The following is a 113,555-nucleotide window of genomic DNA, read 5'->3' as shown; positions in this document are numbered from 1 at the left end:
GCTCAAGGGCATCGACATGATCCGCTTCGACGACGCCGGGCGCATCGTCGAATTCGAAGTCATGGTCCGGCCGCGGTCGGGCCTGGACGCGCTTGCCGCCGCCATGGGCGCGCGGCTTGGCAGCCAGAAGGACGTGCTGACCGGCGCGGCCTGAGCCGTCGCCACATCGGCCCAAACCCGCACAGATTTCCGTATCACCGTACCACCCAGGAGACATCTCAAATGGCCCTTCCCGCCCTGCTGCAGAACCGGCTGTCGCTGCCGGTGGTCTGCTCGCCGCTGTTCATCATTTCCAACCCCGACCTGGTGATCGCCCAGTGCAAGGCCGGCGTGGTGGGTTCGTTCCCGGCGCTGAACGCGCGTCCGGCGCCCAAGCTGGAGGAATGGCTGGACCGCATCACCACCGAGCTGGCCGAGCATGACGCCAGGCATCCCGATCGCCCGTCGGCACCGTTCGCGGTCAACCAGATCGTGCACAAGTCCAACGACCGGCTCGAGCATGACCTGGAGCTGTGCGTGCGCTACAAGGTGCCGATTGTGATCACCTCGCTGGGCGCGCGCACCGAAGTCAATGAAGCGGTGCATTCGTACGGCGGCATCGTGCTGCACGACGTGATCAACAACACGTTCGCGCGCAAGGCCATCGAGAAGGGCGCCGACGGGCTGGTGGCGGTGGCTGCCGGCGCGGGCGGCCATGCCGGCACGCTGTCGCCGTTTGCGCTGCTGCACGAGATCCGCGAATGGTTCGACGGCCCGCTGCTGCTGTCGGGCGCGATTTCCAGCGGCGACGCCATCCTAGCCGCGCAGGCCGCGGGCGCCGACCTGGCCTATATCGGCTCGGCCTTCATTGCCACGCAGGAAGCCAATGCGCACGACGGCTACAAGCAGATGATCGTCGACAGCAGCGCCAACGACATCGTCTATTCGAACCTGTTCACCGGCGTGCACGGCAACTACCTGCGCGGCAGCATCGAGCGCGCGGGACTGGATCCGGCCGCGCTGCCGCAATCCGATCCGTCGAAGATGAATTTCGGCTCGGCCAGCGCGAAGGCGTGGAAGGATATCTGGGGCGCCGGCCAGGGCGTGGGCGCGATCAAGCGCGTGGTGCCGGCGGCCGAACTGGTGCGCCGCTTTGCCGAGGAGTATGCGCTGGCGCGGCGCCGGCTGGGCCTGGGCGAGGCCAGCGCGGCGGGTGCGCGCGCGGTGGACGTCGCCTGAGGCGTCGCGACATTTGCAGCAAGCGCCGGCTCGCGAGCCGGCGTTTTACTTTGCGGCGGCAGATTGCCCCAGGGACTTCTCCAGCAAGGGCAGCAGTTCCTCGCCCCAGGCCACCCAGTCCTGCTCGAAGCGGATCCCCCGCCGCAGCAACGCATAGCGCAACTGCTGCGCGCGATCCATGTCCGGCGCCGAGAAATCGCGCCGCTCGATCGCAAGGTAGGTCTCCAGCCGCGCCTGGTGCAGCGCGAGCAGCCGGCGCATCTCGTCGCCCAGGCCAAGCGGCCCGATCACGGCATCGGCGCGCAGCTTGACCAGGATTTCCTCGCGCTGGTCCAGCCCTGCGCCGGGGGCCAGCACCCAGCGCGCCAGCTCGTCGCGTCCGGCGGGCAATACCCGGTAGACCTTCTTGCGGTTCTTGCGATCGGCCGCGGGCCCGTCGCCATCCGCCGCGTCGCTCTCGTCGGCAACGATCCAGCCGCTGTCCGCCATCCGTCCCAGCTCGCGATAGATCTGCTGGTGGGTGGCATGCCAGAAATAGCCGATGGAACGGTCAAAGCGCCGCGCCAGGTCATAGCCGGACGACGGCTTCTCGATCAGGGAAATCAACAAGGCGTGCTGGGTCGACATGCAGCTTGGCAGTGGCCCGTCGGGGACGGTTAATGATTTTTGGATGTGGATGCGGCCGCCAGACACACGCGCCGGCGGTCCGCACTCCGCAAGACAGGCGTAATGTTATCGCACTGGCAGGCGCCCCCGGCAGGTTGCCGGCTGGCTCGCCCGATTTCGGCGGTGAAGTTGAATTTGTCAGTTTCGAAGTTTCCTGGCAGACAGAATTAAAAAACACTGAATAGCATTTTTCTGCCAGCTGCCATACATTCGATACATTGAATCCAGTGCGAGCTAAAAAAACAGCCTCCCGGCCGCACCATGCGCCAACCGTGGACTATGACCATGACCGGAAGACCCATGCTTGCTGAAGACCGCGACGTCGCCTGGGAAGCCGACGCCCAGCGTCCGCTCGGCTTCCTGCCGCCCATGCGCGACAAGGCGCCCATCTATTACCGGCTGCCCGATACGCCGGACGGCCACCATATCAAGGAATTCGCCAGCGGCCTGCGCCAGCTGGTGCGTTTTGTCGGTGTCGAGGAACAGGTCGTCAAATACAACCTGGGATAGACCGCCGCGCGACCCTTTTTCCTGTGGTTGTCTCCTCCGAGCCCGATCCTGCGGGCAGGGACTTGAACCCGCGAAGCTCGCGGGTTTTTTTCTTCAGGCTGAAAAGTCCAGCGGGAACCCGTAGCTATCCCAGCCGTGACCGCACCTGCCCGATCACCTCCCGCCACATCTCCCGTTGCGCCGCGAGGTAGGCCGCCGCCGCGGCGCCGCTCAGCGCCAGCGGCTCCGCACCGTCCTGCCTCAGGCGCTGGCGCAACGCAGGCTGGCCTTGCAGCAGCCGTTGCAGGCGTTCGGCCAGGTCTGCATAGTGCGAGCGCGGCATGCCCGGCGCTGCCAGCAGGCCGTACCACGCCGACTGGACCATGCCGCCGATGCCGGCCTCGGCAAACGTAGGGGTGGACGGTGCCAGCGGGCTGCGCCGTTCGCCGGTCACCGCCAGCGCCCGCACCCTGCCCTGTCGCAACAGTGGCAGCGCAGCCTGCAACGTGCTGACCAGCATGGCGATATGCCCGCCCTGCAGGTCGGTCAGCGCGCGGGCGCTGCCGGGATAAGGGATATGCGCCATGTCGGCGCCCGCCTGCCGGCACATCAGCTCGCCGACCAGGTGAGCGCTGGAATGGATGCCGAGCGAGGCAAAGGCCAGTTGCCCCGGCTGTTGCCGCGCATGTTCGAGCCACGCATGCAGCTCGGCGACCGGCGCAACACCCGCTGGTGCGGCACCGCTGGTCAGCAGCACATGCGGCGTACTGGCGATCACCGCGACCGGATGCAGGCGCTCAGCGCCGGCTGCCTGCTGCGACAGCAGCGGCGCGATGCTGACCGAGCCCACCGTACCCAGCAACAGCATGGGGCGCCCGGCCGGCGCGCGCAGCACTGCTTGCAAGGCGAGCAGGCCAGCGGCACCGGGGCGGTTCTCGACCAGCACGGGATAGCCGTCGGCGGCGAGGCTGTCGGCGACAAGCCGCGCGATATGGTCGGCGCCGCCGCCGGCGCCATAGCCGACCACCAGGCGCGGCAGGTCAGCTGCCGACGCGAGCCGCGGCAATACCAGTCTGGCGGTTGCCGCCAGCATGCCAGCCGCGGCCAGGCGCAGGCATTGTCGCCGGCGCATCGGACCATGGGCGAGGGCGTTGTCGGGATCGCGACCCCGCCGCGCCGCAGCGCGCCGGGCGTCGCGCTGGAACTTGGGCTGGAACAAGCTAAGGGCGAAGGCGCAATTGGCATTGGGACCGGCCAGCGCATCGGCGCGGGCGTCCGCCAGAGGCGGCGGACCGCTGGATGGTAGCACCGCATCGCCGCGCTGGCCGCCCGGGCAAACCCCGCGCTTCGCGCCTTAGAGCTGCGGTGCCCGGCAGGCCGCGCCGTCCTTGTTGGCCGATTCCGGCAGGCCGAACACGGCCTTTGCCCCGCACTGCGAGCCGAACATGTGCGCCTGGTCATGGCCGACGCCCACCACTTCAAAGGCCTGGTGGCGAATCACCAGGCCCGGGCTGGCCAGGTAGCGCTCATAGCGCAGATAGCCGCGCGCGCGCTGCAGTCGCGTGGGGCCTTCAGCCTCGGCGCCGCAGGCCTTGTCGAGCACGCTGTGGTTGGGGTCGTTGTCTTCCGTGCCGGCCAGGTACGTCATCTGCCGTGCGGCGTAGCGCTTGTACAGCGACAGGCCGTTGGCGCCCTGCGCATATGGCACGATGTCCTGCATGCCGTAGCGGTACTTGTCGTAGTCGGGGCAGACGGCCTTGTCATACGGGGCGAACGACTTGCGGTCCGGGCCGGCCGGGCGCACCGGCGTGAAGTAGAGATAGGACGAGGGGTTCGCCACCACGTAGCGCAGGTCGATGCCGCGCGCGCGGATGCGCTCGTCAACATTGTTCAGCACCGCGTAGCGATGCACGATCTGTGCACCGCCCGAGTGCCCCGCCACCGTCACCTTCGCCACCTGCGGCAGGCGCGACTTGTCGGTGACGAAGGCGACCAGGTCGTCCAGCACCTGCAGCGAACTGACCGAGAACGGCGCGTTCACCGCATTCTCGCCGCTCATCCAGCCCTGCACCGACCATTGCGGCATGCCATCGAAGCCCTTGCGCTGGTCGGGCGTGCCGGGGAAGTTGGGCGCGACCAGCAGCACTTCTTCCGGATTGCGGCCGCTTGCCTTCAGCAGCGCGGCGCCGGCGGCGTAGTAATCGTCGCCGTTGCGCTGCAGGCCGTGCTGCATGAAGACGACCTCGCGGATGCGCGACAGGTCGCCATCGAGCGGGTGGTTGGCATACACCGGGAAGTCATAGCCGCCACCCGCGCCAAGATGCACTCGCTGCCAGTGGGGCTTGGCGGCGGCGGCAGCGGCCGGCTTGCCGGCGGCGGGCGGCGCCTCGGGCACACTGGCGCAACCGGCCAGCGCGGCGACAGCGATGGCGGCGCAGGCCAGGCGCCGGGCTGGCTGTCGTTGCACGATGAGAGCGATGGCATCAAGCATGGGATAGCGTCTCCTGTGGAATTCTGCCGATGGTAGGCCAGTTGTAGCGCCTTGAAAAATATATACTTCCTCTCACATTCATATCTATTGCATATACCAGCGTGGAACTCCGGCACTTGCGTTACTTCCTGGCCGTGGCCGAGCATGGCTCGGTCACCCGCGCCGCCGAGCAGCTCGGCATCCAGCAGCCGCCGCTGTCGCAGCAACTCAAGGCGCTCGAGACCGAACTGGGCGTGTCCCTGTTCGAGCGCCAGCCGCGCGGCGTGGCGCTCACGCCGGCCGGCACCGCCCTGCGCGACGATGCCGAGGACCTGTTCGACCGCATCCACCAGATGCGCGCGCGCATGCAGCGCCTGGCGCGCGGCGACGAGGGTTCGCTGGCAATTGGCTTCACCAGTTCCGCCGCGGCGCACCGCCTCACGCCGGAAGTGCTGCGCGAGTGCCGGCGCCGCTTTCCACGCGTGGCGCTGTCGCTGACCGAATGCAATGCCGCCGAGGCGATCGAGCGCCTGGCCAACGGCACGCTCAGCGCCGCTTTGCTGCGCGCGCCGGTGCAGCATCCGGAAGGCGTGCGCTTCGACCTGCTCCTGGAAGAGGACATGGTGATCGCGCTGCCGCTGGACCATCCGCTGCTGCGCAAGCGCCAGGCCGCAGGCGCGGCCCCGGCGGCGCCAGTGTCGCTGCGCGAGCTGGCCGGCGATCCCTTCATCCTGGTGCGCCGCCCGGGCGCGCCAGGCATGTACCACGACCTGCTGCGGGAATGCGAGGCGCTCGGCTTCACGCCGCGCGTGGGCGCGGAAGTCGAACGCATGCTGACTAACCTGAACCTGGTGGCCGCCGGGGCCGGCGTCAGCGTGGTGCCGGCATCGATGGCGAGCCTGAACCGGCACGGCGTGGCCTACTGCCGCATGCAGGAAGCCGACCGCCTGCGCGCGCCACTGACGTTGGGCTATCGGGAGGATGCTGCGCAAGGCGGCGACCCCGCGCTGGCCGCGCTGGTGGCACTGACGCACCGGCTGGCGGCTCGCCACCGGCGCCGGCCGGCGAAGACGCTGGCCGACGCCTGAGCCGCCGCGCGGTCAATACATCAGGCCCAGTTCGAAACGCGTGCCCGCGGTACCCGCCAGCACGCCACCGTTGGCCGTATAGAATCCGCTCACGCCACCGCTCGCCGCGATCACGCCCGCCACCGGCTGGTTGTAGGCCAGCGTGCCGCCGGCGCCGGCGCGCGTGACGGTGGTGCCCGCCAGGTCCGCATCGGCCAGCACGCCATCCGTGCCCTGCAGGCGATAGGTGCCATCGGCCGAGCCCGCCGGCAGCGTCGCTGGCTGCGGCGTATAGACGCTCATGCCATAGGCGGTCGCGGAACGCGTCAGCACCAGCGGCACCGGCTTGCCGTTGACAATGCCGCTGATCAGCGACCCGGACAGCGTGCCGTCGTTGGCCGCGATGGTGCCGCCGACCAGATAGTCGAAGGCCTGGCGCGCGGCGTTCCACACGATATAGCCCTTGGTTGTCGCGGTGCATGCCGCGTCATAGACGATAAAGCCGCCGGTGGACGGATCCTGGCAGGTCTGCCACGTGGCCGCCGACGAGCGCAGCCGTGCGGCCCCGTTGCGCACCGTGGCAGTGTTGCCCGCCACCGCGTACTGGATGCCGTTGACGTTGTAGATATCGGCCACCGCCTTGTAGTCGGACGAGACGTCCTGGAACGCCAGCAGCGGCGCAAAGCCCGCGCCCGATGCCGGTACCACGCCACCCGTCACCGCGCCGCCACCGCCGAAGGTGAAGCGCGCGCCGTTCTCGTCGCTGGCATAGGTGCAGCCGCCCTGCGCCACCAGCCGCCCGGTTCGTTTCGTGCTGGCCGGACGCTGCAGGCTGGCATCGATCGTCACCGTGTATTGCAGCGTGGCGGGGTCCACCGTCAGGGTCAGTTCTTCACCCAGCGTGTTGCCACCCTTGAACGCCGTCACTACGGCAGGCAGGTTCAGGCACGCTTGCACGGTGCCGGTCTCGCCTTCGCAGGTGTAGTTGATCGCCGCATCCGCGCTGCCGCTGCCCTTGTACTTTGGCCACGACGGGTACTGGCACAGCGGGCGCGTGCGGCCATAGGTCTGCGCATTGGTATCCATCACCGTGCGCGTGCCCGGCGCCGCGCCGAGCTCGACCCAGTTCTCCAGCGCCGTCAGCGAATTCCACGCCGGCAGGAAGCTGCCGGTGCCGTGGCCCATGCCGGGCACCGTGTAGAAGCGGATGCCCTGGTCCACCGCCCCCTGCCCCACCGTGGCCGTCACCGCCTGGAACCACGCGATGGTGGAATTGGGGCTGATGACCTCGTCGGCCAGCCCGTGCAGCAGGATCAGCCGCCCGCCGTGCGCGAGGAAGGCCGAGATATCCGGATTGGTTGCATCGGTCAGCGCGGACACCGCCTGCGCGCGCGCGGCCCAGCTGCCGGGGTTGGCCGGATCGAAGGTCAGCGCGTCGAAGCCCGCATCGCGCGTGACGAAGTACTTCACCCACTGGTCGCCGGTGACGTACATGTTGGCGTCGGCGGTGGTCGCGGGATTGCCCGGCAGCGGCCGCGTGCCGAGATCGCGCGAGGTGAACGGACCGGCCACCAGCGCGCCTTCCAGCAGGTTGTAGCCGCCCGCCACCGTCACGCCATTGGCCAGCGGATAGGTGAGCTGCAGGGGTGCTTCGATGGTCTTGACCGTGGCGATCTGCGCATCCGACAGGCAGGTGTCGCCGGCGTCCGTGCCGCCCGCACAGCGCAGGCTGGCCAGCACCTGCTGCGCGCCGGCCCGGCAGCCTTCCACATTGCTGACGATCTTGTCGGCCACGCCGTCGAGCCGGTCGCATGCCGCCATCGCGGCATCCTGCACCAGCAGTGTCTTGTTCAGGTTGAGCCACCCCGCGCCGTTGTTCAGGTAGAGCGTGCGTCCCACCGCCACGTTGGAGAGCCGCGTTCCGGTGTAGTTGAGCGCCGGCTCGTTGGCGATCACGCCGTCGTAGTCCGCCGGCCAGCGCTGGATGTAGGTCAGCGCATCGCGCCCGCCGGTAGACGTGCCGAGGAAGTACGCGCGCTGTGGCGCCTTGCCGTAGCGCGCCTGGATCAGCGCCAGCGCCACGTCATGGGTTTTCTTCAGCGTGTCGCCGCCGTAGTTGCGCAGCGCTTCATCGTTGGTGGCAAAGCGCCCGTCGGTGATGCTGCTGCTCTGGTGGCCGGAATCGTCGCCCCAGGTGGCATAGCCGCGCGCCAGCGGCGCGGGATCGTCGGGCATGGCAAAGCGCACGGTCTCGGTGCCGTCGATCAGCTTGCCGTCAAACCCGCCGCCGCCGAACTGGATGCCCTTGTTGTTCCACTGCGTCGGCAGGTTCACCGCAAACAGGATCGACGGCGCCGCCGGGTCGACCGGCGCGATCGCACCGCGCACCTGGCAATACTCGCCCGGCGTATTGCCCGGCGCCGCCGCGGCGATCAGCTTAGCGCCGGTCACGGTGGCGCCGCCCGAGGCCAGCGCGAGTTGCGCGGCCGGGATGGTCATGCCGTTCAGCGCGTTGCACGCGTCCAGCGCCGACAGTGCCGGTGGGTTGCCGCCACTGCTGCCGCCAGCATCGCCGCCATCCTGCGTACCGTTGGACGCGCCGGGGTCTTGCGCCAACGGCGCGTCATCGCCCCCGCCGCAGCCCGCGGACAGCATCACCGCGATCAGGACGGCAGCGAACAGCCGCGGCCCGGTGCGGGCGCGGCGCGAGTCTTGTATTGCCATGCTTGTCTCCTCCGTATGCATTCGCGTCGTGCCATGTGGCCGGGAATGCTGGAGCGAGACGGTATCACCGGGGTCTGCGCGCGTAAAATATATGCTTCACGGCTTATTCATACTTTATAAATATTGATTAAGGCCGTGCAAATCCTTGCAACCCGCATCGGAAGGGATTGCAATCGGAAAGCGATACAAGCCACCCTGATGCCGGGAACGAAGGTTGCAGCGATGCTGCAAGCCACTACCCAGCGCAAGCAAAAGGACGTTCTATGTACATGGTCTACTGGTCCGAGGCCCACGGCGCCGGGCTCAGTCCCCACGCGCAGTCATTCCCCAGCGACGCGATGCGCGAGGCGCTGCACTTTACGGAAGCGCTGCGCCAGCGCCAGCATGCGGGCGAGCCGGTGAGCTTTGTCACGCTGTGCTCGGAGAATCCCAACTCGGTGGGTTGGCCCGGCGTGGCCGACCCACCGCCGGATTACGAGTGGAGGAAAAGGCGGCCTTGAGCCAGCGGTTGGGCGTCATGCGCGCGCTGGCACTGCGGCAGGCCGCAGCGCGGCGCGCTACCCTGGCTTGCGCGTGCCCTATGGCGCCCAGTAAGCGCCCACCGGTCAATCACCCGTGGCCGGTCTGGCGCGACGCGATCCGGCGTGTCACGGTCTCGTCGAACCAGCGGTCCATCATCGCCTTCTCGTAGCGCAGCCTGTCTGTGGCATCGTAGATGTTGACGCCTATATTGAAGGTCTGGTCGGCGATACGCTGCTCGCCGCTACCGATCACGGCACCGTCGCTGCCGCGCAGTTCGTAGCGCAGCGTCATGTGCGGCCAGGTGACATCGCGCACGATGCGCACGTTATAGGCCTGGGAACGCCACGGTTCAAAATGTCCGGCCAGGTCGACATCGAGCACTTCAATGCTCAGCGCATAGCCCGGCGGCAGATAGCGTGCCACCAGTTTGTCGAAATGGCGGCGGATATCGTTCATCACCTGCGCTCTTTCCTTGTCGCTGCCGTAGTCGCTGCGGTAGGTGGCGTCGGTGTAAGTCTCCGGATGAACGAAGGTAAGTGTCAGGGTTCCGGCGGGCGGCGCGGCGAGAGCACTCAGGGCACCGAGGACACTAATGGCACTCAGCGCCAAGGGTGCCGCGCAGGCGGCCAGCAGACGGCGGGATCTGGCCATGGCGAACTCCAGGACAAGAGCATTACGCCTCTTGATTGTAGTGCGCCAATGCCCGGCAGGCGGCCGCAGCGGTGTGAGCGGCGCGCGGTATCTTCCGCGCTGCCGCGTTGGCTGGTGCGTTTAGCCGATGATGTTGAACTCGCTGAAGTATTCCTCGTTGAACTCCAGCCCCAGCCCCGGCAGGTTGTCGTCGAGCTGCAGGTAGCCGTTGTCGGGCGCGGGATCGCCCTTGAAGATGTAGTAGAACAGCTCGTTGCCCACCTCGACGTCATGCACCGGGAAGTACTCGGCCATCGGCGACGCGGTCGACGCCATGGTCAGGTGGTAGTTATGCATCTGGCCGGCGTGCGGGATCACGGGCACCGACCAGGCCTCGGCCATGGCGTTGATCTTCTGCGCCGCGGTGATGCCGCCGACGCGGTTGGTGTCGTACTGGATTACGTCCACCGCGCGGCGCTCCAGCAGATCCTTGAAGCCGTGCGAGGTGAACTCATGCTCGCCGCCGGATATCGGGAACGGGCTTGCCTTCTTCAGTTCGACATAGCCTTCGATATCGTCGGCGATCACCGGCTCTTCCAGCCAGCGCGGGTTGAACTCGGCCAGGCGCGGCAGCATGCGGCGCGCGTATTCCAGTGTCCAGCCCATGTAGCACTCCAGCATGATGTCGACGCCGTCGCCCACCAGCTCGCGCAGCAGGCGCACCTGCTCGATGTTCTTCTGCATGCCGGCGGGGCCATCCTTGGGGCCGTAGCCGAAGCGCATCTTCATCGCGGAGAAGCCCTGGTCGAGGTAGCCCTGCGCCTCGGCCAGGAAGGCATCGCGGTCATCGTTGTTGTAGAGCTTGGAGGCGTAGCACCAGATCTTCTCCTTGGTGCGCCCACCCAGCAGCTTGAACACCGGCTTGCCGACGGCCTTGCCCATCAGGTCCCACAGCGCGATATCCACCGCCGAGATCGCCGCCATGCCAATGCCCTTGCGGCCCCAGGCATGGGTGCGGCGGTACATCTTTTGCCACAGGTATTCGTTGTCGAAGGGATCCTGGCCGATCACCACCGGCGCCAGGTACTGGTCGACGATCTCCTTGGCCACGCGCGGGGCAAGCGCGCAGTTGCCGATACCGACCAGGCCTGTGTCGGTCTCGATCTCGACCACCATCCAGCCGTGGAAGCGGAACGAGCCCATGGCGTCGCCGCGTTCGAACAGGATGTCGGTGGCATTGGTGCAGAAATGCGCCTGCGGCGGCACGGTCTTGCCCTTCCATTCGAAGACGCGGGCACGGACGTTGGTGATCTTCATGTTGAGCTCCTGATGGCTTTGCTTTGGCGCGAACGCTCCCCGGCCGCGCCGGGGGCGGTCATGCTGGTTTCGGTGTCGGGTAGACCGCGCCGGCGCGAACCGGCGCGAGCGGGATCGTCAGTCTCTGGCGGCGGCGCGTCGTTGCGCACCCATGCGGCAGGCAATCTGGAAGGCCTGCTGCGTGGCGCCCGGATCGGCGCGGCCCTGCTGCGTGATGTCGAACGCGGTGCCGTGCGCGGGCGTGGCGATCGGCACCGGCAGGCCGCCCTGCACCGTCACGCCGCGCGAGAAGCCCATCAGCTTGATGCCGATCTGGCCCTGGTCGTGGTACATGGTGACGATGGCGTCGAACTGCCGCTGCGCCGGGCCTCCCTGCACCTTCAGGAAGATGGTGTCGGCCGGGAACGGGCCTTGCGCGTTCACACCGCGCTCGCGGGCGGCGGCCACGGCCGGGGCGATCACGTCGATCTCCTCTCGGCCGAAGGCGCCATTGTCGCCGTTGTGCGGATTGAGACCACACACGGCGATACGCGGGCGTTCCATCCCGGCGCGGCGCAGGGCCTGGTCGATCAGGTCGATGGCGGCGCCCACGCTCGGCTGCGTGATCATCGCCGGCACATCCTTGAGCGCGACGTGCGAGGTGACGCGCGAGGTCCACAGGCCGTCGAGCACGTTGAACTCGCAGAAGTTGCCGTGGTAGTCCAGTTGCTCGGCAAACCAGTGCAGCTCGTCGTTATGCGCCATGCCGGCAGCGTGCAGCGAACTCTTGTTGAGCGGCCCGAACAGGATCGCATCGGCCTGGCCCGCCTGCGCCAGCTCCAGCGCCAGTGCCAGCGTGCCCAGGCTGTAGCACCCGCCTTCGGCGGTGGCCACGCCGCGCTGGAACGCCGGCTTCTCCGGCAATTGCCATTGGTACAGGCGCGGCGCGCCTTCGGCAAACGCGGCCACATCGGTCTCCTCAAGGGAGAGTTCGACGCCGGCCACCTGCATGCCGCGGCGCCATTCGTCGCGATCGGCGATCAGCAGGATGTCGGCCTGCTCGCAGGTGGCGGGATCGGCCAGCAGCCTGGCGATCAGTTCGGGGCCGATGCCGGCGGGGTCGCCCAGCACCATGGCAATTCGTGGACGGAGATTCATGAGTCTTCCGGGAAATAGACCTTAATCGAGCTTGACGCCCAGTTCGGCAATCAGCTTGCCATAGCGCGCATACTCGGCGCGCGAGAACGCGTCGAACTGCCCCGCGGTGAGCGCGCCGGGCACGGCACCGACATCGGCCAGGCGGCGCACAGTGTCAGGATCCTTGATGACATTGGTCAGCGCGGTGCCCAGTTTTTGCAGCGTGGCGGGCGGCGTACCGGCCGGCGCATAGACGCCGTACCAGGCGCTCATCTGGATGCCGGGCACACCGGCTTCGGCCAGCGTGGGCACATTGGGCAGCTGCGCCGAGCGCTTGTCCGCGGTCACCGCCAGCGCGCGCAGCTTGCCGGCCTTGATATGGCTGATGACCGACGGCATGGTCTCGAAACTCATGTCCACCTGGCCGCCCATCAGGTCGACCAGCGCGCTGCTGCTGCTCTTGTACGGCACGTGCAGCAGCTTGCCCTGGATCTGCCGCGCAAACGCCGCGCCAGCCAGATGCTGGGTGCTGCCGACGCCCGACGAGCTGTAGCGGAACTTGTCCGGGCTGGCTTGGATCTGCGCCACCAGCGCCTTGACGTCGCGCGCCGACACCTGGTTGTTGACCACCAGCACATTGGGCACCGTCGACACCAGCGCCACCGGCGCCAGGTCCTTTAGCGGATCGAACTGCAGCTTGAGCAGGTGCGGCGCGATCGCCTGCGAGGTCACCACGCCCATCAGCAGCGTGTTGCCGTCCGGGGCGGCCTTGGCGGTGATGTCGGCGGCGATGGTGTTGGATGCGCCGGGGCGGTTGTCCACTACGACGGGCTGCTTCAACTGTGCGGCAAGCTTGTCGGAGACGATGCGCGCCATCACGTCGGTGCCGCCGCCCGGCGCTGCGCCCACCAGCAGCCGCACCGGCCGGGTGTCCTGCGCCAACGCACTGGTCGTCACTGCAGCTGCCACCGTAGCCATGCCGGCAAGCGCGCCGGCGATCCATGTCTTCATCGCTGTCTCCATTTTGCTGTCCGCCTCTGTGGTGCGGATGGGCAGACTATATGGGCATCAGCGATTCGCTACTACTGAGCATTTTTGAACTGGCGATCACCTGGCGTTATACCTCAGGCGCGGCATTCACTGACGTGCGCGGCACTGCCTTCAGGATAGCCACCAGTTGCCGCGCCGAGGCGGACAAGGCGCCGCCGCGCCGCGTGACAATGCCGAAGGTCTCTTGCCGCGACTGCAGCCGCACCGGCAGGATGCGCAGCATCTTCTGGCGCACGAACAACGCCGCCACGCCGGTCGGCAGCAGCGACACCAGGCCGGGGTCGCGCTGCAGCATGGTCACGGTCACGAAGGCCGATGAGGTCGAGATCGCATTGGCGGGGAAGCCGACGCCGACCAGGTCGAGTTCGCGCTGCAGCAGCGCATGCATTGGCATATGGCCGGCATAGGTGATCCAGCGATAACCCGCCAGGTCGGCAAACCCCATCGATCGCGCACGCGGCGCGGGATGCGAATGGCCCACCACGACCGCGACCTGCTCATCGCCGAGCGGGTGGTAGTGGTACTTGGCCGGTTCGTCGCTGACCAGCGAGCGGCCGATCACCAGGTCCACGTGCCCGTCGTCGAGCAGCCCGAGCAGGCGCAGGCTGGTGTCCTCGATGATGTCCAGCGACAGGTCCGGCTGCGCCTGCCGCAGTTGTTCGAGCGCCGGCACCAGCACCTCGGGCACGGCGCCCATGATCACGCCGATGGCCACGCGCCCGCCGCTGCCGGCGCGGATGCCGGCCACCTCCTCGCACATCGCGCCCAGGTCCGCCACGAGTTGCCGGGCATGCCGGATCACGCAATGGCCGAAGGCGTTTGGGCGCATGCCGCGCCTGGAGCGCTCGAACAATGGCGCTTCCAGCATGCCTTCCAGCTCCTGCAGTGACTTGCTCGCCGCCGACTGGGTCATCGCCATCGCCGCGGCCGCCTGGTGCAGCGACTGGTGTTCGTCCAGCGCAAGCAGCAATTGCAGTTGCTTCATGCGAAGGCGGCCGGTCAGGGTGTCGAGGGTGGATTTCATGGCGGAGATGGTGATTCCTAAAAGCGATCACCAGATGGAAAGGTTTCAATATACAGCCCTCCGGCACGGCCCGTATATTGGCCCGGCGCATTCCGACCCAACACAGCGCCGCGGCCAGGCCGCCGGCACGCAAGGAGGAGACCATGACCCAATCCGCATCCCGCCCGGTGTATCGCGGCGTATTCCCGGTGGCACCGACCATCTTCGACGAACAAGGCGGCCTCGATCTCGACGGCCAGCGCCGCTGCATCGACTTCATGATCGATGCCGGCTCGCACGGCATCTGCATCCTCGCCAACTTCTCCGAGCAGTTCGTGCTGACCGACGACGAGCGCAACGTGCTGATGAAGACCGTGCTGGAGCACGTGGACGGCCGCGTGCCGGTGATCGTCACCACCACGCATTTCAGTTCGCGCATCTGCGCCGAGCGCAGCCGCGCCGCGCAGGACGCCGGCGCCGCCATGGTGATGGTGATGCCGCCCTATCACGGCGCCACCATCCGCGTGCCCGAGCGCGGCATCTACGATTTCTTCGCCACGGTCTCGGATGCCATCGACATCCCGATCATGATCCAGGATGCGCCGGTCAGCGGCACCACACTGAGCGCACCGTTGCTGGCGCGCATGGCGCGCGACCTCGCCAACGTCTCGTACTTCAAGATCGAAGTGCCGCAGGCCGCGGCCAAGCTGCGCGAGCTGATCGAACTGGGCGGCGACGCCATCGTCGGCCCGTGGGACGGTGAAGAAGCCATCACGCTGATGGCGGACCTGGAAGCGGGCGCCACTGGTGCGATGACCGGCGCGGGCTTCCCGGACGGCATCCGCAAGATCCTGGATGCATGGCAAGCCGGCGATGCCGAACTGGCCGCGCAGCACTACCAGCAATGGTTGCCGCTGATCAACTACGAGAACCGGCAAGGGTGGCTCGCGACCAGCAAGGTGCTGATGAAGGAAGGCGGCGTGATTGCGTCGGACGCGGTGCGCCATCCGCTGCAGCCGATGCATCCGGCCACGCGCGAAGGGCTGCTGAAGATCGCGCGCCGGCTGGATCCGCTGGTGCTGCGCTGGGCGCGCTGAGCGGTCAAGCATCCCACATCTCAAGGACAAGGCATGAATATCTCAGGGGAACTGCTGATCGGCCGCCAGGCAGTACATGGCGGCGCAGGCACCATCCACGCCATCGACGCCGCCACCGGCGCCACGCTCGAACCGGCCTTCGGCGGCGCCACGCCGGAACAGCTCGACCAGGCCTGCGCACTGGCCTGGCAAGCGTTCGACACCTATCGCGAAATCTCACCCGAGCGGCGCGCCGATTTCCTCGAAGCGATCGCCGCCAATATCCTGGCGCTGGGCGATGCGCTGGTCGAGCGCTGCGTCAGTGAGAGCGGCCTGCCGCGCGCACGCATCGAAGGCGAACGCGGCCGCACCGTGGGCCAGCTGCGCCTGTTTGCCAGCATGCTGCGCCAGGGCGATTTCCTCGAGCTGCGCGTCGACCCGGCCCAGCCCGAGCGCAAGCCGCTGCCGCGCCCCGACCTGCGCCTGCGCCATATCCCGCTGGGCCCGGTGGCGGTGTTCGGCGCCAGCAACTTCCCGCTGGCGTTCTCGGTCGCCGGCGGCGACACCGCGTCTGCACTGGCCGCGGGCTGCCCCGTCATTGTCAAGGCGCATCCGGCGCACCCCGGCACTTCGGAACTGGTCGGCCGCGCCATCCAGCAAGCCGTGCAGGCGCTGGACCTGCCCGAGGGCACCTTCTCGCTGCTGTTCGATGCCGGGCTCGCCGTCGGCCAAGGGCTGGTGGCGGACCGGCGCATCAAGGCGGTCGGCTTTACCGGTTCCCGCGCCGGCGGCATGGCGCTGATGGCGATCGCCGCCGCACGCGCGGAGCCGATCCCGGTCTTTGCCGAGATGAGCAGCATCAACCCGGTGCTGCTGTTCCCCCACGCGCTGGCGCATCGCGCCACCGCCATCGGCGAGGCCTTTGCCGGCTCGCTGACGCTGGGCGCCGGACAGTTCTGCACCAACCCCGGCATGGTCCTTGCCGTGGCCGGCGAAGGCCTGGACCGCTTCATGGAGTCCGCGGCGGCAAGCCTGGTTCGCATCGGCGCGCAAAGCATGCTCACCCCCGGCATCCTGCGCGCCTACTGCAACGGCGTCGGCACGCTGGCGCAGCACCCGCGCGTGCAGGCCGTGGCGCGCGGGCAAGCCGGCAACGACTTGCAGGGCCAGGCGGCCTTGTTCTGCACCGATGCCGAGGCCTTCCTGGCAGACGAAACGCTGCGCCACGAGGTTTTCGGGGCATCGTCGCTGGTGGTGCGCTGTCGCGACCTGGCGGAGATTCGACGCGTGGTCGAGTCGCTGGAAGGCCAGCTCACCGCGGCGCTGCATCTCGATGCCGGCGACCATGACGCGGCGCGCACGCTGCTGCCGTCGCTGGAACGCCTGGCGGGCCGGATCCTGCTCAATGGCTTCGGCACGGGCGTGGAAGTGGGCCATGCGATGGTGCACGGCGGCCCGTGGCCTGCCACGTCTGACGGCCGCACCACCTCGGTGGGCAGCCTGGCGATCGCGCGCTTCGTGCGCCCGATCAGCTACCAGGACATGCCGGAAGAGCTGCTGCCGCCCTCGCTGCGCCCAGACAGCCCCCAGCGCCACACCTGGCGCCTGGACGGCAAGCTGCAAGGCCAGGCGGACTGAGGCCTACTTCGACAGCGCCCGCAACGTATCGATCAGCAGGCTCATCGATGCGGTCGGCGGGCGCCCGCGCCGCGTCACGATGCCGTAGGGCCCGAGCTTGCGCGGCAGGGGCAGCGGCAGCACGGCCAGCGCGCCAAGGCGGCCATAAAACGCGGCCACCGATTCCGGCAGCACCGCAATCAGTTCGCTGTCGGCCAGCAGCGAGGTGGTCATCAGCACCGCCGCGGTCTCGATGGTCGACGGCGGCGCCGGCACGCCCGCATCCTCGAACGAGCGGTCGATCAGCGCGCGCATCGGGCTCGGGCGCGGCTGCATGATCCACGGGTAGCCGGTCAGTTCCTCGAACGACAGCTTGCGGCGCCGCGCCAGCGGATGCTGCAGTCCCACCACGATGGCCAGGCCCTCGTCTCCGAGCTGCTCGAACTCCAACCCGCTGCTATCCCAGCCATCCGGCACGCGGCCCAGCACGATGTCGAGCTGGTCGCGCTCCAGCAGCGGCACCAGCAGGTCGCTGGTTTCTACCTGTACCGCCACTTCCAGCCGCGGATGATCGCGATTGAGCTGGCGGATCACATCGGCCAGCAGTCCCGGCGCAGGCGCCATCACCGCCCCGACTCGCACACGACCGATCTTGCCGGACTCCAGCGCCACCAGCTCGTCGCGCAGCCCGCCCATGTCGGCAAATACCAGCCGCGCGTAGCGCGTGGCCGCCAGCCCGAAACGCGTCGCCCGCAGCCCGCGCGCGTGGCGCTCGAACAGTGGCACGCCGAGCAGCTCCTCCATGTCCTGCAGCATCTTGCTGACGGCAGGCTGCGTCAGCGTCAGCGCCTCGGCGGCCTGGCGCAGCGAGCCGCGCTCCTCGACCGCCAGCAGCAGGCGCAGGTGCTGCATCTTCAGGCGGCCGTGGAGGGTACTGACGGGTGGGATCATGGGCGGGATGAAGCGTAGATAAGCGGGAAGGCAGGCTTTCGCCCGCGATCACAAATTCTTATCGCTTCGCCCCGGATGGTCAAGGCGGAGATATCACTGTCAGGCCGTCGGCGCCCGGCACCGGATTACTGCTTGGGCGAATCCACCGAGACTTTCGATGGGGTGATGTCCCCGACATCCTCCCACGCCTTCGTGTCGAAACCGAATTTGGCGACGGCGCAGGTAGGCATGTCGGTGATTTCGTCCGACAAGCGATGCGCGAAGTCAGTGAACTCGGGGTTGTGACCGAACAGCATCACGCAATCGAGCTTCTTGTCGAGCGCACGAACGACGGCCAGCAGCGCCTCCGCGCTGGTGGCATACAGCCGGTCATCGAGCGCGATGTCCTTGCGTGCATAGCCGAGCTCGTCGGCGATCAGTTGCGCTGTCGTCAACGCACGCAGGGCCGGACTCGACAGGAGCAGGTCGGGCTTCAGCTTGCGCTCGGCCAGGCGCTTGCCCATTTCCGGGGCGTCGTGCCGGCCCCGGTCATTCAGGGGGCGCTCACGGTCGGGCAAGGAGGGATCATCTTTACTTGACTTGGCATGCCGGACGAGAAACAAAGTCTTCATAGTCCCTCCTGATCCATCGGGATTGTTGTCGATTCCGCGCATCAGCAGACCGGCAGACTGCGGCTGGCCGCGCCGCTACGTCCGCCCTATAGTGGACTTGGGTGGGGCCAATTGCAACGCGATGAACGGCAAAGCGCCCATCTCTCGGAGGGAAGCGCCATGCGGAGCCATTCAGATGCCATCGAGGTTGTGATCCGCGCCGGCGGCGTGGACCTGCAAGGCATCCTCACCTTGCCCCCGGGCGCCAGCGCATTGGTATTGTTTGCGCACGGCACGGGGAGTTCCCGGCATAGTCCGCGCAATCGCTACGTGGCCGCCGAACTTAATCGCTGCGGCATGGGAACGCTGCTGATGGACCTGCTCCTGCCGGAGGAAGACCAGGTGCAGGCCATCCGCTTCGACGTCGAGCTCCTCGCTGCACGGCTCGCACACGCGACAAACTGGGTGGCGCAGCAGCAAGCCATGCCACGGCGGTTTGGCTACTTCGGCGCCAGCGTTGGTGGCGCCGCGTCGATCCGTGCCGCGTACCAGTCGCCAATCCCGATACACGCCATCGTTTCGCGCGGGGGCCGGGTCGACCTGGCGGGTCCGGACGCCCTTGCGAAACTGCTTGTGCCCACCATGCTGATCATCGGCGGGCTGGATGCGAGCGTCCTGGAACGCAATGAGTCGGCCTTTGCCCAGCTGACCTGCACGAAGAAACTGGTGATCGTGCCCGGCGCCTCCCATTTGTTCGAGGAGCCCGGCGCACTGGAGTCAGTTGCCCGCCTTGCGGCGCAGTGGTTCGAGAGATATCTCTGCCAAGCCTCGCCCTGACCAGGGCTGCCAATCTGCTCCTTTCGTCGACGGTACAATGCCCGGGCCCGGCCTGACGGCCAACCGGGCACTGGCACTTTCGCAAACCTCTCAGGGAACAGGACACCATCCATGCGCGACCCCAGCCGGGCGTTCCTCCTCGGTCCGCTGCTCAAAGGCGTCTCGCGTTCGTTCTACCTCACGCTGCGCGTGCTGCCCGCCCGGATGCGCGATCCGGTCGGCCTGGCCTATCTGCTGGCGCGTGCCGCGGACACGATTGCCGATACCTCGCTGATCCCGCCGGAAAGGCGGCTGGCGTTGCTCCTGTCGTTGCGCGACCAGGTCAACGGCGCGACAGACGGCGGCGAGCTGGTCCGGCGCATCGCAGGGGAGGTCGCTGGCCAGCAACAACAGTCGGATGAGCGCATCCTGCTCGAGTCGCTAGGTCCCGCGCTGGCGGTGCTGGCGCAGCTGGCCCCGGACGACCGGGAGGCGGTACGGCAGATCGTGTCGACCCTGACCGAAGGCATGGAATTCGACCTGCGCACGTTCCCCGATGAATGCGCGGGCCGCCTCGTCGCGCTGCGCGAACCGGAAGAGCTTGACCGTTACACCTACCTGGTCGCCGGCTGCGTGGGCGAATTCTGGACCAGCATGACTGCCTCCCACATGCCCGGCGCGATCGGCGGCGAGCCCGGCACCATGCTGCGCCGCGGCGTTCGCTTCGGCAAGGCACTGCAGATGACCAATGTCCTGCGCGACTGCGGCAAGGACCTGCGGATCGGCCGCTGCTACCTGCCGGCCACGATGCTGCATCGGCATGGCCTGAGTCCGCAGGAGCTGCTGCTCCCGGACGCCTCGACGCGCGCGCGGGCCATGATGCTCGAACTCGTGCGCAAGACGCTGGACCACTTTCGCGAGGCCATGGCCTACACGCTTGCCATTCCCCCGCGCTTTATCCGGCTGCGGCTGGCTTGCCTGTGGCCCGTCCTGATCGGCATGGAGACCCTGCTGCTGCTGGTGCGCAACGACGACTGGCTGGACCCGGCAAAGGCGTCCAGGCTGCAGCGCGGCAAGGTGTATCGCATCCTGGCGTATTCGCTGCCAATGGTCCTGTCGAACAGCCTGTTGCGCATCTGGTTTGCGCGCCAGATGCGCAACATCGATGCTGTCATTGGCTGATTCATTGGCTGGTGAAAACAGTCAGCACCCCCGTGTAGCCGTAGAGGTGATCCCTTGCGATCTCGCCGCCGGCAAAGAAACCGGCCAGCGGCAGGTCGCCCAGCGCGCGGCGCACGGTCTGCAGTTCGGCATGCGGCGCGCCGAAATGCGGCCCGCCCCTGCCTGAGCAGCTGATGTAGAGCGCGCCCCGTGCGCGGCCGTGGCCGCCGTCCTCGATCTCGGTGCGGATCTCGGTGGCGACGCGCACCAGGTCCGCGCGCGCCGCAGTGGCATTGCGCGTGCAGAATGCCAGCCGCATGCCGGGCTCGACCATGTCGGCCAGCGCCAGCACGCGATGCTGTACGTCCAGGCCGATCAGGTGGCGCACCAGCGTATCCGAGCCGAACCTGCCGGGCAGGACCGGGGCATCGTCGGTGGCTGAGTTCAGGCCGGCGAGCGTTCCCGAAAGTGCCTCCGCCATGGTCTCCAGCGGGGCGTCGCGTTCGACGCCCAGGTCCTGCAGGATGCAATCCAGGGCCGGCTTGCCATCCAGCGCGAACAGGAGGTTGTGATCGCTGCGGGTCACGGCGCGCACCGGCCCGATCGGCTGGCAGCCCTGCGTGACGCGGGAGACCAGCCCGATTTCGGGGCCGAACAGCACGCCCGACAGCCCGCCGGAGAAGACGCCATCGGCAATGTGCAGGGTACGGTTGCGGGCCGAGGACAAGCCGCCGAAGAGGTAGCCGGTGGCCGTTCGCGCGCTCAGCTCGTGCAGCAGGTCCTGGACATCCGGCGTACTGCCCTCGGCATGCACCAGCGCGGTATGGGGAACGAAGCCGGAAGACGGGGCCGGCAAGGGCTGGCGCCCCGAAAACAGCTGGAAGCTGTCGCGCGGGAACGGCGCCGCCATCAGCACCATGGCCGGCTCGTCGAAGTACTCGACGCCGCTGGCGGATACTCCCAGGCCGACCGTGCCTACCCAGGACACGCCGGGCCAGTTCTGCTGCAGCGCGGCAAGGATCGCCTCGGCGGCCAGCGCGTAGTAGTCGCTCAGGTAGCACCAGCCGAGCGTCAGCGGCGGCGGGCTGTCCGACTTCGCCTGGCGCAGGAAATCCTGCGTGTCCAGCTGGCGCTGGCAGTCGGCCAGCGCGACCTGCCACTCGACGTGGGCCGCGTCAGCGTGAACGAAGGCAAGGTCATGCATGATGGTTCCTCCGTATTCAGGCTGACGACATCCATTGGACCCCGGCCGGCAAGGGGTGTTCAGGTGACGTTATGGCGGCCGATCAGAGGGCGCAGGCGCGTTTCACAATGATCTGGTGTAATGCCAGCGCCGCTTCCCGTGAGCGCGGCCGTTATTCCGCCTTCGCCCCCGAATCCCGCGCCACCTTGCCCCACTTGTCTGTTTCGGCGCGGATAAAGGCGGCAAGCTGCGCCGGCGTCAGGTCGCCGGCGGTCACGCCCTGCTCGTCGAACCGCTTCTGCACATCGGGCGCCTTCAGCAGCTTGCCCAACTCCGCCGCCACGCGCTGCTCGACCGCGGCAGGCGTGCCGCGCGGTGCCATCAGCGCGAACCAGGTGGTGACCTCGTAGCCCTTGATGCCGCTCTCGGCCAGCGTCGGCACGCCGGGATAGGCGCCCGAGCGCTTCGCCGTGGTCACGGCCAGCGCCTTGACCTTGCCGCTGCGTACGTGCGGTGCCGCCGACGGGCTGGTCTCGATCGCCATCTGGATCTGGCCGGCGATCAGGTCAGTCATCATCGGCGCGCCGCCCTTGTACGGCACGTGGGAGATATCGGTGCCGGTCATGGCGCGGAACAGCTCGCCCGACAGGTGCTCGGTGCTGCCGATGCCGGCCGAGCCGTAGTTGACCTTGCCCGGATGCGCCTTGATATAGGCGATCAGTTCGGGCACCGACTTTACCGGGATGGCGGGGTTGACCAGCAGCACGTTGGGGGTCAGCGCGACCAGGCCGACGGGATCGAGGTCGCGCGTGAACTCGTACGGCAGGCTCTTGTAGATGGCCGGCGCCATGGTGTGCGCCACGGTGGCCAGCAGGAAGGTGTAGCCGTCGGCCTGCGCGCGCGCCACGTTGGCCGCGCCGATGGTGCCGCCGGCGCCGGGGCGGTTGTCGACTACCACCGGCTGATGCAGCGCCTCGCCGAGCTTCTGGCCGATGGTGCGGGCGAGGATATCGGTGGTACCGCCGCTGGCGAACGGCACCACCAGCGTGATCGGTTTGGTGGGCCAGTTGTCGGCGGCGATGGCGGTGCCGGTGGCCAGCATGGCGGCGCCGGTAATGCAGGCGGCAAGCGCGCCAACGATGCGCGATACGGGCTTCATGCAGTCTCCTGTGAGGATAAGTCGCGTAGTTCCGGGACAGCGGGCGCCTGCCCGCTTGTTGTGGCCGCGACTCTACGTAGCGCATGGCAAGCCCGCCAGTCGGCATCCGTTAACGGGTCTTCAGGATCTGTGAACCGTCTGGCGGATTTCCGCTACGATGCGGGCAATTCAGGCCAGGCGGCAACAGCGGAGACAAGAGATGGAACTGAGGCAACTGCGCTACTTCGTCAGCGTCATCGAGCACGGCAGCATGGGCAAGGCCGCGCTGGAGCTGGGCGTGGTCACGTCGGCGCTGAGCCAGCAGATCAGCCGGCTGGAGAGCGAGCTGTCCACGCGGCTGCTGCAGCGCACCTCCACCGGCGTGGTCGCCACCGACGCCGGGCTGGCCTTCTGGCGCCAGGCCCAGCTGGCGCTGCGCCATATCGACGACGCCGCACTCGCCGCGCGCCAGGCGCGCCTGTCCGGCCACGTCAGCGTGGGCCTGCCGCCAAGCACCGCAGCGGTGCTGGCGCTGCCGTTCATGCAGGCCATGCGCGAGCGCTATCCCGATGTGCGCCTGCGCATGGTCGAAAGCCTGTCGGGCTACCTCGGCACCATGCTGGGCGCTCGCCAGATCGACCTGGCGGTGCTGTTCAGCGAGGAATCGGCGCAGCGCCGGACCGTACTGCCGCTGCTGGATGAAAGGCTGTTCGTGATCGGCGCCAGCGGGCTGGCCGGCATGCCGCGCGGCAACCGCACCTCGGTAGCCGCACTCGGCAAGCTGCCGCTGATCCTGCCGAGCGGCTCGCACGGGCTGCGCGCGCTGGTGTCGGCGTGCTTCCAGCACGCCGGGCGCGAGCCCCGCGTGGTCGCGGAGATCGACGGCCTGGCAATCCTGATGGACGCGGTGCAGGGCGGCCTGGGCGCCACCATCCAGCCCGGCGCCGCGCTGGCGCGCAGCCAGGGCGCGCCCTACCGCAGCGTGCTGCTCACCGATCCCGACGCGACCCGGCCGAACCTGCTGGTAAGCCTGTCGGACGATGAACTGTCGCCCGCGGCGCTGGCCGCGCGCGTGGTGCTGGCCGACGTGGCCGCCACGCTCGTGCGCGACGGCCGCTGGCCGGGCGCGACGCTGCGGCCGCGCTAGTGGCGGCGGCGTTCATGAAAGCTGAAGCCCTCGCCATTGTGCAGCAGCCTGCTGAAAAATTCGGCGAGGTTCCAGGCTCTCGCCAGCGCGCGCATGAACTCGCGGTTGCGCAGCTCAGGAAACCTCGCACGTTCATCGGAGCAAAAAAGAAAAAAGCCCCCGTGCCGCGAGGCAAGAGGGCTTCCACACGCGGTACATCGCACCGCTGCGACGCGCCGCCGGGCATGCGTCGGATGAAACTCAGTCCACCGTAGCGCCCGAAGCCTTCACCACCTTCGACCACTTGGCCGTTTCCGACTTCATGAACGCAGCCAGCTGCGCCGGCTTTTCGGGGTTGGGCTCGGCACCCTGGTCGGCCATCTGCTTCTTCACTTCCGGCATGGCGAGGATCTTCACCACTTCGGCGTTGAGGCGGTCGATGATCGGTTGCGGCGTGCCGGCGGTGGCGTACAGCGCGAACCACGAGGTGGCTTCATAGCCGGTCACGCCGGACTCGGCCACGGTCGGCACGTTCGGCAGCGCCGGCGAGCGCTTGGCCGAGGTCACGGCGATGGCGCGCAGCTTGCCCGCCTTCACGTGCGGGTACGACGACGGCATGTTGTCGAACATCAGGCCGATCTGGTTGCCCAGCAGGTCATTCACGGCAGGCGCGCTGCCCTTGTACGGGATGTGCTGGATATGCAGGCCGGTCATCGAGTTGAACAGCTCGCCCGACAGGTGCATCGACGAGCCGCTGCCCGACGAGCCGTACGACAGCTTGTCCGGGTTGGCCTTGACGTAGGCGATCAGTTCCTTGACGTTGTTGACCGGCACCTTGGGGTTCACGACCACCAGGTTCGGCACCATCGCCACGCGGGTGATCGGCGCGAAGTCCTTGACCGGGTCGTACGGCAGCTTGGAGTACAGCGACTGGTTGATCGCGTGCGTGCCGATGGTGCCCATGAACAGCGTGTAGCCGTCGCCAGGCGCCTTGGCTGCCAGCGAGGCGCCGATATTGCCGCCCGCGCCCGGACGGTTGTCGATCACGACCGGCTGGCCGAGCGCCTTGCCCAGCTGCAGGCCGACGATGCGGGCCAGGATGTCGGTGGTGCCACCGGCCGAGAACGGCACGATCATGGTGATCGGCTTGGTCGGGTAGCCGCCCTGTGCGTGGGCAGCGCCGGCAAAGCCGATGATGGTGGTGGCCAGCACCACGCCTGCGGCGAGCAGGCGGCGGCGGGTGGTGGAGGTCTGGGAATCGAGTCTCATCGGTATTACTCCGGTGTATGGCTGTCCGGCGGCGATTGGGGGCCGCGCGGGACGTTGTGCTGAAAAGGCGTGATTGCCGTTCCCGAACGGATGCTGCGCACACGCGCGCATCCGGTGGGCGACCCGGCCACGGGCCGCCATGCTGCGTGACGTTTGGTTAACGTCTCTTCTTGTTCAATGCTTGAATACCCGGATCTGGCGCGCTTACACCGGCGCAACACCCAGCGTGGTGCCGCCGCAAACGTACAGCACCTGGCCGGTGACAAAGCCGTTGTCGGGTGACAGGAAGAACAGCGCGGCGCGCGCGACGTCTTCCGGGGTGCCCATGCGCTTGACGGTGATGCTGGCGAGGATGCGTTTGGTCTGTTCGGCGCCTTCCGGGTTGCTCTTGCGGAACAGTTCGGTGGCGATCGGGCCCGGGGCGACGGCGTTGACGGTCACGCCGTCGCCGCCCAGTTCCATCGCGAGCGTGCGGGTCATGCCGATCAGGCCGGCCTTGGTGGCCGAGTACACCACGCGTTCGGGCTTGCCCAGCGCGGCGCGCGAGGCCATGTTGACGATGCGGCCGAAGCCGGCGGCGCGCATCGCGGGCAGGCAGGCTTGCGTGAGCAGCAGCGGGGCCTGCAGGTGCAGGCCGGTCACGTAGTCCAGGTCGGCGACGGTGGCGGTGGCGGCGGTGCCGGGCCGGGTGGCGCCGGCATTGTTCACCAGGCGCGTGACCGCAAAGCGCGAGGTCACCTGTTCCGCCACGGCGCGGGTCGCGTCGGCGTCGGTCAGGTCGGCCTGGAAGAAGGTCATGTTCGGGTGCGACCAGGCCGGTTCGGCATAGTCGACATTGACCACCTGGGTCACGCCATCGGCCAGCAGCATTTCACAGATGGCGCGGCCGATACCGGAACTTGCGCCGGTCACGAGCGTGGCTACGGGAAGGGACATCTTTCACTCCACTACCGGCAACGCAGCGCGCGGCCGGGACATGCAAATGCGAAAAAACGATGGTCGTACGGATTCTTGAATCAGGGTGTCACCCTGACAACTACCGCTAACCGGCTCCCTCTCCCGCTAGCGGGAGAGGGAGCAAACCCTCGGCAATGCAACCTGCTACCTTCAGACGCGCTCGATCACCATCGCGATACCCTGGCCCACGCCGATGCACATCGTGCACAGCGCAAAGCGGCCGCCGGTGCGGTGCAGCTGGTACATCGCAGTCGTGACCAGGCGCGCGCCGCTCATGCCCAGCGGGTGGCCCAGCGCGATCGCGCCGCCGTTCGGGTTGACGCGCTTGTCGTCGTCGGCCACGCCCAGTTCACGCAGCACCGCCAGGCCTTGCGCGGCGAACGCTTCGTTCAGTTCGATCACGTCGATCTGGTCCATGCTCATGCCGAGCTGCTTGAGCAGCTTTTGCGACGCCGGTGCCGGGCCGATGCCCATCACGCGCGGCGCCACGCCGGCGGTTGCCATGCCGACGATGCGTGCGCGCGGGGTCAGGCCGTGTTGCTTGATGCCGGCTTCACTGGCCAGCAGCAGCGCGCAGGCGCCGTCGTTCACGCCCGAGGCATTGCCAGCGGTCACGGTGCCGTCAGCACGGACCACGCCGCGCAGCTTGGCCAGCGCTTCCATGCTGGTGGCGCGCGGGTGCTCGTCGCGCTCGACCACGATCGGGTCGCCCTTCTTCTGGGCGATGGTGACCGGGGTGATTTCCTGGGCCAGGGTGCCGTCGGCCTGCGCGCGCGACGCCTTTTCCTGGCTGCGCAGCGCCATCAGGTCCTGATCTTCGCGGCTGATCTTGTAGTCGGTGGCGACGTTCTCGGCGGTCTCGGGCATCGAGTCCACGCCGTAGGCAGCACGCATGGCCGGGTTGATAAAGCGCCAGCCGATGGTGGTGTCGAAGATCTGCGCATCGCGCGAGAAGGCGCTGGTGGCCTTGCCCATCACGAACGGAGCGCGGCTCATGCTTTCCACGCCGCCGGCGATCATCAGCTGCGCCTCGCCCGACTTGATGGCGCGCGCGGCGGTGCCGGTGGCGTCCATGCCCGAACCGCACAGGCGGTTGATGGTGGCGCCCGGCACGCTTTGCGGCAGGCCGGCCAGCAGCAGCGACATGCGCGCCACGTTGCGGTTGTCTTCGCCGGCCTGGTTGGCGTTGCCATAGATCACGTCTTCAATGGCCGACCAGTCCAGGTTCGGGTTGCGGGCCATCAGCGCCTTCAGCGGCACCGCGCCGAGATCGTCCGGGCGCACCGCGGACAGGCTGCCGCCGTAGCGGCCGATGGGGGTGCGGATGGCGTCGCAGATAAAGGCTTCGGTCATGGTGTGTCTCTCTCGTCTTGGTGTGTGTATCGGTGCGGGCACTAATGCGTACTTATGCGGCCTGCTTCAGCGGAACGCCGGTCAGGCGCTGCAGCTCTTCAAAGCTCAGCCCTTCGACAAGGTCGCGTGCGACCAGCCCGTCGGCGGTCACGTCGATCGTAGCAAGATCCGTATAGATGCGGGTCACGCAGCCGATGCCGGTGAGCGGATAGGTGCACTGCGGCACGACCTTGCTCTCGCCCTGCTTGGTGTGGTGCTCCATCATCACGAACACCTGCTTGGCGCCGATCGCCAGGTCCATCGCGCCGCCCACGGCGGGGATCGCGCCGGGTGCGCCGGTATGCCAGTTGGCGAGGTCGCCCTTCTCCGACACCTGGAACGCGCCCAGCACGCAGAAGTCGAGGTGGCCGCCACGCATCATCGCGAACGAATCGGCGTGGTGAAAGTAGGAGCCGCCCGCCTTGATCGTCACCGGCTGCTTGCCGGCGTTGATCAGGTCGCCGTCTTCCTCGCCCGGTGCGGGCGCGGGGCCCATGCCGAGCAGGCCGTTCTCGCTGTGCAGCAGGATTTCCTTGTCTGCGGGCAGGTGGTTGCCGACGAGCGTCGGCAGGCCGATGCCGAGATTGACCACGGCACCTTCGGGAATGTCTTTGGCCACGCGGGCGGCCATCTGATCGCGGGTCAGGCGTTGCATGTTGGTTCTCCTGTTGCCTGTCGCACTCACGCGACCTTGACGACGCGCTTGACGAAAAGGCCCGGCGTCACGATGTGTTCGGGGTCCATCTCGCCCAGCTCGACCACGCGGCTGACCTGCACGATGGCGCATTTGGCGGCCATCGCCATGATCGGGCCGAAGTTGCGCGCGGTCTTGCGATAGGTGAGGTTGCCCCAGCGGTCGGCGGTGTCGGCCTTGATCAGCGCGAAGTCAGCATGGATCGGGGTCTCGAACACGTAGCCCTGGCCGTCGATGATGCGCGTTTCCTTGCCTTCTGCCAGCGGCGTGCCATAGGCGGTGCGGGTGAAGAAGCCGCCGATGCCCGCGCCGGCTGCGCGGATGCGCTCGGCCAGGTTGCCCTGCGGCACCAGTTCCAGCTCGATCTCGCCTGCATGGTAGAGCGAGTCGAACACGTACGAATCCGACTGGCGCGGGAACGAGCACACGATCTTGCGTACGCGCTTGGCCTTGAGCAGCGCCGCCAGCCCGGTGTCGCCGTTGCCGGCATTGTTGTTGACGATGGTCAGGTCGCGCGCGCCTTGCTCGATCAGCGCGTCGATCAGTTCCGCGGGCATGCCTGCGAGACCGAAGCCGCCGATCAGGATGGTGGCGCCGTCGTGGATGCCGGCTACTGCCGCTTCCACCGTGTCGTATAGCTTGTTGATCACTTGCGTTCCAGGTCGGAAGATCCGCCAGGCCACCGGAGCGGGCCGCAAGGCGCGGCGCATGAAGGACTGTCTCCGGTAGTCCTGCCGGAAAGGATGTTCGTCTCGGCCCCGCGGCTCTTGTGCCGCGTTTGCCGCCCGTTGAGCGGTCCAGCAGACTGCGTGGTGTTGTTGCGACTTGTGCGCGCCGCTCGCTCGATACTCGCGAGATGTTCGTAATTCGAACTTGAATTCGCAGAATGAACAGGTTACACCTGCGCGATGGAGAGGGTCAAGCGAGGGCTGAGGGCGAAGATAACGCGGTGGGCGATAAACGCGCAGGGTGATGCAGGCGCCCCGTGTAGGACAGGGCCGACAGGACAATCGGCTCGCACTCGATATGGGCTGAGGGCGGCGCGGGCTATCGTTGAATCAGAGCAAAGGCAGCATCGCAAAGCAGCCACCGGACCACCCGGCTGAGCGCGGTGCCGCAAAGCTGGAAACAAGTCGAGAGCACAAGACAAGGACGAGGAGCCCGCCATGGCAACCGCCAACGTCCCGATTCAATCCACGCATCATGCCGCGCTTGCGCGCATCCTGCATGTCACGGAGCAGGCGTGGGGACTGGGTCAGCAGAAGGATCAACAGAGCGCGATCGCTGCGCAGGACACACGCAAATTGATGCCGTCTTTGTCGCGCCGTGCGCGGCTGGCTCGCGCCGCGGCGCGAGCGCTTGAAGCGCAGGTGATGGCGATTCGTTGCCGGCAGGTGTTTGTGGTGTGATGGGCGTTGTCGCGGGGAAGAGCGCCTGCCCTCTCCCCCGGCCGCTCTCCCGCAAGCGGGAGAGGGGAGCAAACCGAGCGTATAGCGTTTTCTGCGAGCGTCAGCTTTATAACGCTGCGGCAGTTGCGCCCGTCAACACCGTCCGGCTCCCACCCACACCCGGCCTCACTTCCAGCCGCACGTCAATGCGTTCCCGCAGTTCGGTAACGTGAGAAATGATCCCCACCAGCCGCCCCGCCTGCTGCAAGTCCAGCAACGTGCGGATCGCAAAGTCCAGGCTCTCGGGATCGAGCGTGCCGAAACCCTCATCCACAAACAACGTATCGAGCTGGATGCCGCCCGCGCGCGACTGCACCACGTCGGCCAACCCCAGCGCCAGCGACAGCGAAGCCAGGAAACCTTCGCCGCCCGACAACGTGTTGGCCGGGCGCGGTGCGCCGGTGTCGTAGTCGAACACTTCGATATCGAGCCCGCCCGCGCTGCGCTGGTCGCCCAGTTCGCGCACGCGCTGCAGCACATAGCGGCCGCGGCTCATCGCCAGCAGCCGCGCCGACGCGGCTTCGAGCACCTCGTCGAGCAGCGTCGCCAGCACGAAGCGCTGGAACGTCATGCGGCGCGGGTTGTTGCCGTTGGCGACTTCGGCCAGCCGGCCCAGGACCGCATAGCGGGCCTCGATGTCGCGGCCCTGCGCGTCTAGCTGCTGCAGGCGCTGGTGGCATTGCTGCAAGGCGTCGCGCGAACGGCCGCGCTCGGCTTGCTGGCGGACCAGTGCTTCCACTGCCGCGGCTGCCGCCTCCCTCGCCTCACGCAGGCCATCGAGGTCCGGCGCATCGAGCGATTGCGCCGCGGCCTCGGCGCGCTCGCGCCGGTCCGCGGCGGCGGCAAGCTGGGCGTCGAAGGTGCGCAGCGTGGCGTCAATCGCCTGCATCGCATCGTCGGGCAGGCTGTTGGCGGCATGCGCCTGCACGTCGGCAAAGGCTTCCTGTGCCAGCGCTTGCGCCAGCACGCTGTCGGCATCGGCGAGCCGGGTCGCGGCCTGCGACTGCACCTGACGGGCCGACGCCAGCGCTGCCTGCGCACCCGCGGCATCGGCGGCGGCCTGGCGCTCGGCCGCCTGCGCGGCGGCCAGCGCGCGTTCCAGCGTGGCGAGCATGGCCTGGGCCTGGCGCAAGGCCTCAACGAGCGCCGCCGGGTCGCGCGAATCTTCCGGGACTTGCGCGCTGGCGGCCTGCCATTCGCCCTGGCAGCGGGCCAGCGCCTGTGCGGCGGCTTCGGCTGCCGTGGCGGCATCACGGCTGGCGGCTTCCGCGGCATCGCGTGCGCTGCGGGTGGCAACGATGGCGGCTTCGCGTTGCGCCACGCTTGCCGCGGCCTGTTTGCCTTCGGCCAGCGCGCCTTCCAGGGCGGCGATCTCCGACTTCAGGTGGCGCGCGGCCTCGTCCGACACATCGCCCAATGCCTGCGCGATGTCGTCCAGCCGCTCGCGCGCCTGCGCGATGGCTGCCTGCGCGGCCTGATGCTGGCCGGCGCAGCGCACCGCCCGGGACTCGGCTTCCAGCGCGGCCTGGCGGGTCTGTTCCAGCGCTTCGTCCGATAGCGGCGCGGCCACATGCAGCGCCGGCGTCGGATGCGCAGTGCTGCCGCATACCGGACAGGCATCGCCCGACGCCAGGCTAGCGGCGAGGCGCGCGGCCTGTCCGGCGCGCCAGAGGGATTCCGCTTCCGCGAGCGTGCCGCGGCTGCGGTCGCGGGCGCGCAGCGCCTGCTGCGCCGCCGCTTCGGTATCGGCCGCCTGGTTCATCGCGGCGGTCAGCACCCCGGCGGCCTGCGCGTGGCGGCTGAACTGCCGCGCCCGTTCCTGCAGCGCGGCCAACTGAAGCTGCGTCGCCTGCGCCTGCGCGCCGGCAAGCTGCGCCTGGGCGAGCGCGGACTCGGCGGCGACGGCGTCGGCCTGGCGTGCGGCAAGCTGTGCCGTAGCCCGTTCCCGCGCGGTAGCCGTGGCGGCCTGTTTGCCTTCGGCGGCCTGCAATGCGGCCCGCAAGGCGCCGAGCTGCTGCGCGCGCGGCAACATGGCTTCCAGTTGCGAGACGCGCCGCTGCGCGGCCTGGCGCTCGCCGGCACGCGCCGTTTCCGCCTGCAACGCGGCTGCGACCTGTTCCGCCTGTTGCGCGGTACGGGCCGCCTGTTCGCCGGCCTGTGCCAGCGCCGCGCCGGCCGCCGTCTGGTCACGCTGCGCCGTCTGCCATTGCTGCAGCGCCGGCCTGACGCGCGCGGCACGTTGGGCGGCATGCAGGCGTGCGCGCTCGTCTTCGATCGACGGCTGGCGTGCCAGCAGCGCCGCATGCGCGGCCTGCGCCTGCTGGCGCTCCTGCAGGCGCGCCGCCACCTGCTCGGCGGCACCCAGCGTCGTCTGCGCGGTGGCCAGCACAGTGCGCGCGCCCTGCTCCTGCCCGTGCAGCGCCAGCAGTTCCGCCTGCAGCGCGGCGATGCCATCGGTCAGCGCCTGCGCGGACTCCACGCCGGCCTGTCGCAGTGCTTCCTCGCGCTGGATGCCGATGCGTTCGGCATCGCGGCGGATCTCGGCGGCTTGCGCCTTCAGCAACTCTTCTACGCGGCGATACAGCTCGGTGCGGAACAAGCGCTCCAGGATCGCCTGCCGTGCCTGCGAACTGGCCGTCAGCAGTTCACGGAAACGCCCTTGCGGCAGCACGATCACCTGGCGGAACTGCGCGCTGTCGAAGCCCAGAAGATCGCGGATCGCGTCGCTGACCTTGCCCGGCTGGCTGGCCTTGCTGACCCAGCCATTGCCGTCATGCAGGTCCAGCTGCGCCTTGGCGGCCTCGGTCACCCAGCCTTCGCCGCGCTGCTTGGGCCGCTCCTGCGCGGGCGAACGGACCACGCGCCAGCGCTGCGCGCCGAGGCTGAACTCCAGCGTGACCTCGGTCCGCAATCCTGGCGCCGCATTGGCGCTGCGCATCGCCTGCGCGCTGCGTTCGCCGCCGGAGGTATCGCCGTACAGCGCAAAGCAAATCGCGTCGAGCAGCGTGGTCTTGCCGGCGCCGGTGGGACCGTGGATCAGGAAGAAGGCCTGGTCGCCCAGCCGCGTGAAGTCAACCTGCTCGGTCGCGGCAAAAGGCCCGAAGGCCTGCAGGGTCAGATGCAGCGGTCTCATGCCGACTCCCGTTCCGCGGCGGCCATGCCCGCCAGCACCTGGTCCAGCACCTCGCGCTGGCCCGGCTCCAGCTCGGCATTGGCCACCTCGCGGAAGAAGCTGGCGAACAGTTCGCCGGTGCCGAGCTGCCGCAGCTTGCGCCCGGCCTCCGAGGCCGTGCCGCTGCGCGCCAGCACCGTACGCTCGATGGCCAGCGCGTTGGGATAGACCTGGCGCAGCTTCGCCATCGGGTCCAGCAGCGCGCCGGTATCGGTCAGCCGCGCGTGGATGTAGTCGTCGCGTTGCGGATCGGTAGTGCCCGCGTCCAGCAGCGCGGCCAGTTCGCCTTCGACCACGCGCACATCGCGCAGCGGCTGCAGCGGCACGGGCGTGATGGTCACCGCGCCGTCCGCGCCCAGTTCGATGCGCGACACGGATTTGTCATGCGCGCACTCGGACAGCGAGTATTTCAGCAGCGAGCCCGCATAGTGGACGCGCCCGCCGCCCAGCGTCTGCGGCCGGTGCAGGTGGCCCAGCGCCACCAGGTCGAAGCCGGCGAACAGGTCGGCGGCCACGGCGCCGCTGCCGCCGACCGACAGCGGCCGTTCGGATTCGCTGGCCGCGCCGCCCACCACGAAGGCATGGCCCACCACCACGGCGCGCACGCCGGGCGGGTGCACGGCGCGGATGGCATCCAGCTGCGCGCGCAGCGCGGCTTCATGCGAAGGCAGTTCGGTGCCCATCGCATCGCGCACCACGGCTGGCTCCGCATAAGGCAACGCGTAGAGGCGCACTTCGCCATGGGCATCGTGCAGCGTCACGCAGGCGGCCTCGGCCAGCGTGCGGCCGGCCACGTGCAGGCCCTGCGCACGCATCAGGCGCGCGCCGAATTCGAGCCGCTGGGCGCTGTCGTGGTTGCCGGCGATCATTACCACCGGCACGCCGGCATCGACGACGATGCGGCCCAGCACGTCGTCGAGCAGCGCCACCGCCTCGGGCGGCGGCACGGCGCGGTCATAGACGTCGCCGGCGACCAGCACGGCGTCGGGGCGTTCGGTGCGGACCAGTTCGACAAACTGGTCGAGGAGATGGGCCTGGTCTTCCAGCAGGCTGCGGGCATGGAAGAGGCGGCCGAGATGCCAGTCGGCGGTGTGGAGGAAACGCAATCTGGGACCCGATCAGTGAAGGCGCGAAGGCAGCATCATAAAGCGTCGCGCCCCGCGAGCCCGTTCAGCAACGGTTCAGGCGTGCCGGCGCATCATGCATGCCATCGCCCCCGTGATCCCAACCTCAACGGAGAACGCACATGAAACACATCCTGACCGCCACCGCCCTGACCCTTGCATTTGGCCTCGCCGCCGCCGGCGCCAGCGCCCAGTACACCGGCCCCTCGGCCATCCCCGTGATGACCGTCAAGGCCCTGCAGGCCGACGGCAAGGACGACCAGAACGCCGTGCTGCGCGGCAAGATCGTCAGCAGCGTCGGCGACGAGCGCTACCTGTTCTCGGACGGCACCGGCCAGATGAAGGTGAATATCAAGTCTAAGCTGTGGCCCGCACAGAAGCCCGTGGACGCGCAGACCACGGTGGAGCTCGTCGGGGAGTACGACAAGGAGCTGATCGGCGAGTCGCACTTCGACGTGAAGGAGATCCGCCTGCCCTGAGGCGACGAAACCCCGCGCGCGGCGCAATCCGGGTGCGCGCCGCGCGGTGGTGCGGCGGTGTAACGACGGGCGGCGCGGTATGCGCTGCGCCGCGATCAGGTCACGCGGAAACCCACTTTCAGCGTGACCTGGTAATGCGCGATCTTGCCATTCTGGATATGGCCGCGCGTTTCCACCACTTCGAACCAGTCGATGTTCTTGATGGTTTCGCCAGCCTTGGTAATGGCGCTCTGGATGGCCTGGTCGCAACCATCGGGCGAAGAGCCGACGATCTCGACCAGCTTGTAGGTATGGTTGGTCATGTCCCTCTCCTTGGCGGGCGCACCCGCGGGGGTTCCATCCATCATAGGCGCCGCGCGCGGATAGCCCCAAGGCCCGCGCCACGCCACGCAGCGCGCACAGATCCTGTTACACAATCCCCCTTTGCCAGTGGCGTATGCGGCTGCTACGCTGCGGACCCGTCCTGACCGCATGCGGCGCGCGGCGCGCGCACGCTGTCATCCACTGAAGCAAAGATCCGCCGTGACTGTCAGATTCATTCGCCGGGCCGTGCTGGGCCTGGGCCTTGCCGCAGCCGTATCCGCCTTTACTTCTTTCGGCTCGTTCGGCTCGCTGCGTTCATACTTCAACTCGCTCAGCCCGTTCAGCCACCTGATCGCGCAAGCGCACGCCCGTTCGACTTCCACGTTCGACCAGGTCACCGAGACCATCGCCGGCAGTATCAGCGATACCTTCAACGAAGCCGTTACCAAACACTTCCCGGCGCGCAACGGCAATCCCGCACAGCCGCCGGACGCGAAGCCGGTGCCGAGCAAAGCCTTTGCCCAGGGCAGCGGCTATACGCTGTGCTTCGTGCCCGATGGCGCGAGCTGCCAGGCGCTGCTGATCAACGCCATCCGCAGCACGCGCCGGCAGTTGCTGATCCAGGCCTACTCCTTCACCAGCGCGCCGATCGCCGAAGCAGTGGCGCAGGCGCACAAGCGCGGCGTGGACGTGCGCGTGATCCTGGACAAGAGCCAGCAATCGGAACGCTATACCAGCGCCACCTACCTGAAGCACGCTGGCGTGCCGGTGGTGATCGACAGCAAGCCCGCGATCGCGCACAACAAGGTGATGGTGTTCGACGACCAGGCGGTCTTTACCGGGTCGTTCAACTTCACCAAGTCGGCACAGGAGCGCAACGCCGAGAATGGCATGCTGATCCGCGGCGACGCGGCAGTGGTCAAGGCCTACACCGACAACTGGAACACGCGCTATCGGCAGTCAAAGGCGTACTGACGCGTACTGAGGGGCCAGCGCCTGCACGAAGCGGCGCCCGGTGGCACACTTGCGGCTGGCGTGCGGCCAGCGCCGCGCATCCTGCCTACCTGTTAAGAGCCATTCCGGAGAGCCTCCCCATGACAGCCATTCCCGACAGCCAATGGATCCGCGTCGACAGCGCCGCGGGCAGCTTCGACGCCTATCTGAGCCTGCCGCCCGCCGGCGTGCGTCCCGGTGCGCCCGCCATCGTGCTGCTGCAGGAGATCTTCGGCGTGAACGAGCATATCCGCGCCGTGGCCGACCAGTACGCCGCCGACGGCTATGTGGTGCTGGCACCCGACGTGTTCTGGCGCCAGGCGCCGCGCGTGGAACTGGGCTATGACGGCGACGACATGGCGCGTGCGATGACGCTGCGCAAGGCGGTGGACGTGCCAGCCGCGCTGGAGGATATCGCCGCCACCGCGCAGGCGCTGCGCCAGCGCACCGGCGCCGGCAAGGTCGCCGCGGTGGGCTACTGCTTTGGCGGCCTGCTGGCGTACCTGAGCGCGGCGCGCGGCCTGGTCGACGCGGCCGTGCCGTACTACGGCGGCGGCATCCAGAACCAGCTGGAGGAAGCCGTGAACATCCGCGTGCCGGTGCAGTTCCACTACGGCGCGCTCGACACGCATATCCCGCCCGGGGCCGTGCAGGGCGTGCGCGAGGCGACGGCGGGCAAACCCGGCACCGAGATCCACGTCTACCCCAACGCCGACCACGGCTTCAATTGCTGGGCGCGCGCTTCCTACCACCAGCCCAGTGCCGCGCTGGCACACGGGCGCGCGCTGGCGTTCCTGGCGCAATCGCTGTAGGTAGCGGCGCGCGCAGCGCGCCCCCCGCCGCCGCCTTGCCACGGCCGGGCGGCAGCCCTTATGCTCGCCGCTGAGCTTCAAGACCTGCTGGACCCCAAACCATAACGACGGAGACCACCATGCAGTCAGAGCAGCAGCGCGCCCTGCGCAACACCATCCCCGACGCCATCGCCCGCGCCGTGCGGCGCAGCCCGGACAAGACCGCGATCCGCTTCGGCGAACGGGCCTGGACCTACCGGCAGCTCGACGATGGCGCGGCCCGCGTGGCCGGCGCGCTGGCGCAATGGGGGCTGCGGCCGGGCGATCGCGTCGCTGCCTTCGGCAAGAACTCCGACGCCTATGTGCTGCTGTGGCTGGCCTGCCTGCGCAGCGGGCTGATCCATGTGCCGGTCAATTTCTCGATGACGCGCGCCGAGGCCGAGTACATCGTGACGCAGTCGGGCGCCAGCGCGATCTTTGCCGATCCGGCGCTGGCCGAGCGCGTGGATGGGCTGCCGTGCAAGGTCAGCGGCACGCTGCATGGCGGCAATGCGCGCGATATCCTGGCCACCGCGGCCGACGGACCCGCGGCACCGGTTTCCGATGCGCTCACCGACGCCACGCCCGCGCAGATCCTGTACACCTCGGGCACCACCTCCGCGCCCAAGGGCGCCGTGCTGACGCACCGCGCGCTGCTCGCCGAATACGGCAGCACCATTGCCGCCTGCGATATCCGCGAGTCGGACTATTCGCTGGCCGCGCTGCCGCTGTACCACTCGGCGCAGATGCATGTGTTCCTGATGCCGCTGCTGCTGTGCGGCGGCACCACGCTGATCGCCGACAGCCCGGAAGCCGGCTATTGCCTGCGCACCATCCACGGCGAAGGCATCACCAGTTTCTTTGCCCCGCCGACGGTGTGGATCGCGCTGCTGCGCCATGCGGACTTCGATCCGGCCAGGCTTGGCTCGCTGGTCAAGGCCTACTACGGCGCATCGATCATGCCGGTGCCGGTGCTGCTGGAGTTGCAGCAGAAGCTGCCCGCGCTGCGCTTCTACAACTGCTACGGGCAAAGCGAGATCGGGCCGCTGGCCACGGTGCTCGGGCCCGACGAGCATGCGGCGCGCCCCGCGTCCGCCGGCCGCCCGGTGCTCAACGTCGAGACCCGCATCGTCGACGAGACCATGCGGGATGTGCCGTCCGGCGAGCTGGGCGAGATCGTGCACCGCTCGGCGCAACTGCTGACTGAGTACTGGAACAAGCCGGAGCAGACCGCCGAAGCCTTTGCAGGGGGCTGGTTCCACTCGGGCGACCTCGGCTACATGGATGCCGAGGGCTACCTGTACGTGGTGGACCGGATCAAGGACGTGATCAATTCAGGCGGCGTGCTGGTGTCGAGCCGCGAGGTGGAAGAATGCCTGTACACCCACGGCGCGGTGGCCGAGGCGGCGGTGTTCGCGCTGCCTCATCCGAAGTGGGTCGAGGCAGTGACCGCCTGCGTGGTGCGCAAGCGCGGCCACGAGGCCAGCGAGGAGGAGCTGATCGCGCATGCGCGCGAGGCGCTGGCGCCGTTCAAGGTGCCCAAGCGCATCGTGTTCGTCGCGGACCTGCCGCGCAATACGGCCGGCAAGCTGCTCAAGCGGCAGCTGCGCGAGGACTATGCGCAGTTGTTCGGTGCTGATGCGTAACCCTCGGGGCGTCTGCCACAGACGCCCCTTGCGGACTCGCCTCAGTACGGCACCGCGACGCCGTTCTCGACCTTGACGCGGTCGCCGATGCGCATCTGGTAGGCGTTGGACTGCGTCAGCGTGAGGTAGGCGTTGTCGCTGGTGCGCACGCGCACGCGGTAGGCCGGGGCGCTGGAACCGGTGCGCTTCTCCACCTCGTTGCCGGCCACCGCGCCGGCAACGGCGCCGCCGATGGTGGCGACGGTATTGCCGCGGCCGCCGCCGACCTGGTGGCCGAGCAGCCCGCCGACGATGCCGCCGACCACGGCGCCCGCGCCGCTGGTCGAGGGCGGCTGGCCGGGCACCACTTCAATCGCTTCGACCCAGCCGTAGCGCACGCCGTAGGCCTCGTTGCCGTATTGGTCGCCATAGCTGCCGTCAGCGGGGTACGACTGCTGGGGGTAGCCCTGCTGCGGGTAGCCCTGTTGTTGCGGGTAGCCCTGTTGTTGCGGATAGCCCTGCTGTGGATAGCCTTGTTGCGGATAACCCTGCGGGTAGCCCTGTTGCGCCGGATAGCCGCTGACCGTGGTGCCGTAGCCGGTGTTGTAGCCCGTGTTATAGCCGCCGTTGTAGCCAGTGTTGTAGCCACCGCTGCCTCCATACCCCGCGCCATAACCGGAGTCATAGCCATACGGCGTGGCACACCCGGCCAGCGCACCGGCGCCAAGCACCGCAAGCACAACCGAACGAAGGGGGATGGACATGTCTGGACTCCTGCGCGCTGCGCGTGTTTGTGGGAATGCGCGCGAGTCTAGGGCCGCCGGCGGGCAGTGGGTGTCACCGGAGCTTGTGATTGGTAACCACCTGTAACCGCTGGCGACGCCTGCCCGAAAATCGCTCAGCCGCGCTCGGCGCCGTCGTCGTTGAACTGCGTGATGCGCGCCACGCGGAAGGTGCCGCGCAGCGATTCGAGCTCGGTACGGTGCAGCATCGCCAGCCGGTTCAGGCAGCGTTCGCCCTTGGCCAGCAGGTGGACCTGCACCACGCGCCGGTCTTCGGGGTTGAGGCGGCGCTTGACCAGCCCGGCCGCCTCGCAGCGGTTGACCAGCGCGACCACCCCGTGCTGCTTGGCCTGCAGGCGCTCCGCCAGTTCGCCGATCGAGGCCCAGTCCTTGTCCGCGCTGCCGCGGATATGCAGCAGCAACAGGTATTGCTGCACGGTCACGCCTTCCTCGCGTGCGGCGTCTTCGGAGAATCGCAGGAAGCGCCGCAACTGGTAGCGGAAGTCGGACAGCGCCTCGAAGTCGGCCTTGTTAAGCGGGGTGTTGTTCCGTGACGGGGCGGACTTGCTGGGCATGGATGGCGAGAAAGCGGGGTTGCGAAGAAGCGCGAATCAACCAGAACGCGCCGGTACAACGCGCGGAACCGCCCGACTGCCGGCCGATCCCGCAACACGGGCGCACGCAATTATAGAGTCCGCGCACCGCGCTGCTGGTGCAAAGATGTCCGGCAGGCCACGCCGCCGCCACGCTGTTGCGCCGTGCCGCCGTCGGGCTATGGCAGAATCTGTGCGGTTGCAGACACCTTCACCCGTCACCGGATAACGCACCGATGTTCTCGGAAATCGCCCTCTTCCTGCTGGATACCGTCTTTACCCTGTTCGGCATGGCGCTGTTGCTTCGCGTCTGGATGCAGCTCACGCGCCTGCCCACGCGCAACCCGGTCTCTCAGGGCGTGTTCCAGATCACCGACTGGCTGGTCCGTCCGCTGCGACGGGTCATCCCGGGCGTGGGTGGCATTGACTGGGCCACGGTGGTCGCCGCCTGGCTGACCGCGGTGGTGTTCCTGCTGCTGGTCGCCATGATCAGCGGCGCGGACCTGCTCGCCTTCCTGCCGGCGGTGCTGCTCACCTCGCTGCTTTACGTATTGAAATGGGCCATCAGCCTGGTGATGTGGGTGACGCTGCTGATGGCGATCCTGTCGTGGGTCAACCCGCATTCGCCAGTCACCCCGGCCATCGACCACCTGACCGCGCCGGTCCTGCGCCCGATCCAGCGCGTGGTGCCGCGCCTGGGCGGCTTCGATGTGTCGCCGCTGGTGCTGTTCGTGATCGCGCAGATCCTGCTGATGGTGATCGCGCGGCTGGGCGCCAGCGTGTTCAACATGCATTTCTGAGGGGGCGGGCAGATTGGCGGCAAGCGATTGTCCGCGCGGCTGGACAGTCTGTCGACAATAGGCTCTTTTTCTGCCCAGTGTGAAGTCCTACATTACAGGCAACGTGGCGCTGCAGCCACGAACCCTGCCAAGAAGGACCACTCCACCATGAAGACCCTCGCACAACGCCCCACCCTGCTGCTCTCCCTGCTGTGCGCCGCCGGCCTCTCGTTCGCCGCGGCCACGGCCCACGCCTCTGAACCCGTTTCCGATATCGCCCGCCTGGACGGCAGCATCGGCCACGTCGGCAAGGCCGATCCGTTCCTGGACGGCGCCCGCGTCGGCAAGGCGGATCCGTTCACGGACGGCGCCAAGATGGGCAAGTTCGACCCGTTCACCGACGGCGCCAGCACCACGGACCGCCGCGACGCATTTACCGACGGCGCCTGAGCGCCGCGGCCAGCCTCACCGCTTCCCTTGGCCACGGCCCCGGCCGTGGCGGCCCGACCGGCGCGCTCAACCCACCGGGCGGGCCTCTCCCTCCAGCGCTCCCTCTCCCTCGGCAAGCCCGGTCTCGGCGGCTTCCGTCCCGACGTCCGGCTCCAGCTCGGACACCATCATCGATTCGATCGCTTCCATGAAGGCCCGCACCTTGCGCGGCTGCAGGCGCCGGTCCGGCAGCAGCGCGAACACGCGCAGCGGCGGCAACGGGTAGTCAGGCAGCACGCGCACCAGGCGCCCTTGCGCGATCTCGGCCTCGCAGTAGTTCACCGACAGCCGGGCGATGCCCAGCCCGGCCAGCGCGCCCTGCAGGCGCAGCTCGGCGTTGTAGGTCTGCATGCGCGGACGGATCGGCACGGAAACGGTCTGGCCGTCGCGGGTGAATTCCCATACGGTGTCGCCGGGCGTGGTCAGCGTGGGCATGTTGGCCAGGTCTTCCGGGCGCAGCTGTGCCGGCAGGCTGGCCGCCAGCGCCGGCGCAGCGAACAGGCCGCGCTCGACGTGATAGATGCGCCGCGCCACGGTGCCGGAATCCGGCAGGTCGGCATCGACGATGACGAACGCCACGTCAAACCCGTCGCGGATCGGATCGACCAGGCCCTGCGTGATTTCCACGGCGACGTCGAGCGCCGGGTGCGCCGCCAGCGTGCGGCAGATCACGCCGCCGAGCTGCTGCGCGCCAAATTCATAAGGCGTGGCGATGCGCAGCACGCCCTGCACGCGTTCCTCGCGCGCCAGCGTTTCCTGGCGGATTTCGCGCAGCCGTGCGAACAGCGGGGCGACGTCGCGGTAGACCGCCTTGCCTGCATCGGTCAGGCGCATGCGGCGCGTGGTGCGCTCCAGCAGCTTGGCGCCGATGGCGGTTTCCAGCCGCGCCACCGCGGCCGAGACCCGCGACTTGGGGCAGTCCAGCTGCTCCGCCGCGGCCGTGAACGTTCCCTGCTCGACCACACAGCAGAACGCCTCCCAATCATTCCATTGGATTGTTTCGTTCACCGGACAATGTTTCCCTGACAACCTGTAGTTCCCGACAGCAGGCGCCATTATGCTTGACCGATGCAACAAACGCCTGTCCCAGCCGGTCCGGACGCCTTAGCCCCCAATCCGGCCACCACGCCCCCACGCCCCCGCATGCAACTCGCCAGTCACCCGGAAATGGGTCACTGGCGACTTTCATTGTTCGGCCTGACGCTCGGGCTGGTGACCGGCATCGACTTCTCCTCCACGCTGATGATGGGCGTGGCCAGCCAGCACATCCAGGGCGGCGTCGGTGCCGCGCCGGAAGACTACCTGTACGCGATCTCCGCCTACGCGGCCACCGCGGTGCTGATGAACATGGTGCTCGACCAGGTCGCGCGCCGCACCACCTACAAGCGCTTCATCATGGGCTCGCTGGTGGTGTTTATCCTCGGCTCGCTGATCTGTGCCGAGTTCGCCAGCCCCGCCGGGCTGATCGGCGGCAAGGCGGTGCAGGGGCTCGGCGCGGGCGGCTTGTTCGCGGCTTCGCGCATCCTGGTGCAACTGGTGTCGACCCCCGCCGAGCGCGCGCCGCTGATGCTGCGCTTCGGCGGCGGCGCGTTCTCGATGCTGGCGATCACGCCGTGGCTGACCAGCATCTTCCTGGACGATATCGGCTGGCGCGCGGTGTTCCTGTTCCAGGCCGGCATTGCGTTGCCGGTGCTGCTGTCGGTGGCGCTGACCTATCCCACGCGCGCGCCGCGCGACCCGCATCCGCCGGTATCGACGCTGGACTGGCCGGCCGCGATCGCCGCGGCGCTGGGCGCGCTGGTGTTCCTGCACACGCTGCAGGAGATGCGCTACACGCGCTTTTTCAGCTCCCCGGAAATGCCGCTGGCGGCGCTGTGCGGCCTGGCGCTGTTCGCCTTCGCGGGCTGGCGGCTGTACCGCCACCCGGATCCGTGGATCGACTTCTCGCGGCTGGCCGGACGCCAGTACCTGTACGGGCTGGGCTTCTACACGCTGTATTACCTGATGTCGTCGGCGTGGGCCTTCCTGCTGCCGTCGCTGACCCAGACCGGTCTCGGGCTGACCTTCCGCACTACCTGCATGCTGCTGGCCACCAGCGGCACGGTGGCCACCATCGGCGCCATCATCATCACGCTGGGCATGGCGCTGGTGTTTCGCAAGCGGCGCGTGATCGCGATCGGCTTTATCGTCTACGCCTGCGCGGCGATGCTGTTCTCTCACCAGCTGATGCCGGGCGCGCCGGACTATGCCCTGGTGCCGGTGGTGCTGCTCGAAGGGCTGACGCCGGTGCTGCTGATGGTACAGGTGGCATCGATGACCTACCTGGAGGTGCCGGTCGAGGACTTCTCGCACGCCTACCAGTTCAAGAACGTCTGCAAGCAGATCGCCTCGGCGATGGGCACGGGCCTGGCCAGCGTGTTCATGCAGGACGGGCTGGCGCAGCACCGCACGCACCTGGTAGAGCACGTCACCCGCTTCAACCCGGTGCTGCAAACCCCTGACGCGCTGTCCGCGTCCGGGCTGGCGAAGCTCTCGCTCGAAATCGACCGGCAGGCCACGCTGCTCGCCGGCATGGACATGCTGCACGGCTTTGCCGCGGCGTGCGTGGTGGCCGCGGTGTTCGTGCTGGTGCAGCGCAGCTTCCGCTAGCGCTCCGGCGGCGCGCCGCCGGCCATGCCAACCCTGGCAACGGGCCGGCACTGGCGCAAACACGGCATTTCCTCTACCCTTTCGGCCTTTCCGTGCCAATCCGGCGATCCACGCCGGTGCTCCACCGATGGCCAGTCCCGCCGATCCCCGTCCGCCCGCAGCCCAGACCGCAGACAGCCCCGCCACGCCCGAGAAGCCGAGCGACAGCTATGTGCAGTCCTTTGCACGCGGGCTGTCGGTGATCCGCGCCTTCAATGCGCAGCACCCGGCCCAGACGCTGACGGAAATCGCCCAGGCCAGCGGCCTCACACGCGCCGGCGCGCGCCGCATCCTGCTGACGCTGGTGGGGCTGGGCTATGTGCGGGCCGACGGCCGGCTGTTCCGCCTGACGCCCAAGATCCTGGACCTGGGCTTTGCCTACCTGACTTCGATGCCGTTCTGGAATCTGGCCGAGCCGATCATGGAGACGCTGTCGCAGCAGGTGCATGAGAGCTGCTCGATCTCCGTGCTCGACGGTACCGAGATCGTCTACGTGCTGCGCGTGCCGGCGCGCAAGATCATGACCATCAACCTGTCGATCGGCAGCCGCCTGCCGGCGTATTGTTCGTCGATGGGGCGGGTGCTGCTGGCGGGCCTGTCCGAGCCGGAGCTCGACAGCGTGCTGCGCGCTACCGAGCTGCGCGCGCGCACGGACCGCACCGTGACCGATGTCGACGCGCTCAAGGCCATCATTGCCGATATCCGCAAACGCGGCTGGGCACTGAACGACCAGGAGCTGGAGGAAGGGCTGGTGTCATTGGCCGCGCCGATCCGCAACCGCGCCGGGCACACCATCGCCGCGATCAATATCAGCGGCCAGGCCAACCGTACCAGCGCGCAGGAGATGCTGGAGCGCTTCCTGCCGCAGCTGCTGGAAGCGTCGGAGAAGATCTCCGGGCTGGTCGGGCTGCGCACCTGAGCGCGGCCCCGGGATCAGCCGGCGGTAGGCAGTTCCACACTGCCGAATTCGGCCGAGCGCGTGCCGTCCAGCGGCCGGTTGCTTGCGCCAAAGTATGCGAACGCCACTGACAGCTTGACCGCGTTGGACGCATTGCGGCCAGCGGCATGGAACAAGCGGCTGTCGAAGAACAGCACGTCGCCGCGGTGCAAGGCCAGCGGTTGCGCAGCCTGCAGCAAGGGCTGGCTGGCCGGGTGGGCCTCGATCAGGAATTCGGCCGGATCGAGCTGGCCCGGCTCCAGCTGCGCCTGGTGCGAGCCGGGGATGATGCGCAGCACACCGTTGCGCTCGTCCTCGTCGCCCAGCGCCAGCCATACCGTCACCAGTTCCGGCTTGGCAAACGACCAGTAGCGCGTATCGCGGTGCCAGCCGGTCTGGCTGCCGTAGTGCGGGTGTTTGGTCATGACGCAGTTGTGGTGCGCCAGCGTGATGCACGCGGGCTCGCCCAGCAGCGCCTGCACCACCGACACCAGCTTCGGGTCGGTGGCCCAGCGGCGGAACACTTCATCACGCCCATAGGCCTGGCGCAACCGCCTGACGGTGCCGCCGCCGGCGGCATCGCGCGCGGCCGGGGCGCCGGGATAGCCGAGGTCGGCCTCGAACTCCACCGGGGGCACGGCCGCATCCAGGTGCCTGCGCGCCACCGTCTCCAGTTCCTCGCACGTCGGTTCGCCGGCAAAGCCGCGCAGGATCACGAAGCCATGGGCCCGGAAGGCCTGCGCCAGGCGCAGCAGTGCGCCGGAATCGGCAGACAGGATTTCAGAAGCAGGGAGGTCGGCGGGACAGTCCAGCGAGGCGGTCATTGCAGCAGGCGGCACGAAAGGCGGCAGAAAGAACGGACAGCGGAAAGCGATGGGTAGGGCACTGGTGGCCCAACGGCCCCATGATGCCAGAACCGGCGCATTCTGGCGCAGGCGGCATGCAGTCGGGATGCGACCTCCGGCACCGGCCGCGCACTGTCTCCGTACGGAAACAGACGGTGCCACGTGCCGCCCGCGCCGCTACAATGCGCTGATCCCCGCCCTGGTATCGCCTGCACCCTCTTTCTTCCACCCCATTTGCGCTCTCGCGCCGAGGTCCAACGTGACTGCTCGCCCACGCATCGTCGCTTCGCTGGCCGAGGCCCAGGCCCAGCTGGGCCGCATCGTTCTCGGCAAGCCGCAGCAGGTGCGGCTGGCGCTGGCCTGCATGCTGGCGCGCGGCCATTTGCTGCTGGAAGACGTGCCGGGCGTGGGCAAGACCACCCTGGCGCACGCGCTGGCGCGCACGCTGGGGCTGCAATACCAGCGCGTGCAGTTCACCAGCGACCTGCTGCCGGCGGACCTGATCGGCGTTTCCGTCTTTGTCCGCGATGCTGGCGAGTTCCGCTTCCATCGCGGCCCGGTGTTCGCGCAGGTGGTGCTGGCCGACGAGATCAACCGGGCCCCACCCAAGACCCAGAGCGCGCTGCTCGAGGCCATGGCCGAGCGGCAGGTCACGCATGACGGCACCACGCATGCGCTGCCGTCGCCGTTTTTCGTGATCGCCACGCAGAATCCACTGGAGCAGTTGGGCACGCACGCGCTGCCCGAGTCGCAGCTGGACCGCTTCACCATGCGGGTGTCGCTGGGCTATCCCGACCCGGCCTTCGAGCGCGTGCTGTACCTGGGCGGCGCCACCGCGCCGGACGCGGCCCCGGTGATGGACAGCAGCCAGGTGCTGGCACTGCAGGAGGCCGCGGAGCAGGTGTATGCCAGCCCCGCGCTGGTCGACTACGTGCTGGCGCTGGTGCAGGCCACGCGCAGCCACGGCGGCTTTGCCGCGGGGCTGTCGCCGCGCGCGGGACTGAGCCTGCTGGCTTGCGCACGCGCGTGGGCGTTGCTGGCGCAGCGCGAGATGGTGCTGCCGGAAGATGTGCAGGCCGTCTTTACCGCCGTCGCCGCGCACCGGCTGCTACCTGCCGGCGCGGCCGGGCCCGCTGCCGTCGCCGGCGAAGTGGCCGCGCTGCTGGCCGGCGTGGCCATTCCCTGACGGCCATGGCGCGCGATCCGCTGGCGGCCGCGCGCAAGGGCGGGCTCGATCGGGTGCCCAACCGGGGGATCGATCCCGGGCCGTTTGTTGCGGACAAGCGCATTGCCCCACGCCGCACGCGTGCGCGGCGTCCGGTCGGCGGCACGCTGCGGCTCGACCGGCGCCACCTCTACATCCTGCCCGCGCGTGGCGGCATCGGCTTCGCCGTGCTGCTGGGCGCGATGCTGCTGACCTCGCTCAACTACAACATCAGCCTGGGCTTTGCGCTGACCTTCCTGCTGGCCGGCATCGGCATGTCGTGCATGTGGCTGGCCTACCGCAACCTGCTCGAGCTGGCGGTGGCCGCGGGCACGGTGGCGCCGGCGCATGCCGGCCAGCCTGCGGTGTTCCACCTGCGCGTCGATAACCGCGATGCCGGCGCGCGCATCGGCATCGAGGCCCGCGTGCCGGCGCTGCCCGCCGTGGCGCCGGCCGTGCTGACGCTCGACGGCAATGCCAGCGGCACGCTTGCGCTGCATGTGCCAACGGTGCGCAGGGGGCGACTGACGCTGCCGCGCCTGGTGATCGCCAGCCGCTTCCCGTTCGGGCTGTTCCGGGTCTGGAGCTATGCCGACCTGGAGATGTCCACACTGGTCTATCCCGCCCCGGAACGCGACGCGCCGCCCGCGCCTGCCGTGTACCAGCCCGACGATGGCGATGCCCTGCACACTGCCGCGGGGAACGTCCGCGCCGACGACGGCATCGACCAGCTGCGCCGCTACCGCAGCGGCGACCCGCTGCACCGCATCGCCTGGAAGCACAGCGCGCGCACCGGACGGTGGCTGAGCCGCACCGGCGATCCGCCGCAACGGCCGGCCCGCTGGCTCGACTGGCATGCGCTGCCCGCCGGCATGGAGGCCGAGGCGCGGTTGTCGCGGCTGTGCGCATGGCTGCTGGCCGCTGACGACGATGCCGAAATCGGCCTGCGCCTGCCCGGCCTCGAACTGCCTCCGGCGCGCGGCGCGGGCCACCGGCGTGCCTGCCTGGAAGCGCTGGCGCTGTGGCCGCAGCGGCCCGCGCCAGTGCGCGCGGGAGGCCCGGCATGAAAGCCATCGCCCGGCCATTGCGCCATGAAGACCATGGCCTGCTGCTCGGCCAGCTCGCGCTGGTGCTGGCGCCGCAGGCGCGCACGCTGCCGGTGGCGGTGAGCCTGTTGCTGGTCTTGCTGCTGGGCTGGCGCTGGCTGCTGTGGCGGCGGCGCGCGCCGCTGCCGTCGCGCTGGATGCTGGGCGTGACCGCGATGCTGGTGCTGCTGGTGGCAAGCGCGCTGGCGTGGCAGGCCGGCGGCGGCGTGGGGCGCGAGCTGGCGGTGGCACTGCTGGGCGCCTTCGTTATCCTGAAGCTGCTGGAGTGCCGCGCGCTGGCGGATGCGACGCTGGTCACGCAGCTGTCGTTCTACCTGCTGCTGACGCTGTACCTGTCGGACCAGCCGTTCTGGCTGGCGCTGTACAGCCTGGCGATCGGCGCCTGGGTGCTGCGCAACTGGCTGTTGCTGCATCACCCCGAGGCGCGCAGCAAGCTGGCGATCTGGCCGCTGCTGGGGCGCATGGCGCTGCTGGGGCTGCCCTGGGCGCTGGCGCTTTTCGTGCTGTTCCCGCGCCTGGAGCATCCGCTGTGGCAGCTGCCGCAGTCCGCGCCGCGCGGCACCACCGGCCTCAGCGATACCATGCGGCCCGGCAGCGTGGGGCAGCTGATCCGCTCGCCGGAGGTGGCGCTGCGCGCCGAGGTCGACGGCGCGCCGTTGCCGGCGTCGGCGCTGTACTGGCGTGCGCTGGTGCTATGGGACTACGACGGCACCACGTGGTATCCGTCGCGGCAGCGCCAGCAGCAGCTCGCGCCGGCGCCCTCGGCCGGCACTATGCCGGGCATCGACTACAGCATCACGCTCGAACCCAGCCAGCAACGGTGGCTGTTCGTGCTCGACCGCGGCCAGGCGCTGTCCGCCGGCGTGGAAGCGGCGGCCACGCCCGACGGGGAATTCCTGGCGCGCCAGCCGGTGGAGCAGCGCATTCGCTACCGTGCACAGTCGACGCTGACGCCCGCACCTGGTTGGCTGTCGCCCGCCACGCGCCGGCTCGCACTGAGCCTGCCGGCCGGCAATCCGCGCGCCCGCGCGCTGGCGGCCCAGTGGGCCGAGACCCATGCCGATCCCGGCGCACGCGTGCAGGCGGCGCTGCGGCTGTTTGCCGCCGCGCCGTTTGCCTACACGCTGCGCCCGCCTCCGCTGGGCCGCGAGCAGGTCGACAGTTTTGTGTTCGACACCCGGCGCGGCTTCTGTGAGCACTACGCTGGCAGCTTCGTGTTCCTGATGCGCGCTGCCGGCGTGCCGGCGCGCGTGGTCACGGGCTACCAGGGCGGCGAGTACAACCCCATCGGCCGGCACTACGTGGTGCGCCAGTCCGACGCGCATGCCTGGGCCGAAGTCTGGCTCGACGGCCGCGGCTGGGTCCGTGTCGACCCGACCAGCGCGGTGGCGCCTAGCCGCATCGAGCAGGGTCTGGATGCCGCCGTGGGCGATGAGGCGGCCGCCTGGCGGCCGTCGCAGCAGCCGGGGTGGCTACAGGACCTGCGCTGGGCCTATGAAGGCGTGGTCTACAGCTGGCAGCGCTGGGTGTTGCAGTACGACCATGCGCAGCAGGCGCGGCTGCTCGACACGCTGGGCGCCGGCGCGGGACCCGGGCAGCTGCTGGCCGGCGCGCTCGGCGTGCTGTGCCTGCTGGCGCTGGTGCCGCTGTGGCGACGCCGCGCACCGGCCGATCCGCTCGATGCGGCGTATGCCAGCCTGTGCGGGCTGCTGGCCCGGCACGGCTGCGAGCGCGCACCGGCCGAGGGCCCGCAGGATTTCGCGGCCCGCGCCAGCGCCCGGCTGCCGCACGCGGCCGACGCCATCGCCGCGGTCACGGCGATCTATATCGGGCTGCGCTATGGCAACGTCGCGCCCTCGCGGCGCGCCGAGTCGGTGGTTGCGATGCGCGCCGGCATCCGGCAAATTGCCGCGGCGCTGCGCACCCGCAAGGCCTGAAAGCAGCGCCCCTGTTCCCGCTCCCACGATCGCACTGTGCTGACTGGCGCAATTTGCTTCGCTTGATATAATTTCATTTGTAATTATCCCGAATGTAACCGATCCACCGCTCTGGTGGATTGCACGCCAGCTTCCATGTCCTTCGAACAACGCATCGACCGCTTCTACGCCAGCCATCCCGAAGCCCCGCGCGACCTGATCCTGGCCTCGCGGCTGCTCATGCGCACCGCGCGCCTGCTACGCAGCCACATCGACCAGGCGCTGGCGCCGTTCGACCTCGACATGAGCCAGTACCTGGTCCTCAGCATGCTGGCCGCCGACGAACACCAGCCCAGCATGCCGTCCGAACTCGGCACGACGCTGGACGCGACCCGCACGCAGATGACGCGTCTGCTCGACGGGCTGGAGGCGCGAAGCCTGCTGCGGCGGCAGGTGTCGGCGCACGACCGGCGCAGCCTGGAGCTGACCCTGACCCCGGCCGGCCGGCGTTTGCTGGAGCGCGCCGCCCCCGCGGTGCATGCGGCCTACGGACAGGCGTGGGCGCCGCTGGGCGCGAGCGGCCTGGCCGGCGCCACGCGCGCACTGACGCAGCTCCACCAGACGCTGCAAGCGCTGCAGCCATGAAAGCGGGGACACCCTGGCAGCCGCTGTCGCGCCTTCGCGTCGGCATGCGCTGGCTGCGCTGGCTCAGCCACCGGCAACGGCAGACGCTGCTGATGATGCTGCTGGCGCTGGCGACCGGCGTGGAGTTCCTAGAGAACATCATGTTCGTGTTCGCGTCGAGCCATATCGTCGGCGGCATCGACGCCGACCCGCGCAGCTTTGCGCTGGTGCAGGCCGCCTATGCGGTGGGCAGCATGCTGATGATCCTCAAGCAGCAATGGCTGTCGCGCCGCTTCGGCTACCGCTGCTACCTGACCGGCGCGCTGCTGCTGTTCATGGCGGGCACGGTGGCGGCGGCCACCAGCCATTCGCTTGCGCAAATGGTGGCGGCGCGCTTTGTCCAGGGCGTGGGCGGCGGCGCGCTGTTCACCAGTTGCCGCATCCTGGTCAACGTGCTGTTCGGACCGAGCGAGCGCCCGCGCGCGACCCGCATCTTCATGATCGGCATCTTCGCGGCGTCGGCGCTGGGGCCGGCCTTCGCCGCCGAACTGATCGAGCACGGCGTGTGGCAGGACGTGTTCTACGGCGTGCTGCCGTTCGCCGCGCTGGCCACGCTGGGCGCCTGGCTGTTGCTGCCCGACGCCCAACCTGGCCAGCGTGCCGATGCCGGCGGCCCCGCGCTCGCGCCGCTGCTGCTGTTCGGCGCCGCGATCGTGACCCTCCAGGCCACGCTGACCGAGGCGCGCTTCGACGTCTTCTCGCATCCGCTGCGGCTCACGCTGGTGGCCGCGGCCGGCCTCGCGCTGCTGGCGGCGTTCCTGTGGCACCAGTGGCATCACAGCGAACCGGTGCTGCATCTGCGCGCGCTGCGCCAGCCGGTGTATCTCACCGGCCTGGCGATGTACTTCGTGTACTACCTGATCAGCAACCTGAGCGGCTATCTGTTCCCAATCTATGCCGAGCAGGCGCTCAGGATCCCGCTGGCAACCACCGGCTGGCTCAACACCTTCGCCGCGCTGGTCAGCCTGGCGGGCATCTTCGTGTACCTGCGCGTGGCCCCGCAGCTGCCGCAGAAGAAGCCGCTGATGGTGGCCGGATTGCTGCTGATGGCCGCCGCGGCGTGGTGGTTCTCGCGCATGCCGCCCGATGCCGGCCCGCCGGCGCTTGCATGGGGGCTCGTCGGCAAGGGGCTGTTCGGGGTGCTGGTGATCATCCCCGTCGCCGGGCTGACCTTCCGCGTGCTGAGCGCTGATGCGTTTGCGCACGGCTACCGCAGCAAGAACCTGATGCGGCAGATCGCCAGCTCGTTTGCCTCGGCGCTGGGCGCGGTGCTGCTGCAGAATCGCCAGTTCGCCGTGCATGGCAGCCTGCTGCATGCGGTGGGCCAGCGGCCCGCCGAGTCCGGGCAGTGGATGGCGTCAGTGCAGGCGGCGCTGGCCGCGCGCGGCTTCGATACCGCGCAGGCGCACCAGGGCGCGCTGGTCCAGCTCAGCGGGCTGATCGAGCAGCAAGCCAGGCTGATTGCCTGCGAGGATATCTATCGGCTGATTGCCGTGCTGGCGCTGGGCGCGGCGACGTACATGCTGCTGCAGCGGCGGCTGGCCTGATAGCCGGCGCAGGCGCTGCGCATGCCGTTGCGCGAGACTACCGCACTACTGAGGGATGGCTTAGGGGCAACCGAGAGGCAACCGAGGGGCAACTGCGGAAAGCGAGGAGATGCGGGGTCGCCGCGCATATTGCGATGGCGCGGACGGGTCGCAGTGCCGGCGGACGCGGCACCGGCGGATTACCTGCTCAGAACAGCGACAGCTGGCGCATGCCGAAACCAATGGTCTCTTCGACGCGCGCACGCGCGTGGGCCAGCGAACCTTCTGCGCCAGAGTAATTGCCGGCGGCCCAGTGGTAGACCACGGGGATCTCGCCGCGCTCGGACAGGCGCACTTCGCCAAGCTTGTCGCCGCGTTCGTTGCGGTAAAAGTGCGAGCGGTAGCCGCGCTCCCAGTGCGGGGCGACGACTTTCTTGCGCCGCCGGGGCTTCGGCGCGGAGCCGGCGGTGGACGTCAGTCGCCGCGCTCTCTCGGTACCCGGCGTCGTGGCACGGGTGAAATCCAACTGCATAGACTTCCTCTTTGTCGATTCAGCAGAACCAGGGTCGGCGGGGGCTATCGCCGCATGCTTCGTGCATCGCAGTCGAGATGATACCTGTTGGCGCGGCTTCTGTAAGTAGTTCGTTGCGCGGAATGCCGCCTCCCGCAAGGCTTAGCGGGCCGTATACCCCTCCAGGTATACGGCCCGCGATGTCGTCGAAGCCTTGCCAGTTAACGGCTTGCGGGCAGTTGCGCGTGCCCGCGCCGATCAGCCCAGATCGAGCGGAATGAAGATACGGGCATCGTCGCGCTGCACCAGCAGTGCCACCTGCTTGCCCGATTTCGACACCAGCGACTTGAGCTGCTCGGCCGAACTGATCGGCGTGCCATTGAGCGACAGGATCACGTCGCCCGGCTGAATGCCGACGCGCGCGGCCGGACCGGTCACGTCCTCGACCACCAGGCCGCCGTCGATGCCGCTGCCGCGCTTCTCCGCCGGCGTGAGCGGACGCACCGCCAGGCCGAGCCGGCCGCTCGCCTCGTTGGCACCGCCCTTCTGCGCGACCGCCTGGTCCCTGGCCGTGCCGACCTTCACCGACAACGTCATCGGCTCACCCTTGCGGATAATCTTCAGCGTGGTCTGCGTGCCCGGCTTGATATCGGCCACATGCTCGGGCAGGTCGCCCGAATGATCGATCACGTCATTGTCCAGCTGCACGATCACGTCGCCGGGCTTCAGACCCGCGCGCGCGGCGGGGCTGTCAGGCTCGATCGAATTGACCAGCGCACCGGTCGGCTTGGGCAGTCCGAACGACTGCGCCAGTGCCTGGTTTACCTCCTGCACGCTGATGCCGAGGCGCCCGCGCGTGACCTTGCCATGCGCCACCAGCTGCTGCTGCACCTTGGTGGCCACGTCGATCGGGATCGCGAACGACAGCCCCTGGTAGCCGCCGGTCTGGCTGTAGATCTGCGAGTTGATACCGATCACCTCGCCGCGCTGGTTGAATAGCGGGCCGCCCGAGTTGCCCGGGTTGACTGCGACGTCGGTCTGGATAAACGGCACATAGGTATCGTCCGGCAGCGAGCGCGACTTGGCGCTGACGATACCGGCGGTCACGGTGTTCTCGAAGCCGTAGGGCGAGCCGATCGCCAGCACCGGCTCACCGACCCGGATGCGCGACGGATCGCCCAGGCGCACGGTCGGCAGGTCCTTGGCGTCGATGCGGATAACGGCGACGTCGGTCTGCGGATCCGAGCCCAGCACCCTGGCCTTGAACTCGCGGCGGTCGGTCAGCTTGACGGTGACCTCCTGCGCGCCGTCGACGACGTGGGCGTTGGTCATGATCAGGCCATCGGGGCTGACGATAAAGCCCGAGCCCTGCCCGCGCACCAGTTGCTGCTGGCCGCCTTGCGGGCCCTGGAACTGCGGGCCGAAGCGCTTGAAGAACTGGAACAGCGGATCGTCCGGGTCGACCCCCGGCGGCATCTGCGCCGCGGTGCGCTGCGCGCGTGCGGTCACGCTGATATTGACCACGGCGGGCCCGTACTGCGCCACGATGCCGGAGAAGTCCGTCGGCGCAGCAACGGCAGTTGCAGGCTCCGCGGCGACCGCAGCCTGCGTAGGTGCCGCGTATCCCGGCGTGATGACTTCCTTCTGCAGATAGGCATACCCGCCGCCAAGGGCGGCCAGGGCCGCAACACCGGCAGCCGTGCGGGCAATGGTCTGGCGCATCATGTAGTGGTCCTTTCTTTTGAGCATCCGGCGTCGGCACTGTGCGACGCTACGGGACCATGCTAGCGACCAAGACTTAAAACAGGCTTAAGGTTTGGGATGGGCGGATAGCGCACTTTCGAAAAAGTGTAAATTTAACTTGTGTACAATTTAATTGCGTCTAATATATCCGACATGGAACGCGACAAAGACTCCGCCGTTGACTGGCTGTTGCTTGACCGGCAACTGTGCTTCGCACTGTATTCCACATCGCTCGCGATGACCAAGCTGTATAAGCCATTGCTAAGTGAGCTTGGGCTTACTTACCCTCAGTATTTGGTGATGCTTGTGTTGTGGGAAGCTCAAACGCTGACGGTGTCCGAGCTTGGTGCTCGCCTGGCGTTGGATTCAGGCACCCTGACACCGCTGCTCAAGCGGCTGGAATCGGCGGAGTTGGTGACGCGGACACGCGACGCGGATGACGAGCGGCGCGTGCTCGTCAGCCTCACCGCAGCCGGCCGAGCGTTACGGCAAGCCGCGACGCGTATCCCTGAACAGATGTTGTGCGCCACGCAGTGCCCGGTCGAAGAGATCCAGGCCCTGACCCAGCGCCTGCATGCACTGCGTTCGACGCTGGAACAAGCGCGAACCGATACCCGCCTGCCGGACTGACGGCAAGCGTTGACGCCCCCTCGGGCAATCCAAACCGGAGCCTTAAATGCCACTCGAGAAAGTCTTTTATACCGCTCATGCCACTGCCACCGGCGGCCGCGACGGCCGTGCCGTCACCTCCGACGGCCGACTCGACGCCAAGCTGGCGGTGCCCAAGGAAATGGGCGGTGCCGGCGACGGCCTGAATCCGGAGCAGCTGTTCGCTGCCGGTTATGCGGCCTGCTTTATTGGCGCGATGCGCTTTGTTGCGGGCCAGCAGAAGATCACGGTTCCCGCCGATGCCTCGATCGAAAGCGCGGTGGGTATCGGCCCGATTCCGCAAGGCTTCGGCATCCAGGTGGAAATGAAGATCTCGCTGCCGGGCTTCGAGCGAGCGGCGGCGGAGAAGCTGGTCGAGGAAGCCCACCAGGTGTGCCCGTATTCGAACGCCACCCGTGGCAACATCGACGTGAAGCTGATCGTGGTCTGACGCCCCCGTCCGCTCAAGCCAAAACGGCCAGTACCGCTTTGCGGTATTGGCCGTTTTGTCTTGCCTGGCGTTCGGCTACGGTGCCGCCGCGGTCGCCCCCAGTTGCGCACAAAATGCGCGCTTCTGCGCCGAACTCATTCGCTTAATCTCGATTTCCGCCTTCAACGCCTCGGACTTCGTCTCGAAGCGCAACTGTGCCATGATGCGCAGCGGCTTGCGCGAACGCGTATATTTCGCGCCTTTTCCCGACACATGCTCGGCGAAGCGCCGTGCAACATCGGTGGTGATTCCGGTGTAAATGGAATCGCCGGTGCATTCGAGAAGGTAGAGATACCAGGCGCTGTCGTCCGGCATGGGTGGGCGTAGTGAGGAAATCAGCCGTGATGGTATTACGCCCGCGCCGTCAGGGCGAGCGTGGTGGTGCGGTGAGGATTCGGGCGAAGGGGTTTTCGTCTCCCCAAAGCAAAAACCCCAGCCTGTTAGGGCTGGGGTTCTGCGGTATAAGAGCCTGGCGATGACCTACTTTCACACGGGTAATCCGCACTATCATCGGCGCGGAGTCGTTTCACGGACCTGTTCGGGATGGGAAGGGGTGGTTCCAACTCGCTATGGTCACCAGGCATAAGGGGTTGCAACGCTGGGGTTGAGGCCAACGCTGCGAATAGGGATGTAGTTGGGGTTGTGCGTCTTGTGTCAACTGTTTCGGCACAGTCGCGATCACACATACCAGGTAAAACACACTGGTTATAGGATCAAGCCTTACGGGCAATTAGTACTGGTTAGCTTAACGCATTACTGCGCTTCCACACCCAGCCTATCAACGTCCTGGTCTCGAACGACCCTTCAAGGAGGTCAAGCCTCCAGGGAATCCTCATCTTCAGGCGAGTTTCCCGCTTAGATGCTTTCAGCGGTTATCTCTTCCGTACATAGCTACCCTGCGATGCCTCTGGCGAGACAACAGGTACACCAGCGGTACGTCCACTCCGGTCCTCTCGTACTAGGAGCAGCCCCCGTCAAGATTCCAACGCCCACGGCAGATAGGGACCAAACTGTCTCACGACGTTTTAAACCCAGCTCACGTACCTCTTTAAATGGCGAACAGCCATACCCTTGGGACCGGCTACAGCCCCAGGATGAGATGAGCCGACATCGAGGTGCCAAACACCGCCGTCGATATGAACTCTTGGGCGGTATCAGCCTGTTATCCCCAGAGTACCTTTTATCCGTTGAGCGATGGCCCTTCCATTCAGAACCACCGGATCACTATGTCCTGCTTTCGCACCTGCTCGACTTGTCGGTCTCGCAGTTAAGCACGCTTTTGCCATTGCACTTTAGGTACGATGTCCGACCGTACCAAGCGTACCTTCGAACTCCTCCGTTACACTTTGGGAGGAGACCGCCCCAGTCAAACTGCCTACCATGCACTGTCCCCGACCCGGATTCACGGGCCAAGGTTAGAACCTCAAACAAACCAGGGTGGTATTTCAAGGACGGCTCCACGTGAACTAGCGTCCACGCTTCAAAGCCTCCCACCTATCCTACACAGATCGGTTCAAAGTCCAATGCAAAGCTACAGTAAAGGTTCATGGGGTCTTTCCGTCTAGCCGCGGGGAGATTGCATCATCACAAACACTTCAACTTCGCTGAGTCTCGGGAGGAGACAGTGTGGCCATCGTTACGCCATTCGTGCAGGTCGGAACTTACCCGACAAGGAATTTCGCTACCTTAGGACCGTTATAGTTACGGCCGCCGTTTACCGGGACTTCAATCAAGAGCTTGCACCCCATCATTTAATCTTCCGGCACCGGGCAGGCGTCACACCCTATACGTCCACTTTCGTGTTTGCAGAGTGCTGTGTTTTTATTAAACAGTCGCAGCCACCATTTTATTGCAACCCCGTCACCCTTCTGGCGCAGGCCAGTCAAGCTACCAGGGCGTACCTTATCCCGAAGTTACGGTACCAATTTGCCGAGTTCCTTCTCCCGAGTTCTCTCAAGCGCCTTAGAATACTCATCTCGCCCACCTGTGTCGGTTTGCGGTACGGTCTCGTATGACTGAAGCTTAGAGGCTTTTCTTGGAACCACTTCCAATTGCTTCGCAGCACTAGGCCGCTCGCCCCGCATCCTTGAATTCCGCGCCCGGATTTGCCTGAGCGCCTTCTCCAATGCAGGGACCGGGACTTCCAACACCCGGACAACCTTCCGCGATCCGTCCCCCCATCGCATCATACGACGGTGCAGGAATATTAACCTGCTTCCCATCAGCTACGCATCTCTGCCTCGCCTTAGGGGCCGACTCACCCTACGCCGATGAACGTTGCGTAGGAAACCTTGGGCTTACGGCGAGGGGGCCTTTCACCCCCTTTATCGCTACTCATGTCAGCATTCGCACTTCTGATACCTCCAGCATCCTTTACAAGACACCTTCACAGGCTTACAGAACGCTCTCCTACCACGCACATTACTGTGCGTCCGCAGCTTCGGTGACTGGCTTAGCCCCGTTACATCTTCCGCGCAGGACGACTCGATCAGTGAGCTATTACGCTTTCTTTAAAGGGTGGCTGCTTCTAAGCCAACCTCCTGACTGTTTTAGCCTTCCCACTTCGTTTCCCACTTAGCCAATCTTGGGGACCTTAGCTGGCGGTCTGGGTTGTTTCCCTCTTGACACCGGACGTTAGCACCCGATGTCTGTCTCCCGTGATTGCACTCTTCGGTATTCGGAGTTTGCTATGGCGGGGTAATCAGCAATAGACCCCCCAACCATGACAGTGCTCTACCCCCGAAGGTGACACACGAGGCACTACCTAAATAGTTTTCGGAGAGAACCAGCTATTTCCAGATTTGTTTAGCCTTTCACCCCTATCCACAGCTCATCCCCTAACTTTTCAACGTTAGTGGGTTCGGTCCTCCAGTACGTGTTACCGCACCTTCAACCTGGCCATGGATAGATCATCTGGTTTCGGGTCTACACCCAGCGACTCAACGCCCTGTTCGGACTCGCTTTCGCTACGCCTTCCCTAATCGGTTAAGCTTGCCACTGAATGTAAGTCGCTGACCCATTATACAAAAGGTACGCCGTCACCCGTTGCCAGGCTCCGACTGTTTGTATGCATGCGGTTTCAGGATCTATTTCACTCCCCTCCCGGGGTTCTTTTCGCCTTTCCCTCACGGTACTGGTTCACTATCGGTCGATCACGAGTATTTAGCCTTGGAGGATGGTCCCCCCATCTTCAGACAGGATTTCACGTGTCCCGCCCTACTTGTCGTACACCTAGTTCCACAACGCTGTTTTCGCATACAGGGCTATCACCTGCTAGGGCCGGGCTTTCCATCCCGTTCTGCTAACAATGCTGCTAAAGAGTACAAGGCTGTTCCCATTTCGTTCGCCACTACTTTGGGAATCTCGGTTGATTTCTGTTCCTGCAGCTACTTAGATGTTTCAGTTCGCCGCGTTCGCTTCCCACACCTATGAATTCAGTGTGGGATGACCCATACGGGCCGGGTTTCCCCATTCGGACATCTCCGGATCAAAGCTTGTTTGCCAGCTCCCCGAAGCTTTTCGCAGGCTACCGCGTCCTTCATCGCCTGTGATCGCCAAGGCATCCACCACATGCACTTGTTCGCTTGACCCTATAACGAGTGTGTCTCGATCGCTCGAAGACCTCGCTACAGGATGAGTTCTCGCATTTGTGCCGTATTCCAAGTCATCTTTCGATCACTTAAATACATTTTGGTTGATACAATCACAACCCGGTATCGCGTTGGTACTGCAGCGTCTCATCAACGCTCGCGCGACACCTTTACTACATCCCATATTGTTAAAGAACAGCCGATCGTTAGATCGCTTGGCAATGCCAAATGAAAACACTCGCAACCTCATCGTCGCGATGCGCTTTCATTTGACAACCAATCCAAGGTACCAGGTGATGGTGGAGGATGACGGGATCGAACCGACGACCCCCTGCTTGCAAAGCAGGTGCTCTCCCAGCTGAGCTAATCCCCCGCATGGATAACTTGGTGGGTCTGGTAGGACTTGAACCTACGACCCCCGCCTTATCAAGACGGTGCTCTAACCACCTGAGCTACAGACCCTTGGCTGTAACAGCAAACAAACCGATAAGTGTGAACGCTAGGCTTGAGACACAAGCCTCTGGAAAGGAGGTGATCCAGCCGCACCTTCCGATACGGCTACCTTGTTACGACTTCACCCCAGTCATGAACCCTGCCGTGGTAATCGCCCTCCTTGCGGTTAGGCTAACTACTTCTGGCAAAACCCACTCCCATGGTGTGACGGGCGGTGTGTACAAGACCCGGGAACGTATTCACCGCGGCATGCTGATCCGCGATTACTAGCGATTCCAGCTTCACGTAGTCGAGTTGCAGACTACGATCCGGACTACGATGCGTTTTCTGGGATTGGCTCCCCCTCGCGGGTTGGCAACCCTCTGTACGCACCATTGTATGACGTGTGAAGCCCTACCCATAAGGGCCATGAGGACTTGACGTCATCCCCACCTTCCTCCGGTTTGTCACCGGCAGTCTCTCTAGAGTGCTCTTGCGTAGCAACTAAAGACAAGGGTTGCGCTCGTTGCGGGACTTAACCCAACATCTCACGACACGAGCTGACGACAGCCATGCAGCACCTGTGTCCACTTTCCCTTTCGGGCACCTAATGCATCTCTGCTTCGTTAGTGGCATGTCAAGGGTAGGTAAGGTTTTTCGCGTTGCATCGAATTAATCCACATCATCCACCGCTTGTGCGGGTCCCCGTCAATTCCTTTGAGTTTTAATCTTGCGACCGTACTCCCCAGGCGGTCAACTTCACGCGTTAGCTACGTTACTGAAGAAATGAATCCCCAACAACTAGTTGACATCGTTTAGGGCGTGGACTACCAGGGTATCTAATCCTGTTTGCTCCCCACGCTTTCGTGCATGAGCGTCAGTGACGTCCCAGGGGGCTGCCTTCGCCATCGGTATTCCTCCACATCTCTACGCATTTCACTGCTACACGTGGAATTCTACCCCCCTCTGACATACTCTAGCCTTGCAGTCACAAGCGCCATTCCCAAGTTAAGCTCGGGGATTTCACGCCTGTCTTACAAAACCGCCTGCGCACGCTTTACGCCCAGTAATTCCGATTAACGCTCGCACCCTACGTATTACCGCGGCTGCTGGCACGTAGTTAGCCGGTGCTTATTCTTCCGGTACCGTCATCGACCCGGGGTATTATCCCAGGCCATTTCTTTCCGGACAAAAGTGCTTTACAACCCGAAGGCCTTCTTCACACACGCGGCATTGCTGGATCAGGGTTGCCCCCATTGTCCAAAATTCCCCACTGCTGCCTCCCGTAGGAGTCTGGGCCGTGTCTCAGTCCCAGTGTGGCTGATCGTCCTCTCAGACCAGCTACTGATCGTCGCCTTGGTAGGCTCTTACCCCACCAACTAGCTAATCAGACATCGGCCGCTCCTGTAGCGCGAGGCCTTGCGGTCCCCCGCTTTCACCCTCAGGTCGTATGCGGTATTAGCTAATCTTTCGACTAGTTATCCCCCACTACAGGGCACGTTCCGATGTATTACTCACCCGTTCGCCACTCGCCACCAGGCCGAAGCCCGTGCTGCCGTTCGACTTGCATGTGTAAGGCATGCCGCCAGCGTTCAATCTGAGCCAGGATCAAACTCTTCAGTTCAATCTCTGTGTGGACCCTCGCGGGTCCTCGCTCTTTCGAGCGGTCGCTCACTCTCAGAAAACTGACTGACCAGATCCGAAGATCCAGTCACGTTTTACTGTGCGAGCACTGATAACTTTTGAAGCAACACTGTCCGAAGACAGCGGCGTCCGCTACCCAGCGCCCACACTTATCGGTTGTTTGGTTGTTAAAGAACCCGGTCTTTCGACCTCGCCTCCGGCTTTGCCGTTTGCGTCGCTGCGTCAGCAGCAGAGAAAGAGATTATGCAGAGCTTTCTTCGTTTCGTCAACCGTTTCAGCAATCTTTTTTTGCTGCGGTCAGCGCTGCAAACCTCGCTGCGCCAACCTCCCGGCCGACCCCGCAACCCTTGCTGCGCCTGCTTTGCAGCGCTGCGTTGTGTTGCGAGGGGGCGAATATTAAGGGAGCCATGCGGGCTTGGCAAGCACTTTTTCGGAAAGCAGCCGGAATCCTTTCCAAGTGGCACACGCGACGCTTCCGGCGATCGACATGGGCCTGTATAGAATGCCTGTTCCGGCCCACCGGGCCGCCTCTTAATTATAGATGAGGACGTTCGATGACTATCCAAGCGACATGGCAGCCGAGCCAGGGCAATACCATCTGCCACCTGACCAATGGCACCGCCAAATGGCAGGCCGACCTGGACGCCTCCGCAGGCGGCGGCATCCAATACCCGAACCCACATGACCTGCTGGATTCGGCGCTGGCGGCCTGCACCACGCTAACCCTGCAACTCTATGCCAAACGCAAGGGCTACGCCGTCAGCGGAATCCACGTCTGCGTCGGCCACGAAGAGGCGAACGGCACCTATACGATGAAGCGAGAGGTAAGGGTGACTGGCGAACTGTCTCCCGAAGTCCTGGACGACCTGCTGCGCGTGGCCAACCGATGCCCGGTCCACAAGACCCTGTCCGGACAACTCTCGATCCAGACCTCGATTGCCTGATCATTATCATTGCCTTTGCAAATGATAATCGTTACCATTTAAGGACTCGGGATCAGACACGGCCTGAGTCAGCAAATGGGTTCGCCGGACACGTCTCGTGTCCGGTTTTTTCTTGCCGGCAGCGCCGCTCCCTCAAGCGTCTCCACGACGCCGGGGTCCCCGGCGCGATGTCATCGTCCTGACCCGAGCGCCGCGCTACCGTATCCGCCGATGCAACCAGCACAGGCGCACCCGTCGGGGGACAAGCCCATTCGGCTGTGTTGGCTGGCCCACCAAGGTTTCGTCGCTTTGCGTCCTAACCGACGCCGCGCGCTTTGTGTGCCATGCATCGCAGGCTTACCATGGACGACAAGCAGAACAATAAGAAAAGCGTCTACACATCGTAGTGAGCGGGGGGATTCCTTGACCAACTTCATCGAAGCATATTGCTCGCAGGTACGTCTTGCGGGTGCGGCCGGCGTGATCGCCAAACCGGTCGTGGTGGCGCAGGACAGTACGTACACCATGCACTACGTGCCCTGCGAATACCTGAATACCGAAGCACCGTTGGTGCTGGTCAGCACCACCCCCGGCCATGCCCATGTGCGGCTGGCCGCCTCCGTCACCGAGGAGTTGCTGCACTCCCATGCGCCCGGCCGCGTGATCCAGCGCGAGAACAAGCGGCGCGTGGAACTGGGCGGCAAGCTGGTGCGGCCCAACCTGATCCGCATGCTCGACCATTTCCGCGTGCCGGAGCTGGCCGGCTTGCCGCATGCGGCGGCACTGTGGAACGAGGGCTTCGAGCGCCTGCAGCCGCTGGCCTTGCTGCCGCATGCCACCACGCGGCGCGGCCTGGCGTTCGACGGGCCGCTGGAAGAACTGCTGGAGGTGCCGATGCTGCGCGATGTTTTCGAAGCGCGGTTCTTGGGCGCCATCCGGCAGATGCGCACGGATGCGCTCTACGTCGCGCTGGGCCGCACCGCCTGGGCGGGACTGCTGCATGCAGTAAGCCACCGCCTGCTGGCGCGGCCACAGTTGCTGGGGATGATGCCGGTGCCGGCCCGCGCCGGCAGCATGGTGCGCTATTTCCTGCGCGAGATCGCCGCCAGCGACCTGTCCGCCAAGGACCCGGTGCGCCATCGCGTCGCCTGGCTGGACGCCGCCCATGCGGAGTTGGAAGCCAACGTGCGCAAACTGCGCGCTGCGGCACAGCCCGACCCGCACTCCACTTACCTGATAGCGTAAGCGGTCGCTAGCCCCCATCGTTGTGATCGATGCGCCCCACCGAAGTGGGGTCTTGGCCCCGCCCTTTGCGCCGATAACGTTTCCTGAGGAAACTGACCTCCTCGCATTCCCGATTTGCGGCCCCGAGCGGGCCGCGATTTTTTTGGTGCCTGCCTCAGCGGCCCCACCACAGGAAGGCGACCACCACCGCAACCACCGTCAGCACCCCGACCAGGGCGATCAGGTCCGCCTCGGACAGCCACTCGTTCACGTCGCGCGCCCGTTGCGGATAGCGGCCCAGCGTGACGACCCTGAGCACCGCCCAGCCGATCCCATGGAAGATGGCCTCGGCCATGCAGGCGCGCAGCACCCACCCCACCACACTGGCAAACGTTTCGAAGCAAGTCTCCGGTACGATCGATGGCGCAAGGCTATCCGAAAACACCATGGGCACAAGCTTTGCATCACGCCAATGCCAAACCCTCCGTACCGACCATCATGACGACCACGCCCGCCCTGCGCATTGCCCTGTGTGCCACGCTCTTGCTGGCCGCGCTGCCTTCCCTCGCGCAGAGCGACAAGCCGGGGCTCTCCGTTTCCGCGCGCAAGCCGGGCAGTGCCCTGCCACCCGACTGGAAAAATTTACCGGTGGCCGAAGGCAAGGCCATCACCAGCTATCAATTGGTGGCCGACGGCCGCACCACGGTACTGCAGGCCGACGCCAGCCATTCCGCGTCGGCACTGATGCATGAAGGCGATATCGACCTGGCCCGTACGCCGGTCGTGGCATGGCGCTGGAAAGCCGAAGCCCCTATCCCCGGCGCAGACAGCAGCGATGGCGCGCATGAGGACGCGCCGGCGCGCCTGGTGTTCTTCTTCGAAGGCGACAAGAGCAAGCTCTCGCTCGGCGACCGCACCACCATGCAGCTCGCCAAGAGCCTGGGGGGCGAAGAACTGCCCTATGCCACGCTGATGTATGTCTGGTCGCCGAGCGCCGCGCCCGGCAGCGTCATCCCCAATCCGCATACTGGCCGGGTGCAGATGATCGTGGTGTCGGGCGAAGCGGGCGACGCGGGCAAATGGCAGAGCCTGCGCCGCAACGTGGTGAAGGACTATGAACGGGTATTCCACGAACCGCCGGGCCCGCTCAAGGCGTACGGCGTCATGACAGATACCGACAACACCAACACTACCGCGCGTGCCTGGTACGGCGACATCCGCTTCCTGCCAGGCGGTTAGGCCGGTGGCGGTGTCCGCGCGACGGTTTGCCGCAAGGCCGACGATACCTGCGCCATCAGCGCAGCGTCATCGTCGACATCCAACCCCTGCGCCGAGCGCGCCTCGCGCACGCTGACGACCTTGCCTGCATCGTAGTGCCGCCCGCTGTCGATGGCCGCTTCGAACGCATTGGCGCGCGCGTTGATGGGCCCGGGATCGGCGGTCACCAGCAACACCGCGTGGGCGAGCACCAGGTGGCGCTGCCCGTCGGGCGATTGCATGGCGGCCGGTGCGCGCCGCCAGTACTGCGCCGTGCCGGCAATCTTGCGCGCCGCGTCTGACGGCCCCCATGCCAGGTTGTAGCGCCCGTCGCAGAACGAACCGGCCACCGCCTGCCAATGGGTATCCACCTCCAGCGACTGCAGCGCCTTGCCAATGACCTCGCACAGGTGCAGGTAGACGGCGTCGCTGAGCGCGCCCGGCGGCCGCCCCACGGCGTACGCCAGGCTCAGGTTCAGGATGCCGGGCCCTTGCGGCACCAGCCCGCCGCCCGACATGCGCAGGAACACGGGACAGCCCTGCCGTGCGAAGTCGGCGCGCGCTGTCTCCAGCGCTGCGTGGCGCAGGTAGGTGCGTGGCACGACCAGCGACAGCGGGGCTTCCCACAGCTTCGCCACCTGCCGGCCCTGCGCCGCGAGTTCGAGCAATGCCAGTTCGTCCTGCAGCGGATCGGCATCCGCCTGCGCAATACCGGCAGCATCGACGAATTCAAATGGCATGGCTCCTGCCCGGTGGCTGCAATGCGCCGAGTCTAGCAAGGCTAGGCGTTAAGTGCATCGAAATAAGCCAGCGCCTTCGAACCGTACATGGCGCCGGGCCCGCCGCCCATCTCGATATTGATGGCCAGCACTTCGGCGAGCTGCTCGCGCGTGGCGCCATGGCGCAGCGCCTGGCTGGTGTGGAACAGCACGCAGTCGTCGCAGCCCTTCTGCACGGCCAGCGCGACGGCGATCAGCTCCTTGATGGCAGCGGACAAACTGCCATCCTGGGTAGCGGACTTCATCAGCCCCTGGAAGGCGCTCATGGCGCCGGGCTGGGCCTTGCCAAGCGCGGCGAATTGCTGGTTGATCTGCGTCAGTCGCGTCTTCAGTTCTGTCGTCATTGGAACTCCTTTCGTGATCGCGCGGACGGCGGCATCGCTGCCCGCCGTCCGCGCGCCGGCATCAGCCCGCCAGGTGCTGCCTGAGCAGCGCATTGAACTCGTTCGCCTTTTCCATCTGGCTCATATGGCCCGCGTCGGCAAAGACCTTGACGGTCGCATCCGGCGGCGCGCTCTCGGCGTGCTCGGCCGGGATGATCCGGTCCTGCCCGCCCCACACCACCAGCACGCGCTTGCCGCTGCCGGCCAGCCGCTGGCCGGGCTGCTCGGTCTGGCGACCGCCGCCGAACAGGCCCTGCCCCAGCGCCGTCAACGCCTCGCTGACACCGTCCAGCCGCTTGTAGCGCAGCAGGTCGTCGAGCATCTGGCGGCTGACCAGCCCGGCGTCGGCAAACAGCAGTTCGACCACGGGCTTGAGGTCGCGGCGCGACTGCGCATTGACGAAGCCCTCGGTATAACTGCTGTTGACGGTATCGCCAAAACCCACCGGCGAGACCAGCGCCACCGACAGTACCCGCTGCGGCGCATCCACCGCCAGCTGCGCGGCAACGCCGCCGCCCATCGAATGACCGACCACGTGCGCTGCCTCGATGCCGGTCTCATCCATAAAGCGCGCTACAAAGCCGGCCATCTGCGCCAGCGTCGTGCCCGCGAGCCGCGGCGACGACTGCCCGTGTCCGGGCAGGTCCAGCGCCACGACGGTGTACGCGTCGGCGACCGGGTCGAGGTTGAACAGCCAGTTGTCCAGGTCACCGCCAAAGCCATGGATGAAGAGCACGGTCTCGGCGCCGCTGCCCTTGCGGGCATAGCGGATGCGGATGCCGTCCACCTCGGCAAACTGGTAGGCAGAGGCGGCATCTTCCTCGCCGCCGTCGTCCTCCGGCGTTTCATAAGCCGCGACATACGCATCGATATCCGCATCGCTCACCTCCACAGGCGCAAGCACGCCCAGCAGCGCCTTGACCGGCAGCACGTCGCCGGCCTGCGCCACCTTGCGGCGCAGCGTGCCGGCATCGGGCGCCTCCACCGCATTGGCGATCTTGTCGGTTTCCACGTCGAGGATCGGCATGCCCACGGCAATCTCGGTGCCCTCGTCGACGAGCCAGGCATTGACCGTGCCTTCCTTCATCGACAGGCCCCACTTGGGCATCACGATCGGGGTAATAGTGGGAGTAAAAGCGGTTGCCATCAGTGCTTGCCTCCCTTGATGGTCTTGCGCGCGGCATCAGCGATCTGCGCGGCGCTGGGGATGTACAGGTCTTCCAGCGTGGGCGAGAACGGCACCGGCGTATGCGGCGGGCACACCATCTCGATGCCGGCCTTGAGCGCGCCGAAAGCCTGCTGGGCGACCTGCGCGGAGATATCGGTGGCGATATTGCAGCGCGGGCTGGCCTCGTCCACGACCACCAGGCGGCCGGTGTTCTCGACCGATTCCAGCACGGTGTCCATGTCCAGCGGCGAAAGCGTACGCAGGTCGATCACTTCCGCCTCGATGCCCTCCTTCGCCAGCGCGGCGGCCGCTTCCAGCGAGCGATGCACCATCAGCCCATAGGTGACGATCGACACGTCCTTGCCGTCGCGCACGATATTGGCCTCGCCGAACGGGATCGCATAGGCGCCTTCTGGCACCTCGCCCTCCAGCCCGTACAGGTTCTTGTGCTCGCAGAAGATCACCGGGTCGTTGTCGCGGATCGCCTGGATCAGCAGGCCCTTGGTGTCATACGGGGTAGACGGGCACACCACCTTCAGCCCGGGGATATGCGTGAACAGCGGCGTCAGCATCTGGCTGTGCTGCGCGGCTGCGCGAAAACCCGCGCCGACCATCGCGCGGATCACCACCGGCGTCTCGGCCTTGCCGCCGAACATGTAGCGGAACTTGGCGGCCTGGTTGAAGATCTGGTCGAAGCACACGCCCATGAAGTCGATAAACATCAGCTCGGCGATCGGGCGCATGCCGCAGGCCGCAGCGCCGATGGCCGCGCCGACATAGGCCGACTCCGACAGCGGCGTGTCCAGCAGCCGGTCGCCATGCTTGGCGTACAGGCCTTTGGTCACGCCCAGCACGCCGCCCCAGGCGTCCTTCTCGCCGTCCGCGCCGGCACCACCGACGATATCTTCGCCCAGCATGATGACGCTGGGGTCGCGGGTCATTTCCTGGTCGATCGCCTCGTTGATCGCCAGCTTGATGCTCAGTTTGCGAGCCATGGTTTGTCTCCTGATAGTTGGTTTGGCGTGGGCGGATCAGTAGCTGACGTAGACGTCGGTAAGCAGGTCTTCCGGCCCGGGCAGCGGCGCGGCCTTGGCTTCCTGCACAGCATGCTCGATCAGCGTGGCGACCTCGCGGTCGATGGTGTCGAGCTCCTCGCGCGCCACGACGCCGGCCTGCGTCACCGTGCGGGCGAACAGCTTCAGGCAATCCTTGTTGGCGCGGATATCGTCGAGCTCGCCCTCGGCGCGGTAGGTCTGCGCATCGCCCTCGAAATGGCCATAGAAGCGGACCATCTTGCATTCGAGCAGCGACGGGCCACCGCCTTCGCGCGCGCGGCGGATGACTTCGCCGGCCGCTTCATAAACCGCGAAGAAATCGGTGCCATCCACGGTCACGCCCGGGATGCCGAAGCCGGCGGCGCGATCGACGTAGCTGTCGACCGCGGTGCCGTAGTCGCGCGAGGTCGATTCGGCGTAGCCGTTGTTCTCGATCACGAAGATCACCGGCAGGTTCCACACCGCGGCCAGGTTCAGGCTTTCCAGGAAGGTGCCCTGGTTGGACGCGCCATCGCCACAGAAGGTGATGCCGACCTCGCCCTTGCCGCGGAACTTGGCCGCCAGCGCGGCGCCGCAGATCAGCGGCGCGCCCGCGCCGAGGATGCCGTTGGCGCCCATCATGCCCTTGGAGAGGTCGGCGATATGCATCGAGCCGCCCTTGCCGTTGCACGAGCCGCCCTTCTTGCCGTAGATCTCCTTCATCATCGCCACCGGATCCACGCCCTTGGCAATGCAGTGGCCATGGCCGCGGTGCGTGCTGGCGATGCGGTCGCCGTCGTTCAGGTGGTGCAGAATGCCGACACCCGCGGCTTCCTCACCCGCATACAGGTGGACGAAGCCCGGGATATCGCCACGCCCGAAATCCACATGCAGGCGTTCCTCGAAATCGCGGATGGTGCGCATCTTCCGGTACACCGTCAGCAGCGTCTCCTTGTCGAGCGGCAGCGCGGCGGGATTTTGTGAAGCTCTGGCTGTCATGTCTGTCTCCTTCGTTTTCAGGTGTTGCACTTCAATAAAGGCAGGGAAAAAATCGGGCGGTGCGCCCGCGCTTCATCAAACGGCCGCTTGTTGCGGCAGGCTGCGCATCAGGTGGTGGCGCGCGGCATAGCGCATGCAGGCCGCCACGTCGATGCTGCGGAAAGCGTGTTCATGCAGAGTGACGGTGACCTCGTCGCCGGGGCCGAAGGCCAGTTCGCGCTCGCCGTCGAGGGCGACAATGCCGCTGCGCTGGCGCACGCGGTGCGGGCGGCCATGTTCGAGCCGCTCCCAGCCTGCCACCGGCACGGTGCACAGCAGGCCCGGCGCAATCGGCGCGCGCAGGTCAAATTCGCCTTCACCAGGTGCGGCCAGTTCGATCGCCAGCCCGCCGGGCTCGCGCCGGCCCACCGGCTCCAGCAGCCCGGCGATGGCCGACAGGCCGATGGCCTGCGGATCGGCAAAGGACACGTAGACGGCGGCGAGCGTGTCGGTCTTCCACAGCGCGCGCGCACCGATGAAGTGTTCATGCGAGATCACCGCATCGACCAGCGCGATATCGCGGCGAAAGCCGCCGTCGCCGTTGCGGATGACGATGTCGAGACGCTTGTTCGATGCCAGCGCGTCCCTGGCCGGCACGCGGCCGGTGGCGTAGAGCCCGGCGGCGAGTCCGGTGATGGTGGGCTCGCGCATTTCGGGGTAGGCGTTGTTGGTTCCGGTCGACAGCCCGGCGATCGGCACCGCGCCGCATTCGCGCACCACGGCGCGGTGGGTGCCGTCGCCGCCCAGCACGATGATCGCGGCGACGCCCGCATCGGCCATGCAGCGCGCGGCATGCAGCGTATCGTCGACGCGCGCGGTGACCGGCATGTCGAGGTATTCGACGGCGGGCAGGTTCGAATCCGGTCCTTGCCGGCGTGCCAGGTGCCGCGCCAGCATGACGCGCAGTCCTTCGCGGTCCGGCATCATCAGCACGCGCCCGACACCGCATGACGCCAGCGCGGCCAGCAGCCGCAGCACGATATTGACGCGATCGGCCAGTTGCAGGCTGTTGGCGTTGGCGATCACGCGGCGGATATCGCGCGCGGAAATCGGATTGGCGATGATGCCGACCACTGGCGCCCCGGCGCCCGTTGCGTGCTCCATTGCCTGTCTCCTGTTGTCGTTGTCTTGACAGGCGTATTCGCAATGGATGTGCCAGCGCGCGCGGGCCCGGCAGGCGCGAAAAACCGAGGGATTACCCGCAGGAAAAGGACAAACAGCGACGCTGCGCTGTGACAGGTGTCACAGCGCAGGTGTACAGGACATGGACAACCGTATCGCGGCCGTGCGGCCTACTTGTCGGACGGCTCCGCAGCACCGTCGCGCCGGTTCGGCGACTGGATGCCGTAGCGCTCCATGCGGCGGTACAGCGTCATGCGGCTGATGCCGATCTGCCGCGCGACCGCGCTCAGGTTCCAGCCCGATGCGCGCAGGTACTGCATCAGCAGCATGCCTTCGGGCGGCAGTTGATGCGGATCGAACGGTGCGGTGGAGGGGGACTGTGTTTTGGCCGACTCCGGCAGCGCGGCGGAAACGGCAGGTGCAGCCAGGCCGTCCGGCAGGTCATGCGCCTCGATATAGCCGCCGGTGCAGACCGCGCGCGCGTACTCCAGCACGTTGCGCAGTTCGCGCAGGTTGCCTGGCCAGCGATAGGCGTGCAGCCGCTCGCGCGCCGCCGGCGACAGCGTGGCAGCATCGCCCGTGCCCTCCTGCAACAGCTTGCGGATCAGCCAGTCGAGGTCGGTGCGCGCGCGCAGCGGCGGCAGCTCGAAGCGCGCGCCATTGAGCCGGTAATAGAGGTCTTCACGGAAGCGCCCTTCGCCCACCAGCTGCTCCAGGCCGTGGTGCGTGGCCGAGATGACCCGCAAGCGCACCGGCACCGGCCGCGCGGCGCCGACCGGCAGCACCTCGCCCTCTGCCAGCACGCGCAGCAGCCGCGACTGCAGCTCGCGCGGCATGTCGCCGATCTCGTCAAGAAACAGCGTGCCGCCGTCGGCCTCCTGGATCAGGCCGCGCTTGCCGCGCGGGCCCGCGCCGGAAAAGCTGTTGGGCAGGTGGCCGAACAGCTCGCTTTCGATCAGCGATTCCGGGATCGCCGCGCAGTTCACCGCGACGAAGGGCCCGTCGCGGCGCGCGCTGGCCTGGTGCAGCGCCTTGGCGAAGAACTCCTTGCCACTGCCGGTCTCGCCGTGGATCAGCAGGTTGATCGGCGAATCGACCAGGCGCGCGGCGCGCTGCAGTTGCTGTTGCAGCGCGGCATCGCCGCCGGTCAGCGCGGCCAGCGCGGCAGGCATCGCTACCGGTGTTTCGGCTGCCGGTGCCTGCCAGCGCAGCGCGGGTGGCATCACGCTCAGGTAGAGCAGGCCGCTGCTGCGGTTGAGCGCCACCAGCCGCTGCTCGCTCGGGCGCGAATAGACATAGCGGCCCAGGTCTTCCAGCCGGGCGTCGAACAGCTTCTCGAATGGCTGGGCCAGTACCGTGGCGCCGTCCAGCTCACCCTCCAGCATCATCCGGGCCCGATGGTTATGGCCGACGATGCGCCCGGCATCGTCCAGCGCCAGCAGGTATTCGGGATTGACGTCGACGAACTCGGGCGCCACGTTCAGCTTCAGGATCCAGTCGCGCCGGTGCGCGCGCAGGAAGTTGGCGTTCTCGATATGCGCGGCGTAGATGCGCACCAGTTGCAGCGCCAGCCCCTGGCTGTCCTTGGCCTGCGGCGAGGTCAGTGCGGAGATGTCGAGGATGGCGTGCAGGTTGCCGTGCGTGTCGAACAGCGGCGCGGCGGTGCAGGTCAGCGGGATATGCGTGGCGTCGAAATGGTCGGCCTGGTGCACGGTGAGCGCCTGGCCCGTGACCAGCGCGGTGCCGACCGCGCAGGTGCCGGCGCCGCTCTCGCTCCATTCCGCGCCCAGGTAGAGGCCTGCATGACGCAGCGCGGCATCGCTGCGGGCGTCGCCGATATAGTCGACGGTCACGCCCTGCGCATCGGTCAGCAGCACCACGTAGCCAAGCCCGCCCACCTGGCCGTACAGACTCTGCAGCCCGTGGCGCGCGATGCGCGCGAAGTCGTCGATGCGTTCCTGGTGCTCGCGCAGCCGCGGCTGCGGCAGGATGCGCGCCTCCTGCATGCGCGAGGGATCGAGCCCGTACTGGTGCACGCAGCGCCGCCATGAATTCTGGATGATGGCGTCGTGCGCGATCCGGTCCGCCAGCACGGCGGGCGGGGCAATGTATGTGGTGGCCTGGACCACTGTTTCGATGTGCTCGCGTTGCCGCAGGTCCATCGCTGTCTCCTGGTCGTCGCTGCCGTCGGCCCTGGGAGTGGTCCCTGTGGGCGGTGGATCGGGCGGACTGTCGGGGCGCGGGCTGCGTGGCTGCGCCTTTCTGGTATCTCCGGGCCTTCTAATGTATCCGAGCGCGTCGGCCGCACGCAAACGAGAATCGCTGGGGCCTGCGCCGCCGGCCTTGCAAGTGGCGCCCACGGCATCCCGCCCTCAGCCGGCCCGGCGGCCGCTCAAGGGACGAAAACGCGGCCGCCGCCGCGCAGGTTCTGGCCGAGCAAGCGCAGTCGATGATGCGCGCAATGTCGGCATTCCGGGCTGGCGGCCTGACGTCGTTCAGACGCCTGCCGCGGCCTTCAGGCTGCGCGCTGCCTCGGCCGCGATGGCGAACGAGCGCAGCCGCGCCTGGTGGTCGTAGATCTGGCCGGTCAGCATCAGCTCGTCCGGGCGCAGGTCGTCGACGAAGCGCTGCATGCCGGCGCGCACCGTTTCCGCATCGCCAACCACCGAGCAGGCCAGCGAGCGGCGGATATGGTCGGCCTCGCTCTCGGTCCACAGCGACTCTATATCGTCCACCGGCGGGCGCAATTGCCCGGGCGTGCCGCGCACCAGCGCCAGGAACTGCTGCTGCAGCGAGCTGAACAACCGGCGCGCGTGGTCGCCGCTCTCGGCCGCGAACACATTGAGGCCGAGCATCACATAGGGCCGGTCCAGCGTTTCCGACGGCCGGAACGTGCGGCGGTACAGGTCCACCGCCTGGCGCATGAAGCCCGGCGCAAAGTGCGAGGCAAAGGCGAACGGCAATCCCATCGCCGCAGCCAGCTGCGCGCTGAACAAGCTCGATCCCAGCAGCCAGATCGGCACCTTCAGCCCCGCGCCCGGTACCGCGCGCGGGCGCTGGCCGGGACGCACGTCATCGAAGTAGGCCTGCAGTTCTTCCACATCCTGCGGGAAGGTATCCGCGCTGTCGGCCGACAGGTGCCGGCGCAACGCGCGCGCGGTGGCCTGGTCGGTGCCGGGCGCGCGGCCCAGGCCCAGGTCAATGCGGCCCGGGTACAGCGAGGCCAGCGTGCCGAACTGCTCGGCGATCACCAGCGGCGAATGGTTGGGCAGCATCACGCCGCCCGAGCCCACGCGGATGCTCTGCGTGCCGTTGGCGACATAGCCGATCAGCACCGCGGTGGCGGCGCTGGCGATGCCGGGCATGTTGTGATGCTCGGCCAGCCAGAAGCGGTGATAGCCCAGTTGCTCGGCGTGGCGGGCGAGGTCCAGCGAATTGCGCATGGCCTGGCCAGCGTCGCTGCCTTCAGGGATGGGGGCGAGGTCTAGCACGGACCAGGCGACGCCTGCTTCGGTGGGGATTTGTTCGCGATGCATGATGGTCGATGGCAGGCGGCGTACGCAACACGTTGCGCCGCCGCGGCAATGCGGATGGATCGCTATCTTAGAGAGGCCGGGCCAATCGTGCTGGCGGCCGGATCGCGGCCCTTCGGGCGGCGTGGGTATCGGCGACGGCCCGGCGCGCCGTTGCCTCTTGTTGTGCCTCTAGTTGCCTCAGGCCAGCAGCGCGCGCCCCACGACGCCACCCAGCACGCGCTGGCCGATCGCATGGCCCAGCGCGCGATAGCTTTCCCATTGCGCCTCATCGAAGAACTGGTCGGCGGTGGCTTGCTGCGGAAAGGTGGGATGCGCCGCGCCGTACTGGCGCACGTCCGCCAGCGCCCATGACACCAGCCGCGGCTTGAGCAGCACGATGCGGCAGACCCGCGCGCGCGGCGCCGCGCATCCCGGCTCGGTGCGATAGACGTTGAGCAGCACCGCACATTTGTCTGGCCGCTTGTCGTCACCCTCCGCGCCCGGCAGGAAATCCTCCGGCACGCCGAAGACGCGGCTCAGCACCGGATGCGTGGTGGCCGCCTCGGTATCGACCACGATCTCGAGCCCGTAATCGATGCGCGCCAGCCGGATCAGGTTGGCCAGGTCGCCGAAGCGGTAGTCGGGATCGCCGCCGCAATCGCACAGCACGATCAGCGAGACGTCACGCCCGGGACGCAGCAGTTCATAGACACCGGTGTTGTCGAAGTGGCCGCCGTCGGACAGGTATTGCCAGCCGCGCCGCGTGCCATGGAAGCGCGCGGCCAGCTCGCAGCCGAGGTAATACTGCGTGCGAAACAGCGCCATGCCGGCGGCGAGCCACGGATGCGAGGCGCGTTCGGGCTGGCGCCGCGCCCGGCCCCGGCGGCCGCCCTCGCGCGCATGGCTGGCCGGGTACGACGGCCACCACGTGCCCAGCCGCAGGTTGGCCAGGCCAAGCAGCAGCGAGGTGCCAAGCGTGGTCGCGCGCCCCAGCCCGGTCGATACCACCGCGCCCGAGATCGCGATCCAGTCGCCCACGGTGCGCGATTGGGCCAGCTTGCCGGACGAAGGCCATGACACATCGGGGCAGCAGGCCCAGCCATCGATGGTGAAGCGCGCGTACGCATCCGGCGCGAGGGTGGCCGCCGCGCCCGGCTGCGCCACGCAGGCGCCGGGCGCCAGGCACAGCGGCTTGCCCTTGCGGTCGCGCTGCACCAGCTGTTCGGCCGGGTCGACGGTCAGGTTCAGCGTGACGTTGATCAGGTGCAGCGGCGCCAGCACGCGCGGATCGTAATAGGTGTTCAGGCTGAGCTGGTCGCCCGCCACCGGCTCGGCCACGCTGAAGCGTTCGCGCTGGCGGCCGTCCGGGTCCGCGCCCGGATCGGGCGCGGCAAAGCGTTCGCCGTTGGACGCGCCCAGGAACGCGCGCGTCAGCCGCGCCGCGTAGAACGGCTGCAGCGTGGACAGGTTCAGGAAGCCGGCAAATTGCCCCGCCACCAACGCCAGCACCAGCGCCACCACGGTCAGCGTGAATAGGGCCGGACCGGTATAGGCGGTGCCGTACACCAGCCAGTCGACCGGCTCGCGCCCGTCCCAGCGCACCCACAGCACCAGCCACGACCACAGCACGAACAGCAGCAGCGCCAGCACCGCCGCCGCCGCGCCGGCCAGCAGCGACACCGGCAGCCTGGCACCCAGCGCACGCCACGGCGTAGCGGCGCTGCCCTTGCGGCCTTCGTCGAGCCAGCGCGAGCCGTAGCGCACCAGCCAGACCAGCACGCCGAGCACGCCCGCCGGCAGCGCCGCGCCCCACGGATGGCGCACTGCGTGGGCATAGAGGTAGGCGGTACGCGCGGCGGTATCGGCAAGGCCCAGCGCCGCCAGCCACAGCGTCAGCGTAAAGGCGCCGCGCAGCGCGCGCGTGGCGCGCACGCGGTAGGCGGCCACGGTGGGCGGCTCGCCCCGCAGCAGCAGCAGGCAACACAGCACGCCCAGCAGTGTCAGCACGCCGAGCGTGGCGAACAGCCCGCCAGTGACCAGCCCGCGGCCGAGCCATTCCGACCAGCGCGCCGCGCCCAGCAGCATGAGTGCGAGCAGCGTGGCCACCAGCGGCGCCGGGGCAAGAAAGCGCGCCGCCGCCTGCGGATCGTTGGCGCGCGGATAGACCAGCCAGTACGCCAGCCCGGGCGGCACCGCGCCGACCACGGCCGTGACCAGCGGCAGCCACAGCAGCGTGCTCCACCAGATTGCGTAGCGCCCTTCGTTGAAGGCCTGCCGCGCGTCGTGCAGCAGGTCCATCTCATAGCGGCCGAGCCCATAGGACACACCGACCGCGACGTGCTGGCCGAGCGCCAGCACGGCCAGCAACACCAGCAGCGCGCTGCCGATCACGTAATGCATGGCGAGCCAGTTGCGCACCACCAGCGCGGCGGCATAGAGGTTGTCGCCGGCGCCGGTGGGCGACAGGTAGCGGCCGTTCTCGCGCAGCCACGCCACCGCGCCGCGCCCGGGATCGGCGGCGTAGGACACCGAGGTGTGGATGCGCCCAGGCGGCTCGCATTGCAGCGTGTGGTAGGCGTCGGCCGCGGCCTGGACCGGGCTGGTGCCCCGGCGCAGGCGGCCGGGCACGAACAGGCTGACGAAGAAGGCGCCGAGATAGCCGCCGCCGCTGACGGTGGACAGGTAGTCGAACTGCGCCAGCAGTGAGGCCCGGCCCGGCACGGCCTGCGCCGCTGCCGCGGTCGCAGCGGCCGGCGTGACCGGGTGCTGCGCCGGGGCTTCCGGGGCGGGCGCCGGCTGCACGGCTTCGGCGGGCAGCTCAGTGCCCGACAGCGCCTGCATCACGCCAAGGCAGAAGGTGGCGCTGCGGATGCCACCGCCCGACAGCGCCAGCGCCCAGTTGCGCTGGCCTTCGCTCACGCGCGGCGCGATGCCGAGCTGGCGGCGTCGGTGCGCGATGCGGGTCGCCTCATCGCCTGTTCCGCCAGTTCCCCCGGATCCGTGCTCTTCCGCGGTCATGCGGGCCTCCCGGTTGCAGTCGGTCTGCGCCAAGTATAGGCGGCGGCGCATGGCGAAGCGGCTGGCCTGGCGCGGTGATATCCGCCAAGCGCGGCAGGCGTCCTGGCGCCAGGCGCCCGGTGTCAGCCGTCAACCCGCCGCGGCGTGGCCCGGATCGGTGTGCGTCGCGGCCGGCGCAGCGTCGCCGTGGCGCCGCTTCCATTCGTCGAAGCCGCCGGCCAGTGCCCAGGTCCTGGCATAGCCGGCGGTGCGCAGGTGCTCGGCCAGCAGCGCGGCGGACAGCTCATGGGGGCAGGCGCAATAGACCACGATGTCTGCCTTCTCGGGTGGCACGCCGAGCGCGTCGAGGCTGTCCAGCGCCCCCTGCAGGTCCAGCACCACCGAGCCGGGGATGCGCTCCATCGGCACATCGCCATGCGCGCGCACGTCGATCACCACGGGCAGGCTGCCGGCCTGCCGGCGCGCTTCCAGTTCATCCACCGACATGCGCGGCACGCGCCGGGTGCGGCGCAGCAGGCGCAAGCGGCGCCACCAGCGCCACGCCAGGAACAGCGCAAATGCCGCCACCACCGCCACCACCGCCATGTGACCGTAGGTGCTGAAGCCCTCCAGGATGGCATCGATAAAATCGCTGAACACCACGCCCACCAGCAAGCCGCTGCCAGCCCACACCAGCGAGCCGATCGCGTCGTAGAACAGGAACACCGACAGCGGCGTGCCGGTCATGCCGGCCATCGCGGTGGACAGCGCACCGGCGCCCGGCAGCAGCTTGGCAAACACCAGCGAACGCGGGCCCACGCGCAGGTACAGCGACTGGGTCTGGCGGATGCAGGAATCAGGCGAGATCGAGACCTTGCAGATGGTGCGCAGCATCGGCTGCCCGAGCCGGCGCCCGGCAAAGTACCAGCCGGTATCGGCGATCAGGCAGGCGATGATCACGGCGGCCAGCACCGCGCCGATCGACGGCCCGGTCTCCTGCATGCCCAGCGCGCCGGCCACGAACAACATCGGATACGCCGGAATCGGCAGGCCCGCCTGCTCGACCAGCACGTTCAGGAACACCAGCATCAGCCCGTGGTTTTCCAGCAAGGCCTGTAACTCTCCCACCGCTCTCTCCCCGTCAGTCCAGGATGCCAGTGTGCCAGTCGCGAAGGCCCAATGCACCGGGCGCGTTTGCATGGGTGTTTCAAATTTACTGAGCGCGCGAGGCGGCTTGATATGTCGGCTGAGGCACGATGCTGAATTACGTTGTCCTACAACAGCGCCATCGCGGCAAGCCCTCGGCGGGGCATCGGGAAAGCGCCTCAACGCACGCTTGCCCTCCCCGCTCAGTCCTACTGCCGGCGCGCCTTCCCGCCGAACCACCGCGTTCCTCCCTGTAAACCCCGACGGTCCCTTCACCCTATTGCCTTTACCCGGTCATTGTCGTACGATGACTGATAACTCGAATGTCCCGCAGGACCGGGTTGACCGACAACCGCCACCCTGGGCCTCCGGCCCGATCAGGAATTCGCCAATGCTCGCACCCAACGAACTCAAGAAAATCGTCTCGGAAGGCCTGCTCTCCTTCCCCGTCACCGACTTCGACCGCGCAGGCAACTTTGCGCCCAAGCCCTACGCCGACCGCCTGGAATGGCTGGCTCCATACGGCGCCACCGCACTGTTCGCCGCCGGCGGCACCGGCGAGTTCTTCTCGCTGACCCCGGCCGACTACACCGCCGTGGTCGACACCGCGGTCCGCACCTGCGCCGGCAAGGTGCCCATCCTGGCCGGCGCCGGCGGCCCGACCCGCACCGCCATCGCCTACGCGCAGGAAGCCCAGCGCCTGGGCGCGGCCGGCGTGCTGCTGCTGCCGCACTACCTGACCGAAGCCAGCCAGGACGGCATTGCCGCCCACGTGGAAGAGGTGTGCAAGTCGGTGGATATCGGCGTGATCGTCTACAACCGCGCCAACTCCAGGCTGGATGCCACGCAACTGGCCCGCCTGGCCGACCGTTGCCCCAACCTGATCGGCTTCAAGGACGGCGTGGGCGATATCGAGGCGATGGTCAGCATCCGCCGCAAGCTGGGCGACCGCTTCTCCTACCTGGGCGGCCTGCCCACCGCCGAGGTCTATGCCGCAGCCTACAAGGCGCTGGGCGTGCCGGTGTATTCGTCGGCGGTGTTCAACTTCATCCCCAAGACCGCGATGGACTTCTACCGCGCCATCGCCGCGGATGACCACGACACCGTGGGCCGCCTGATCGACAACTTCTTCCTGCCGTACCTGGTCATCCGCAACCGCAAGGCCGGCTATGCCGTCAGCATCGTCAAGGCAGGTGCCCGCCTGGTCGGCCGCGATGCCGGCCCGGTGCGCGCGCCGCTGACCGACCTGACCGACGAAGAGATGGAAATGCTGGGCACGCTGATCAACAAGCTCGGCCCGCAGTAATCCGTCCTGCATTGCATATCGACAGGCCGGCCGCGGGGCACATTGCCCTCCGGCCGGCTTGTTCCGCTTGTTCTCACACAAATTACGCTGACAAGGAAACCTTCCATGCACATCACCGGCGACATGCTGATCGGCGCGCAAGCCGTGCGCGGCTCCGAATCCCTGCTGCAGGCCATCAACCCGGCCACGGGCGAAGCCCTTGGCCCTGACTTCCACGGTGGCGGCCAGGCCGACGTCGAGCGCGCCTGCGCACTGGCCGAAGCTGCCTTCGACACCTATCGCAACACCACGCCCGAGCAGCGCGCGGCCTTTCTCGAGGCGATCGCCGCGGGCATCGAGGCACTGGGCGACACGCTAATCGAGCGCGCCAACCTGGAAAGCGGCCTGCCCATTGCACGCCTGCAGGGCGAGCGCGGCCGCACCGCCGGCCAACTGCGCCTGTTCGCCACCGTGCTGCGCGAAGGCCGCTGGCAACAGGCCACCTTCGACGCCGCGCTGCCCGAGCGCAATCCGCCGCGCCCCGACCTGCGCATGCAACGCATCGCCATCGGCCCGGTGGCGGTGTTCGGCGCCAGCAACTTCCCGCTGGCGTTTTCCGTGGCCGGCGGCGACGCCGCTTCGGCACTGGCCGCTGGCTGCCCGGTGGTGGTCAAGGCGCACTCGGCGCACCTGGGCACGTCCGAGCTGGTCGGGCGCGTGATCCAGAAGGCGGTGCGTGATGCCGGCCTGCCGGAAGGCGTGTTCTCGCTGCTGGTCGGCGCGGGCAATGTGGTCGGCACGGCGCTGGTGTCGCATCCGGCGATCCAGGCGGTCGGCTTCACCGGCTCGCGTTCGGGCGGCATGGCGCTGATGCAGGCGGCCAACGCACGCCCGCAGCCGATCCCCGTCTACGCGGAGATGAGCAGCATCAACCCGGTGTTCCTGATGCCCGCCGCGCTGCAAGCGCGCGGCGCCGAAATCGGCCGCCAGCTGGTGGATTCGCTGGTGCTGGGCGTCGGTCAGTTCTGTACCAACCCCGGGCTGGTGATCGGCATCGAAGGCCCGGCGCTCGACCAGTTCCGCGCCGCGGCGCTGGACGCGCTGGCGGGCAAGCCGGCGGCGACGATGCTGACGCCGGGCATCCATGCGGCCTACGAGAAGGGGGTGGCGCAGCTGTCGTCGCTCGACGGGCTGCAGCGCATCGGTAATGGCGTGGCAGCCACCGGCACCAACCAGGCCCGCCCGGTGATGTTCGAAACCACCGCGGCGCAGTTCCTGGCCGATCATCGCATGCAGGCCGAGGTCTTCGGCCCGTCGACGGTGCTGGTGGTCTGCCGCGACCTGGAGGAAATGCTCGCACTGGCACGCCAGCTCGAAGGCCAGCTCACCGCCACCATGCAGCTTGACGACGCCGACCACGACGCCGCGCGCCGCCTGCTGCCGGTGCTCGAGCGCAAGGCCGGCCGCGTGCTGTGCAACGGCTACCCCACCGGCGTGGAAGTGGCCTACGCGATGGTGCATGGCGGGCCGTTCCCGGCGACTTCGGATGTGCGCTCGACTTCTGTCGGCACCACCGCGATCGATCGCTTCCTGCGTCCGGTCTGCTACCAGAACCTGCCGCAGGCATTGCTGCCGGAAGCAGTGAAGGGTTGATCGCCCAGGCCCCGCCGCGCGCGGGGCCGCTTCTTTTAAGTAGTAGCGTCCAACAAAAAACGCCCGCGAAGGGCGTTTCTTGTTGGAGCTGCTATTGAATTGCCGCCGGCACGGCCGGCATTGCCGGCCGCAAGCTTGCGCTTCAGGCGTCCAGCTTGATGCCGGCCTGCTTGACGACACCGGCCCAGCGCGCCTGCTCGGTGGAGAAGAACTTGCCGGTTTCAGCCGGCGTCATCGTCACCACTTCAGCCCCCTGCGCCACCAGTTGCGAGCGCAGTTCCGGCGCACGGATGATCTTGATCAGCTCGGCGCTGAGGCGCGCCACCAGCGCATCCGGCATGCTCGCCGGCGCCATCACGCCCTGCCACGTGCCCGACTCGAAATTCGGCACGCCCTGCTCGGCGATGGTCGGCACGTTCTGCAGCAGCGGCATGCGCGTGCGCTTGGACTGGGCGATCACCTTGAGCTTGCCCGACTGCACATGCGGCAGCGTGGCCAGCATGCCGTTCATCAGCACCTGCGCGCTGCCGCCGACGGTATCGGCGATCGCCTGCGAGCCGCCCTTGTACGGCACGTACTGCCACTTGGCGCCGGTGGCCTGTTCCACCGCCACGCCCGCCAGGTGCGGCGCGCTGCCGATCGCGGTCACGGCGAAGTTCAGCTGGCTGCGCTTGGACAGCTCGACCAGTTCCTTCAGGTTGCTGACCTGCACCGACGGATGCACCACCAGCAGGTGCGGCGAGTAGGCCAGCATCGTCACCGGCTTGAGGTCCTTGGCGATATTGAAGCTCAGCTTGGTGTACACCGACGGGCTGATCGCCAGCGCGCCGATATCGCACAGCATCAGCGTGTGGTTGTCGGTGGCCTGCGCGACCATCGCCGCGCCGACGTTGCCGTTGGCGCCCGGCTTGTTGTCCACCACCACGGACTGGCCCAGCGCCTCGCCCAGCTGCTTGCTGATCAGGCGCGCGATGATGTCGGACGAGCCGCCGGCGGTGTACGGCACCACCAGGCGGATGGGGCGGGTCGGCCAGGCCTGCTGCGCGGCGTGCGCGCCGGTGGCCAGGCCGGCGAGCGGGCCGGCGGCGATGCCCGCGGCCAGCGCGGAAGTCTGCTTGAGGAAGATGCGGCGTCCCTGGGTCATGTTGTGTCTCCGTTGTCGTTGCAATGCGCCGGCGCGGCACGGTTGACGTGCGGCGGCCGGCGCGGTCGAGTCTTTAATTGGGTGTGGTCGGGGTCCGTGCGCTCAATCCAGCACGATGCGGCCCTTCTCGATCACGGTCTTCCAGCGCTCCAGCTCCTGGGCCTCGAACTGGTTGAACTGCTCCGGCGTATTGGCGACCACCTCGAAGCCGCTCTCGGCCAGCTTCTGGCGCATCTTGGGATCGTTCAGCGCGCCCACCAACGCGCCGTGCAGGCGCGTCTTCACGTCGGCGGGCAGGCCACGCGGCGCGGCCACGCCTTGCCACGAGTAGACCTCGACGTCCTTCACGCCCGCTTCGGCCATGGTGGGCACGTTAGGCAGCACTGCCGAGCGCTTGTCGGAAGTCACCGCCAGCGCCTTGAGCTTGCCGGTGCGGATGTGCTGCAGCACAGCGTTGACGTTCTGGAACGACACATCGACCTGGCCGGCGAGCAGGTCCGAGATCGCCGGTGCGCCGCCCTTGTAGGGCACGTGCAGGCCGTCGGTGCCGGTCCTCTGCCAGAACAGCGCGGCGGTCAGGTGGTCGGAAGAGCCCGCGCCGGACGAGGCAAAGCTCACCTTGCCCGGGTTCTTCTTCATATGGGCCACCAGTTCTTGCAGGTTGTTGGCCGGGAACTTCGGGTTGGCTACCAGCACGTTGGGCGCGCGCACCGCCACCGTCAGCAGGTCGAAATCCTTGGCCGGGTCATAGCCCAGGTTTTTCTGCAGGAACGGGTTGACGGCATAGACGCCGATCGAGGCCACCATCATGGTGTAGCCGTCCGCGGGCGCGCGCTTGACGAAGGTCGCACCGATCGCGCCGGTCGCGCCAGGCTTGTTGTCGACCACGAACGGCTGGCCGAGCTTGTCATTGAGCGGCTGCGTCAGCATGCGCGCGATGGTGTCGCTGGAGCCGCCCGCGGGGAACGGCACCACCACCGACACGGGGCGTTGCGGCCATTCCTGCGCCGCGTCCGCCGTGCCGGCGCTCAGCGCCGCCACCGCGAGGACCGAACCGAAAGCCATGGCGCGCAGCCAGTCTTGCAGGCGCAGCGCGCCAGTGCGTTGGAAGGGATACATCGTCTGTCTCCTGCTGTGTCTTGTACTGGGACTGGCCCGCCGTCGTGGCGACGGCGGCCGTGGATGTTGCTGGATGGGATTGTCGGGGCTGCCTTAGTGCACCTTCAGCGCACCATGCAGGGCGCCTTGTTGTTGAACTTCCAGTTCGGGATCAGGAACTGCATGGCGATGGCATCGTCGCGCGCGCCCAGGCCCTTGCTCTGGTACAGCGCATGGGCACGGCCCAACGCATCCATGTCGAGTTCCACGCCCAGGCCCGGCGTCCTGGGCACCTGCACCAGCCCGCCTTCGATCTTCAGCGGCGCCTTGGTCAGCGGTTCGCCGTCCTGCCAGATCCAGTGCGTGTCGATGGCGGTGACGCGACCCGGCGCGGCCGCGGCCACGTGGGTGAACATCGCCAGCGAGATATCGAAGTGGTTGTTCGAATGCGAGCCCCAGGTCAGGCCCCACTCGGCGCACATCTGCGCCACGCGCACCGAACCCTGCATGGTCCAGAAGTGCGGGTCGGCCAGCGGGATGTCGACCGACTGCAGGCGCACCGCATGGCCCATCTGGCGCCAGTCGGTGGCGATCATGTTGGTGGCGGTGGGCAGGCCGGTGGCGGTGCGGAACTCGGCCATGATCTCGCGGCCGGAATAGCCGTCCTCGGCGCCGCACGGGTCTTCGGCGTAGGCGAGCACGCCGCGCTTGTCGCGGCACAGGCGCACGGCCTCGGCCAGCGACCAGGCGCCGTTGGGGTCCAGCGTGATGCGCGCCTTTGGGAAGCGCTCGGCCAGTGCGAGAATCGCTTCCATCTCTTCTTCGCCGCGCAGCACGCCGCCCTTGAGCTTGAAGTCGTTGAAACCGTAGCGGTCGTAGGCGGCCTCGGCCAGGCGCACCACGGCCTCGGGCGTCATCGCCACTTCATTGCGCAGGCGGAACCAATCGTTTTCGGCGTTGGGCTCGGTGCGGTAGTCCAGCGTAGTGCGCTGGCGGTCGCCGATATAGAACAGGTAGCCGAGCATCTCCACGGCGTCGCGCTGCTGGCCTTCGCCCAGCAGTGCCGCCACCGGCACCTCCAGGTGCTGGCCGAGCAGGTCGAGCAGCGCCGACTCCAGCGCGGTCACGGCGTGGATGGTGATGCGCAGGTCGAAGGTCTGCAGGCCGCGGCCGCCGGCGTCGCGGCTGGCAAAGGTGGCGCGCACGCGGTTCAGGATGGCCTGGTACTGGCCGATGGGCTGGCCGACCAGCAGCGGACGCGCATCTTCCAGCGTCTGGCGGATGCCCTCGCCGCCCGGCACTTCGCCCACGCCGGTATGGCCGGCGCTGTCGCGCAGGATCACGATATTGCGCGTGAAGTACGGGCCATGGGCGCCTGACAGGTTCATCAGCATGCTGTCATGCCCGGCCACGGGGACTACGGTGAGTTCGGTGACGACCGGGGTATGGGCGGCGGCGGCGGATTGGGTCATTTCTGGGGTGTCTCCGGCATTTCCGAGTCGAGCGTAGTATCGTCCACCCGACACATCGTGTTGCGTATGTTATCTGTCATCGTATGACTGATAACCCAGTATAATGAGGCCATCTCGAACCGGTCAAGTCCGGGAAACCCCACCCGTATCCGCCATGCCTAACTCTACTTCCGCCCAGTCCGCCCCGCCCGTCACTCCTGCGCCGCTGCGCCGCCGCGGCCGCACGCTTGCCGAGGAAGTGGTGCAAACCCTCGGCGAAGAGATCAGCCAGGGCCGGCTCAAGCCTGGCGACAAGCTGCCAACCGAGTCGGAGATCATGGCGTCGATGGGGGTGAGCCGCACGGTCGTGCGCGAAGCGCTGTCGCGGCTGCAGGCCAGCGGGCTGGTGGAGACGCGCCACGGCATCGGCACCTTCGTGCTGGCGCGCGCGGCGGAGGCGCCCTCGCCTTTCCGCATCGGGCCGGATGCGCTCGGCACCGCCATGGACGTGATGGCCATGCTGGAATTCCGCGTCAGCCTGGAGGCCGAGGCGGCGGGCTTGGCCGCCACGCGCCGCACCGACGCGCAGCTGGCGGCGATGCGCCAGGCGCTGGACGAAATCAAGCGCAACGCCGGCGCCGGCAATGACGCCGTGGACAGCGATTTCGCCTTCCATCTGGCGATCGCGCGCGCCACCGGCAACCGCTATTTCACCGACATCATGGGCCACCTGGGCACCATGGTGATCCCGCGCAGCCGCCTGCAGGTCAGCACGCCCGAGCGCGAGCAGTACCTGGAGCGCGTCAATATCGAGCACGAGAACATCTACGACGCGATCGAGCGGCGCGACCCCGATGGCGCCAAGGCGGCCATGCGCATGCACCTGACCAACAGCCGGGAACGGCTGCGCAAGGCCTCCGGCCCGGCCTGACGGCCCGCCGCGCGCAGGCGCGGCTTGCGGCCTAAGTCATACGATGTCTAATGAGAAGGAAGGGGTCACTTACGGCGTCAGCCGGCACCGGCGCGCAAAAGCCCACCAGTTCCACCAGCGACGACACCTGCAGCTTGGCCATGATCCGGGCCTTGTAGCTGCTGACGGTCTTGTTGCTGATAAAGAGGCTGGTGCTGATGGCCTTGTACGACATGCCGCGCGCCAGCATCTGCAGCACCACCAGTTCCTTGTCGGACAGCCGCCGCAGCATCTCCTCGTCCGCCGACATGGCCTGGCGCGTCGCGCCGTCGCGGCCCATGGCCGGGAACACGGTGTAGCCGGCCAGCACCGCTTCGACCGCGCGCAGGATTTCCTTGAGGTCCTGGGTCTTGCTGACAAAGCCCTGCGCGCCCGCCTGCCATGAGCGGCTGACGAACACCGCCGGGTCCAGCGCCGTCACCACCAGGATGCGTATCTGGGGATGGATCGCGCGCAGGCGCGGGGCGACATCCAGCCCGCTCGAGCGCGGGATGTCCAGGTCCAGCAACACAAGCTCGGGCGTGCGCAGGCGCACCAGCTCGATCGCGCACTGTCCGTTGTCAGCCTCGATCACTTCGTCCACGCCGAGCAGTTGCAGCAGGTGGTTCTTGAGCACCAGCCGCATCGCCGGATGGTCGTCAACGATCAGGATGGTTGTCATGCGTGGGTCCGTAGTCCGTGGGAGGCATCGGCTGAAGGAACAGCTCCGGCGGCGCATCCCCTAAAGGGGGCAGGGTGGGATGACAGGGCGGCAAACAGGCCGCTGCGCGATGCAGCGCCAGCATAGGGAGACGCGAAGGCGTGCAGGATGGGAGGAATCCGCAACGTATAGCAGCAGAACCTTAGGTCGGCCTCAGACGCTGAGGTACGGTGTCTCTGCCGCGTCCCCCTGCACACCGCAGGGGCAACGGCAAACGGCCAGTGGTGCTACTCTATTCCAGCGTGTTTCACCCATGGAGAACACCGTGCCCCGCAAGACCCCCATCGAGCGCTACCGCAACATCGGCATCAGCGCGCATATCGACGCCGGCAAGACCACGACGACCGAGCGCATCCTGTTTTATACGGGCGTCAACCACAAGCTGGGCGAAGTGCACGATGGCGCTGCCACCATGGACTGGATGGAGCAGGAACAGGAGCGCGGCATCACCATCACCTCGGCTGCCACCACGGCCTTCTGGAAAGGCATGGCCGGCAACTACCCCGAACACCGCATCAACATCATCGATACGCCGGGACACGTCGACTTCACCATCGAAGTCGAGCGCTCCATGCGCGTGCTCGACGGCGCCTGCATGGTCTACGACGCGGTGGGCGGCGTGCAGCCGCAATCGGAAACCGTCTGGCGCCAGGCCAACAAGTACGCGGTACCGCGCATCGCCTTCGTCAACAAGATGGACCGCGTCGGCGCCGACTTCTTCCGCGTGCAGACGCAGATCGCCGATCGCCTCAAGGGCCGCGCCGTGCCGATCCAGATCCCGCTCGGCGCCGAGGACCACTTCCTGGGCGTGATCGACCTGGTCAAGATGAAGGCCATCGTCTGGGACGATGCCAGCCAGGGCGTGCGCTTTGAATACCAGGACGTTCCGGCCGAACTGCTCGCCACCGCGCAGGAATGGCGCGACAAGATGGTCGAGGCCGCCGCCGAGGCCGACGAGGCGCTGCTTAACCAATACCTGGCGGGCGAGCCACTGACCGAAGAGCAGATCAAGCGTGGCCTGCGCAAGCGCACCATCGCCAACGAGATCGTGCCGATGCTGTGCGGCAGCGCTTTCAAGAACAAGGGCGTGCAAAGCATGCTCGACGCCGTGGTCGACTACCTGCCCTCGCCCGCCGACGTGCCCGCCATCATGGGCCATACCGAGGACGACCGCCACGCCGAGCGCCACCCGACCGACGACGAGCCGTTCTCCGCGCTCGCGTTCAAGATCATGACCGACCCGTTTGTCGGCCAGCTGATCTTCTTCCGCGTGTATTCCGGCGTGGTCAATTCCGGCGACAGCGTCTACAACCCGCTCAAGGGCAAGCGCGAGCGCCTGGGCCGCATCCTGCAGATGCATGCCAACGTGCGCCACGAGATCAAGGAAGTGCGCGCCGGCGATATCGCGGCGGCGGTCGGCCTGAAGGAAGCCACCACCGGCGACACGCTGTGCGACCCCGACAAGGTCATCATCCTGGAACGGATGAGTTTCCCCGAGCCGGTGATCTCGCAGGCGGTGGAGCCAAGGACCAAGGCCGACCAGGAAAAGATGGGCATCGCGCTGAACCGCCTGGCGCAGGAGGACCCGTCCTTCCGCGTGGCCACCGACGAGGAATCCGGCCAGACCATCATCTCCGGCATGGGCGAGCTGCACCTGGAAATCCTGGTGGACCGCATGCGGCGCGAGTTCGGCGTGGAAGCGTCGGTCGGCAAGCCGCAGGTGGCCTACCGTGAGACCATCCGCCACGCGGTCAAGGACGTGGAAGGCAAGTTCATCAAGCAGTCCGGCGGGCGCGGCCAGTACGGCCACGTGGTGCTCAACCTCGACCCGCTGCCGCATGGCGGCGGCTATGAATTCGTCGACGCGATCAAGGGCGGCGTGGTGCCGCGCGAGTTCATCCCGGCGGTGGACAAGGGCATCAAGGAGACCATGCAGTCAGGCGTGCTGGCCGGCTACCCGGTGGTCGACATCAAGGCCACGCTGGTGTTCGGCTCGTATCACGACGTCGATTCCAATGAAAACGCCTTCCGCATGGCCGGCTCGATCGCCTTCAAGGAAGGCATGCGCCGGGCCAAGCCCACGCTGCTCGAGCCGATGATGTCGGTCGAGGTGGAAACGCCCGAGGAATTCACCGGCAACGTGATGGGCGACCTGTCCTCGCGCCGCGGCATGGTCCACGGCATGGAAGACATCGCGGGCGGCGGCGGCAAGATCGTGCGCGCCGAGGTGCCGCTGGCGACGATGTTCGGCTACTCGACCACGCTGCGCTCGCTGACGCAGGGGCGTGCGACTTTCACGATGGAGTTCAAGCACTATGCCGAGGCGCCGGCCAATGTGGCAGAGGCGGTGATTTCGGCGAAGAAGGGATAAAGACCAGCGGCAGACGCTGGTTTTCTCCCCTCTCCCGCCTGCGGGGGAGAGGGCAGGCGCATCAAAGCCCTCCCCCTTATCACTTCAACACACCGCCGCCGTCCTCGACCCCGGCACCTCCCGCTCCACCGCCTCGCCCCGCGCGCCGACAAAGATGCGGCGCACCGTATAAGTCCTCGCTGAAGCGTTCCGGATGGAATTCGCTGAGGAAGAACTGGGCGATCTCTTCCGGCGCATCGGCATGCGCGTATGAGCGGCCGGTCATGCCGATGCATAGCCCCTCTGAGCCCCATTCGTCACTTTCAAGGGGTGCGCGCGCAATGCGGGTAAACTACCGCCTGTTCGCCGCGCCGGGGACCGCCCCGGTCACGCCTTTTACGTCACACCGGCAATAGCCGGAACGACCTCCGAAGTGGGCGCCGGCGAACCCACCCCAGGCCTTCGGGCCGCTCCCCGTGGCGCCGCAAGCCGGCGCCGCACAAGGCTTGCCCGGCATCATTGCCGGCATTCGCCGCCACCAAGGCACCACGCCCACTTCGACCCTCGCCCGGGCCGCGCGCACCGTTGCGTCCGCCCGATGACGACCCGCGTGCCCCCGCGCGGGACTGGAACCAGCAGGCCATCGGCCTGAAGGATTCGCCCCGGCGCGCGAGCCAAGCGCCCGACGAGTCCGACTTCCGGAGTAAATCCATGAAGAAGACAGCCAGCCACTGGCTGCTGGCGGCCGGGCTTTTGCCCGTCGCCGCCCACAACGCCCACGCCGCGCCCGGCGTGACCCTTTACGGCATCGTCAGCTCCGCGGTGCGCTACACCTCGAACCTGGACGGCCATCACAACGACCAGGCCGCGCTGGTGTCCGGCGGACTGGTCGGCAGCCGCTTCGGCCTGAAGGGCGATGAGGACCTGGGCGGCGGCAACCACGCCATCTTTCAGCTCGAGGCCGGCATCGGCAGCGACGACGGCCGCACCAGCTACAACGCGCTGTTCGGGCGCCAGGCCTATGCGGGCCTCTCCGGCAACTGGGGCAGCCTGACCTTCGGGCGCCAGTACAACGCGCTGAACAATATTGGCTGGGCCTTCAACCCGCTCGGCCAGGGCTGGGGCAATTTCTGGTCCGATCCGATCTATCTCGGCGGCGACATCTTTTTCCAGGATTACCGCATCAACAACAGCGTGGTCTACAAGCGCAGCTTCGGCCCGCTGACGCTGCAGCTGGACTACGGCGCCGGCGAGCAGCGCGGCAGCCTGGCACGCGGCACCACGCTGGGCGGCGGCCTGATGTACCAGCAGGGCGCGCTGGCGCTGGGCGCGGCCTATGACCAGCGCAAGAGCGACGATGGCGGCAACACCGTGCGCAACTATTCGGTGGGCGGCTCGTACGCGTTCGGCAAGGCCACCGCCTACCTCGGCCATATGGGCCGGCGCGAATCCGCAGGCGACGCGCGCTTCAATATCGCCTTCGCCGGCGTGGGCTACCAGCTCACGCCGGCGCTGCACCTGTCGGGCGCCTACTACCGCTACTGGCAAGGTGGCAACGTGACCACGCAGTTCCAGGATGTGCCGGCGATGCTGGGCAGCGGCAACGCCGACAGCATCGCCGTGGTGGCGGACTATGCGCTGTCCAAGCGCACCAGCCTGTACCTGGAAGCGGATGCCGTGCGCGCACGCGGCGGCGCGGTCGGCCGCGAGACCGAGTACTGGGCCGGCACGCCCGCCACCGACGTGGACAGCAGCACGCGCGTGGGTGTCATGCTGGGCATGCGGCATCAGTTCTGAGCGCCGCATCGCCCTCCACGCACAGTCCGAGCAGGAAGGCGCGCAGCGCGACGCCGATGTCGTGCGGCGCGTCCTCCTGGAGGTAGTGGATGCCGCTGACTGCAATCTCCTGCTGGTTGGGCCAGCCGCGGCAGTACGCCAGCGCCCGGCCGGTCAGCAGCACGCCGGGTTCTGCGCGCACCAGCAGCTTGGGCACGTTGCTGGCGGCCAGCCACTCGCCATAGGCGGCGACCGCTTCGGCCACGTCCGCGGGTTCGCCATCGATCGGCAGCTCGCGGGCCCACACCAGGGTCTGCCTGCGGGCGTCGGGCTGCGCGAACGGTGCGCGATAGACCGCCATCTCGGCGTCCGTCAACGGGCGCAGCACGCTGCGCGGCAGCACCGTTTCCACGAAGAAGTTGTCCTCCATCACCAGCCGCTCGCCGTCCGCGCCGCGCAGCGCGCGGAAAATCTGCTCGCGCGCGGGCGGGAAATCGCTCCAGCAGCGCGGCTGCACCAGCGCTTCCATATAGGCGATGGCGCGCACGCGGTGTGGATGGCGCCGGGCCCAGTCGAAGCCCAGCGCCGAGCCCCAGTCGTGCAGCACCAGCGTGACTTGTCCTTGCGGCACCACGGCGTCGAACCAGGCATCGAGATAGCGGGCATGATCGGCAAAGCGGCAGGCGCCGTCCGGGACCGGGCCGGACTGGCCCATGCCTGCGAGATCCGGCGCCAGGCAACGGCCGATGTCTTCGACGTGCGGGATGACGTTGCGCCACAGGTATGAGGAGGTTGGATTGCCGTGCAGGAACACGACCGGGTCGCCGTGCGCCGGGCCGGTATCGACATGCCGGATCACGGTGCCAGCCACCGCGACGTCGCGCCGCGGATGGGGATCGGCGGCGCTGATGGAAGAAAAGGCCTGGGTCTGCATGGCAGTGTCTCCTGCGTTGGTGGCGAATGACCCGATGCTAGAATCCCCGCCGGCTCAGTAACAGGACCAGATTCTCAAAAGATTATGGAACCAGTGAAGCGTGCTGATCCGGGCGCCAGCGCTGCCGGCCCTGCATTAGGCCTGGAACTCGCGATGCCGCCGCGCGGTTCGCGCCAGCGGCTGCAGGCGCTGCACCGGCAGCTGCGTACGGCCATCGTCGACGGCCGCCTTGCCGCGGGGCTGCAATTGCCGTCGAGCCGCGAGCTGGCCGCGACGCTTGGCATCGCGCGCAATACGGTGCTCGCCGCGTACGATCTGTTGCTGAGCGAGGGCTACATCGACACGCGGCCCGGGGGCGGCACGTTCGTGGCCGCGGTGGCACGCGCGCCGGTACGCCCGGAAGCCACGCCGCAGCCGGGTGCTGACCGGCGCACGCAGCTGAACCCGCTGTGGCGCGATCCGGCGGTGATCCGCATGACGCCGGGCACACGCTTTACCTACGACTTCGTCCTCGGGCTTCCCGACAAGACCGCGTTTCCGTTCGACGTCTGGCGGCGGTTGTCGGCGCGCGCCTTGCGCGGGCTGTCGCGGGCCCCGGCCGGCTATGCCGAGCCGGAAGGCCGGCCACTGCTGCGCGAAGCGATTGCCAGCCACGTCTCGTTCGCGCGCGCGGTGGCCTGCGGCGCTGACGACGTAGTCGTGACCTCCGGCGCGCAGCAGGCCTTCGACCTGATCGCGCGCGTGCTGGTCACGCCGGGCAAGACCGTGGTGGCCGTGGAAGACCCCGGCTATCCGCCGCTGCGCCATGCCTTTGCCGCGGCCGGGGCCCGGCTGGTGCCAGTGCCGGTGGACGACGAGGGCATGCAGGTAGACCATCTCCCCGCCGGCGCGCGCGTGATCTGCGTCACCCCCTCGCACCAGTTTCCGCTGGGCGCGACCCTGTCGCTGGCGCGGCGCCGCGCGCTGCTTGCCTTTGCGCGCCGCCACGGCGCGGTGGTGGTCGAGGACGACTACGATGGCGAATTCCACCACGGCGGCCGTCCGCTCGACGCCTTGCAGACGCTGGACCAGGACCAGCTGGTCTGGTACGTCGGCACGTTTTCCAAGAGCCTGTTCCCCGGCCTGCGGCTGGGCTACGCGGTGGTGCCGCCGTGGGCGCGCGATGCCGTGGTGGCTGCCCGGCAATACACCGACTGGCACAGCGCGTTGCTGGCGCAGGACACGCTGGCCGCTTTCATGGCCGAGGGGCACCTTGCCCGACACATTCGCAAGATGCGCGCGACCTACACCGGCCGGCACGACGCGGTGCTGGCCGCGCTGGCGCGCCACTGCGCCGGGCGCCTCGCCCCCCTGCCCGCCGACGCCGGCCTGCACCTTGCTGCGCGGTTGCACCCCCAGGCGGGCGATGCCCGCGCGCTGGCGCAAGCGGCAGCGGCCGCCGGCATCCGCGTGCTGCCGCTGGGCGAGCTGGCGCTCACGCCGGGCCGCGGCGCCGATGCGCTGGGCTTCGGCTTCGGCATGATCCGCGCCGAGCGTGTCGATGCCGCGATCCGGCGGCTGGCCACCCTGCTGCGCTGAAGCGCGCGCGCATCCCGCACGCGTCCTCCTACCGCCTTTTTTGCAAGCCGCGCGAAAGAATTACCTTGCGGCAGCCCGCCGACCGCAGGCCGGCCGCGCCCCGGCGCCGCCCGCGGTGCAGGCATGGTCATTGCGCACGCCCAATGTTCCGAACGTTCATTACGAAAAGGAGCACAACATGCAAACCCAAACTCCCAGCAGTCAAGGCGCGGCCATCGTCGGTTCCGGCGTAGGCGAAGGTCCCGGCCCGGAAGTGATGGCAGCATCCAGCCTGGACGGAACCAAGGCGTACTCGTCCGACGGCGAACACGTGGGCAAGATCTCCGAGATCATGCTTGACGTGCCGCACGGCCGCATCGCCTACGCGGTGCTGACCACCGGCGGCTTCCTCGGCATCGGCGATACGCTGCACGCCATCCCGTGGAGCGCGCTGGTCATGGACACCGACGAAAAGTGCTTCCGGATCGCCGTGACGGCGGCCCGGATCAAGTCGGCGCCCGGTTTCAACAAGGACAGCTGGCCGACCATGGCCGACCCGCAGTGGGGCACGACCGTGCACGAGTACTACGGCCGCGATCCGTACTGGGTCAGCCCGCCGCTGTAAGACAGCAGCTATCGCCCGCCGCCCGCTTGCGGGCGGCGCCATGCCGGCGCGGCTCGGGAGACAATCATGAGAACACCCGACGGCAGCGTGACGCCTTCGCCACACCCAGCCCGTGGCAGCGCATCGGCCGAGATGCCGGGCTTTCTCGCAGGCGGCGGCGAGATGGGCGCCCTGATCCGCGCATACGACTGGGCCACCACGCCACTGGGCCCGCCGCAAGTCTGGCCCCACAGCCTCAAGACCGCCATCCGCATCATGCTCACTTCGCGCCAGCCAATCTGGATCGGCTGGGGCGACGCGCTGCACTTCTTCTACAACGACGCCTACAAGTCGATCATTGGCGGCAAGCATCCCGCCGCGCTGGGCCAGCCGACTTCCCTGGTCTGGCGCGAAATCTGGCCCGAGATCGCCCCGCTGCTCGCCACCGCGATGACCGGTACCGAAGGCACCTTCGTCGAGCAGAAGCTGCTGATCATGGAGCGCAACGGCTACCCGGAGGAGACCTACTACACCTTCTCCTACAGCCCCGTACCGAACGACCACGGCGGCACCGGCGGCATCATCTGCGCCAACAGCGACGACACCGAACGCGTGCTGGCCGAGCGGCAGCTGAACGTGTTGCGCGACGTGGCCGCCTCCGCCACCGATGCGCGCTCGTGGCGCGAGGCCTGCGAGCGCACCATGCGCGCGCTGTCGTCGGACCCGCGCGACGTTGTGTTTGCGCTGCTGTACATCGCCGAGCCCGGCGCGCGCGCGCTGCAGCGCGTGGCGGTCGCCGGCATCGGCCCGGACCACCCCGCCGCACCGCCCACGCTGGAGCTGGAAGCACTCACACCCTGGCCGGTGGCCGATGTGCTGCAGCACCAGCGCCCCGGCCTGGTCAACGGCCTGGGCACGCGCTTTGCCACGCCGCTGCCGACGGGCGCCTGGGGCGTGCCGCCCGGGTCGGCCGCGGTGATCGCGGTGGCGCCTTCGGGCAGCGCGTCGCATCGCGGCGTGCTGGTAATCGGGCTCAATCCGTTCCGGCTCTTCGATGACCGCTACCGCAGCTTCCTGAGCCTGGTCGCGGGCCAGATCGGCGCCGCCATGAACTCGGCCCAGGCGTATGAGGAAGCGCGCAAGCGTGCCGAGGCGCTAGCCGAGCTCGACCGCGCCAAGACCGCCTTCTTCTCCAATATCAGCCATGAGTTCCGCACCCCGCTGACGCTGATGATGGGCCCGCTGGAAGAACTGCTGCGGCGCGCGGATGCCAGGCAGAACGATGGAGACCGCGCGCTGCTGGAGATGGCCCAGCGCAGCGGCGTGCGCCTGCTGAAGCTGGTCAACGCGCTGCTGGATTTTTCGCGCATCGAGTCGGGGCGGGTGAAGATGCGCCGCCAGACCACCGACCTCGCGGCCTTCACCGCGGATCTCGCCTCGCTGTTCCGCGCCAGCGTGGAAGGCGCCGGCATGGCCCTGCGGGTCGAGTGCCCGCCGCTGGCGCGCGCCGTGGCGGTGGACCGCGACATGTGGGAGACCATCGTGCTGAACCTGGTCTCCAACGCCTTCAAGTTCACCTTTACCGGCAGCATCGCCGTCAGCGTGGGCACGCGCGGCGGCGCCGACGCTGACGGTGCGGTGGTGTTCAGCGTGCGCGACACCGGCATCGGCATCCCGCCCGCCGAACTGCCGCGCATCTTCGAGCGCTTCCATCGGGTCGAGGGCGCCCAGGGCCGCTCGATCGAAGGCAGCGGCATCGGGCTGGCGCTGGTGCAGGAACTGGTGCGGCTGCACGGCGGCACGATCGGGGCCGAGAGCGTGCAAGGCAAGGGCACCTGCTTCACCGTCACGCTGCCTGCCCCGACAACCGCGGCCGCGGATACCACGACGCCAACGCAGGCAGATACCACCGTCACCGCCGCACCCGCGGCCAGCAGCGCGCAGGCGCGCGCCTATGTCGACGCGACGCTGCGCTGGCCGCAGGCGGAAGCACCGGCCATGACGCTGGCAGCAGAGGACGTCGCCGTACAGGCGCAGGCTGGTGCCGTGGCCAGCGGCGCCACGGTGCTGGTGGTGGACGACAACGAGGACTTGCGCGACTACATGCGGCACCTGCTGAACGCGGCCGGGCATCACGTCGCGGTGGCCGCCGACGGCGAGGCGGCGCTGGCGCTGGCGCGCGCTCAGCCGCCGTCGCTGATCGTGTCAGACGTGATGATGCCGCGCCTGGACGGCCTGGGCCTGGTGCGCGCGCTGCGCGCCGATGCCGCGTTGCGCGACACGCCGGTGCTGCTGCTGTCCGCGCGCGCGGGCGAAGAAGCGAGCGTCAGCGGGCTCGGCTCGGGTGCCGACGACTACCTGGTCAAACCCTTCTCCGCACGCGAACTGCTGGCGCGCGTGGCCAGCAACCTGCGCCTGTCCGCGCTGCGCCGCGCCACCGAGCGCCGCCTGCAGGAACTCAACGCCACGCTGGAGCGGCGCGTCGCGCAGGCCGTGGCCGACCACGACCGGCTGTGGGAGCTGAGCGAAGACCTGCTGATGGTGGCGGGCTTCGACGGCAGCCTGCAGCGCGTGAGCCCCGCCTGGACCCGCACGCTGGGCCATCCCCCACACGAGGCGCTGGGGCGGCCCTACCTGTCATTCATCTATCCGGACGACCTGGTGCCGGTGACCGCGCAACTGGCCGCGCTGCGCCACGACGGCAATCCGGTGCGCTTCGAATGCCGCCAGCCGCGCGCCGACGGCACGCTGCGCTGGCTGGCCTGGACGCTGACGGTGGACCCCGCCAACGGCCATATCCACGGCGTGGGCCGCGACGTCACCGGCGACCGTGAAGCTCAGGCCGCGCTGCGCCACGCCGACGCGGCCTTGCGCACGGCGCAGAAGATGGAAGCCATCGGCAAGCTCACCGGCGGCGTCGCGCATGACTTCAACAACCTGCTGCAGGTGATCGGCGGCAACCTGCAGCTGCTGGCGCGCGACCTGGCCGACGATCCGGGCGCGGGGCTGCGCCTGCGTAGTGCGCTGGCCGGCGTGGGGCGCGGCGCCAAGCTGGCGTCGCAGTTGCTGGCCTTCGGCCCGCGCCAGCCGCTGGCGCCCAAGGTGGTGAACCTGGGCCGGCTGGTGCGCATGCTGGACGACATGCTGCGCCGCGCGCTGGGCGACGGCATCGAGATCGACACCGTGGTCGCCGACGGCCTGGGGAATACGCTGGTCGATCCGTTCCAGGTCGAGAATGCGCTGCTGAACCTGGCGATCAACGCGCGCGACGCCATGCACGGACACGGGCGACTGACCATCGAAGCGCGTAACGCGACGCTGGACGAGGACCCGGACCCTGCGCTGGAAGAAGCGCCCGCCGCACCCGTTGCGCGCCGGCCCCCCGGCAAGGCGCAGTACGTGATGCTTGCCGTCACCGATACCGGCGTGGGCATTCCGCCGGAGGTGCGGGAACATGTGTTCGAGCCGTTCTTCACCACCAAGCCCGAAGGCCAGGGTACGGGCCTCGGGCTGAGCATGGTGTATGGCTTTATCCGCCAGTCTGGCGGGCACGTAAAGATCCTCAGCGAGCCCGGCCGCGGCACCACCGTCAGGCTGTACCTGCCGCGCGTGGAGCAGGCCGAGGATCCCGACCTGGAACTCGACACCGGCCCCGCGCGCGGCGGCGCCGAAACCGTGCTGGTGGTCGAGGACGACGAGGCGGTGCGCGCCACCGTGGTCGACATGCTGGCCAGCCTCGGCTACCAGGTGCTGCGCGCGCGCGACGCGCAGGCGGCGCTGGCCATCGTCGAGCGCGACGAGCCGGTGGACCTGCTGTTCAGCGACGTGGTCATGCCCGGGCCGCTGCGCAGCACCGAGCTGGCGCGCAAGGTGCGCGAGCGCCTGCCAGGCGTCGGCGTGCTGTTCACCTCGGGCTATACCGACAGCGTGATCGTCCATGACGGTCGGCTCGACGCCGGCATCGAACTGCTCAGCAAGCCCTATACGCGTGAGGCGCTGGCGCGCAAGGTGCGGCATGTGCTCGCCAACCGCAGGCAGCGCGCCGCGCGCATCGACGAGATGCCGGCGCCGGGCGGGCCGGAGCCACGGGCCGCCGGCATGCGCGTGCTGTTTGTCGACGACGATGCGCTGGTGCGCGCCGGCACCGCCGAGCTGTTGCGCAGCTGCGGTGCCGAGGTGCAGGAAGCGGAAAGCGATATCGAGGCGCTGGCGCTGCTCGCCCGCGGCGGGATCGACGTGCTGCTGACCGATGTGTCGCTGCACGGCGGCTCCGGCGGTTCCGGCGTCGAGCTGGCGCTTACCGCGCGCGAGCGCCATCCAGGCCTGCGCGTGGTGTTCGCCACCGGCCATGCGCTGGCGCTGACGCCGGCGCAGCGTGACGCGCTCGGCGGCGTTGCGGTGCTGCGCAAGCCCTATGCACCGCAGGCGCTGCTCGATGCACTGCACGGCGCCGACGTTGCCGTCGACAGCCCTGTGCGCAGCATCAGAAGTCCACCGTCATCGACAGCGTGAACGTGCGCGGCGCGCCCTGCACCAGGTAGCCGCCGCAGGCCGATGCCCGGTACGCCTTGTTGGCGACGTTCTCCACCGCGGCGCGCAGCGTGTAGCGCTGCTGCGCCGCCTTGAAGCTGCCGTTGACGGTCGCGCCGCCGTAGTTGCCGAACTCGTTGGCATGGTGCGCGCCCAGGCCTACGTAGGTGGTCCAGGCCGGCGCGATATCGTACTCGGCGCGAATGGTGCCGTAGGTCTCACGGCGGGCCGCTCTGCGAAGCAGGAACCCGCTGAGGCGATCTGAGACAGGCATCATCGCCTCATATGCGGAAAGGAATCTCCTGCCTTTATTTAGGCAGGGAAGGGTGTCAAGAGAATCCCGCCACGGTCCCGTCGACGGCGTCAAAGCGCTTTACGCTTTACATCTGCCGCATCGCAAACGCAGGCAGCCGCGCCCGGCCCGATTGCCGGAACTCCGTCGGCGCCTGCCCCACCAGCCGCGCAAAGAAACGGGAGAAGTAGGCGGCTTCGGAGAAGCCAAGCGACAGCGCGATGTGCTTGATTTCCAGGTCGCTGAAGAGCAGGTCGCGCTGTGCTTCGGCAAGCAAGCGGGCGTGAATCATTTGCAGGGCGGACTGCCCGCAAGTCTGGCGACACACGCGGTTCAGTTGCGTGGGCGTGATGCCGAGGGCACCGGCGTAGTAGCCAATCTCCTTCTGCTCGCGGTAGTCCGACTCGAGCAACTGCTGGAAATGCTGGAAATGCCGTGCGGGCCGGCTGCTGCTGCGTGCCGCTGCCGGTGCCGAGGCGTTCGCCAGCCGCGCAATGCCGATCAGCACCAGCGTCAGCAATGACGACAGCGACGCCCCGCGCCATGCCGATACCGCCTCCATCTCCCCGCGAAAGAGCCCCAGCGCATCCGCCAGCGCATGGCCGCGCCGCACGCGGTCGTGACGCGGGCGCTCGAACAGCGGCAACGCATCCGGCACCCCCGCCAGCAGCGTGCGCAGGTGGCTGTCGGTCATGGTCACCACCATGCCGTCGGTGTCCGGCGTAAAGACGAAGCCGTGGATGTGCCGTGGCGGCATCGTCACCAGCGAGCCGCTGCGCAGCGGCTCGCGGCGTTCTTCCAGCAGGGCTTCGCCGCCGCCCGCATGGATGTACAGAATTTGCAGGAAGCGCTCATGCCGGTGCGGCTTGATCTCCCACCCGTACAGATGGCTGCGCGCGGCGATGGACTCGAAATGCAGCTGGTCCGACAGCGGTTCTGTGGAATTCACGCCATACAGCGAGTAGGTCGGGACGGGTCTCACGGCGGCTTCGGTGTTTACCAGCAATGTTCCGATTGTCCTGTCATTGGTTCGCTCTGTCCATTCCTGCGCGCGCCCTCAGCGACTATCTTTAGCGCTCAGAAGATCGATATGCACAAGGAGACGAGACATGCGCACCCAGGTTGCCATCATCGGCGCCGGCCCCGCCGGCCTGCTGCTCGGCCAGTTGCTCGCCACGGCGGGGATCGACAACATCATCGTCGAGCAGCGTAGCCCCGACTATGTATTGGGCCGCATTCGCGCCGGCATCCTGGAAAGCGTGACCGTCGACGCGCTGGAGCGCGCCGGCGTGGCCGCGCGCCTGCATGAAGAGGGGCTGGTGCACGATGGCATCGAGCTCGCCTTCGACGGTCGCCGGCATCGCATCGACCTGCACGCGCTGGTCGGGCGCAGCGTCACCGTCTACGGGCAGACCGAGGTCACGCGCGACCTGATGGCGGCGCGGCAGGCTGCGGGCATTACCACGATCTACGAGGCGCAGGATGTCAGCCTGCGTGATTTCGGCAGCGCCCGGCCGGTGGTCCGTTATCGCAAGGATGGCGTGGCCCATGAGATCCATTGCGACTACATTGCCGGTTGCGACGGCTTTCACGGCGTCAGCCGGCAGAGCGTGCCGCAGACCGCGACGCGGATCTTTGAACGCGTCTATCCGTTCGGCTGGCTTGGCATCCTCTCTGATACCCCGCCGGTCGCCGACGAACTGATCTACGCCAGCCACGAGCGCGGCTTTGCGCTATGCAGCATGCGCTCGCGCACGCGCAGCCGCTACTACGTCCAGGTGCCGTCCAGCGAGCGTGTGGAAGACTGGTCAGATGAGCGCTTCTGGGATGAGCTGCGCCGTCGGCTCGACCCGCAGTCCGCGCAGTCGCTGGTGACGGGGCCGAGCATCGAGAAGAGCATCGCGCCGCTGCGCAGCTTTGTCTGCGAGCCGATGCGCTTCGGCAACCTGTTCCTGGCCGGCGATGCCGCGCATATCGTGCCGCCCACCGGGGCCAAGGGACTGAACCTGGCCGCCAGCGATGTGCTGACGCTGGCCGACGGGCTGACCGCCGTCTACCGGCACGACGACAGGCGCGAGCTGGACGCCTATTCCGAGCGTTGCCTGCGCCGTATCTGGAAGGCGGAACGATTCTCCTGGTGGATGACGTCGCTGATGCACCGCTTCCCCGATGCGGATGATTTCGCGCGCCGTATGCAGCGGGCCGAACTGGACTACCTGATCGGCTCCGGGGCGGCGTGCAAGTCGCTGGCGGAGAACTATGTGGGCCTGCCGTACTGATCGGGCGCCGGGAGGCGCCTCAACGAGATCGTCAAGACCACGCAGGCACTCTCCGTGCCTGCAGCGCAGCCACGATGGCGCTGACAATGCTCTCCATCGGCGTGCCCGGTCCGAAGATCTCCTGCACGCCGCACTGGCGCAGCAAGCACCTGTGGTCTGCCGGTACAATGCCGCCGACCAAGACCGGCACATCGAGCGCGCGCTGCCGCAAGGCGTTTAGCAGCGCCGGCAGCAGATCCAGATGCGCGCCGCCAAGCGTGGAGATGCCGATGGCATCGAAGTCGCCATCGCAGGCGGCAGACGCAACCGCCTCGGCGGACTGGAACAGCGGCGTCAGTTCGACGACGAACCCGGCATCGGCAAGCCCGGCCGCCACCGCTTTCGCACCGCGGTCGTGCCCGTCCTGGCCCAGCTTGGCCACGAGTATCCGGGGCGCGCGGCCGAGCCGCTCGCGCAGCTCACTGACGCGCTCGCAGGCCGCCAGCCATTCCGTGTTGCCGGCGCGAGCCGTGCCATACAGCGCAGCGTCGTAGGACGCCCGGACCGTATGGCGCGGCCAGACCTGGAGCAGCGCCCGGGTACATTCCCCGAGCGTCGCACGGCAACGCATGGCGTCGATCGCACAGGCGAGCAGGTTGGGGCCGCCGCGCCTGGCCGCCTCGGTCAGCGCCGCCAGCGCATGCCTGACCGCAGCATCATCGCGGCGGGTGCGCAACACGAGGAGGCGCCGCGCCTGTTGCGCGCGGACCTGGGTACCGTCGATCTCCAGGCACTCCTGGCCGTCGTCGTCAGGTTCGCGGTAGCGGTTGACGCCCACCACCACTTCCTCCCAGGCATCAAGCCGCGCCTGTGTCCGCAGTGCACTCTGGTGGATACGCCGCTGCACCCAGCCGGATTCGAAGGCTGCCAGGATGCCACCCTGGGCATCGATGTGCGCCAGCACCGCGCGAACCTCCGTCACCATGCGGCCGGTCAGCGACTCGATCAGGTAGGAGCCCGCCCACGGATCCGCCACCTCGCATAGTCCGAATTCATGCTGGAGGATCAACTGGGTATCGCGAGCCAGCCGCGAGGCCTGCGCGCCCGGCAATGCCAATGCCTCGTCAAAGCCGTTGGTATGCAGCGACTGCGTACCGCCAAAGATCGCAGCCATCGCCTCGACCGTGGTGCGCGAGATATTGTTGAGCGGCTGCTGCGCGGCGAGCGTCCAGCCCGAAGTCTGGCAATGCATGCGCATCGCCGTGGCGCGAGCGCTGGTGCCGCCCAGCTTGCACACGATGTCGTGCCACAGGAGCCGCGCGGCGCGCAGCTTGGCGATCTCGATGAAGAATTGCTTGCCGACGCCGAAGAAGAAGCTCAATCCGCCGCAGAACGCGTCGACATCAAGGCCGCGCTCGCGCAGCAGGCCGACATAGGTCCTGGCATTCGCCAGTGTCAGCGCCAGTTCCAGCACCGGATCGGCGCCCGCTTCCTGGAAGTGATAGCCCGAGATCGACATGCCGTTGAATTTCGGCGCATGCGCGGCCAGCCATTCGACCACGTCGGTGGCGATGCGCAGCGACGGCTGGGGCGCATGGATCCAGGTGTTCCGGACCATGAACTCCTTGAGGATGTCGTTCTGGATCGTGCCGCGCAGTTGTTCGAATGGGACGCCCGATTCCTCGGCCGCGACAAGGAACGCTGCCAGTACCGGGAGCACCGCACCACTCATGGTCATCGATACCGACACACGGTCCAGCGCAATACCTTCGAACAAGCGCCGCATATCGTCGACCGAGTCGATGGCCACGCCGGCCATGCCGACATCGGCCTGCGCCTGAGGGTCGTCGGAATCGTAGCCGCGATGGGTCGGCAGATCGAAGGCCACCGACAAGCCCTGCGCGCCCTGCTTCAAGGCCTCGCGATAGGCGAGGTTCGACGTTGCGGCGTCGCCGTATCCCCCGTACTGGCGGATGGTCCATGGCCTGCCGCGGTACATGGTGGGATAGGGGCCACGAACGAACGGGGCCTCGCCGGGCATGCCGCCCAGGTGGCCAAGGCCGGCCAGATCGTCGGGCCCGTAAACCGCGTTCAGGCCCAGGCCGCCCGCCGGGTCGTCCCGTTTCGCCTTCATCGTTGCCTCCAGCGTTTCTGCGTGACCACATCCGCGATCTTCTCGCCGTCGCGGCTGCGCCGGATCTCGCACCAGTGCGTCAATCCCTCCTCGTCCTCACGCAGCGCGGAAAAGGTCAGCTCCAGCGACTCGCCGACATTGACGTTGCCATGGAAGAACAGATCCCGCGCGAACACCGTGGGAGGATCCGCGTCGCGGCGCCATTGCCATTCCGCGCGATCGACCATGGCCTGGAAGCTGGCGAAGTACAGCAGGTCGGCGCCGTTGAAGTCGTTGTAGGGGCACGGCAGGTACTCGGCGACGTGGCAGACGCGATGCCGGGCCTGGTCGAGCCCGAGATGCGTGCCCCAATCCTCGCTGCGAAAACCCCGCGCCAGCAGCGACAGTTCCGCCGCCTGCGCGGACGGCCCGGCGCCGGCCCACTGGGTAGCCACGGTCGGCATGGTGCGCACGACCGAGCGATTGTCACGCTCACGCGTGCGGCGGATGAAGGTGGACAGCATCGTCACGCTGGCGCGGCGGTCCCCCTGCATGTCGACGGCATGTTCGCTGAGATGCTTCACGCCACCCGCTGGCACGATGCGCGAGCCGATGTCGAACTCGCTGTGCTCGCCGATGGTTTGCGCCGCGGTGTCGCGCACGCGGATCGCGGTGAACGCCGCATACACCGGATTGCCCTCGGCATCCCGGAAGTCCGGCACCGCCAGACCGGCGCCGGCGGCCAGCAGGCGCCAGTGCAGGTCGCCGCAGGTCTTCAGCAGCCAGTTCTCTGACAGGCCGGTGTATGCCAACTGGGGCATGCCGGCAACATGGCGCGAGACGACCGCTTCCATGTCAGGCGGCCAACTCAGTGTCGCCCTGGCCTGCGGCGATCAGGCCAGCCAGGTACTCGGCGTCGCGTGCGATGCCGGAGAATCGCCCCGAGCCCCACGTGTGCAGCCAGGGCAGGCCAAGGAAGTACAGGCCGGCGTGCGCGGTCACGCCACGTTCGTGGCCCGGATAACCGCGGCCGTTGAACACCGGCACTTCGAGCCAGCTGAAATCCGGTCGGAAGCCGATACACCAGATGATTGAACCAATGCCGGCTGCCTGGGGATCGAGTTCGGTGCGCTCGGCCGGTGGCGTCCATACGGGCGCATAGGCGCTCGGCGGCGGCGCCTCAATGCCTCGCTCCGCGATGAACTTGTCGATGCTCGCGTTGATGCGGTTGTAAGTCGCATCGGCATCGTCCAGGTTGCGACGCAGGTCCGGCGCAAAACGCAGTTGGCCGTCGAGGTAGTCGTCGAGCACGCCGTAGAGCTCCATGCCCTCAATGGCAAACCTGCGCAGGTCGATATCGCGCCCGCCGTCCCGTCCGGTGACATAGTGATTGGTGTTGTCGCGCACGCCCTCGCGCAGCGGGTGCTCGGTGACCGGCAGGTCGTAGTACTTCATGTCCGCGAGCCAGTCCACAACGTCCCGGCCGCGATAGAAGCGCGCGCAACGCGGCGCCTCGCCGACGGCGAGATACACCTTGCGCCCGGCCAGATGCAGGTCTTCGGCAATCTGCGCGCCCGACTGGCCCGAACCGACCACGAGCACCGCACCGTCGGGCAGCGACTCGGGATTCCTGTATTCGGACGATTGCAGTTGCCGGATCGACGCCGGCAAACGCTCGGCCATGCGCGGCACGATCGGCGTGTGATAACCGCCCGAGGCCACCACCACCTGGTCCGTAGTGAATACGCCCTGGCTCGTCGCCACGGAGAATCCCTCCTGCGCGCGCGACTTCACATGCCGCACCTCGGTATGCTCAAGTACCGGGGCGTCGACCGTCCGGATAAAGCCATCGAGATAGGCGGTGATCTCATCCTTCTTCATGAAGCCATGCGGATCGTCGCCCTGGTAAGGGTAGCCCGGCAGCGCGCATTGCCAGTTGGGCGTCACCAGGCAGAACGCATCCCAGCGTTGCGTGCGCCAGGTATGCGTGACGGCGTGCTTCTCGATGACGAGATGATCGATGCCGGCCTGCTTCAGGAAGTAGCTCATCGATAGTCCGGCCTGGCCGCCGCCGACAATGATGACGCCGTAGTGCCTGGCCTCTGCGGCCTGGCCCGGCTTGGTGTTGATGACGTGGGACATGTTGGATCCTTTGAGGCGAGGAATTTGAAGAACGGCTAGCTGCCAAAGCCGAGAAACTGGACGGTGGCGCCGTCCTGGCCCCGGAACCGCTGCGCGGCGATTTCCAGGATGCTGAGCTGGTCCATCGCTGACGAACACGCGTAGCCATACCTGGCCCGCACCCGCTCGGATGCGGCGCCCAGCGCGATACGCGCGCGCTCAACAAATTCGTCCAGCGAGTACGCCGCCCCTTCGACAAAGTGCTCCGTGACGATGGAGGATGGGGAATAGCAGGCCATCTCGGTCTGGTCAGGCCAGCGGATGCGGAAGTGGGTAACCGGCATGGCAGTTCTCAGGTTGAAGAATCGATCGGCGTGGCCAGGCGCGTCGCCAGGATGAACCCCGCCTCGCGGAAGTCCCACAGCGTGGCCAGTTCGCCGGCGTGCGTGAGCGTGGCGACACGGGAATCATCGATGGCGCCGATCTGGGCGCAGGCGATGCCGCGATCGAGGAAGCGGCGTTCGACCGCCTGCGCATCGTCGTCATCGACAGCCAGCAGGAAGCCATAGCTGGGGAACGCCGTCAGCCATCGCTCCAGCGGCACGCCATCGGGCCGGGGAATGCGCTCCAGCGCGATGCTGGCGCCCACCCCGGAGCATTCGAGCAGCATCAGCGCGGTGCCGAGCGCACCCGCCATGCTGATGTCCTTGGCTGCGGCGCAAAGGCCGTCTTCGGCCAGCACAGGCAAGAGTTCGAGATCCGCGCGCAGCCGTTCGCCTGGTGCGCCCGTGGAGGCGTTCCAGAACGGATATGGCTCCGCGAATGCGCCGCGCAGGTCCACCGCCATCAACAGGCGCTGGCCGGGACGCGCGGCGAAACTCGACAGCAGCTTGCGCGCACGGCCGAGGATGGCCACGGCAAGCTGGCCTTGCTCGCTGCGCGCATTGCTGTGGCCGCCGACGACCGGCACGCCATAGGCGGCAGACGCCGCAGCCATGCCCTTGAGCACCTCGGCGGCGTCGGCGGCGCCATGGCTCCATAGCGCATCGACCACGGCCGTCGGCCTGCCGCCCATCGCATAGATATCGCTGACGTTCACCATGACCGCGCTGTAGCCGGCGAACCACGGCATCGTGCGGATGAAATCGCTGACCAGTCCTTCGATGGCGAACAGCAAGTAGCCGTCGCCATCCCGCAATGCCGCGCAGTCGTCGCCGACATCGACGGCCATGGCCGCGTTGCGCCCGGCGGCGCCAAGCGGCGACAACATGGCCGGGATATCGGTCTTATGCGCAAAGCCGCGGCTGCCGCGCAGGGTGTGTACGAGATCGTCGAGGCTCATCGCACGGCCCTGGCTTCGGCAATCAGGCCCGCGTGCGGGGTATAGCAAGGCGGGTAATGGTTCAGGTCTGCCTGCATCAGGTGGTGAGGCCGCCCGAGCAGCGTCTCCTCGGCCAGGACGTTCCAACGCAAGCGCCTGAACAAGGGCACGTTCTGGCTCTGCACGTGCGCAAGGAAGCGCCGGCAGCCGATCGCGTGGGCGCTGCTCACCGCCAGGCGGATCAGCGTCGCGCCTATCTTGCCCTGGCTTCGGTATGCCGCATCCACCGCCAGGCGCGAGCCGAACCACACGCCCGGCTCGCTTTCGTGGATGCGCACGGTGCCGACCACGGTGCCGGGACGGCCCGGCAACTCCGGCTCGAAGCGCACCGCCACCAGCAGTTGCGCCACATCGTCCACCGCGTCCCGGTCGTCGCCATCGAAGATGCCCTGCTCCACGCAGAACACGGCTTGGCGCAGGCGGTGGGCCTGCTCCGCCTCCCAGGCGTGCTCCGCCCAGCGGATGCGGAACATCGGGATGTCCGGCACCTCGACGCAGAGATCGCTTTTCATGATGTCGCTCCCTCGGCCGCCAGTGCCGCCTCGCGCTCGTAGGTGGCCAGCGACGAGCACGCGCCGCACTTGCCGCAACCTGCCTTGATATCGGACGAGCGCATGCCGGCGGCGCTCAACATGGCGCCGAGCGGCTGCAGGATCGACTGCATGAAGGCCGGCGAGGGAGCCGGGTGGTCCTCCAGCGGCGTGCCGGAGATCGGCACGAAAGGCACCACGAACGGATACACCCCGAGTTCGATCAACTCGCGCGAGATCGACAGGACGGCTTCTGCCGTGTCGCCGAGTCCCGCGAGGATGTACGTGCTGACCTGACCCCTGCCGAACACGGCAACGGCGGCCTTGAAGGCTTCCATGTAGCGGCTCAACGGCACCGACGCCTTGCCTGGCATGATGCGCTCGCGCACCGCCGGCGTGACGACCTCGAGGTGCATGCCGAGCGTGTCGACGCCGGCGGCCTTCATGCGTTCGAACCAGCGGTCGTCGTCGGGCGGCTCGCATTGCGCCTGGATCGGCAGGTCGACCGCGGCCTTGATGGCGAAGGCGCTCTCGCAAAGAACAGCCGCGCCCCGGTCCGGCGTGGGCGGCGTGCCGGTGGTCAGCACCATGTGCCTGACGCCATCAAGCAGCACCGCGGCGCGCGCCACTTCGGCCAGTTGCTCCGGCGTCTTGCGCGCGATCGTGCGGCCCGCCACCAGCGACTGGCCGATCGAGCAGAACTTGCAGGTCTTCTTGCGGCTCTCGTAGCGGATGCAAGTCTGCAGGACGGTCGTGGCCAGCACATCGGCGCCATGCAGCGTGGCGATATGCGAGTATGGGATGCCCTCCAGCGTCTGCAGCGCATAGAAACGCGGCGCCTTCGGAAAGCTGATGCTGGCAATCGGGATGGTTCCGCGCATCAGCGCGCTGCGCCCCGTTTCGTCGGGCGCCTGCGCCACGAACGGCGAGTGCCACGCGGTGCTGGTATGCACCGGCACCATGATGGTCACGCCGTCGATGGTGACCGCCTTGTGGTCGGACGGACCCGCCCCGCCGCGCCGGCTGGCCGCACCGGCATTCGGGTCTTCCAGGCGCAGCCCGACGGACTGCAACTCAGTCATCAATTGCCGGCTCGAAGCCGGCACGGTCGCGCTGGATGTCATCGCGGATGCTCCCATGGAAGTTGGAGAAAGCGCCTGCCATCGGCACCGCCGTCACCGCCGGCCGCTCGTTGATGGCCAGGCTTAGCAGTTCCGGGCGTGCGTAGTGGCCGACCGAATCCATCATTCGCTTGCGCTTGGTGATCAGCGACATGTCGAGGTCGGCGATCACCATGCCCTCGCCCTCGCGCAACGGTGGTGCCAGGTGCTGGCCCTCCGGCGAGATGATTGCGGTGTTGCAGCCGCCACGCAGCGCCTTCTGCAGAACGGGATCGGTGGTTACGGAGGCAATCTGATCTTCGGTCAGCCAGCCGGTGGCGTTGACGACGAAGCAGCCGGATTCCAGCGCGTGGTGCCGGATAGTGACTTCGATCTGCTCGGCAAAGATCGGCCCGACCAGCGAGCCCGGGAACTGGCTGCAGTGGATTTCCTCGTGCTGGGTCATCAGCGCGTAGCGGGCCAGCGGGTTGTAGTGCTCCCAGCACGCCAGCGCGCCGACGCGGCCGATCGCGGTGTCCGCGACCTTCAGGCCGGCCGCATCGCCCTGCCCCCAGATCATGCGTTCGTGGAAAGTGGGCGTGATCTTGCGGCGCTTGACCGCGAGGTTGCCCTCGGTGTCGAAGATAAGCTGCGTGTTGTACAGGCTGCCGTGGTCGCGCTCGTTCACGCCGAGCACCACGACCATGCCGTGCCGGCGTGCGCGCCCGGCGACGGCATCGGTGACCGGGCCGGGCACCACCACGGCCTGCTCGTACAGCCGCATGTGGTCGCTGCCGGAGTGCACCGGCGGCCGTACGAAGGAGAAGTATGGGTAGTACGGCACGAAGGTCTCCGGGAAGACGATCAGTTGCACGCCTTTCCCGGCGGCCTCGTCGATCGCCTCGCAGACCTTGGCCAGCGTGCCTTCGCCGTTCTCGAGGTCGGGCGCGATCTGGACCGCGGCCGCGCGCACAATGCGATTCTGTGACATGGTGGTACCTGCCCTTTTGCTCAGACGGTCCAGGTGTCGATAATCAGCGCGTTCTCCTTGCGATGCAGCAGCTTGAGGTCGAGCACATCGAGCGGATTGATCGGGCGGATGCCTTCGATCAGCGAGGCTTCGCCGTGGCCGTACAGGGCCTGCAGGGCGAAACGGCAGGCGTAGACCTTGCCGCCCTCTTCCATGAACTTGGTGAGCTGCTTGTTGAAGTTCATGTGGCCGGGAAACGCCTCATCGCCAAGCGTCGGAAAGCCGCGCTGAACGCCAAGGTTGACGCCGGGGCCGTACAGCAGGATCGAGGTCTCGAATCCTTTGCGCAGCAGGCGCGTAGCCTGCAGCATGTTGACGAAGCCGATCGAGCCTTCGAAGGCGACGGTGTGGAAGGTCACCAGCGCCTTCTCGCCGGCTTCGGCCTTTACGTCCTCGAATACCTTCTCTTCATAGTCCACCAGGAAATCGCCCTTCTTGTGGGCCGGTTTGCTGACAGCAGGCATGCTTCTCTCCGTTGCGTTGATGGGGCAGTGCGGTCGATCGATCCCATGCCGATCGACCGTTCGGCGTCAGGCCGACGTGCCGATATCAGCAACCGATATGCCACTCAATGCGTGGAGTCATGCGATCAATCGCCAATCAAGTCGACGGCGATAGAATGATCGTCCCAATGATCGCAACGGCTTTCCCCTTGCGTGCCACCTGAGGCGCCCAGCGGTCGCCATGCCGGCCTCGTCACAATGCACTTTGTTGGGCAGGAAGCAGGCGGGCGAGTGCGCGCGCATGGTGCATGAGCACTGATATCGCACCATCATTGAGAACTTCGGATGCAATCGCTTGCGCGGCTTGGTTAGCGATCATTCGGGTGCTACCCTCAGGCACTGAATTCCATCGCATCGCGCAGCGGGAGACCACGGTGTCCAACCTGACCAGTCATTGGGTAAAACGTATCGCCGGCAGTGCCAAGCCTGCCTATCTGCTGATTCCGGACCTGATCGAGGAGGCACTGGCCGACGGCCAGCTACGCGTGCGCGACCGGCTGCCACCGCTGCGCGACCTGGCTGAAGCGCTGCAACTGAATTACACCACCGTGGCGCGCGGCTACAGTGAGGCGAGGAAGCGGGGATTGATCGACACCAAGGCAGGAAGCGGGACTTACGTGCGCGGACGTGCGCCCGCGATGCAGCTGCGCGGCGGCACGGGTGCCGAGATGACCATGAACATGCCGCCGGAGCCGCCCGCGATGACGGCGCGGCTTCGTGCCGCCATGGCGCAGCTGCTGGAGGCTGCCGATCCCTACACGCTGCTGCGCTACCAGGACTTCGGCGGAACCCCGGCCGATCGCTCCGTTGCCGCGAAATGGCTGCGCCGCTGGGTGCCGGCATGCAGCGCGGACACCGTGCTCGTCACGCCCGGCATCCACAGCGCGCTGGTCGCACTGCTGTCGCAGCTCGCACGCCCGGCCCAGACCATCTGTGCCGACGCGCTGGCCTACCCCGGCATCAAGGCCATCGCCGCGCAGCTCAATATCCAGCTACAGGCGCTGCCGGGCGACGAGGATGGCCCGTTCGCCCACGCCTTCGAAGCCATGTGCAAGGCACGGAAGCCAGCGGCGCTCTATTGCAACCCGACCATCCAGAACCCGAGCACGCGCACCATGCCGCAGGCACGCCGCGAGCAGCTCGCCGAAGTCGCGCTGCGCTACAGTGTGCCGATCATCGAGGACGATGCCTACGGCATGCTGCCGCTGCGGGCACCGCAGACGTTTGCCGCGCTCGCCCCGGAAGTCACGTATTACGTCACCGGCTTGTCCAAGTGCCTCGGCGCCGGACTGCGGATCGCATTCCTGAACGCCCCCACTGCCCGGCAGGCACAGCGCCTGGCTGGCACCCTGCGGGCAACGACTGTGATGGCGAGCCCCATCAACACACTGCTCGCGACATCCTGGATCAAGGACGGAACCGTAGACGACATGCTCAAGGCCATCCGGGCCGAAAGCGCGGCGCGGCAGCTGATTGGGCGCCATGTGCTTGAGGGCCTGGCCTATGAGGCGGACCCGGAAGGCTTTCACCTGTGGCTGCCGATCCCGGCGGCTTCAGCATGGAGCCCGTCGGAACTGGCGCTGCACCTGCGCTCGCGCGGCATCGGTGCGGTGTCGGCCGCCGCCTTCTCGACCGACGGCAACCCGCCCGATGCGATCCGTGTCTGCCTGGGCGGCCCGGGCGAGCGTGATGAGATCGAGGAGTCGCTGCGGATCATCGCGGAGACGCTCGACAATCCGCATCACTTGCATTCCGCGATGCTGTAGTCGATCACACCGGCGGCCACAAGGTATCGAAGCCCCTCACTCCAGACTCCGCACCCCCTCCCGGATCGCCTCGGCCAACTCCATCAGCGGCCTGGCCAGCGCAGCCTCGACGGTCTGCGCGTCTTGTTGCGTCGACACGCTGACGTTCAGCACATGGACGCCATAGCCATCGAAGCGCATCGGCGTTGCCATCGCCACGACCTGCGGCTGCCAGCAGGCGACGCAATACCCTTTGTCGTGCACTGACAGGACTGCCGCCTCGATTTCCTTGTGCAGGCCATGCCAGGCCCCTCGCTGGCTCTTGCTTGCAAAGGCGACCAGCATCCGGCTGAGTTCCTCGGGCGCAAGCGTGGCAAGGTACGCGCGTCCCAGCGACGTCAGCGCCATCGGGATGCGCTGCCCGCTCACCACTGTTCGCAGCGACTGCCGCCGGTTGTAGCGGAATGACTCAAGGTAGACCATCTCGTCGCCGTCGGCCACCGCCAGCCCGACATTGATCTTGTGCCGCATCGCCAGCTCGACCATCAGCGGCGTGGCGACCTTCAGCACCTGCGAACTGTCGCGCATGGCGTGCGCCATGCTGAGCACCGGCACGCCCAACCGGTAGGTGCGGAACTGGGGGATGTATTCGAGCATGCCGGTCTCGATCAGCGACTGCGTCAGGCGGCTGACGGTCGAACGCGACAGGCCGGTGCGCTCGGCGATCTCGCTGTTGCCAAGCATCGCGGAGCCGGCACGGAACGCGCGCAGCACGGCGATGCCGCGCTCCAGCGAGCGGTTGGGCGTTGCCTTGCCTTGTCCTGGCTTGATCCGGTCGGTCTTGGGAATGCTGGTCGGCATGACGGGGAATCGCTGCGTGGCGGATGCTTGTGCTGTCGCAGGGAATGCTACGCGATGCGAATGGCCCTGTCAGACCTCGGCCGTCACGGCCCTGCCATGACGGCGCCTCGTGCTAGTGTGCCGCGAGGATCGCCACACCGTCGGCCGCCACCACCCCCTGCCCCGCAGGCAACACGAAGACAGGATTGATCTCGGCCTCCACTAGCGTGTCGCCGAGCGCGGCGACCATCCGCGAAAACGCCACGATGGTGTCGGCCAGCGCATCCACATCGGCTTTGGGGCGGCCACGGAAGCCGGTCAGCAGCGGCGCCGTCTTCAGCGCGCCGATCATCTGCAGCGCGGCCTCGCGCGTCAGGCCGCCATTGGGAGGCAGCAGGCGCAGCGTCGTGTCCTCGAACAGTTCGGCCGTGATACCGCCCATGCCGAGCAGGATCGCCGTGCCCAGCGCGTCGCGGTGCATGCCGAGAATCACTTCCACCCCACCCCTGACCATCTCCTGCACGAGATAGCGGCTCGGCGCGATGCCCGTGGCGGACTGCACGTCCGATGCCATCTTCGCCAGCCTGGCTGCAACCTCCGATGGCGCGACGCTGACCGCGACGCCGCCGACATCGCTCTTGTGCGTGATCTCGGCGGACAGGATCTTCAGTACCACGTTGCTGCCGAACTGCTGCGCGGCGGCCGTCGCCTCTTCGGCATTGCCGACCACGACTTCCCGCGCAACCGGTATGCCGAAGCCGCCAAACAGCGTCTTGGCCGCGGCCTCATCGAGCGAGCCGGTACCAAACCCGCTGAGGTCGGGGACGGGCAGCGGCGGCATGCCTGCGTCATCGTCAATGCCGGCCCTGGCCGCGCGCAGCATCACGTCAAAGGCTACCGTGCACGCCTCCGGCGCAGAGAACGCCGGGACGCCGCGGCGATTAAGCAGCGATGCCACCTCCGGCGCATGCGGGCTGACATAGGCGACCACCGGCTTGTCGCTGCCAGGCAGGCAGTCACGGATCGCATTGGCCATCAGGTCGGGCATGGCCAGGCCCGACGAACCGACGATCACTGCCACGGCGTCATAGCTCGGGCTGTCGAGCAGGATGCGGATCGCAGAGCGCAGCAGGTCGGGTTGCAGGCCGGCGAGGGTGACGTCGATCGGGTTGCGGTCCAGCGCCGCATGGTCGCCCTTCTGGAGCGCGCGCAGTTTTTCTGCGGTCGCGTCGTCCGGCGCGGGTGTTTCGAAGCCGGCCACGCCAAGGCTGTCGGAGACGAGCGTGCCAGCCCCGCCGGTCGAGGTCAGGATCGCGATGCGGTTGCCGCGCAGCGTGCGCCCGGTGGCCAGTGCGGCCGACATGTCGAGCAGGTCTGAGAAGGACTGCGCTCGGATCACGCCGATCTGCTCGAACAGGGCGTCATACATGCGGTCGGCACCGGCGAGCGCGCCGGTATGCGAAACCGCGGCACGCGCCCCGCTCTCCGAGCGGCCGATCTTGAAGGCGACGACCGGCTTGCCCGCCCGCGCGGCCTTGAGCGCCGCGCGGCGGAAGGTCTCGGGGTTGCGCACGCTTTCGACGTAGAGCGCGATCACGCGAGTGGCCTCGTCGTCGGCCAGGTAGTCGATAAAGTCGGCCAGGTCCAGGTCGACTTCATTGCTGGTAGAGATCAGCTTGGACAAGCCGATGCCACGCGCCGCGGCGCGCGACAGCAAGGCACCGAGAATGCCGCCGCTCTGCGACACGACCCCGATATTGCCGGCCGGAAACTCGTCCATCTCCAGCGCGCCGCTGGCCGACAGCGGGATGTTGTCGGTCAGGTTCACAAGGCCGATGGTGTTTGGGCCCAGCAGGCGCATGCTGCCTGCCGCCTCGATCAGCTCCGCCTGGCGCCGCGCTCCTTCGGCACCCGTCTCGGTGTAGCCGCTGGCCAGCACAATGGCCGCGCCCGCGCCGCGGGCGGCAAGGTCGCGCACGGCAAGATGCGCGCGCTCGGCACCGAGCAGCACGATGCCGACGTCCGGCACTTCAGGCAACGAGGCAATGTCGGGATAGCAGCGCAGCCCGTCGATCGAGTCGACCTTCGGGTTGACGGGATAGATGGCACCGCTGAAGCCATGCTTGCGCAGGTACGAGACCGGACGGCCGGCGGTCTTGGCGGGATCGGCGGAGGCACCGA

Annotated in this window: 96 protein-coding genes, 2 tRNA genes, 3 rRNA genes and 2 pseudogenes (2 of these 103 cut by a window edge); 40 read left to right on the top strand and 63 right to left on the bottom strand. The window is 67.5% G+C overall.

Annotated features, from left to right (window positions below; genetic code table 11):
- Positions 1-154, top strand: partial view of a nuclear transport factor 2 family protein gene (locus tag AC10V3_RS21725; RefSeq protein WP_022537444.1) — the 3' end only. The gene continues 281 nt to the left of window position 1, outside the view; only the last 154 of its 435 coding nucleotides appear in the window; its start codon lies off the left edge, out of view; the stop codon is at positions 152-154.
- A gap of 68 nt (positions 155-222) precedes the next feature.
- Complete coding sequence (locus AC10V3_RS21720) at positions 223-1,218, top strand: NAD(P)H-dependent flavin oxidoreductase (protein WP_022537443.1); 996 nt, start codon at positions 223-225, stop codon at positions 1,216-1,218.
- Between the two features lie 45 nt (positions 1,219-1,263).
- Here the strand turns inward: AC10V3_RS21720 and AC10V3_RS21715 are convergent, their stop codons facing one another.
- Entirely contained in the window at positions 1,264-1,845 is a 582-nt protein-coding gene (locus AC10V3_RS21715; RefSeq protein ID WP_022537442.1) for a PadR family transcriptional regulator, read from the bottom strand.
- Between the two features lie 324 nt (positions 1,846-2,169).
- Here AC10V3_RS21715 and AC10V3_RS21710 point away from each other — a divergent pair, with 324 nt between their 5' ends.
- Positions 2,170-2,394, top strand: a complete 225-nt coding sequence (locus AC10V3_RS21710; protein ID WP_022537441.1) for a hypothetical protein — start codon at positions 2,170-2,172, stop codon at positions 2,392-2,394.
- 124 nt (positions 2,395-2,518) lie between these two features.
- Here the strand turns inward: AC10V3_RS21710 and AC10V3_RS21705 are convergent, their stop codons facing one another.
- Entirely contained in the window at positions 2,519-3,682 is a 1,164-nt protein-coding gene (locus AC10V3_RS21705) for a tripartite tricarboxylate transporter substrate binding protein (RefSeq protein WP_022537440.1), read from the bottom strand.
- A gap of 45 nt (positions 3,683-3,727) precedes the next feature.
- Positions 3,728-4,864 (bottom strand): hypothetical protein, encoded by a 1,137-nt coding sequence (locus tag AC10V3_RS21700; protein WP_022537439.1) that lies wholly within the window; start codon positions 4,862-4,864, stop codon positions 3,728-3,730.
- A gap of 101 nt (positions 4,865-4,965) precedes the next feature.
- On the opposite strand from AC10V3_RS21700, the gene AC10V3_RS21695 reads away from it, so the two are divergent.
- Positions 4,966-5,931: a LysR family transcriptional regulator gene (locus AC10V3_RS21695; protein WP_454752629.1), complete on the top strand. Its 966-nt coding sequence runs from the start codon at positions 4,966-4,968 to the stop codon at positions 5,929-5,931.
- A gap of 12 nt (positions 5,932-5,943) precedes the next feature.
- Here AC10V3_RS21695 and AC10V3_RS21690 read toward each other — a convergent pair whose 3' ends face one another.
- Entirely contained in the window at positions 5,944-8,634 is a 2,691-nt protein-coding gene (locus AC10V3_RS21690) for a tannase/feruloyl esterase family alpha/beta hydrolase (protein ID WP_022537437.1), read from the bottom strand.
- Between the two features lie 263 nt (positions 8,635-8,897).
- Between AC10V3_RS21690 and AC10V3_RS21685 the strand changes: the two genes are divergently transcribed.
- Positions 8,898-9,134, top strand: a complete 237-nt coding sequence (locus AC10V3_RS21685; protein WP_022537436.1) for a hypothetical protein — start codon at positions 8,898-8,900, stop codon at positions 9,132-9,134.
- Between the two features lie 109 nt (positions 9,135-9,243).
- On the opposite strand, the gene AC10V3_RS21680 is transcribed toward AC10V3_RS21685, so the two are convergent.
- The 5 genes from AC10V3_RS21680 to AC10V3_RS21660 all read right to left on the bottom strand — a co-directional run bounded on the left by AC10V3_RS21680 (position 9,244) and on the right by AC10V3_RS21660 (position 14,293).
- Positions 9,244-9,807: a DUF3016 domain-containing protein gene (locus AC10V3_RS21680; protein WP_022537435.1), complete on the bottom strand. Its 564-nt coding sequence runs from the start codon at positions 9,805-9,807 to the stop codon at positions 9,244-9,246.
- A gap of 120 nt (positions 9,808-9,927) precedes the next feature.
- Complete coding sequence (locus tag AC10V3_RS21675) at positions 9,928-11,103, bottom strand: L-rhamnonate dehydratase (protein WP_022537434.1); 1,176 nt, start codon at positions 11,101-11,103, stop codon at positions 9,928-9,930.
- A gap of 117 nt (positions 11,104-11,220) precedes the next feature.
- Positions 11,221-12,240 (bottom strand): 4-hydroxythreonine-4-phosphate dehydrogenase PdxA, encoded by a 1,020-nt coding sequence (locus AC10V3_RS21670; protein WP_022537433.1) that lies wholly within the window; start codon positions 12,238-12,240, stop codon positions 11,221-11,223.
- A gap of 21 nt (positions 12,241-12,261) precedes the next feature.
- Positions 12,262-13,230 (bottom strand): Bug family tripartite tricarboxylate transporter substrate binding protein, encoded by a 969-nt coding sequence (locus AC10V3_RS21665; protein WP_022537432.1) that lies wholly within the window; start codon positions 13,228-13,230, stop codon positions 12,262-12,264.
- A 106-nt stretch (positions 13,231-13,336) separates the two neighbouring features.
- Positions 13,337-14,293 (bottom strand): LysR family transcriptional regulator, encoded by a 957-nt coding sequence (locus AC10V3_RS21660; RefSeq protein WP_490924010.1) that lies wholly within the window; start codon positions 14,291-14,293, stop codon positions 13,337-13,339.
- Between the two features lie 143 nt (positions 14,294-14,436).
- Here AC10V3_RS21660 and AC10V3_RS21655 point away from each other — a divergent pair, with 143 nt between their 5' ends.
- Complete coding sequence (locus tag AC10V3_RS21655) at positions 14,437-15,369, top strand: dihydrodipicolinate synthase family protein (protein ID WP_022537430.1); 933 nt, start codon at positions 14,437-14,439, stop codon at positions 15,367-15,369.
- A gap of 33 nt (positions 15,370-15,402) precedes the next feature.
- Entirely contained in the window at positions 15,403-16,986 is a 1,584-nt protein-coding gene (locus AC10V3_RS21650; RefSeq protein WP_490924009.1) for an aldehyde dehydrogenase (NADP(+)), read from the top strand.
- A gap of 3 nt (positions 16,987-16,989) precedes the next feature.
- On the opposite strand, the gene AC10V3_RS21645 is transcribed toward AC10V3_RS21650, so the two are convergent.
- Together AC10V3_RS21645 and AC10V3_RS21640 are read right to left on the bottom strand one after the other, a co-directional pair.
- Positions 16,990-17,916, bottom strand: a complete 927-nt coding sequence (locus AC10V3_RS21645) for a LysR family transcriptional regulator (RefSeq protein ID WP_022537428.1) — start codon at positions 17,914-17,916, stop codon at positions 16,990-16,992.
- 125 nt (positions 17,917-18,041) lie between these two features.
- Positions 18,042-18,527 carry a SixA phosphatase family protein gene (locus AC10V3_RS21640; protein ID WP_022537427.1) on the bottom strand — a complete coding sequence of 162 codons (486 nt, stop codon included), beginning with the start codon at positions 18,525-18,527 and terminating at the stop codon, positions 18,042-18,044.
- Positions 18,528-18,686: 159 nt separating this feature from the next.
- Here AC10V3_RS21640 and AC10V3_RS21635 point away from each other — a divergent pair, with 159 nt between their 5' ends.
- Together AC10V3_RS21635 and AC10V3_RS21630 are read left to right on the top strand one after the other, a co-directional pair.
- Complete coding sequence (locus AC10V3_RS21635) at positions 18,687-19,343, top strand: dienelactone hydrolase family protein (protein ID WP_022537426.1); 657 nt, start codon at positions 18,687-18,689, stop codon at positions 19,341-19,343.
- Between the two features lie 111 nt (positions 19,344-19,454).
- Positions 19,455-20,504 (top strand): phytoene/squalene synthase family protein, encoded by a 1,050-nt coding sequence (locus tag AC10V3_RS21630; RefSeq protein WP_022537425.1) that lies wholly within the window; start codon positions 19,455-19,457, stop codon positions 20,502-20,504.
- A 1-nt stretch (position 20,505) separates the two neighbouring features.
- Here the strand turns inward: AC10V3_RS21630 and AC10V3_RS21625 are convergent, their stop codons facing one another.
- Together AC10V3_RS21625 and AC10V3_RS21620 are read right to left on the bottom strand one after the other, a co-directional pair.
- Positions 20,506-21,687, bottom strand: coding sequence for an FIST signal transduction protein (locus tag AC10V3_RS21625; protein ID WP_022537424.1), 1,182 nt, complete (start codon positions 21,685-21,687; stop codon positions 20,506-20,508).
- A gap of 151 nt (positions 21,688-21,838) precedes the next feature.
- Entirely contained in the window at positions 21,839-22,825 is a 987-nt protein-coding gene (locus AC10V3_RS21620; RefSeq protein ID WP_022537423.1) for a Bug family tripartite tricarboxylate transporter substrate binding protein, read from the bottom strand.
- Positions 22,826-23,024: 199 nt separating this feature from the next.
- Here AC10V3_RS21620 and AC10V3_RS21615 point away from each other — a divergent pair, with 199 nt between their 5' ends.
- Together AC10V3_RS21615 and AC10V3_RS21610 are read left to right on the top strand one after the other, a co-directional pair.
- Entirely contained in the window at positions 23,025-23,951 is a 927-nt protein-coding gene (locus AC10V3_RS21615) for a LysR family transcriptional regulator (protein WP_022537422.1), read from the top strand.
- Positions 23,952-23,965: 14 nt separating this feature from the next.
- Positions 23,966-24,205 (top strand): hypothetical protein, encoded by a 240-nt coding sequence (locus tag AC10V3_RS21610; protein ID WP_349608692.1) that lies wholly within the window; start codon positions 23,966-23,968, stop codon positions 24,203-24,205.
- Here AC10V3_RS21610 and AC10V3_RS21605 read toward each other — a convergent pair.
- The 5 genes from AC10V3_RS21605 to AC10V3_RS21585 form a co-directional block, all read right to left on the bottom strand.
- Positions 24,192-25,199, bottom strand: a complete 1,008-nt coding sequence (locus tag AC10V3_RS21605; protein WP_022537420.1) for a Bug family tripartite tricarboxylate transporter substrate binding protein — start codon at positions 25,197-25,199, stop codon at positions 24,192-24,194. The two genes, AC10V3_RS21610 and AC10V3_RS21605, sit on opposite strands and share 14 nt — an antisense overlap.
- A 204-nt stretch (positions 25,200-25,403) precedes the next feature.
- Positions 25,404-26,135 (bottom strand): SDR family NAD(P)-dependent oxidoreductase, encoded by a 732-nt coding sequence (locus AC10V3_RS21600; RefSeq protein WP_022537419.1) that lies wholly within the window; start codon positions 26,133-26,135, stop codon positions 25,404-25,406.
- A 171-nt stretch (positions 26,136-26,306) separates the two neighbouring features.
- Positions 26,307-27,509, bottom strand: coding sequence for a 3-oxoadipyl-CoA thiolase (gene pcaF, locus AC10V3_RS21595; RefSeq protein WP_490924008.1), 1,203 nt, complete (start codon positions 27,507-27,509; stop codon positions 26,307-26,309).
- A gap of 52 nt (positions 27,510-27,561) precedes the next feature.
- Positions 27,562-28,203 (bottom strand): 3-oxoacid CoA-transferase subunit B, encoded by a 642-nt coding sequence (locus AC10V3_RS21590; RefSeq protein ID WP_022537417.1) that lies wholly within the window; start codon positions 28,201-28,203, stop codon positions 27,562-27,564.
- 26 nt (positions 28,204-28,229) lie between these two features.
- Positions 28,230-28,892 (bottom strand): 3-oxoacid CoA-transferase subunit A, encoded by a 663-nt coding sequence (locus AC10V3_RS21585; protein ID WP_041681662.1) that lies wholly within the window; start codon positions 28,890-28,892, stop codon positions 28,230-28,232.
- Positions 28,893-29,408: 516 nt separating this feature from the next.
- Here AC10V3_RS21585 and AC10V3_RS21580 point away from each other — a divergent pair.
- The gene (locus AC10V3_RS21580) at positions 29,409-29,651 is read left to right on the top strand and encodes a hypothetical protein (RefSeq protein WP_022537415.1); all 243 of its coding nucleotides are present in this window, start codon (positions 29,409-29,411) and stop codon (positions 29,649-29,651) included.
- Between the two features lie 106 nt (positions 29,652-29,757).
- Here AC10V3_RS21580 and AC10V3_RS21575 read toward each other — a convergent pair whose 3' ends face one another.
- Complete coding sequence (locus AC10V3_RS21575; protein ID WP_022537414.1) at positions 29,758-32,823, bottom strand: AAA family ATPase; 3,066 nt, start codon at positions 32,821-32,823, stop codon at positions 29,758-29,760.
- Entirely contained in the window at positions 32,820-33,968 is a 1,149-nt protein-coding gene (locus AC10V3_RS21570) for an exonuclease SbcCD subunit D (protein WP_022537413.1), read from the bottom strand. Before AC10V3_RS21570 ends, AC10V3_RS21575 begins: the two co-directional genes overlap by 4 nt.
- Before the next feature lie 140 nt (positions 33,969-34,108).
- On the opposite strand from AC10V3_RS21570, the gene AC10V3_RS21565 reads away from it, so the two are divergent.
- Positions 34,109-34,465: a YgiW/YdeI family stress tolerance OB fold protein gene (locus tag AC10V3_RS21565; RefSeq protein ID WP_022537412.1), complete on the top strand. Its 357-nt coding sequence runs from the start codon at positions 34,109-34,111 to the stop codon at positions 34,463-34,465.
- A 95-nt stretch (positions 34,466-34,560) separates the two neighbouring features.
- Here AC10V3_RS21565 and AC10V3_RS21560 read toward each other — a convergent pair whose 3' ends face one another.
- Positions 34,561-34,767 (bottom strand): dodecin, encoded by a 207-nt coding sequence (locus AC10V3_RS21560; RefSeq protein ID WP_022537411.1) that lies wholly within the window; start codon positions 34,765-34,767, stop codon positions 34,561-34,563.
- A gap of 220 nt (positions 34,768-34,987) precedes the next feature.
- Here AC10V3_RS21560 and AC10V3_RS21555 point away from each other — a divergent pair, with 220 nt between their 5' ends.
- The 3 genes from AC10V3_RS21555 to AC10V3_RS21545 all read left to right on the top strand — a co-directional run bounded on the left by AC10V3_RS21555 (position 34,988) and on the right by AC10V3_RS21545 (position 38,237).
- The gene (locus AC10V3_RS21555; RefSeq protein WP_022537410.1) at positions 34,988-35,743 is read left to right on the top strand and encodes a phospholipase D family nuclease; all 756 of its coding nucleotides are present in this window, start codon (positions 34,988-34,990) and stop codon (positions 35,741-35,743) included.
- 119 nt (positions 35,744-35,862) lie between these two features.
- Positions 35,863-36,573 (top strand): dienelactone hydrolase family protein, encoded by a 711-nt coding sequence (locus AC10V3_RS21550; protein WP_490924007.1) that lies wholly within the window; start codon positions 35,863-35,865, stop codon positions 36,571-36,573.
- 119 nt (positions 36,574-36,692) lie between these two features.
- On the top strand, positions 36,693-38,237 hold the full coding sequence (locus tag AC10V3_RS21545; RefSeq protein WP_022537408.1) for an acyl-CoA synthetase: 1,545 nt from the start codon (positions 36,693-36,695) through the stop codon (positions 38,235-38,237).
- Between the two features lie 41 nt (positions 38,238-38,278).
- On the opposite strand, the gene AC10V3_RS21540 is transcribed toward AC10V3_RS21545, so the two are convergent.
- The gene (locus AC10V3_RS21540) at positions 38,279-38,980 is read right to left on the bottom strand and encodes a glycine zipper 2TM domain-containing protein (protein ID WP_490924006.1); all 702 of its coding nucleotides are present in this window, start codon (positions 38,978-38,980) and stop codon (positions 38,279-38,281) included.
- A 134-nt stretch (positions 38,981-39,114) separates the two neighbouring features.
- Positions 39,115-39,573: a MarR family winged helix-turn-helix transcriptional regulator gene (locus AC10V3_RS21535; protein ID WP_022537406.1), complete on the bottom strand. Its 459-nt coding sequence runs from the start codon at positions 39,571-39,573 to the stop codon at positions 39,115-39,117.
- Positions 39,574-39,827: 254 nt separating this feature from the next.
- On the opposite strand from AC10V3_RS21535, the gene AC10V3_RS21530 reads away from it, so the two are divergent.
- Entirely contained in the window at positions 39,828-40,391 is a 564-nt protein-coding gene (locus AC10V3_RS21530; RefSeq protein WP_022537405.1) for a YggT family protein, read from the top strand.
- Between the two features lie 147 nt (positions 40,392-40,538).
- Positions 40,539-40,820 carry a hypothetical protein gene (locus AC10V3_RS21525; protein ID WP_490924005.1) on the top strand — a complete coding sequence of 94 codons (282 nt, stop codon included), beginning with the start codon at positions 40,539-40,541 and terminating at the stop codon, positions 40,818-40,820.
- Between the two features lie 66 nt (positions 40,821-40,886).
- Here AC10V3_RS21525 and AC10V3_RS21520 read toward each other — a convergent pair whose 3' ends face one another.
- Positions 40,887-41,867, bottom strand: coding sequence for a LysR family transcriptional regulator (locus AC10V3_RS21520; protein WP_490924004.1), 981 nt, complete (start codon positions 41,865-41,867; stop codon positions 40,887-40,889).
- Between the two features lie 60 nt (positions 41,868-41,927).
- On the opposite strand from AC10V3_RS21520, the gene AC10V3_RS21515 reads away from it, so the two are divergent.
- Together AC10V3_RS21515 and AC10V3_RS21510 are read left to right on the top strand one after the other, a co-directional pair.
- Positions 41,928-43,508: an MFS transporter gene (locus AC10V3_RS21515; protein ID WP_490924003.1), complete on the top strand. Its 1,581-nt coding sequence runs from the start codon at positions 41,928-41,930 to the stop codon at positions 43,506-43,508.
- A gap of 127 nt (positions 43,509-43,635) precedes the next feature.
- On the top strand, positions 43,636-44,466 hold the full coding sequence (locus AC10V3_RS21510) for an IclR family transcriptional regulator (protein ID WP_490924002.1): 831 nt from the start codon (positions 43,636-43,638) through the stop codon (positions 44,464-44,466).
- A 14-nt stretch (positions 44,467-44,480) separates the two neighbouring features.
- On the opposite strand, the gene AC10V3_RS21505 is transcribed toward AC10V3_RS21510, so the two are convergent.
- Positions 44,481-45,308 carry a phytanoyl-CoA dioxygenase family protein gene (locus AC10V3_RS21505; protein ID WP_490924001.1) on the bottom strand — a complete coding sequence of 276 codons (828 nt, stop codon included), beginning with the start codon at positions 45,306-45,308 and terminating at the stop codon, positions 44,481-44,483.
- 280 nt (positions 45,309-45,588) lie between these two features.
- Between AC10V3_RS21505 and AC10V3_RS21500 the strand changes: the two genes are divergently transcribed.
- The 5 genes from AC10V3_RS21500 to AC10V3_RS21480 all read left to right on the top strand — a co-directional run bounded on the left by AC10V3_RS21500 (position 45,589) and on the right by AC10V3_RS21480 (position 51,786).
- Entirely contained in the window at positions 45,589-46,515 is a 927-nt protein-coding gene (locus AC10V3_RS21500; protein WP_022537399.1) for an AAA family ATPase, read from the top strand.
- Between the two features lie 5 nt (positions 46,516-46,520).
- Positions 46,521-47,600, top strand: coding sequence for a DUF58 domain-containing protein (locus AC10V3_RS21495; RefSeq protein WP_490923999.1), 1,080 nt, complete (start codon positions 46,521-46,523; stop codon positions 47,598-47,600).
- Complete coding sequence (locus tag AC10V3_RS21490; protein WP_490923998.1) at positions 47,597-49,576, top strand: transglutaminase TgpA family protein; 1,980 nt, start codon at positions 47,597-47,599, stop codon at positions 49,574-49,576. Before AC10V3_RS21495 ends, AC10V3_RS21490 begins: the two co-directional genes overlap by 4 nt.
- Positions 49,577-49,711: 135 nt before the next feature.
- The gene (locus AC10V3_RS21485; RefSeq protein ID WP_490923997.1) at positions 49,712-50,200 is read left to right on the top strand and encodes a MarR family winged helix-turn-helix transcriptional regulator; all 489 of its coding nucleotides are present in this window, start codon (positions 49,712-49,714) and stop codon (positions 50,198-50,200) included.
- Positions 50,197-51,786: an MFS transporter gene (locus AC10V3_RS21480; RefSeq protein ID WP_490923996.1), complete on the top strand. Its 1,590-nt coding sequence runs from the start codon at positions 50,197-50,199 to the stop codon at positions 51,784-51,786. Before AC10V3_RS21485 ends, AC10V3_RS21480 begins: the two co-directional genes overlap by 4 nt.
- Before the next feature lie 187 nt (positions 51,787-51,973).
- Here the strand turns inward: AC10V3_RS21480 and AC10V3_RS21475 are convergent, their stop codons facing one another.
- Together AC10V3_RS21475 and AC10V3_RS21470 are read right to left on the bottom strand one after the other, a co-directional pair.
- A complete protein-coding gene (locus AC10V3_RS21475; RefSeq protein ID WP_022537394.1) occupies positions 51,974-52,297 on the bottom strand; it encodes a hypothetical protein in 324 nt (107 codons plus the stop codon).
- Between the two features lie 237 nt (positions 52,298-52,534).
- A complete protein-coding gene (locus AC10V3_RS21470) occupies positions 52,535-54,001 on the bottom strand; it encodes a DegQ family serine endoprotease (RefSeq protein WP_022537393.1) in 1,467 nt (488 codons plus the stop codon).
- Positions 54,002-54,172: 171 nt separating this feature from the next.
- Here AC10V3_RS21470 and AC10V3_RS21465 point away from each other — a divergent pair, with 171 nt between their 5' ends.
- Complete coding sequence (locus AC10V3_RS21465) at positions 54,173-54,649, top strand: MarR family winged helix-turn-helix transcriptional regulator (RefSeq protein ID WP_022537392.1); 477 nt, start codon at positions 54,173-54,175, stop codon at positions 54,647-54,649.
- Between the two features lie 46 nt (positions 54,650-54,695).
- Positions 54,696-55,118, top strand: coding sequence for an organic hydroperoxide resistance protein (locus tag AC10V3_RS21460; RefSeq protein ID WP_022537391.1), 423 nt, complete (start codon positions 54,696-54,698; stop codon positions 55,116-55,118).
- A gap of 75 nt (positions 55,119-55,193) precedes the next feature.
- Here AC10V3_RS21460 and AC10V3_RS21455 read toward each other — a convergent pair whose 3' ends face one another.
- The 6 genes from AC10V3_RS21455 to AC10V3_RS21430 form a co-directional block, all read right to left on the bottom strand.
- Positions 55,194-55,472 (bottom strand): GIY-YIG nuclease family protein, encoded by a 279-nt coding sequence (locus AC10V3_RS21455; protein WP_022537390.1) that lies wholly within the window; start codon positions 55,470-55,472, stop codon positions 55,194-55,196.
- A gap of 152 nt (positions 55,473-55,624) precedes the next feature.
- Positions 55,625-55,738, bottom strand: a 5S ribosomal RNA gene (gene rrf / locus AC10V3_RS21450).
- Between the two features lie 128 nt (positions 55,739-55,866).
- Positions 55,867-58,747 (bottom strand): 23S ribosomal RNA (locus tag AC10V3_RS21445).
- A gap of 297 nt (positions 58,748-59,044) precedes the next feature.
- A tRNA-Ala gene (locus tag AC10V3_RS21440) sits at positions 59,045-59,120 on the bottom strand.
- A gap of 12 nt (positions 59,121-59,132) precedes the next feature.
- A tRNA-Ile gene (locus AC10V3_RS21435) sits at positions 59,133-59,209 on the bottom strand.
- A 62-nt stretch (positions 59,210-59,271) separates the two neighbouring features.
- Positions 59,272-60,803: ribosomal RNA gene (locus AC10V3_RS21430) — 16S ribosomal RNA — on the bottom strand.
- Together the 16S, 23S and 5S rRNA genes with 2 tRNA genes alongside form the textbook arrangement of a ribosomal RNA operon.
- 574 nt (positions 60,804-61,377) lie before the next feature.
- Here AC10V3_RS21430 and AC10V3_RS21425 point away from each other — a divergent pair.
- The gene (locus tag AC10V3_RS21425; protein ID WP_022537389.1) at positions 61,378-61,767 is read left to right on the top strand and encodes an OsmC family protein; all 390 of its coding nucleotides are present in this window, start codon (positions 61,378-61,380) and stop codon (positions 61,765-61,767) included.
- A gap of 402 nt (positions 61,768-62,169) precedes the next feature.
- The gene (locus AC10V3_RS21420; protein WP_022537388.1) at positions 62,170-62,991 is read left to right on the top strand and encodes a hypothetical protein; all 822 of its coding nucleotides are present in this window, start codon (positions 62,170-62,172) and stop codon (positions 62,989-62,991) included.
- A 154-nt stretch (positions 62,992-63,145) separates the two neighbouring features.
- On the opposite strand, the gene AC10V3_RS21415 is transcribed toward AC10V3_RS21420, so the two are convergent.
- Positions 63,146-63,418, bottom strand: a complete 273-nt coding sequence (locus AC10V3_RS21415) for a hypothetical protein (protein WP_454752623.1) — start codon at positions 63,416-63,418, stop codon at positions 63,146-63,148.
- A gap of 50 nt (positions 63,419-63,468) precedes the next feature.
- Here AC10V3_RS21415 and AC10V3_RS21410 point away from each other — a divergent pair, with 50 nt between their 5' ends.
- On the top strand, positions 63,469-64,209 hold the full coding sequence (locus AC10V3_RS21410; RefSeq protein WP_022537386.1) for a DUF3047 domain-containing protein: 741 nt from the start codon (positions 63,469-63,471) through the stop codon (positions 64,207-64,209).
- On the opposite strand, the gene AC10V3_RS21405 is transcribed toward AC10V3_RS21410, so the two are convergent.
- From AC10V3_RS21405 to AC10V3_RS21360, 10 genes are all read right to left on the bottom strand, one after another.
- Entirely contained in the window at positions 64,206-64,967 is a 762-nt protein-coding gene (locus AC10V3_RS21405) for a lipoyl protein ligase domain-containing protein (RefSeq protein WP_454752622.1), read from the bottom strand. The two genes, AC10V3_RS21410 and AC10V3_RS21405, sit on opposite strands and share 4 nt — an antisense overlap.
- 41 nt (positions 64,968-65,008) lie before the next feature.
- Positions 65,009-65,350 (bottom strand): carboxymuconolactone decarboxylase family protein, encoded by a 342-nt coding sequence (locus tag AC10V3_RS21400; protein WP_022537384.1) that lies wholly within the window; start codon positions 65,348-65,350, stop codon positions 65,009-65,011.
- Positions 65,351-65,411: 61 nt separating this feature from the next.
- Positions 65,412-66,536, bottom strand: a complete 1,125-nt coding sequence (locus tag AC10V3_RS21395; protein WP_454752621.1) for an acetoin dehydrogenase dihydrolipoyllysine-residue acetyltransferase subunit — start codon at positions 66,534-66,536, stop codon at positions 65,412-65,414.
- A complete protein-coding gene (locus AC10V3_RS21390; RefSeq protein WP_022537382.1) occupies positions 66,536-67,552 on the bottom strand; it encodes an alpha-ketoacid dehydrogenase subunit beta in 1,017 nt (338 codons plus the stop codon). Before AC10V3_RS21390 ends, AC10V3_RS21395 begins: the two co-directional genes overlap by 1 nt.
- A 36-nt stretch (positions 67,553-67,588) precedes the next feature.
- Positions 67,589-68,590: a thiamine pyrophosphate-dependent dehydrogenase E1 component subunit alpha gene (locus AC10V3_RS21385; protein WP_022537381.1), complete on the bottom strand. Its 1,002-nt coding sequence runs from the start codon at positions 68,588-68,590 to the stop codon at positions 67,589-67,591.
- Between the two features lie 75 nt (positions 68,591-68,665).
- A complete protein-coding gene (locus AC10V3_RS21380; protein ID WP_022537380.1) occupies positions 68,666-69,733 on the bottom strand; it encodes an ATP-NAD kinase family protein in 1,068 nt (355 codons plus the stop codon).
- A gap of 188 nt (positions 69,734-69,921) precedes the next feature.
- Positions 69,922-71,913: a sigma-54-dependent Fis family transcriptional regulator gene (locus AC10V3_RS21375; protein WP_022537379.1), complete on the bottom strand. Its 1,992-nt coding sequence runs from the start codon at positions 71,911-71,913 to the stop codon at positions 69,922-69,924.
- Between the two features lie 333 nt (positions 71,914-72,246).
- The gene (locus tag AC10V3_RS21370) at positions 72,247-73,287 is read right to left on the bottom strand and encodes an LLM class flavin-dependent oxidoreductase (RefSeq protein ID WP_490923995.1); all 1,041 of its coding nucleotides are present in this window, start codon (positions 73,285-73,287) and stop codon (positions 72,247-72,249) included.
- 177 nt (positions 73,288-73,464) lie between these two features.
- Entirely contained in the window at positions 73,465-76,284 is a 2,820-nt protein-coding gene (locus tag AC10V3_RS21365; RefSeq protein WP_490923994.1) for a hypothetical protein, read from the bottom strand.
- A gap of 129 nt (positions 76,285-76,413) precedes the next feature.
- Positions 76,414-77,391 carry a DedA family protein/thiosulfate sulfurtransferase GlpE gene (locus AC10V3_RS21360; protein WP_022537376.1) on the bottom strand — a complete coding sequence of 326 codons (978 nt, stop codon included), beginning with the start codon at positions 77,389-77,391 and terminating at the stop codon, positions 76,414-76,416.
- Between the two features lie 409 nt (positions 77,392-77,800).
- Here AC10V3_RS21360 and kdgD point away from each other — a divergent pair, with 409 nt between their 5' ends.
- Both kdgD and AC10V3_RS21350 read left to right on the top strand, forming a co-directional pair.
- Positions 77,801-78,715: a 5-dehydro-4-deoxyglucarate dehydratase gene (gene kdgD, locus AC10V3_RS21355; protein ID WP_022537375.1), complete on the top strand. Its 915-nt coding sequence runs from the start codon at positions 77,801-77,803 to the stop codon at positions 78,713-78,715.
- Positions 78,716-78,820: 105 nt separating this feature from the next.
- On the top strand, positions 78,821-80,347 hold the full coding sequence (locus tag AC10V3_RS21350) for an aldehyde dehydrogenase (NADP(+)) (RefSeq protein WP_454752618.1): 1,527 nt from the start codon (positions 78,821-78,823) through the stop codon (positions 80,345-80,347).
- A 142-nt stretch (positions 80,348-80,489) separates the two neighbouring features.
- Here AC10V3_RS21350 and AC10V3_RS21345 read toward each other — a convergent pair whose 3' ends face one another.
- From AC10V3_RS21345 to gudD, 3 genes are all read right to left on the bottom strand, one after another.
- A complete protein-coding gene (locus tag AC10V3_RS21345) occupies positions 80,490-81,491 on the bottom strand; it encodes a Bug family tripartite tricarboxylate transporter substrate binding protein (protein ID WP_022537373.1) in 1,002 nt (333 codons plus the stop codon).
- Between the two features lie 102 nt (positions 81,492-81,593).
- Positions 81,594-82,610: a Bug family tripartite tricarboxylate transporter substrate binding protein gene (locus tag AC10V3_RS21340; RefSeq protein WP_022537372.1), complete on the bottom strand. Its 1,017-nt coding sequence runs from the start codon at positions 82,608-82,610 to the stop codon at positions 81,594-81,596.
- Positions 82,611-82,714: 104 nt separating this feature from the next.
- Complete coding sequence (gudD, locus tag AC10V3_RS21335) at positions 82,715-84,061, bottom strand: glucarate dehydratase (RefSeq protein WP_022537371.1); 1,347 nt, start codon at positions 84,059-84,061, stop codon at positions 82,715-82,717.
- A 154-nt stretch (positions 84,062-84,215) separates the two neighbouring features.
- On the opposite strand from gudD, the gene AC10V3_RS21330 reads away from it, so the two are divergent.
- On the top strand, positions 84,216-84,971 hold the full coding sequence (locus tag AC10V3_RS21330) for a FadR/GntR family transcriptional regulator (protein WP_022537370.1): 756 nt from the start codon (positions 84,216-84,218) through the stop codon (positions 84,969-84,971).
- 69 nt (positions 84,972-85,040) lie between these two features.
- Here AC10V3_RS21330 and AC10V3_RS21325 read toward each other — a convergent pair.
- Positions 85,041-85,671, bottom strand: a pseudogene (locus AC10V3_RS21325) (response regulator).
- Positions 85,672-85,975: 304 nt separating this feature from the next.
- Here AC10V3_RS21325 and fusA point away from each other — a divergent pair.
- Positions 85,976-88,081: an elongation factor G gene (gene fusA / locus AC10V3_RS21320; protein ID WP_022537368.1), complete on the top strand. Its 2,106-nt coding sequence runs from the start codon at positions 85,976-85,978 to the stop codon at positions 88,079-88,081.
- A 175-nt stretch (positions 88,082-88,256) separates the two neighbouring features.
- On the opposite strand, the pseudogene AC10V3_RS21315 reads toward fusA, so the two are convergent.
- Positions 88,257-88,412: pseudogene (locus AC10V3_RS21315) on the bottom strand (DUF1338 domain-containing protein); the annotation flags it as partial.
- A gap of 359 nt (positions 88,413-88,771) precedes the next feature.
- Between AC10V3_RS21315 and AC10V3_RS21310 the strand changes: the two are divergent.
- Positions 88,772-89,857, top strand: coding sequence for a porin (locus tag AC10V3_RS21310; protein WP_022537366.1), 1,086 nt, complete (start codon positions 88,772-88,774; stop codon positions 89,855-89,857).
- Here AC10V3_RS21310 and AC10V3_RS21305 read toward each other — a convergent pair.
- Positions 89,829-90,770 carry a haloalkane dehalogenase gene (locus AC10V3_RS21305; RefSeq protein WP_022537365.1) on the bottom strand — a complete coding sequence of 314 codons (942 nt, stop codon included), beginning with the start codon at positions 90,768-90,770 and terminating at the stop codon, positions 89,829-89,831. The genes AC10V3_RS21310 and AC10V3_RS21305 overlap by 29 nt on opposite strands.
- 84 nt (positions 90,771-90,854) lie before the next feature.
- Between AC10V3_RS21305 and pdxR the strand changes: the two genes are divergently transcribed.
- The 3 genes from pdxR (at position 90,855) to AC10V3_RS21290 (ending at position 97,443) form a co-directional block, all read left to right on the top strand.
- Complete coding sequence (gene pdxR, locus AC10V3_RS21300; RefSeq protein WP_349605197.1) at positions 90,855-92,348, top strand: MocR-like pyridoxine biosynthesis transcription factor PdxR; 1,494 nt, start codon at positions 90,855-90,857, stop codon at positions 92,346-92,348.
- A 178-nt stretch (positions 92,349-92,526) separates the two neighbouring features.
- Positions 92,527-92,952: a PRC-barrel domain-containing protein gene (locus AC10V3_RS21295; protein ID WP_022537363.1), complete on the top strand. Its 426-nt coding sequence runs from the start codon at positions 92,527-92,529 to the stop codon at positions 92,950-92,952.
- Positions 92,953-93,018: 66 nt separating this feature from the next.
- Entirely contained in the window at positions 93,019-97,443 is a 4,425-nt protein-coding gene (locus AC10V3_RS21290) for a response regulator (RefSeq protein ID WP_490923993.1), read from the top strand.
- Here the strand turns inward: AC10V3_RS21290 and AC10V3_RS21285 are convergent.
- Together AC10V3_RS21285 and AC10V3_RS21280 are read right to left on the bottom strand one after the other, a co-directional pair.
- Positions 97,415-97,738, bottom strand: coding sequence for a hypothetical protein (locus AC10V3_RS21285; protein WP_490923992.1), 324 nt, complete (start codon positions 97,736-97,738; stop codon positions 97,415-97,417). The two genes, AC10V3_RS21290 and AC10V3_RS21285, sit on opposite strands and share 29 nt — an antisense overlap.
- Positions 97,739-97,841: 103 nt before the next feature.
- Entirely contained in the window at positions 97,842-98,735 is an 894-nt protein-coding gene (locus AC10V3_RS21280) for a helix-turn-helix domain-containing protein (protein ID WP_041681896.1), read from the bottom strand.
- A gap of 127 nt (positions 98,736-98,862) precedes the next feature.
- On the opposite strand from AC10V3_RS21280, the gene pobA reads away from it, so the two are divergent.
- A complete protein-coding gene (gene pobA / locus AC10V3_RS21275) occupies positions 98,863-100,032 on the top strand; it encodes a 4-hydroxybenzoate 3-monooxygenase (RefSeq protein WP_022537359.1) in 1,170 nt (389 codons plus the stop codon).
- Positions 100,033-100,063: 31 nt separating this feature from the next.
- On the opposite strand, the gene scpA is transcribed toward pobA, so the two are convergent.
- Genes scpA through AC10V3_RS21230 form a run of 9 tightly spaced genes read right to left on the bottom strand, consistent with a single transcriptional unit; the run spans position 100,064 to position 108,750 of the window.
- Positions 100,064-102,145: a methylmalonyl-CoA mutase gene (gene scpA, locus AC10V3_RS21270; RefSeq protein WP_022537358.1), complete on the bottom strand. Its 2,082-nt coding sequence runs from the start codon at positions 102,143-102,145 to the stop codon at positions 100,064-100,066.
- Positions 102,142-102,978 carry a Pnap_2097 family protein gene (locus tag AC10V3_RS21265; protein WP_022537357.1) on the bottom strand — a complete coding sequence of 279 codons (837 nt, stop codon included), beginning with the start codon at positions 102,976-102,978 and terminating at the stop codon, positions 102,142-102,144. Before AC10V3_RS21265 ends, scpA begins: the two co-directional genes overlap by 4 nt.
- A 1-nt stretch (position 102,979) precedes the next feature.
- Positions 102,980-104,266, bottom strand: coding sequence for an MSMEG_0569 family flavin-dependent oxidoreductase (locus AC10V3_RS21260; protein ID WP_490923991.1), 1,287 nt, complete (start codon positions 104,264-104,266; stop codon positions 102,980-102,982).
- A 35-nt stretch (positions 104,267-104,301) separates the two neighbouring features.
- The gene (locus AC10V3_RS21255; RefSeq protein WP_022537355.1) at positions 104,302-104,589 is read right to left on the bottom strand and encodes an MSMEG_0570 family nitrogen starvation response protein; all 288 of its coding nucleotides are present in this window, start codon (positions 104,587-104,589) and stop codon (positions 104,302-104,304) included.
- Between the two features lie 8 nt (positions 104,590-104,597).
- Positions 104,598-105,587, bottom strand: coding sequence for a sll0787 family AIR synthase-like protein (locus AC10V3_RS21250; protein ID WP_022537354.1), 990 nt, complete (start codon positions 105,585-105,587; stop codon positions 104,598-104,600).
- Positions 105,584-106,138, bottom strand: a complete 555-nt coding sequence (locus AC10V3_RS21245) for an MSMEG_0567/Sll0786 family nitrogen starvation N-acetyltransferase (protein WP_454752614.1) — start codon at positions 106,136-106,138, stop codon at positions 105,584-105,586. Before AC10V3_RS21245 ends, AC10V3_RS21250 begins: the two co-directional genes overlap by 4 nt.
- Positions 106,135-107,238: an MSMEG_0568 family radical SAM protein gene (locus tag AC10V3_RS21240; protein WP_022537352.1), complete on the bottom strand. Its 1,104-nt coding sequence runs from the start codon at positions 107,236-107,238 to the stop codon at positions 106,135-106,137. The genes AC10V3_RS21245 and AC10V3_RS21240 overlap by 4 nt, the downstream gene beginning before the upstream one ends.
- Positions 107,231-108,247 carry a Nit6803 family nitrilase gene (locus AC10V3_RS21235; RefSeq protein WP_022537351.1) on the bottom strand — a complete coding sequence of 339 codons (1,017 nt, stop codon included), beginning with the start codon at positions 108,245-108,247 and terminating at the stop codon, positions 107,231-107,233. Before AC10V3_RS21235 ends, AC10V3_RS21240 begins: the two co-directional genes overlap by 8 nt.
- Positions 108,248-108,267: 20 nt before the next feature.
- The gene (locus AC10V3_RS21230; protein WP_022537350.1) at positions 108,268-108,750 is read right to left on the bottom strand and encodes an MSMEG_0572/Sll0783 family nitrogen starvation response protein; all 483 of its coding nucleotides are present in this window, start codon (positions 108,748-108,750) and stop codon (positions 108,268-108,270) included.
- A 413-nt stretch (positions 108,751-109,163) separates the two neighbouring features.
- Here AC10V3_RS21230 and AC10V3_RS21225 point away from each other — a divergent pair, with 413 nt between their 5' ends.
- Complete coding sequence (locus tag AC10V3_RS21225; protein ID WP_041681657.1) at positions 109,164-110,555, top strand: aminotransferase-like domain-containing protein; 1,392 nt, start codon at positions 109,164-109,166, stop codon at positions 110,553-110,555.
- A gap of 36 nt (positions 110,556-110,591) precedes the next feature.
- On the opposite strand, the gene AC10V3_RS21220 is transcribed toward AC10V3_RS21225, so the two are convergent.
- On the bottom strand, positions 110,592-111,395 hold the full coding sequence (locus tag AC10V3_RS21220) for an IclR family transcriptional regulator (protein WP_022537348.1): 804 nt from the start codon (positions 111,393-111,395) through the stop codon (positions 110,592-110,594).
- A 112-nt stretch (positions 111,396-111,507) separates the two neighbouring features.
- On the bottom strand, positions 111,508-113,555 hold the 3' portion of the coding sequence (locus AC10V3_RS21215; protein ID WP_022537347.1) for an acetate--CoA ligase family protein. Its footprint extends 46 nt past the window's final position; the window shows 2,048 of its 2,094 coding nt (coding positions 47-2,094); the start codon falls outside the window, past its right edge — the gene reads right to left on this strand; it ends in the stop codon at positions 111,508-111,510.

The organism is Cupriavidus sp. PB-02 (assembly GCF_058252315.1).
Note: the sequence above shows the minus strand (reverse complement) of the source record. Positions and strands in the feature narration are given on the sequence as shown.

Coding starts and splice junctions, on each gene's coding strand:
- AC10V3_RS21530 (WP_022537405.1), top strand. CDS start 39,828: ATGTTCTCGGAAATCGCCCTCTTCCTGCTGGATACCGTCTTTACCCTG.
- AC10V3_RS21590 (WP_022537417.1), bottom strand. CDS start 28,203: ATGCAACGCCTGACCCGCGATCAGATGGCCGCCCGCGTGGCCAAAGAC.
- AC10V3_RS21330 (WP_022537370.1), top strand. CDS start 84,216: ATGCCTAACTCTACTTCCGCCCAGTCCGCCCCGCCCGTCACTCCTGCG.
- AC10V3_RS21510 (WP_490924002.1), top strand. CDS start 43,636: ATGGCCAGTCCCGCCGATCCCCGTCCGCCCGCAGCCCAGACCGCAGAC.
- AC10V3_RS21720 (WP_022537443.1), top strand. CDS start 223: ATGGCCCTTCCCGCCCTGCTGCAGAACCGGCTGTCGCTGCCGGTGGTC.
- scpA (WP_022537358.1), bottom strand. CDS start 102,145: ATGAAGGCGAAACGGGACGACCCGGCGGGCGGCCTGGGCCTGAACGCG.
- AC10V3_RS21375 (WP_022537379.1), bottom strand. CDS start 71,913: ATGGACCTGCGGCAACGCGAGCACATCGAAACAGTGGTCCAGGCCACC.
- AC10V3_RS21690 (WP_022537437.1), bottom strand. CDS start 8,634: ATGGCAATACAAGACTCGCGCCGCGCCCGCACCGGGCCGCGGCTGTTC.
- AC10V3_RS21220 (WP_022537348.1), bottom strand. CDS start 111,395: ATGCCGACCAGCATTCCCAAGACCGACCGGATCAAGCCAGGACAAGGC.
- AC10V3_RS21385 (WP_022537381.1), bottom strand. CDS start 68,590: ATGACAGCCAGAGCTTCACAAAATCCCGCCGCGCTGCCGCTCGACAAG.
- AC10V3_RS21390 (WP_022537382.1), bottom strand. CDS start 67,552: ATGGCTCGCAAACTGAGCATCAAGCTGGCGATCAACGAGGCGATCGAC.
- AC10V3_RS21505 (WP_490924001.1), bottom strand. CDS start 45,308: ATGACCGCCTCGCTGGACTGTCCCGCCGACCTCCCTGCTTCTGAAATC.
- pobA (WP_022537359.1), top strand. CDS start 98,863: ATGCGCACCCAGGTTGCCATCATCGGCGCCGGCCCCGCCGGCCTGCTG.
- AC10V3_RS21625 (WP_022537424.1), bottom strand. CDS start 21,687: ATGCATGACCTTGCCTTCGTTCACGCTGACGCGGCCCACGTCGAGTGG.
- AC10V3_RS21410 (WP_022537386.1), top strand. CDS start 63,469: ATGACGACCACGCCCGCCCTGCGCATTGCCCTGTGTGCCACGCTCTTG.
- AC10V3_RS21485 (WP_490923997.1), top strand. CDS start 49,712: ATGTCCTTCGAACAACGCATCGACCGCTTCTACGCCAGCCATCCCGAA.
- pcaF (WP_490924008.1), bottom strand. CDS start 27,509: ATGACCGAAGCCTTTATCTGCGACGCCATCCGCACCCCCATCGGCCGC.
- AC10V3_RS21240 (WP_022537352.1), bottom strand. CDS start 107,238: ATGACTGAGTTGCAGTCCGTCGGGCTGCGCCTGGAAGACCCGAATGCC.
- AC10V3_RS21630 (WP_022537425.1), top strand. CDS start 19,455: ATGCGCGACCCCAGCCGGGCGTTCCTCCTCGGTCCGCTGCTCAAAGGC.
- AC10V3_RS21600 (WP_022537419.1), bottom strand. CDS start 26,135: ATGTCCCTTCCCGTAGCCACGCTCGTGACCGGCGCAAGTTCCGGTATC.
- AC10V3_RS21470 (WP_022537393.1), bottom strand. CDS start 54,001: ATGATGCGCCAGACCATTGCCCGCACGGCTGCCGGTGTTGCGGCCCTG.
- AC10V3_RS21670 (WP_022537433.1), bottom strand. CDS start 12,240: ATGAATCTCCGTCCACGAATTGCCATGGTGCTGGGCGACCCCGCCGGC.
- AC10V3_RS21515 (WP_490924003.1), top strand. CDS start 41,928: ATGCAACAAACGCCTGTCCCAGCCGGTCCGGACGCCTTAGCCCCCAAT.
- AC10V3_RS21230 (WP_022537350.1), bottom strand. CDS start 108,750: ATGCCTGCTGTCAGCAAACCGGCCCACAAGAAGGGCGATTTCCTGGTG.
- AC10V3_RS21265 (WP_022537357.1), bottom strand. CDS start 102,978: ATGGAAGCGGTCGTCTCGCGCCATGTTGCCGGCATGCCCCAGTTGGCA.
- AC10V3_RS21610 (WP_349608692.1), top strand. CDS start 23,966: ATGAAAGCTGAAGCCCTCGCCATTGTGCAGCAGCCTGCTGAAAAATTC.
- AC10V3_RS21540 (WP_490924006.1), bottom strand. CDS start 38,980: ATGTCCATCCCCCTTCGTTCGGTTGTGCTTGCGGTGCTTGGCGCCGGT.
- AC10V3_RS21455 (WP_022537390.1), bottom strand. CDS start 55,472: ATGCCGGACGACAGCGCCTGGTATCTCTACCTTCTCGAATGCACCGGC.
- AC10V3_RS21665 (WP_022537432.1), bottom strand. CDS start 13,230: ATGAAGACATGGATCGCCGGCGCGCTTGCCGGCATGGCTACGGTGGCA.
- AC10V3_RS21680 (WP_022537435.1), bottom strand. CDS start 9,807: ATGGCCAGATCCCGCCGTCTGCTGGCCGCCTGCGCGGCACCCTTGGCG.
- AC10V3_RS21415 (WP_454752623.1), bottom strand. CDS start 63,418: ATGGTGTTTTCGGATAGCCTTGCGCCATCGATCGTACCGGAGACTTGC.
- AC10V3_RS21620 (WP_022537423.1), bottom strand. CDS start 22,825: ATGAAGCCCGTATCGCGCATCGTTGGCGCGCTTGCCGCCTGCATTACC.
- AC10V3_RS21675 (WP_022537434.1), bottom strand. CDS start 11,103: ATGAAGATCACCAACGTCCGTGCCCGCGTCTTCGAATGGAAGGGCAAG.
- AC10V3_RS21480 (WP_490923996.1), top strand. CDS start 50,197: ATGAAAGCGGGGACACCCTGGCAGCCGCTGTCGCGCCTTCGCGTCGGC.
- AC10V3_RS21400 (WP_022537384.1), bottom strand. CDS start 65,350: ATGACGACAGAACTGAAGACGCGACTGACGCAGATCAACCAGCAATTC.
- AC10V3_RS21405 (WP_454752622.1), bottom strand. CDS start 64,967: ATGCCATTTGAATTCGTCGATGCTGCCGGTATTGCGCAGGCGGATGCC.
- kdgD (WP_022537375.1), top strand. CDS start 77,801: ATGCTCGCACCCAACGAACTCAAGAAAATCGTCTCGGAAGGCCTGCTC.
- AC10V3_RS21255 (WP_022537355.1), bottom strand. CDS start 104,589: ATGCCGGTTACCCACTTCCGCATCCGCTGGCCTGACCAGACCGAGATG.
- AC10V3_RS21290 (WP_490923993.1), top strand. CDS start 93,019: ATGAGAACACCCGACGGCAGCGTGACGCCTTCGCCACACCCAGCCCGT.
- AC10V3_RS21700 (WP_022537439.1), bottom strand. CDS start 4,864: ATGCTTGATGCCATCGCTCTCATCGTGCAACGACAGCCAGCCCGGCGC.
- AC10V3_RS21285 (WP_490923992.1), bottom strand. CDS start 97,738: ATGATGCCTGTCTCAGATCGCCTCAGCGGGTTCCTGCTTCGCAGAGCG.
- gudD (WP_022537371.1), bottom strand. CDS start 84,061: ATGACCCAATCCGCCGCCGCCGCCCATACCCCGGTCGTCACCGAACTC.
- AC10V3_RS21245 (WP_454752614.1), bottom strand. CDS start 106,138: ATGAAAAGCGATCTCTGCGTCGAGGTGCCGGACATCCCGATGTTCCGC.
- AC10V3_RS21460 (WP_022537391.1), top strand. CDS start 54,696: ATGCCACTCGAGAAAGTCTTTTATACCGCTCATGCCACTGCCACCGGC.
- AC10V3_RS21260 (WP_490923991.1), bottom strand. CDS start 104,266: ATGTCCCACGTCATCAACACCAAGCCGGGCCAGGCCGCAGAGGCCAGG.
- AC10V3_RS21310 (WP_022537366.1), top strand. CDS start 88,772: ATGAAGAAGACAGCCAGCCACTGGCTGCTGGCGGCCGGGCTTTTGCCC.
- AC10V3_RS21250 (WP_022537354.1), bottom strand. CDS start 105,587: ATGAGCCTCGACGATCTCGTACACACCCTGCGCGGCAGCCGCGGCTTT.
- pdxR (WP_349605197.1), top strand. CDS start 90,855: ATGGAACCAGTGAAGCGTGCTGATCCGGGCGCCAGCGCTGCCGGCCCT.
- AC10V3_RS21370 (WP_490923995.1), bottom strand. CDS start 73,287: ATGCATCGCGAACAAATCCCCACCGAAGCAGGCGTCGCCTGGTCCGTG.
- AC10V3_RS21560 (WP_022537411.1), bottom strand. CDS start 34,767: ATGACCAACCATACCTACAAGCTGGTCGAGATCGTCGGCTCTTCGCCC.
- AC10V3_RS21565 (WP_022537412.1), top strand. CDS start 34,109: ATGAAACACATCCTGACCGCCACCGCCCTGACCCTTGCATTTGGCCTC.
- AC10V3_RS21580 (WP_022537415.1), top strand. CDS start 29,409: ATGGCAACCGCCAACGTCCCGATTCAATCCACGCATCATGCCGCGCTT.
- AC10V3_RS21655 (WP_022537430.1), top strand. CDS start 14,437: ATGACCCAATCCGCATCCCGCCCGGTGTATCGCGGCGTATTCCCGGTG.
- AC10V3_RS21605 (WP_022537420.1), bottom strand. CDS start 25,199: ATGAGACTCGATTCCCAGACCTCCACCACCCGCCGCCGCCTGCTCGCC.
- AC10V3_RS21645 (WP_022537428.1), bottom strand. CDS start 17,916: ATGATCCCACCCGTCAGTACCCTCCACGGCCGCCTGAAGATGCAGCAC.
- AC10V3_RS21685 (WP_022537436.1), top strand. CDS start 8,898: ATGTACATGGTCTACTGGTCCGAGGCCCACGGCGCCGGGCTCAGTCCC.
- AC10V3_RS21475 (WP_022537394.1), bottom strand. CDS start 52,297: ATGCAGTTGGATTTCACCCGTGCCACGACGCCGGGTACCGAGAGAGCG.
- AC10V3_RS21545 (WP_022537408.1), top strand. CDS start 36,693: ATGCAGTCAGAGCAGCAGCGCGCCCTGCGCAACACCATCCCCGACGCC.
- AC10V3_RS21465 (WP_022537392.1), top strand. CDS start 54,173: ATGGAACGCGACAAAGACTCCGCCGTTGACTGGCTGTTGCTTGACCGG.
- AC10V3_RS21235 (WP_022537351.1), bottom strand. CDS start 108,247: ATGTCACAGAATCGCATTGTGCGCGCGGCCGCGGTCCAGATCGCGCCC.
- AC10V3_RS21365 (WP_490923994.1), bottom strand. CDS start 76,284: ATGACCGCGGAAGAGCACGGATCCGGGGGAACTGGCGGAACAGGCGAT.
- AC10V3_RS21380 (WP_022537380.1), bottom strand. CDS start 69,733: ATGGAGCACGCAACGGGCGCCGGGGCGCCAGTGGTCGGCATCATCGCC.
- AC10V3_RS21640 (WP_022537427.1), bottom strand. CDS start 18,527: ATGAAGACTTTGTTTCTCGTCCGGCATGCCAAGTCAAGTAAAGATGAT.
- AC10V3_RS21295 (WP_022537363.1), top strand. CDS start 92,527: ATGCAAACCCAAACTCCCAGCAGTCAAGGCGCGGCCATCGTCGGTTCC.
- AC10V3_RS21635 (WP_022537426.1), top strand. CDS start 18,687: ATGCGGAGCCATTCAGATGCCATCGAGGTTGTGATCCGCGCCGGCGGC.
- AC10V3_RS21550 (WP_490924007.1), top strand. CDS start 35,863: ATGACAGCCATTCCCGACAGCCAATGGATCCGCGTCGACAGCGCCGCG.
- AC10V3_RS21575 (WP_022537414.1), bottom strand. CDS start 32,823: ATGAGACCGCTGCATCTGACCCTGCAGGCCTTCGGGCCTTTTGCCGCG.
- AC10V3_RS21710 (WP_022537441.1), top strand. CDS start 2,170: ATGACCGGAAGACCCATGCTTGCTGAAGACCGCGACGTCGCCTGGGAA.
- AC10V3_RS21490 (WP_490923998.1), top strand. CDS start 47,597: ATGAAAGCCATCGCCCGGCCATTGCGCCATGAAGACCATGGCCTGCTG.
- AC10V3_RS21615 (WP_022537422.1), top strand. CDS start 23,025: ATGGAACTGAGGCAACTGCGCTACTTCGTCAGCGTCATCGAGCACGGC.
- AC10V3_RS21660 (WP_490924010.1), bottom strand. CDS start 14,293: ATGAAATCCACCCTCGACACCCTGACCGGCCGCCTTCGCATGAAGCAA.
- AC10V3_RS21715 (WP_022537442.1), bottom strand. CDS start 1,845: ATGTCGACCCAGCACGCCTTGTTGATTTCCCTGATCGAGAAGCCGTCG.
- AC10V3_RS21495 (WP_490923999.1), top strand. CDS start 46,521: ATGGCGCGCGATCCGCTGGCGGCCGCGCGCAAGGGCGGGCTCGATCGG.
- AC10V3_RS21425 (WP_022537389.1), top strand. CDS start 61,378: ATGACTATCCAAGCGACATGGCAGCCGAGCCAGGGCAATACCATCTGC.
- AC10V3_RS21650 (WP_490924009.1), top strand. CDS start 15,403: ATGAATATCTCAGGGGAACTGCTGATCGGCCGCCAGGCAGTACATGGC.
- AC10V3_RS21305 (WP_022537365.1), bottom strand. CDS start 90,770: ATGCAGACCCAGGCCTTTTCTTCCATCAGCGCCGCCGATCCCCATCCG.
- AC10V3_RS21350 (WP_454752618.1), top strand. CDS start 78,821: ATGCACATCACCGGCGACATGCTGATCGGCGCGCAAGCCGTGCGCGGC.
- AC10V3_RS21345 (WP_022537373.1), bottom strand. CDS start 81,491: ATGACCCAGGGACGCCGCATCTTCCTCAAGCAGACTTCCGCGCTGGCC.
- AC10V3_RS21525 (WP_490924005.1), top strand. CDS start 40,539: ATGAAGACCCTCGCACAACGCCCCACCCTGCTGCTCTCCCTGCTGTGC.
- AC10V3_RS21340 (WP_022537372.1), bottom strand. CDS start 82,610: ATGTATCCCTTCCAACGCACTGGCGCGCTGCGCCTGCAAGACTGGCTG.
- AC10V3_RS21535 (WP_022537406.1), bottom strand. CDS start 39,573: ATGCCCAGCAAGTCCGCCCCGTCACGGAACAACACCCCGCTTAACAAG.
- AC10V3_RS21395 (WP_454752621.1), bottom strand. CDS start 66,536: ATGGCAACCGCTTTTACTCCCACTATTACCCCGATCGTGATGCCCAAG.